The sequence below is a fragment of the Anaeromyxobacter oryzisoli genome, assembly GCF_022690765.1.
GTDB lineage: Bacteria > Myxococcota > Myxococcia > Myxococcales > Anaeromyxobacteraceae > Anaeromyxobacter > Anaeromyxobacter oryzisoli.
Genome location: NZ_JALCZA010000004.1, coordinates 62,374 through 145,758 on the forward strand (window position 1 = coordinate 62,374; position 83,385 = coordinate 145,758).

66 protein-coding genes and 1 riboswitch are annotated in these 83,385 nt (G+C 73.5%); of the genes, 37 read left to right on the forward strand and 29 right to left on the reverse strand.

Going from position 1 to position 83,385, the window contains the following annotated elements; all coding sequences use genetic code 11:
- The 5 genes from ppsA to MNZ27_RS02270 form a co-directional block, all read right to left on the reverse strand.
- On the reverse strand, positions 1–2,472 hold a 2,472-nt coding region (ppsA, locus tag MNZ27_RS02250; protein WP_242392396.1), incomplete at its 3' end, for a phosphoenolpyruvate synthase.
- Positions 2,473–2,704: 232 nt separating this feature from the next.
- Positions 2,705–3,319 (reverse strand): PqiC family protein, encoded by a 615-nt coding sequence (locus MNZ27_RS02255; protein WP_242392397.1) that lies wholly within the window; start codon positions 3,317–3,319, stop codon positions 2,705–2,707.
- Complete coding sequence (locus tag MNZ27_RS02260; RefSeq protein ID WP_242392398.1) at positions 3,316–4,272, reverse strand: MlaD family protein; 957 nt, start codon at positions 4,270–4,272, stop codon at positions 3,316–3,318. Before MNZ27_RS02260 ends, MNZ27_RS02255 begins: the two co-directional genes overlap by 4 nt.
- Positions 4,273–4,282: 10 nt before the next feature.
- Positions 4,283–5,035 (reverse strand): ABC transporter ATP-binding protein, encoded by a 753-nt coding sequence (locus MNZ27_RS02265; RefSeq protein WP_242392399.1) that lies wholly within the window; start codon positions 5,033–5,035, stop codon positions 4,283–4,285.
- 2 nt (positions 5,036–5,037) lie between these two features.
- A complete protein-coding gene (locus MNZ27_RS02270; protein WP_242392400.1) occupies positions 5,038–6,207 on the reverse strand; it encodes an MlaE family ABC transporter permease in 1,170 nt (389 codons plus the stop codon).
- 229 nt (positions 6,208–6,436) lie between these two features.
- On the opposite strand from MNZ27_RS02270, the gene MNZ27_RS02275 reads away from it, so the two are divergent.
- Complete coding sequence (locus tag MNZ27_RS02275; protein WP_242392401.1) at positions 6,437–7,729, forward strand: DUF190 domain-containing protein; 1,293 nt, start codon at positions 6,437–6,439, stop codon at positions 7,727–7,729.
- A 106-nt stretch (positions 7,730–7,835) separates the two neighbouring features.
- Here MNZ27_RS02275 and MNZ27_RS02280 read toward each other — a convergent pair whose 3' ends face one another.
- Positions 7,836–9,881 carry an APC family permease gene (locus MNZ27_RS02280; protein WP_242392402.1) on the reverse strand — a complete coding sequence of 682 codons (2,046 nt, stop codon included), beginning with the start codon at positions 9,879–9,881 and terminating at the stop codon, positions 7,836–7,838.
- A gap of 206 nt (positions 9,882–10,087) precedes the next feature.
- On the opposite strand from MNZ27_RS02280, the gene MNZ27_RS02285 reads away from it, so the two are divergent.
- The 5 genes from MNZ27_RS02285 (at position 10,088) to MNZ27_RS02305 (ending at position 17,951) form a co-directional block, all read left to right on the forward strand.
- A complete protein-coding gene (locus MNZ27_RS02285; protein ID WP_242392403.1) occupies positions 10,088–12,811 on the forward strand; it encodes a sensor histidine kinase in 2,724 nt (907 codons plus the stop codon).
- The gene (locus tag MNZ27_RS02290) at positions 12,808–13,503 is read left to right on the forward strand and encodes a response regulator (RefSeq protein WP_242392404.1); all 696 of its coding nucleotides are present in this window, start codon (positions 12,808–12,810) and stop codon (positions 13,501–13,503) included. Before MNZ27_RS02285 ends, MNZ27_RS02290 begins: the two co-directional genes overlap by 4 nt.
- Before the next feature lie 123 nt (positions 13,504–13,626).
- A complete protein-coding gene (locus MNZ27_RS02295) occupies positions 13,627–14,526 on the forward strand; it encodes a transposase (protein WP_242392405.1) in 900 nt (299 codons plus the stop codon).
- Between the two features lie 307 nt (positions 14,527–14,833).
- Positions 14,834–15,035, forward strand: a riboswitch (cobalamin riboswitch).
- A gap of 245 nt (positions 15,036–15,280) precedes the next feature.
- The gene (gene cobT, locus MNZ27_RS02300; protein WP_242392406.1) at positions 15,281–16,339 is read left to right on the forward strand and encodes a nicotinate-nucleotide--dimethylbenzimidazole phosphoribosyltransferase; all 1,059 of its coding nucleotides are present in this window, start codon (positions 15,281–15,283) and stop codon (positions 16,337–16,339) included.
- 28 nt (positions 16,340–16,367) lie between these two features.
- Positions 16,368–17,951 (forward strand): cobyric acid synthase, encoded by a 1,584-nt coding sequence (locus MNZ27_RS02305; protein ID WP_242392407.1) that lies wholly within the window; start codon positions 16,368–16,370, stop codon positions 17,949–17,951.
- Here the strand turns inward: MNZ27_RS02305 and cobS are convergent.
- From cobS to cbiR, 3 genes are read right to left on the reverse strand one after another with little or no spacing between them, the layout of a single operon-like run.
- Positions 17,891–18,628 carry an adenosylcobinamide-GDP ribazoletransferase gene (gene cobS, locus MNZ27_RS02310; protein ID WP_242392408.1) on the reverse strand — a complete coding sequence of 246 codons (738 nt, stop codon included), beginning with the start codon at positions 18,626–18,628 and terminating at the stop codon, positions 17,891–17,893. The two genes, MNZ27_RS02305 and cobS, sit on opposite strands and share 61 nt — an antisense overlap.
- Positions 18,625–19,185, reverse strand: coding sequence for a bifunctional adenosylcobinamide kinase/adenosylcobinamide-phosphate guanylyltransferase (gene cobU, locus MNZ27_RS02315; RefSeq protein ID WP_242392409.1), 561 nt, complete (start codon positions 19,183–19,185; stop codon positions 18,625–18,627). Before cobU ends, cobS begins: the two co-directional genes overlap by 4 nt.
- Positions 19,167–19,967, reverse strand: coding sequence for a cobamide remodeling phosphodiesterase CbiR (gene cbiR / locus MNZ27_RS02320; RefSeq protein ID WP_242392410.1), 801 nt, complete (start codon positions 19,965–19,967; stop codon positions 19,167–19,169). The genes cobU and cbiR overlap by 19 nt, the downstream gene beginning before the upstream one ends.
- A 190-nt stretch (positions 19,968–20,157) precedes the next feature.
- Here cbiR and MNZ27_RS02325 point away from each other — a divergent pair, with 190 nt between their 5' ends.
- Positions 20,158–20,658, forward strand: a complete 501-nt coding sequence (locus MNZ27_RS02325) for a CcdC family protein (protein ID WP_242392411.1) — start codon at positions 20,158–20,160, stop codon at positions 20,656–20,658.
- Between the two features lie 73 nt (positions 20,659–20,731).
- Here MNZ27_RS02325 and MNZ27_RS02330 read toward each other — a convergent pair whose 3' ends face one another.
- From MNZ27_RS02330 to polX, 7 genes are all read right to left on the reverse strand, one after another.
- The gene (locus MNZ27_RS02330; protein ID WP_242392412.1) at positions 20,732–21,409 is read right to left on the reverse strand and encodes a hypothetical protein; all 678 of its coding nucleotides are present in this window, start codon (positions 21,407–21,409) and stop codon (positions 20,732–20,734) included.
- Positions 21,410–21,603: 194 nt separating this feature from the next.
- Positions 21,604–22,380: an amino acid ABC transporter ATP-binding protein gene (locus tag MNZ27_RS02335; protein ID WP_242392413.1), complete on the reverse strand. Its 777-nt coding sequence runs from the start codon at positions 22,378–22,380 to the stop codon at positions 21,604–21,606.
- On the reverse strand, positions 22,377–23,012 hold the full coding sequence (locus MNZ27_RS02340) for an amino acid ABC transporter permease (RefSeq protein WP_242392414.1): 636 nt from the start codon (positions 23,010–23,012) through the stop codon (positions 22,377–22,379). The genes MNZ27_RS02335 and MNZ27_RS02340 overlap by 4 nt, the downstream gene beginning before the upstream one ends.
- Before the next feature lie 70 nt (positions 23,013–23,082).
- Positions 23,083–23,871, reverse strand: a complete 789-nt coding sequence (locus MNZ27_RS02345; protein ID WP_242392415.1) for an amino acid ABC transporter substrate-binding protein — start codon at positions 23,869–23,871, stop codon at positions 23,083–23,085.
- Positions 23,872–24,168: 297 nt separating this feature from the next.
- On the reverse strand, positions 24,169–25,782 hold the full coding sequence (gene groL / locus MNZ27_RS02350) for a chaperonin GroEL (RefSeq protein ID WP_242392416.1): 1,614 nt from the start codon (positions 25,780–25,782) through the stop codon (positions 24,169–24,171).
- A 145-nt stretch (positions 25,783–25,927) separates the two neighbouring features.
- Entirely contained in the window at positions 25,928–26,545 is a 618-nt protein-coding gene (locus MNZ27_RS02355) for an HPF/RaiA family ribosome-associated protein (RefSeq protein ID WP_242392417.1), read from the reverse strand.
- Complete coding sequence (gene polX, locus MNZ27_RS02360) at positions 26,499–28,322, reverse strand: DNA polymerase/3'-5' exonuclease PolX (protein WP_242392418.1); 1,824 nt, start codon at positions 28,320–28,322, stop codon at positions 26,499–26,501. The genes MNZ27_RS02355 and polX overlap by 47 nt, the downstream gene beginning before the upstream one ends.
- Before the next feature lie 290 nt (positions 28,323–28,612).
- On the opposite strand from polX, the gene MNZ27_RS02365 reads away from it, so the two are divergent.
- The 7 genes from MNZ27_RS02365 (at position 28,613) to MNZ27_RS02395 (ending at position 39,039) form a co-directional block, all read left to right on the forward strand.
- Positions 28,613–30,001, forward strand: a complete 1,389-nt coding sequence (locus MNZ27_RS02365) for a nicotinate phosphoribosyltransferase (protein WP_242392419.1) — start codon at positions 28,613–28,615, stop codon at positions 29,999–30,001.
- Between the two features lie 140 nt (positions 30,002–30,141).
- A complete protein-coding gene (locus tag MNZ27_RS02370) occupies positions 30,142–30,588 on the forward strand; it encodes a CBS domain-containing protein (RefSeq protein ID WP_242392420.1) in 447 nt (148 codons plus the stop codon).
- A gap of 62 nt (positions 30,589–30,650) precedes the next feature.
- Positions 30,651–32,537 (forward strand): hybrid sensor histidine kinase/response regulator, encoded by a 1,887-nt coding sequence (locus tag MNZ27_RS02375; protein WP_242392421.1) that lies wholly within the window; start codon positions 30,651–30,653, stop codon positions 32,535–32,537.
- A gap of 116 nt (positions 32,538–32,653) precedes the next feature.
- Positions 32,654–33,532, forward strand: a complete 879-nt coding sequence (locus MNZ27_RS02380; RefSeq protein ID WP_242392422.1) for a hypothetical protein — start codon at positions 32,654–32,656, stop codon at positions 33,530–33,532.
- Positions 33,533–33,841: 309 nt separating this feature from the next.
- Positions 33,842–34,879, forward strand: coding sequence for a patatin-like phospholipase family protein (locus MNZ27_RS02385; RefSeq protein WP_242392423.1), 1,038 nt, complete (start codon positions 33,842–33,844; stop codon positions 34,877–34,879).
- Between the two features lie 313 nt (positions 34,880–35,192).
- A complete protein-coding gene (locus MNZ27_RS02390; protein ID WP_242392424.1) occupies positions 35,193–36,434 on the forward strand; it encodes a multidrug effflux MFS transporter in 1,242 nt (413 codons plus the stop codon).
- A 313-nt stretch (positions 36,435–36,747) separates the two neighbouring features.
- Positions 36,748–39,039 carry a trehalose-6-phosphate synthase gene (locus MNZ27_RS02395; RefSeq protein ID WP_242392425.1) on the forward strand — a complete coding sequence of 764 codons (2,292 nt, stop codon included), beginning with the start codon at positions 36,748–36,750 and terminating at the stop codon, positions 39,037–39,039.
- Here the strand turns inward: MNZ27_RS02395 and MNZ27_RS02400 are convergent.
- Together MNZ27_RS02400 and MNZ27_RS02405 are read right to left on the reverse strand one after the other, a co-directional pair.
- Positions 39,036–40,139 carry a site-2 protease family protein gene (locus tag MNZ27_RS02400; protein ID WP_242392426.1) on the reverse strand — a complete coding sequence of 368 codons (1,104 nt, stop codon included), beginning with the start codon at positions 40,137–40,139 and terminating at the stop codon, positions 39,036–39,038. The two genes, MNZ27_RS02395 and MNZ27_RS02400, sit on opposite strands and share 4 nt — an antisense overlap.
- A gap of 422 nt (positions 40,140–40,561) precedes the next feature.
- Positions 40,562–41,434 (reverse strand): NHL repeat-containing protein, encoded by an 873-nt coding sequence (locus tag MNZ27_RS02405; RefSeq protein ID WP_242392427.1) that lies wholly within the window; start codon positions 41,432–41,434, stop codon positions 40,562–40,564.
- Positions 41,435–41,898: 464 nt separating this feature from the next.
- Here MNZ27_RS02405 and MNZ27_RS02410 point away from each other — a divergent pair, with 464 nt between their 5' ends.
- Positions 41,899–44,376 (forward strand): ATP-binding response regulator, encoded by a 2,478-nt coding sequence (locus MNZ27_RS02410; RefSeq protein WP_242392428.1) that lies wholly within the window; start codon positions 41,899–41,901, stop codon positions 44,374–44,376.
- Here the strand turns inward: MNZ27_RS02410 and MNZ27_RS02415 are convergent.
- Both MNZ27_RS02415 and MNZ27_RS02420 read right to left on the reverse strand, forming a co-directional pair.
- Positions 44,358–44,900, reverse strand: coding sequence for an endonuclease V (locus MNZ27_RS02415; protein ID WP_242392429.1), 543 nt, complete (start codon positions 44,898–44,900; stop codon positions 44,358–44,360). The genes MNZ27_RS02410 and MNZ27_RS02415 overlap by 19 nt on opposite strands.
- Before the next feature lie 82 nt (positions 44,901–44,982).
- Entirely contained in the window at positions 44,983–46,197 is a 1,215-nt protein-coding gene (locus MNZ27_RS02420) for a serine hydrolase domain-containing protein (protein ID WP_242392430.1), read from the reverse strand.
- 359 nt (positions 46,198–46,556) lie between these two features.
- Between MNZ27_RS02420 and MNZ27_RS02425 the strand changes: the two genes are divergently transcribed.
- Genes MNZ27_RS02425 through MNZ27_RS02440 form a run of 4 tightly spaced genes read left to right on the forward strand, consistent with a single transcriptional unit; the run spans position 46,557 to position 50,182 of the window.
- A complete protein-coding gene (locus MNZ27_RS02425) occupies positions 46,557–46,955 on the forward strand; it encodes a response regulator transcription factor (RefSeq protein ID WP_242392431.1) in 399 nt (132 codons plus the stop codon).
- On the forward strand, positions 46,952–47,698 hold the full coding sequence (locus MNZ27_RS02430; protein ID WP_242392432.1) for a YaiO family outer membrane beta-barrel protein: 747 nt from the start codon (positions 46,952–46,954) through the stop codon (positions 47,696–47,698). Before MNZ27_RS02425 ends, MNZ27_RS02430 begins: the two co-directional genes overlap by 4 nt.
- Positions 47,676–48,740 (forward strand): HEAT repeat domain-containing protein, encoded by a 1,065-nt coding sequence (locus MNZ27_RS02435; RefSeq protein WP_242392433.1) that lies wholly within the window; start codon positions 47,676–47,678, stop codon positions 48,738–48,740. Before MNZ27_RS02430 ends, MNZ27_RS02435 begins: the two co-directional genes overlap by 23 nt.
- Positions 48,737–50,182, forward strand: a complete 1,446-nt coding sequence (locus MNZ27_RS02440; protein WP_242392434.1) for a glycosyltransferase family 2 protein — start codon at positions 48,737–48,739, stop codon at positions 50,180–50,182. The genes MNZ27_RS02435 and MNZ27_RS02440 overlap by 4 nt, the downstream gene beginning before the upstream one ends.
- Before the next feature lie 98 nt (positions 50,183–50,280).
- Here MNZ27_RS02440 and MNZ27_RS02445 read toward each other — a convergent pair whose 3' ends face one another.
- Positions 50,281–51,732 carry a B12-binding domain-containing radical SAM protein gene (locus MNZ27_RS02445; protein ID WP_242392435.1) on the reverse strand — a complete coding sequence of 484 codons (1,452 nt, stop codon included), beginning with the start codon at positions 51,730–51,732 and terminating at the stop codon, positions 50,281–50,283.
- Between the two features lie 143 nt (positions 51,733–51,875).
- Positions 51,876–53,114: a protoporphyrinogen/coproporphyrinogen oxidase gene (locus MNZ27_RS02450; RefSeq protein WP_242392436.1), complete on the reverse strand. Its 1,239-nt coding sequence runs from the start codon at positions 53,112–53,114 to the stop codon at positions 51,876–51,878.
- An 84-nt stretch (positions 53,115–53,198) separates the two neighbouring features.
- On the opposite strand from MNZ27_RS02450, the gene MNZ27_RS02455 reads away from it, so the two are divergent.
- The 5 genes from MNZ27_RS02455 (at position 53,199) to MNZ27_RS02475 (ending at position 58,544) form a co-directional block, all read left to right on the forward strand.
- Positions 53,199–53,888 (forward strand): alpha/beta fold hydrolase, encoded by a 690-nt coding sequence (locus MNZ27_RS02455; protein WP_242392437.1) that lies wholly within the window; start codon positions 53,199–53,201, stop codon positions 53,886–53,888.
- 179 nt (positions 53,889–54,067) lie between these two features.
- Positions 54,068–55,018, forward strand: coding sequence for a DMT family transporter (locus MNZ27_RS02460; protein WP_242392438.1), 951 nt, complete (start codon positions 54,068–54,070; stop codon positions 55,016–55,018).
- Positions 55,019–55,304: 286 nt separating this feature from the next.
- Positions 55,305–56,363: an NAD(P)-dependent alcohol dehydrogenase gene (locus MNZ27_RS02465; protein ID WP_242392439.1), complete on the forward strand. Its 1,059-nt coding sequence runs from the start codon at positions 55,305–55,307 to the stop codon at positions 56,361–56,363.
- A gap of 149 nt (positions 56,364–56,512) precedes the next feature.
- Entirely contained in the window at positions 56,513–57,427 is a 915-nt protein-coding gene (locus tag MNZ27_RS02470; RefSeq protein ID WP_242392440.1) for a LysR family transcriptional regulator, read from the forward strand.
- 139 nt (positions 57,428–57,566) lie between these two features.
- Entirely contained in the window at positions 57,567–58,544 is a 978-nt protein-coding gene (locus tag MNZ27_RS02475; protein ID WP_242392463.1) for an aldo/keto reductase, read from the forward strand.
- Between the two features lie 93 nt (positions 58,545–58,637).
- Here the strand turns inward: MNZ27_RS02475 and MNZ27_RS02480 are convergent, their stop codons facing one another.
- Together MNZ27_RS02480 and MNZ27_RS02485 are read right to left on the reverse strand one after the other, a co-directional pair.
- On the reverse strand, positions 58,638–60,005 hold the full coding sequence (locus MNZ27_RS02480; RefSeq protein WP_242392441.1) for a sigma-54-dependent transcriptional regulator: 1,368 nt from the start codon (positions 60,003–60,005) through the stop codon (positions 58,638–58,640).
- Positions 59,980–61,314 (reverse strand): sensor histidine kinase, encoded by a 1,335-nt coding sequence (locus MNZ27_RS02485; protein ID WP_242392442.1) that lies wholly within the window; start codon positions 61,312–61,314, stop codon positions 59,980–59,982. The genes MNZ27_RS02480 and MNZ27_RS02485 overlap by 26 nt, the downstream gene beginning before the upstream one ends.
- A gap of 222 nt (positions 61,315–61,536) precedes the next feature.
- Between MNZ27_RS02485 and MNZ27_RS02490 the strand changes: the two genes are divergently transcribed.
- The 6 genes from MNZ27_RS02490 (at position 61,537) to MNZ27_RS02515 (ending at position 69,632) form a co-directional block, all read left to right on the forward strand.
- Complete coding sequence (locus tag MNZ27_RS02490) at positions 61,537–62,628, forward strand: efflux RND transporter periplasmic adaptor subunit (protein WP_242392443.1); 1,092 nt, start codon at positions 61,537–61,539, stop codon at positions 62,626–62,628.
- A gap of 50 nt (positions 62,629–62,678) precedes the next feature.
- Complete coding sequence (locus tag MNZ27_RS02495; RefSeq protein WP_242392444.1) at positions 62,679–65,780, forward strand: efflux RND transporter permease subunit; 3,102 nt, start codon at positions 62,679–62,681, stop codon at positions 65,778–65,780.
- A gap of 27 nt (positions 65,781–65,807) precedes the next feature.
- Positions 65,808–67,094, forward strand: coding sequence for a TolC family protein (locus MNZ27_RS02500; protein ID WP_242392445.1), 1,287 nt, complete (start codon positions 65,808–65,810; stop codon positions 67,092–67,094).
- Between the two features lie 226 nt (positions 67,095–67,320).
- Complete coding sequence (locus MNZ27_RS02505; protein ID WP_242392446.1) at positions 67,321–68,061, forward strand: SDR family oxidoreductase; 741 nt, start codon at positions 67,321–67,323, stop codon at positions 68,059–68,061.
- Between the two features lie 6 nt (positions 68,062–68,067).
- Positions 68,068–68,811: a RibD family protein gene (locus MNZ27_RS02510; RefSeq protein ID WP_242392447.1), complete on the forward strand. Its 744-nt coding sequence runs from the start codon at positions 68,068–68,070 to the stop codon at positions 68,809–68,811.
- Between the two features lie 53 nt (positions 68,812–68,864).
- Positions 68,865–69,632, forward strand: a complete 768-nt coding sequence (locus MNZ27_RS02515) for a hypothetical protein (protein ID WP_242392448.1) — start codon at positions 68,865–68,867, stop codon at positions 69,630–69,632.
- A 94-nt stretch (positions 69,633–69,726) separates the two neighbouring features.
- Here the strand turns inward: MNZ27_RS02515 and MNZ27_RS02520 are convergent, their stop codons facing one another.
- Positions 69,727–69,924, reverse strand: a complete 198-nt coding sequence (locus tag MNZ27_RS02520; RefSeq protein ID WP_242392449.1) for a hypothetical protein — start codon at positions 69,922–69,924, stop codon at positions 69,727–69,729.
- Between the two features lie 148 nt (positions 69,925–70,072).
- Here MNZ27_RS02520 and MNZ27_RS02525 point away from each other — a divergent pair, with 148 nt between their 5' ends.
- Positions 70,073–72,997, forward strand: coding sequence for an FAD-binding and (Fe-S)-binding domain-containing protein (locus MNZ27_RS02525; RefSeq protein ID WP_242392450.1), 2,925 nt, complete (start codon positions 70,073–70,075; stop codon positions 72,995–72,997).
- 37 nt (positions 72,998–73,034) lie between these two features.
- On the opposite strand, the gene MNZ27_RS02530 is transcribed toward MNZ27_RS02525, so the two are convergent.
- Positions 73,035–73,664: a class I SAM-dependent methyltransferase gene (locus tag MNZ27_RS02530; protein ID WP_242392451.1), complete on the reverse strand. Its 630-nt coding sequence runs from the start codon at positions 73,662–73,664 to the stop codon at positions 73,035–73,037.
- Between the two features lie 190 nt (positions 73,665–73,854).
- Here MNZ27_RS02530 and MNZ27_RS02535 point away from each other — a divergent pair, with 190 nt between their 5' ends.
- The gene (locus MNZ27_RS02535) at positions 73,855–74,394 is read left to right on the forward strand and encodes a carboxymuconolactone decarboxylase family protein (protein ID WP_242392452.1); all 540 of its coding nucleotides are present in this window, start codon (positions 73,855–73,857) and stop codon (positions 74,392–74,394) included.
- A 208-nt stretch (positions 74,395–74,602) separates the two neighbouring features.
- Here the strand turns inward: MNZ27_RS02535 and MNZ27_RS02540 are convergent, their stop codons facing one another.
- Positions 74,603–75,181, reverse strand: coding sequence for an RNA polymerase sigma factor (locus MNZ27_RS02540; RefSeq protein WP_242392453.1), 579 nt, complete (start codon positions 75,179–75,181; stop codon positions 74,603–74,605).
- A gap of 155 nt (positions 75,182–75,336) precedes the next feature.
- Here MNZ27_RS02540 and MNZ27_RS02545 point away from each other — a divergent pair, with 155 nt between their 5' ends.
- On the forward strand, positions 75,337–75,807 hold the full coding sequence (locus MNZ27_RS02545) for a putative zinc-binding protein (protein WP_277957488.1): 471 nt from the start codon (positions 75,337–75,339) through the stop codon (positions 75,805–75,807).
- Positions 75,808–76,024: 217 nt separating this feature from the next.
- Positions 76,025–76,207, forward strand: coding sequence for a hypothetical protein (locus MNZ27_RS02550; RefSeq protein ID WP_242392455.1), 183 nt, complete (start codon positions 76,025–76,027; stop codon positions 76,205–76,207).
- Positions 76,208–76,466: 259 nt separating this feature from the next.
- On the opposite strand, the gene MNZ27_RS02555 is transcribed toward MNZ27_RS02550, so the two are convergent.
- Positions 76,467–77,729, reverse strand: a complete 1,263-nt coding sequence (locus MNZ27_RS02555; RefSeq protein WP_242392456.1) for a M20 family metallopeptidase — start codon at positions 77,727–77,729, stop codon at positions 76,467–76,469.
- A gap of 117 nt (positions 77,730–77,846) precedes the next feature.
- Complete coding sequence (locus tag MNZ27_RS02560) at positions 77,847–78,836, reverse strand: DUF362 domain-containing protein (RefSeq protein WP_242392457.1); 990 nt, start codon at positions 78,834–78,836, stop codon at positions 77,847–77,849.
- Between the two features lie 585 nt (positions 78,837–79,421).
- Here MNZ27_RS02560 and MNZ27_RS02565 point away from each other — a divergent pair.
- The 3 genes from MNZ27_RS02565 to MNZ27_RS02575 all read left to right on the forward strand — a co-directional run.
- Complete coding sequence (locus tag MNZ27_RS02565) at positions 79,422–80,906, forward strand: efflux transporter outer membrane subunit (protein ID WP_242392458.1); 1,485 nt, start codon at positions 79,422–79,424, stop codon at positions 80,904–80,906.
- Positions 80,903–81,481, forward strand: a complete 579-nt coding sequence (locus tag MNZ27_RS02570) for a MarR family winged helix-turn-helix transcriptional regulator (RefSeq protein WP_242392459.1) — start codon at positions 80,903–80,905, stop codon at positions 81,479–81,481. Before MNZ27_RS02565 ends, MNZ27_RS02570 begins: the two co-directional genes overlap by 4 nt.
- 36 nt (positions 81,482–81,517) lie before the next feature.
- The coding region (locus tag MNZ27_RS02575; RefSeq protein WP_242392460.1) for an FUSC family protein at positions 81,518–83,385 on the forward strand (1,868 nt) is incomplete at its 3' end.

An 83,385-nucleotide genomic window follows, 5' to 3' on the forward strand; every position in this document is an offset into this window, starting at 1 on the left:
CCGCGCGCGGCCGCCCCCCCGCGCCGGGGGGGGGGGGCCCCCCCCCGCCCCCCCCCCCGGGGCCCCCCCCCCCCCCCCCCCCCCCCGCCGCAGCGTGGTCTTCAGGACCGAGTCCGGGTTGAGGGAGATGGAGTCGATCCCCGCCCGCACCACGAACTCCGCGAACTCGGGGTAGTCGCTCGGCGCCTGGCCGCAGATCCCGCTGTGGCGCCCGTTCCTGCGGGCGCCCTCGATCACCCGCTGGACCATCCACTTCACGCCCGGGTCGCGCTCGTCGAACACGTGGGCGACGAGCGCCGAGTCGCGGTCCACGCCCAGCGTGAGCTGGGTGAGGTCGTTGGAGCCGATGGAGAAGCCGTCGAAGATCCGGCTGAACTCGTCGATGAGGACGGCGTTGTTCGGGATCTCCGCCATCACGTAGACGTGCAGCCCGTCCTCGCCCCGGCGCAGGCCGTTCTTCTCCATCTCGGCGAGCACCCGCTCGCCTTCGGTGACCGTGCGGCAGAACGGGATCATCGGGATCACGTTGGTGAGCCCCATCTCCTCCCGGACCCGCTTCAGCGCCCGGCACTCCAGCGCGAACCCCTCGCGGTAGCGCTCGTCGTAGTACCGGGAGGCGCCGCGGAACCCGATCATCGGGTTCTCCTCGGCCGGCTCGAAGGGCTTCCCGCCGACGAGCCGCGCGTACTCGTTCGTCTTGAAGTCCGAGAGCCGCACCACCACGGGCCTCGGGTAGAAGGCGGCCGCGATCGTGCCGATCCCCTCGGCGAGCTTGCGCACGAAGAACGACTGGCCGTCCGGGAAGCCGAAGGTCAGCTCCTCGATCCTCTTCCGGTCCTCCTCGTCCAGGCGCTCCGGGTGGACGAGCGCCATCGGGTGGATCTTGATGTCGTTGTTGACGATGAACTCCATCCGCGCGAGCCCTACCCCGTCGTTCGGGATCCGCCGGAGCGCGAAGGCCTCCTCGGGGTTGCCCAGGTTCATCATCACCTTCGTCCGCGGGCGGCCCAGGGTCCCGACCGGCACGCGCTCCACGTGGAAGGGCACCGCGCCGTCGTAGACCCGGCCGACCTCTCCCTCGGCGCAGCAGACGGTGATCGCCCGCCCGGTGGCGACCACCTCCGTCGCGTTCCCGGTCCCGACGATCGACGGGATCCCGAGCTCCCGGCTGACGATCGCGGCGTGGCAGGTCCGCCCGCCGCGGTTCGTGACGATCGCGCTCGCCCGCTTCATCACGGGCTCCCAGTCCGGCGTCGTGGTGTCGGCGACGAGGATCTCGCCCGGGCGGAACCCGGCGAGCCGGTGGACGTCGGTGATCACATGGGCGGTGCCGCTCCCGATCTTCTCGCCGACGCTCGTGCCGCGCGCCAGGAGCACCGGGGCGGTCGCGCCGCGGTCGAGGTGGTACACCTCGAGGGCCTCGACGCCGCGCTGCGACTCGACCGTCTCCGGCCGCGCCTGCACGATGAAGATCCGCCCGGAGAGGCCGTCCTTCGCCCACTCGATGTCCATCGGCTGGTCCCGGCCGGCCCGGCGCGAGTAGTGGCGCTCGATCGCGACGCCCGCGCGCGCGAGCTCGAGGAGGTCGTCGTCGTCGATGCAGAACCTCCGCCGATCGGCCTTGGGCACCTCGACGTTCCGGGTGATCACCTTGCTCGTGCCGCTGCCGTAGATGAGCTTGATCTTCTTCTCGCCGAGCTTGCGGCGGATGATCGGCCGGCGCCCCTCGCCCAGGGTCGGCTTGAACACGTAGAACTCGTCCGGGTTCACCGCCCCCTGCACCACGTTCTCCCCGAGCCCGTAGACCGCGTTCACGAGGACGACGTCGCGAAAGCCGGTCTCGGTGTCGAGCGTGAACATCACCCCGCTCGCGGCCAGGTCCGAGCGGACCATCTTCATCACGGCGATGGAGAGGGCGACGTCGAGCTGATCGAACCCGCGGTCCATCCGGTAGGAGATGGCGCGATCCGTGAACAGCGACGCGAAGCAGCGGTGGCACGCGTCCAGGAGCTGCGCGGTCCCGCGGATGTTCAGGTACGTCTCGTGCGCGCCCGCGAAGGAGACGCCCGGCAGATCCTCCGCGGTGGCGCTGCTGCGCACCGCGACGTCGGCGTTCTCGCCGTACTCGCGGCAGAGCCCCTCGTAGGCCTCGACGATCTCCCGCGCGAGCGCGTCGGGGAAGCGGGCCTGGTACACGAGCTCGCGCAGCAGGTGCCCCCTGCGCGCGAAGTCCTCGAGGTCGCTCCGGTCGAGGCCGGCGACCACCTCCCGCATCTTCGGGAGCACGCCGCCCGCGTCGATCAGCGCGCGGTAGGCGTCCGCGGTCACCGCGAAGCCGTTCGGGATCCGCAGCCCCTGCGGCGTGAGCTCCCGGTACAGCTCGCCGAGGGACGCCGTCTTCCCTCCGACCGTGGACACGTCGTCGAGGGTGATTTCACCGAACCACCGGATGAAGCGCGCAGGGCTCGCCATCGCACGACCCTCCTGTCGGCGCGATCCTCCTCCCTCGCCGGGCGCGCGGGATGCTCCGTTCGGATGGCCAAGGCGGGGTGGTACGTCGGGGCGCGCCAGGGGCCGGGCGGGACCGGCGCCCACCGCGCGCGCGGCCGGGGGCCCCGAGCGCTCCTCGCCGATCCTCGGCCGCGTCGCCGCCTCGTGGAGGCGCCGGGCGCCGGCCTTCTCCACGGTCCGTGTGTGCGAGCCGTCAGGGACCGGGCGCGGCGGGGCGCGCTCCCTCCAGGCCCCCGTGCACCGCCGCCGCGATGTCCTGCGCCAGCGCCCCGATCGTCCTGCCGAGCGCGGCGACCGTGGCGCCGACGGCCGGGGTCGATCCGCGCACGCGCGCGTTCGTGACCCCCTGGTGAGCGAGCGCGCCCCTCCTCCGCACGCTCCACCGCGCCTCGAGGACCGCGGTCCCGTCCGACTCGCCGTCGAACCGCAGCACCTCGACCGACACCGACCACTCCGGCGCGTCCTCCACGGCCCAGGGCCACGCCGACACCTGGCGCGCGGGCACCGCCGCGCGCAGGTCCTCCTCGAGCACGCTCGCGAAGAGGTCGTCGAGCGGCGCAGCCCAGCGGTCGCCGCCCGCCACCTCGAGCCGCCCCGGCCCGGCGCGCCGCACGATCTCGCGCCGGTCGAGGTACGCCGGGAGCTCCACCGGGCCGACCCCGAGCGACGGGATCGGCGGCCGGGCGGGGTTCGACGAGGTCGGCTCGGCCTCGAGGATGTAGTAGCGGGTCCGCTCGGGCCGCGGCCCGAGCGTGAGGCAACCGGCGGCGAGCGCGAGCGGCACCGCGAGGGCGGGCGCCGGCCTCATCGCCCTTCCCCCGCGCGGCCGCGGAGGAGCGCGCTCGGGTCGCGATCCAGCTCCTCCGCGAGGTGGCGCACGGTGCGGCTGGTGCTCTGGAGCTCGCCGAGCGTCCTCGTGAGCTGCCACGCCAGCGGCGAGCCGGGATCGACGAGCTCGTCCACGTGCCGGATGGCGGCCTCCGCCCGCGCGAGGGTCGAGCGGAGCTGGACGACGGCCGCGCGCGTGTCCGCGGCGAGCGGGGCCACGCCGGCCTGGATCCCGCGCGCCGCGCTCCCCACCGACGCGATGGCCGCCTCCGCCTCGCGGAGCGTCCTCGGCAGCCCGGCGGCGGCGGCCCCGACGCCGTTGGCGGTCCGCTCGAGCGAGCTCGCCGCGCGGCGCAGGTCGGCGACGAGCCCCTCGAGATCCAGCGCCTGGAGCTTCGTGAGGAGCTTCGCGACGTCCGTCTGGACCGCCGTCCAGCCGGGCTCCGAGTACACCGGGATCTCCGGATATGGAATGGGGATGGGCGACGGCCGCGCCGGCGGCGCCGACGGGATGATGTCGAGGGCCACGTAGCGGCGGTTCGAGAGGAAGCTCTCGAGGGCGATGTGCGCGCGGAGGCCGTGGTCGATCAGCGTCCGCACCGCCCGCCGATCCGAGAGGTCCACCTCGCCGCCCATCTCCCGGATCTGCGTCTGGTTGAGCTCGATCACGACCGGCATGCGCAGCTCGCGGAGGGGCTCCGTCGCCGGCCCCATCGAGAGGTGGATGCTCGTCACCCGCCCGACGGGGACGCCGCGGAACTTCACGGGGGCGTCCACGTCCAGCCCCGCGAGGTCCTCGGAGAAGAGCACCACGAACGGGACGCGGTGCTGGAGGAAGCGGGTCGCGCCGAGGTAGACCGCCGCCGTGACGCCGAGCGCGGCGGCCGCGATCACGAACGCCCCGACCGTCTTCGGATCGAACCGCCGAGGCATGGGCCCTCCTTCACGGACCGGGGACGCTCCCCTCGAAGAACGCGCGGACCTGCGCCGGACCGCGCGCGCGCAGCTCCGACGGCGCTCCCTCCGCGGTGGCGCGCTGGCTCTCCGCGTCGAGGAACAGCGCGCGCGTCCCGATCCCGACGATCGTCGCCACGTCGTGGGTGACGACGACCGCGGTCGTGCCGAGCGCGTCGCGGAGCTGCAGGATCAGCGCGTCGAGCCGCCGGGCGGTCGGCGGATCGAGGCTCGCCGAGGGCTCGTCGATGAAGAGGAGCTCCGGGTCGAGGGAGATGGCGCGGGCGAGCCCGGCGCGCTTCTGCATCCCCCCCGACAGCTCCCACGGGAAGTAGTCCTCGAAGCCGCCCAGGCCGACGAGCGAGAGCTTGAGCCGCACCACGGCCCGGACGCTCGACGCCGGGAGCGGGGTGAACTGCTCGAGCGGCAGCGCGACGTTCTCGGCGAGCGTCATCGACGTCCAGAGGGCGCTCCCCTGGAACAGCACGCCGACGCGGCGGAGGATGCGCTCGCGCTCCTGCGGGGACGCGCCCGTGAAGCGCTCGTCGCCGTAACGGACCTCGCCGGAGATCGGCTCCTGCAGGCCCAGGAGGTGGCGGAGCAGGGTCGTCTTCCCGCAGCCGCTCGGGCCCATCACGACGAACACCTCGCCGCGACGGACCGCGAAGTCGAGATCCCGGATGATCACGCGGTCGCCGAACCCCATCGTGAGCCCGCGCACGCTGATGACGTCGTCCCCCACGTTCACCACCCGAGCAGGAAGAACACGTACTGGTAGACGCCGCACGCGGCGATGATCGCGACGATGGCCGTCACCACCGCCTGCGTCGCCGCGTCGCCGACGCGGGCGGCGCTGCCCTCGGCCTGCATGCCCCGGAGCGTGGCCGTGAGCGCGATGAGGAGCCCGTAGGTCGCCCCCTTGACGAGCCCGCCGACGAGGTCCCCCGCGGTGACGGCGAGCGCCGTCCGCCGCATGTACCCGCTCAACGGTTGCTGCAGCATCGTCGTGGCGACGACCGCCCCCCCGAGGACGCCGGTCGCGTCGGCGAAGAGCGTCAGGAACGGCGTCATCGCCGTGAGGGCGAGGATGCGGGGGACCACCAGGAACTCCACGGGCGGGAAGCCGAACGTCCGGAGCGCGTCGATCTCCTGGGTGATCTTCATCGAGGCGATCTGGGCCGCGAACGCGCCGCCGCTCCGCCCGGACAGCGTGATCCCGGTGATGAGGGCGCCCATGTCGCGGACGATGGCGATCCCGACGATGTCGGCGACGAAGGCCTCGGCGCCGAAGAACCGGAGCTGCGTGATCCCTACGAAGGCGAGGATGATCCCGACGAGGAAGTTCACGAGCGCGACGATCGGGAGCGCCCCGGCGCCGGACTGCTGCACGAGGAGCCACAGGTCCTGGGACCGGAAGCGGGCGCGGCGCCCTCCGAACCGCCCGAGCGCGAGCGCGGTCTCGCCGATGAACGCGACCGCCGCTCGCAGGCGCGCGTACCGCTCCAGGACCGCCACGCCCGTCCGCTCGAGGACGCCCGGCCTCGGCGCCGCCCGCTCCACGGCGACGGGGGCCTCCTGCGCGACGGCGAGGAGCCGTCCGACCTCGGGGGGGAGGCCGCGCGCGTCCACCGGGACGCCGCGGGCGCGACACCGGTCGAGGACGCCGCCGACGAACACCACGAGGGCGCTGTCCCACGCGCCGAGGCCGGCATCCTCGATCGTGACGCGCGGGGCGCGCGTGCGGTCCAGCTCGCGCTCGACCTCGTCCACGCGCGGCAGGCGTTCCGCGAGCCGCCAGCCCCCGCCCAGCCGGACGCGCAGCGAGGCGTCGTCCGCGCGGCGCAGCTCGACCGTGGCTCCCGGTGACGCGGTCACCGGGCGGCGGCCGGCGATCCTGCGGAAGGCCTCGCGCACCCTGGAGGTCATCGTAGCCACGCGCCGACGCGGCGTTCGCGACCACGCGGGTGGCGTCCGCGGGAGGCCCCGCGGGGACGGGCTACGCCCCCTGGCCGCGGCGCGTGCGCGCTCGCCGGCGAGGACCGGCCCCGACCGCGCACGCGGTACCTGCCAGGGATGCGATCCGCGAGGCGCCCCCGGGCGAGGGGGCCTATGGATCGCGAGGAGGACCGCGAGGAGGACCGCCATGGAGCTCCTGGGGAAGGCGAAGCGCGTCCGGATCTACGTGAACGAGGACGACCGCGCTCACGGCAAGCCGCTCCACCTCGCGATCGTGGAGCTCCTCCGGGCCGAGAACGCGGCGGGCGCGACGGTCCTCAAGGCCGTCGAGGGCTTCGGGGCCACCGGCCGCCTCCACGTCAGCACGCTCGCCGACGTCCCGTGGCGGCTCCCCGTGATCGTCGAGTGGATCGACCGCCCCGAGCAGGTGGAGCGGCTCGTGCCGCGCCTCCGCGAGCTCGTCCGCCACGGCCTGATCACGGTGGACGACACGGACGTGCTCCTGTTCGAGCCGCGCCCGGTCCGGGATCTCGCCCCCTCGGCCGCGGTCCGGGACGTGATGAGCCGCGCGGTGGTCTCGGCGAGCCCCTCGACGCCGGTGCGCGAGGTCGTGGAGCTCATGCTCGCGAAGACCTATCGGGCCGTGCCGGTGGTCGAGGACGGCCGGCCCGTCGGCATCGTCACGAACGGCGACCTCGTCCAGCGCGGCGGCCTCGGCGTCCGGGTCGATCTGCTCGCGAGCCTGGACGAGCCCGAGCTGCACGCGCTCCTCGAGCGCCTCTCGAGCCAGCACCAGCGGGCCGCGGACGTGATGACCTCGCCCCCGATCACCGTCGAGGAGTCCGCTCCCCTCACCGCGGCCGCCGAGCTGATGGTGCGCCGTCGCCTGAAGCGGCTCCCGGTCGTGGACGCTCGCGGAGCGCTGGTCGGGATCGTGAGCCGGGTGGATCTCCTCCGGACCGCCGGCGGCGGCTACGAGCCGAAGGAGCCGTCGGCGCCCGAGCCGGGGCTGAGCGGGAACCAGCCGCTCTCGCGGGTGATGCGCCGGGACCTCCCGATCCTCCAGCCGGAGTCCTCGCTGTTCGAGGTCTTCCAGGCGGTGATCTCCACCCGGCTCAACCGCGCCCTGGTGGTCGACGCGGACCGGAGGCCGATCGGGCTCGTCACGGACGCCGAGCTGCTCGAGCGCGTGACGCCGGCCCTCCGCCCGGGAGCGATCCGGTCGCTCATGCACCGGATGCCGTTCGGCCGCGGGAAGGGCGAGGAGTCCGTCGCGGCGCACACGCGCGGGCACACCGCCGCGGACGTGATGACCCGCGCCGTCCCGACGGTCCACGAGGACGCGCTGCTCTCCGAGGCGATCGGGATCATGCTCCGCGGGGAGGCCAAGGTCCTCGCCGTCACCGACGCGGAGGGGCACCTCGTCGGCGTGGTCGATCGCGCCGACCTCCTCCACGGGCTGCTCCCGCAGGGCGCGTAGGGCGAGGAGGTCCCGCGGCCGCGGGCTCCGCGCACCGACGGCCTCGCGCCGACGGCCTCGGCCCCGGTGACGGCGGGAGCTCGAGGCGACGGCACCGCGCCGCCCGTCACGAGGCGGCGGCGAGGACCCGCACGGGCAGCACCATCGCGTTGAGGCCGCCGAGCTGGAGCCTGCGCTGGAGCTGGTACGCGGTCTCGTTGTGGAGCAGGCGCTGGTACCAGCGCTCCTGCTGGAAGACGAGCTTCCCCGCGAACACCACCGTCCGCGGGAACTCCTGGGCCACCTCGAAGCACAGCTTCTCGGCGACGCTGACGGCCTCGGTCCCGATCTCCATCCGGTAGTCCGCCGCGAGCTTCAGCCGGTGCGCGAGCGCGACGTACTGCTCGAGCCCCTGCTGCGTGCGGAGCCGGACGCGATCCACCTCCTCGACCCCCTTCATCGACGCCGCGTCGATGACGCCCACCGAGACGAAGACGAAGTTCTTGAAGTGGCCGGGGAAGGTGCGCTGGACGTTGAGCAGCGCGTGGATCCCGAGGCCGCCGTAGCCGCCGACCAGCAGGACCGCGGTCGGGGCCTTCGGGTCGACGACGGGGTGCGGCCCCGGCGGATGGGGCGGCAGCGCCTCGAGGATGTCGTCGAGGCGCTTCAGGTTCGCCTGGACGTTCCGGTAGTGGCGCCGGATGGCGAAGCACAGCCCTATGACGAGGCTCGTGACGGCGATGGTGATCCAGCCGCCCTGCTCCCCCTTCTCGTAGACGGTGCCCACGAGGATCGCGAGGCAGAGCGCGAACGCGACGCCGTGGATCGCGAGCCCGCGTCCGCGCCCCGGCGCCCGGGTCCGCTGCCAGTACCGGAGCATGGCGAGCTGCGACAGCGAGAAGGTGACGAAGACGTTGATCGAGTACATCGTGACGAGGTGGAGGATGTCGCCCCGCGTCCAGAGCAGGGTCGCGAGGGACGCGCCGCCCATGAGGAGCACCCCGTCCTGGATCGTGAGCCGCTCGGAGAGCTGGCCGAAGCGGTGCGGCAGCCAGGAGTCGTGCGCCATGTTGGCCATCACCCGCGGCCCGTCGATGAACCCCGCCTGCGCCGCGACCACGAGCAGCGCCGCCTCCGCGAGCAGCGTCACGACGACGAAGCCGCGGCCGATGGGGACGCCCCCGAGCCGCCAGCCGCCCGCGAACCGCTCGAGCAGCACGGCGTTCATCGTCTTCCCCTCCTCGGGCGCGGCGCGGAAGAGGAGGTAGCAGACGAGGATCCCGGCCGCGGTGAAGGCGAGCGAGACCGCCATGTACGTCATGGTCTTCTTCGCGGTGTGGACCTTCGGCTCCCGCATGATCTGGATGCCGTTCGAGACCGCCTCGATGCCGGTGTAGGTCCCGGCGCCCATCGAGTACGCCCGGACGAACACCGAGAAGAGCCCGAGCGCGCCGAGCTCCGCGAGCCCTGAACGAAAGCCGTGTCCGACGTCCGCCGCGACCCGCGGCACGTCCGGCAGGTGCACGCCGATCCCGCCGACGATCAGCACGAGGTGGGTGAGCAGGAACAGGCCGAAGATCGGGGCGAGGATCGTCACCGACTCCTTCACGCCCCGCAGGTTCAGGAGGACGAGGAGCCCGATCGCGACGCCCTCGGCCGGCAGCTTCCAGGCCTCGAGCCCCGCCGGCAGGAAGCTGAAGATGGCGTCGCCGCTCGAGGCGACCGACACGGAGATGGTGAGGACGTAGTCGACGAGGAGCGACGCCCCCGACACCACGCCCACCCGCGGCCCGAGCAGCTCCGTGGCCACGACGTACCCGCCGCCGCCGAACGGGAACCGGTTGATGATCTGCGAGTAGGCGATCGAGATGACGAGGACGGTCACCGCCGTCGCGAGCGCGAGGGCCACCGCGAGGTAGCCGTGCGTCCCGAGCGCGCGGAACGCCTCGTCGGGGCCGTAAGCGGACGAGGACAGGCCGTCGGCGCCGAGCCCGACCCAGGCCAGGAGCGCGACGAGCGAGATGCTGTGGTGCGTCCGCGGGTCCTGGACGTCGCGCGGCGCGCCGAGGAGGAGCGTGCGGAGCCGGGCCAGGGGTTGCCGGGGCGGCCACGCGGGGGAGGGTTCGGAGCGCTCCTGCGGTGAAGGGCGGGGGCGCGGGGTGCCTGCCTGCATGGCGGCAGCTTGCCCGTCCCCCCGTCAGGACGGGATCAAGACCTGCGCCCCCGGTATCAAGGCGGTATCAAGACGCCGTACGGTGCCCTCGAGCGACCGCCGCGCCGCAGGTCGCGGGCCCCCTCGCGCTCGACGTCGCGCTTGACGGCTCGGCGCGGCGCGGCGTTGATCCGCGGGGAATCGCACGCAGCCCGAGGTCCCCACCCGTGACGCCTCCGACCGACCGCCCGAGCCCCGAAGCGTTCCTCGCGAGGGTGACCGCCGAGGAGGCGAAGGCGCAGCGCGCGCGGTTCAAGGTGTTCTTCGGCTTCGCGCCGGGCGTCGGGAAGACCTACCGCATGCTGCAGGTGGCGCGCGACCTCGTCGCCGAGGGCGTGGACGTCGTGATCGGGGCGGTCGAGACGCACGGTCGCTACGACACCGCCGGCCTGGCGCTGGGGCTCGAGGTGCTGCCGCGGCGCGCCCTCCCCTACCGCGGCCGCGTGCTCGAGGAGTTCGACCTGGACGCGGCGCTCGCGCGGCGCCCGAAGATCCTGCTCCTCGACGAGCTCGCCCACGGCAACGCTCCCGGCTCGCGCCACGCGAAGCGCTGGCAGGACGTCGTCGAGCTCCTGTCGGCGGGCATCGAGGTCTACACCACCCTCAACGTGCAGCACGTCGAGAGCCTCAACGACGTGGTCGCCCAGATCACGCACGTGCAGGTCCGCGAGACGATCCCGGACTCGGTGCTCGAGCGCGCCGACGAGATCGAGCTCGTGGACGTGGCGCCGGAGGAGCTGCTCCAGCGGCTGCGCGAGGGGAAGGTGTACCTCCCGGAGCAGGCCGCGCTCGCCCGCGAGCACTTCTTCAAGCGCGGGAACCTGCTCGCCCTCCGCGAGCTCGCGCTCCGCAGGATGGCCGAGCGGGTGGACGAGGACGTGCTCGCCTTCCGGGAGGCGCACGGCGTGGACCGCGCCTGGGCCACCGCCGAGCGGGTCCTCGTCTGCGTCGGGCCCGCGCCCGACTCGGCCCGCATCGTGCGGGCGGGCCGACGGATGGCGGCGGGGCTCCGGGCCCCGTGGTTCGCCGTCGCCGTCGAGGTCACGAGCCAGCCCCCCCTCGCCGAGGACGACCGCGACCGCCTCGAGGCGCACCTCCGGCTCGCGGAGTCGCTCGGGGCCGACGTGGTGCGGCTCTCCGGCCTGCGCGTCGCCGACGCGGTGCTGGAGTTCGCGCGACGCAAGAACGTCACCCGCATCGTGCTGGGCAAGCCGCGCCACCCGCGCTGGCGCGACCTCGTCCGCGGGTCGCTCGTGGACGAGATCATCCGCGGCAGCGGCGACATCGAGGTGCACGTCCTCTCGGGCTCGGCCGAGGAGCCTCCCCCGCGCGCCGCGCCCGCGCGCCCGGGGGAGCGGGCGCCCGCGCGCGCGTACGCCCGGGCGACGGCGATCATCGCGGCCACGACCGGGCTCGCGCAGGCCGCGCGCGCGCTCTTCCACGTCCCGGACGTCGAGATGCTGTTCCTGCTCGGCGTCATGGTCGCCGCGCTGACGACCGGGGACCGGCGCGCGTCCGTGCTCGCGGCGGCCCTCGCGGTCGTCTGCTACGACTTCTTCTTCGTCCCGCCGGCGTACACGCTCGGCGTCTCGGACGCGCGCTACCTCCTCACCTTCGCGATGATGCTCGGGATCGGCGTCGTCATCGGGACGCTCACGCTCAGGCTGCGCGAGCAGCAGCGCGCCGCCGTCGCCCGGGAGCGGAGGACGAGCGCGGTGTACGCCCTCAGCCGCGAGCTGGCGGCGGCCGTGGACGCCCCCGGGGTCGGGGCCGCCTGCGTCCGCGCGGTGGCGGAGGCGTTCGACTGCGAGGTCGCCTTGCTGCTCCCGAAGGACCGGGAGACGCTGGAGCCGATCGCCGCGGCCCCTCCCGGCCTGTCGCTCGGGGCGGGCGAGCAGGCCGTCGCGCAGTGGGTGCTCGAGCACGGGCGCCCGGCCGGGCGCGGCACCGACACGCTCCCCGCGGAGCCGATCTTCTGCCTGCCGCTCCGCACCTTCGGCGACGTGCTCGCGGTCCTCGCCCTGCGGCCTCCCGGGGAGCGCCGGCTCACCGGCGAGCAGCGCGACGTGCTCGAGTCCCTGGGCCGGCACGCCGCCGTCGCGCTCGACCGCGTCCGCCTCGCCGAGGAGGCGCGCCGCGCCGCGCTGCGGGCCAAGGCGGAGGAGCTCCGCAGCGCGCTCCTCTCCTCGGTCTCGCACGATCTCCGGACGCCGCTCGCCGCGATCACCGGCGCGGGGACGCTGCTCCTCGACGAGGGCGTCGCGGAGCCTGCGCTGCGCCGGGAGCTGGCCACCACCGTGGTGGAGGAGGCGGAGCGGCTCGAGCGCCTGGTCTCGAACCTCCTCGACATGACGCGGCTGGAGTCGGGGGTGGTCGAGCCGAAGCGCGAGTGGGTGCCGCTGGTGGAGGTCGTGGGCGCCGCGATGAACCGGCTCGACCGCGCGCTGGTCGGCCGCCCCGTCGCCATCGCCATCCCGGACGACCTCCCCCTCCTCTCGATCGACCCGATCCTGATCCAGCAGCTCCTGGTGAACCTCCTCGAGAACGCGACCAAGTACACGCCGCCCGGCTCGGAGATCTCGGTCCGCGCAGCCCGGGAGGGCGGGACGCTCGTGGTGGACGTCGCGGATCGCGGGCCGGGCATCCCGCCCGGCGAGGAGGAGCGGGTGTTCGAGCGGTTCCACCGCGCAGCCCGGACGGGCGTCGGCGGCGTCGGGCTGGGGCTCTCGATCGCGCGCGCCATCGCGCAGGCGCACGGCGGTCGGCTCACCGCGGCGAACCGCCCCGAGGGCGGAGCGGTGTTCAGGCTCACGCTCCCGATCGCGACGCCTCCCCAGGCGTCGAAGGAGCCCGCCGCGGAGCCTCCCTCCGCGCGCGAGGTCGGCACGTGACCGGCGCCGGCCCCCTCGTGCTCGTCGTCGAGGACGAGCTGCCGGTGCGGCGCTTCCTCCGCGCCGCGCTCGCGGGCCATGGGTACCGGGTGGTCGAGGCGGGCACGGTCGCCGACGCGGAGCACCTCGCGCCGAGCCACAACCCGGACGTCTACCTCCTCGATCTCGGGCTGCCGGACGGCGACGGCATCGATCTCACGCGCCGCCTGCGCGAGTGGTCCCGCGCGCCGATCATCGTCCTGTCCGCGCGCGGCCGGGAGGAGGACAAGGTGAACGCGCTCGACGCGGGCGCGGACGACTACCTGACGAAGCCGTTCGGCGTGAACGAGCTCCTCGCGCGGCTCCGCGTCGCGCTCCGCCACGCGCAGGCCTCGCCGGAGCAGCCCCCGGTCTTCGAGGCCGGCCCGCTCCGGATCGACCTCGCGCGCCGGGAGGTCACGGTGAACGGCGCCGAGGTGCGCCTCACGCCCACGGAGTACCGCGTCCTCGCGCTCCTCGCCCGCCACGCCGGGAAGGTGCTCACGCACCGCCAGATCCTCCGCGAGGTGTGGGGCCCGAACGCGACCGAGGCGCACTACGTGCGCGTCCAGGTCGCCGAGCTCCGGAAGAAGATCGAGGCCGACGCCGCGCGACCCCGGCTCCTCGTCACCGAGCCCGGCGTCGGCTACCGGCTCCGCGACCGGCTCGACTGATCCCGACCCGACCGAGAGAAGTTTCCGCGGACCACCCGTCCGCCGCGCGGACGGTCGACGCTGGCCTTGTCCCGCAGTTCCGGCCCCGCATCCCTGGCACACCCGTTGCCTTGCGCCTCGGGCATGACCGCGCCCAGGCAACTCCTCGAGGGCACCACCTATCTCGTCACGCGTCGCTGCTCGGAACGCCGCTTCTTCCTCCGGCCATCGAGGAATACCGACGACATCTTCCGGTACGTCCTCGCACTCGCTGCGAACCGGTACGAGATCCAGGTGCACGCGTTCTGCGTGCTCTCGACCCACTTCCACCTCGTCGTGACCGACCCGCACGCCCGGCTCCCCGAGTTCCACCGCTACCTCGACGGCCTGGTCGCCCGGGCGATGAACTGCTCCCTTGGCCGGTGGGACGGCTTCTGGGAGCGAGACACCTACAGCGCCGTCCGGCTCGAGACCGACGACACGGTGATCGAGAAGATGGTCTACGTCCTCGCGAACCCCGTCGCCGCCGGCCTCGTCCGACGCGGCCGGGAGTGGCCAGGGCTCTGGTCCGACCCGGCCCTGATCGGCGGAGAGCCCATCATCGCGAAGAAGCCCGCGGGGTTCTTCCGCAAGATGGGCCGCATGCCGGCCTCGGTGAGCCTGCAGCTTCACAGGCCTCCGGGGTTCGAGTCGGACGCCGCCTTCCCCGAGCGGCTGGGCAAGGAACTGCGCGACGCCGAGGACCGCGCCGCGGCGGTGCTCGCGGGTGAAGGCCGCTCCTTCCTCGGCGCAGCCCGCGTCCTCGCCCAGAAGCCCTACGCGCGCCCCGCTCCCGGCGAGCCGCGGCGGAGGCTCAATCCTCGCGTCGCGTGCAGGAACAGGTGGAAGCGGATCGAGGCGCTCCAGCGGCTCAAGGAGTTCGGATGGGCCTACCGGAAGGCGCTCGAGTCGTGGAGGGCGGGCGTGCGCGACATCCTCTTTCCCCCCGGCACGTGGCTCATGCGCGTCCAGCATGCCGCACTGTGCGGCGAAGCATGCGGATAGCCGCACCCTCTGAGTCAACCAATCAGTCAACCAAGGCAAGACCGAACGGGTCTCCCGATGAGACGCCGTGGGCTCGCTCACGCCACCACACCAGCATTCTGCGTCGTGGATGGTCCTCGGCGTCTCGCTCTGCCCGTCGTTGCTATCCACGGCATCTTCGCGGGGATTCTTGCCTCACCACTCCGATCTCGAAGGCCGCTCCTACTCGTCGTCGCTCGATCCCTCTTTCCCTTCGCCGCAACGACTCTCGGTCGGGTCGCAGAGCGCCTTGCTTGACAGCCAGCCGAACGGCGGGCTAACAGCGAGCGACAACAGAAGCGCTTCGGGTGCCCGCGAGGGCATAACAGGGAAGCCGGTGAGAAGCCGGCGCGGTCCCGCCACTGTAAGTGGGAAGCGACCTCGAACAGCCACTCGGCGATCCCGCCGGGGAAGGCCGAGGACGCGCGCGGAGGTCCGACGGACCTCCCGAACCCACGAGCCAGGAGACCTACCCGGAGGAGGAGCTCCGCATGCCACCGGCCTGCGGCCTTCCGGGCGCGGAGATCGCCCGGCGGGCTCTCGACAGCATCCCGCTCGCGCGCCGCTCGCGGCCGCGCTCACCCTCCCAGGCGCGCGCCGGACGCACGCCCGGGTGTCGCCGCTCCGTCACGTGCCGATCTCGACGCTCGCGAGGCGCCTTGGCCTCCTCTCGCGGTCCCTCGCGAGGCGAGGCGGCGACGCGCAGCACCCACCCACACGCCAGGAACCGAACGCCATGAGCCTCCTCCAGAGCACGATCGCCGCCATCCCCGCCCCCGATCTCGCCGCGGCCCGCGAGGCGCAGGCCCGGCTCGATCACAAGACGAAGCCTCCCCGCAGCCTGGGCCGGCTCGAGGACCTCGCCTGCGCGCTCGCCGCCGTCCGCGGCACCGCGGAGCTCGAGCTCCCGCGCAAGGCGGTCGTGATCATGGCCGGCGACCACGGCGTCGCCGAGGAGGGGGTGAGCGCCTTCCCGCAGGAGGTGACCGCGCAGATGGTGCTCAACTTCGCGGGGGGCGGCGCCGCCATCAACGTGCTCGCGCGCCACGCCGGCGCCGAGGTGCTGGTGGTGGACATGGGGGTGAAGGCGCCCCTCCCGGCCAGCCCCGCCATCCGCTCGGTCCGGGTGGCGCCCGGGACGGCGAACATCGCGAAGGGGCCGGCGATGACCCGCGCCCAGGCGACCACCGCCCTGGAGGCCGGCATCGGGGTCGCGAACGAGCTCGCCGACCGCGGCGTGACGCTCCTCGCGATCGGCGAGATGGGGATCGCCAACACCACGCCGGCGAGCGCCCTCGCCGCCGCCTTCACCGGCCGGCCGCCCGCCGAGGTGACGGGGCGCGGCACCGGCATCGGCGACGAGGCGCACAGGCGGAAGATCGAGGTGATCGCCCGCGCCCTGGAGGTGAACCGGCCCGATCCCGCCGACCCGCTGGGCGTGCTCGCCGCGCTCGGCGGCTACGAGATCGCCGGGCTCGCCGGCGTGGTGCTCGGGGCCGCCGCCCGGCGCGTGCCGGTGCTCACCGACGGCCTCATCGCCACCGCCGCCGCCCTCTGCGCCGTCCGGATCGCCCCGCGCGCCGGCTTCGCCGTGCTCGCCTCGCACCGGTCCGTCGAGGCGGGGCACCAGCACCTGCTCGCCGCCCTCGGGAAGAAGCCGCTGTTCGACTTCGATCTCCGCCTCGGCGAGGGCACCGGCGCCACGCTCGCGATGCACTTCGTGGACGCCGCGGTGCGGGTCCTGCGGGAGATGGCCACCTTCGCCTCGGCCGGCGTGAGCGGCAGGGCGACCTAGGCGCGCCGGTGTGGCACGGAGGAGCTCGATGACGGCCCGCACGCTCATGATCCAGGGGACCGCCTCGTCGGTCGGCAAGAGCCTCGTCACCACCGCGCTCTGCCGGCTGTTCCGGCGCGCCGGCCTGCGCGTCGCGCCGTTCAAGGCGCAGAACATGGCGCTCGAGTCGGCGGTGTCCGCCGACGGCGGCGAGATCGGGCGCGCCCAGGCGGTGCAGGCGGAGGCGGCGGGCGTGGCCCCGACCGTGGACATGAACCCCATCCTGCTCAAGCCCGAGGGCGCGACCGGCGCGCAGGTGGTGGTGCTCGGCAGGTCGATCGGCTCCATGCGCTCGGCCGAGTACCAGGCCCGGACGGCGGAGCTGCGCGCGGTCGTCGCGGGAGCGCTCGCGCGGCTGCGGGCGACGGCGGATGTCGTCGTGATCGAGGGGGCCGGCAGCCCGGCCGAGGTGAACCTGAAGGACCGCGACCTCGCCAACATGGACGTGGCCCGGGCGGCGGACGCGCCGGTGCTGCTCGTCGGCGACATCGACCGCGGCGGCGTCTTCGCCGCCCTCGTCGGCACCCTCGCGCTGCTCGACCCGCCGGAGCGGGCGCGCATCGCCGCGTTCGTGGTGAACAAGTTCCGCGGCGACGTGGGCCTGCTTCGGCCCGGGCTCGACGTCCTCACCGCCCGCACCGGGGTGCCCGTGCTCGGGGTGCTCCCCTTCCTGCGCGGGCTCCGGCTCGCCGACGAGGACTCGGTGGCGCTCGACGAGCGCGGCCGCGGCCGCCGCGCTCGGGAGGGCGAGGTCGAGATCGTCGCGATCCGGCTCCCGCGCGTCTCGAACCTCGACGATCTCGCGCCGCTCGAGCACGAGGCGCGGGTCGCCGTGCGATGGGTGGAGGACCCGCGTGAGCTCGCCGGCGCGGATCTGGTCGTGCTCCCGGGCTCCAAGTGCACCGCGAGCGACCTCGCCTGGCTCCGGGCGACCGGGCTCGCCGCCGAGGTGGCGCGCCGCGCCCGCCAGGGACGGCCCGTGCTCGGGATCTGCGGCGGCTGCCAGATGCTGGGCGAGTCGATCCACGATCCGCTCGGCGTCGAGTCCGCCGCGCCGGTCGTGGAGGGGCTCGGGCTGCTGCCGGTGCGGACCCGCTTCGCGCGGCAGAAGGTGACCGCCCGCACCCGCGCGCGCGTCGCCACCCCCTCGTTCCTCGGCGACGCCGGCCCGGCGCCGCTCGACGGCTACGAGATCCACATGGGCGCGCTCGAGCTCCTGCCGGGCGCCCGCCCGGCGTTCGAGCTCGTCGCTCGGAACGGCGCCGCCGTCGCGGTGCCGGACGGCGCGGTCTCGCCGGACGGCGCCGTCGTCGGCACGCTGCTGCACGGGCTCTTCGAGGACGACGCGGTCCGGGGCGGCCTGCTCCGGCGCCTGCGCGAGCGGCGCGGGCTCCCGGCCGCGACCGGCCCGCGCATCGCCACGCGCGAGGAGGAGTACGACCGGCTGGCGGACCACGTCCTCGCGCACCTCGACTGGGAGCTCCTCTGCCGGATCGCCGGCATGAATATCGATCAGCCGGCCGCCGCCGCGACGAGGAATCCCACCTCGGCGAGCTCGATGCACGCACCGTAGACGTCGCCGGTGAGGCCGCCGAGGCGGCGGTGCATGGCGCGCGCGGCGGCGCCGGCCGCGAGGAGCGCGGCCAGCACCGGCACGATCGCGTGCGCCCTCATCCCCGCGGCGGCCGCGGCGGCGAGGACCGCCGCGAACGGCACGTGCCAGCCGCGCCCTCCGCCGTGGAACGGCTTCCCCATCCCCTCCGGCCGGGCGTAGGGGAGCCACACCACGAGCGGCACCACGGAGAAGCGGGCCACCGCCGGGAACGCCAGGAGCGCGAACAGCTCCCGGCGCTCGAGGAGCGTCACGAGCGCGGCGGCCTTGAGGAGCAGCGCCACCACGAGCGCCGCGGCGCCGTGCGCGCCGATCCGGCTGTCCCGCATGATCGCGAGGGTGCGGGCGCGGTCGCCGGCCCCGCCCGAGAGCCCGTCGAAGAGATCCGCGAGCCCGTCGAGGTGGAGGCCGCCGGTGAGGAACGCGTGCAGGGCGAGGAGGAGCGCCGCCCCGAGCGCCGGCGCGATCCGGCCGGAGATCGCCGCGGCCGCCCCCGCCAGCGCGGCGCCGAGCAGCGCGCCGGCGAGCGGGAAGAACGGGATGGAGCGCCCGAGGTCCTCCCCCGTCACCGCCGCGACGCCCGTCGGGAACCGGGTGAGGAACTGCACCGCCACCGCGGCGGGCCGGGCGACGCTCATCGGGCCACCGCCGGGGCGAGCGCCGTGACCGGCCCGGGCGACAGGCGCAAGACGAGGCCCATCACGGCGAAGTGCACCTCGTCGGCCACCGCGGCCACCCGCTGGTGCCCGCGCCCCACCAGGTCCCGGAACCGGCGCCCGAGCGGCGTCTCCGGGTGGATGCCCATGCCCACCTCGTTCGTGACGAGCACCACGTGACACGGCGGAGCGGCCAGGACCCCGCAGAGCGCCTCGAAGCGCGCCTCGACCGCCGCGTCGTCCGCGCCGTCCATCAACAGATTGGAGACCCAGAGCGTGAGGCAGTCGACGAGGGCGACGTCGGTCGAGCCGAGGCCGGCGAGCCGGGCCGGCAGCTCCACCGGCTCCTCCACGGTGACGAAGTCCGGGCCGCGATCCCGGACGTGCCGGTCGATGCGGGCGGAGAGGTCGTCGTCGTAGCGCCGCGCGGTCGCGACGAACGTCCGCCGGACGCCGAGCGCGCGCGCCAGCGCGAGCGCGTGCGCGCTCTTGCCGGACCGCGCCCCTCCCCCGACCAGGATCACCTTCGGCTTCGCCATCCACCCTCCGGCTCGAGCTCCTCGAGGACCGCCAGCGACTCCGCCAGCTCAGCCTCGCCGAAGACCTCGATCGTGAGGACGCCTTGGTAGTCCACGGCGCGCAGCGTGTCGAGCAGCCACCGCGCCGTCGCCCGCGGGACGTGGCGCAGGGACCGGTGATCGCGCCCGCCCGGCGCCACGCCGTGGAGGTGGACGACGCGCGCGCGGTGGAGGTGCCGCGCGAGGAGCGGTCCCAACGGGCGGCCATCGCGCAGCAGGTGGCCGACGTCGAGCGCGGCCGAGAGCCCCAGCTCCTCCACGACCGGCGAGATCAGCTCGAAGTCGTAGTCGAGGGACTCGACGCAGAGCGCTCCCGGCGCGACCCCCGCCGAGACGAGCGCCGAGAGGGAGCGCGCGGCGCGGCGGCGAAAGGAGGCGACGTCCCGCCGGAGCGGCTCGCCCTCCCGGTCTCCGAGGTAGACGTGGACGACGATGGCGTCCGGCGCGAGCGGCCGGGTCCGCTCCACCGCGCCCAGCACCCGCGCGACCCCGTCGCGCCTCCGCCCCTCGTCCTCGCTGGCGAGGCTCGCCTCGAGGGGCGCGTGGAGCGAGTACGTGAGCCCGGTCCGGGCGCGCAGCTCCGCCAGGGCCGCCACCTCCTCGGTCGACGGGAGCGCCGCGGGATCGCCGTCGAAGCAGAGGATCTCCACGTCGTCCATCCGCGGCGCGAGCCGGGTGGCGTTCTCGAGCCAGCCCGCGCGGTGGATGAAGGAGGTCGTCCCGAGCCGGAAGGAGCGGTTCACGTTCACCTGGCTGGCGGCGCCCTGGCGATCCTTCGTTTGGGAGCGGAGGACCGACCGAGCGGCTATGATGGAGATACCTCGCTCCAGCGAGCTGTCCAGGTCGCGTGGGTCGAACGCGGGAAATCGTTCGCTGGCTCGGCTGTTGCAGTCAAGCCCGCCCCGAACGCGAGCCCGAGCCCGAGAGGACTCCATGCCCATCGTCCACGTCCCCCTGCTGTTCACCGTCGCCGGCTCCCTGCTCGGGGCGGGCGCGATGATCGCCTGGCGCCTGCGCGAGACGAGCCGGCCGATCTCCACGGGGAGGATCATCGGCCCCCCGCTCGGGATGAGCACGGGGCTCGCGATGTTCCTCGCCCCCGCGGCCCGCGTGCCGTGGGCGTGGGCGCTCGCGGCGTTCCTCCTCGGCGCCCTCGTCCTCGCGATCCCGGTCGCGCGCTCCTCCCGGCTCGTCCGCCGCGGCGACGTCGTGCTCCTGGAGCGCTCGAGGGCGTTCCTCTGGATCCTGCTCGGGGTCGTCGCGGTGAGGCTCGCGCTCCGCACCTACGTCGAGCACGTCCTCTCCCCGATGCAGACGGGAGGGCTCTTCTTCCTCCTGGCGTTCGGGATGATCCTCCGCTGGCGCGTCGCGATGCTGCTCTCGTACCGGCGGCTGGTCAGGCTCCCCGACGCCCCCATCGTTCGCGCCGCGTGATCGGCCATGCGGCCGCCCGGCGGCGGGCGCGGTCGCCGCGACGAAAGGCGACGCCTCCGGGCGGTGCGCGGCCCTAGCCAGCCGTGAGCGACATCACGAAACCGATCGCGCTCGCATCGACGACCGGCCCGCCGTCCCGCACCCGCAGCTCCTGCCAGATGTAGCGCGGACCGAACCCGAGGACCGCGGTGCGCGACGTGCGCACGGTCCACTCCGCCTCCGCGATGACGCCGAGCGAGCTCTCGAAGCTCGTGTCCACCGGGTCGAGCACGCCCTTCCCGGAGAGCGTCGGACGGTGCAGGTAGACGACCCCTGCCCCGAACCGGAGCGGATCGACGTGGACGACCTCGAGGACCTCGAGGGGGAAGGTCACGATCGAGGCGCTGCCGTTGGAGGCGTCGATGCTCCAGCCCTTCACCCCGAGCGTCGCCTGCGTCTCGAGGCGGCCGTCGAGGAGCGGCAGGAACGCGGCGCCGAGGGAGAAGAAGAAGCCCTGGTTCGCGGCGAGCGACTGGCTCGAGCCGTCGCTCATCTTCACCTTCAGCAGGTTGGTGAAGCCGAAGTCGAGCCCGAGCGCGCCGACGAACCGCACCGCGGGGCGCGCTTGCGCGGGAGGCGCGGTCACCGGCGGGGGCGACGAGACCGGGGGCGTCGCGGCCGGGCCCGACGGGGCCGGGCTCGCCTCGGTCTCCTGATCGAACGACTCGGCGTGCGCCACGATCGGCGCGACCGCGAGCACGAAGACGGCCACGAAAGAACGAGCGATCCCCACCAGTCCCCTCCCCCGGCGCACCGCAGCACCGTCAGTGACGTGTCGTCGAACATTACCCGGGCGGAGCGGCGAGGATCAAGCCAGGAGAATCCCTCCCCACCACCGATCACCATGAGTCAATCCGGCGCGCAGGCCCATTGCCCAGGGATCGACTCCCTGCGGCCCCGGCGCGGCTACGTGCGGCCGGATCGGGAGAAGCGCTTCAGGAACGCCCGGGTCCGCTCGTTCCTGGGGTTGTCGATGAGCTCCCGGGCCGGGCCCTCCTCCACGATGAGCCCGGCGTCGATCAGCATGGCGCGGTCGGCCACGTCGCGGGCGAAGCCCATCTCGTGGGTCACCACCACCATGGTCATCTTCTCGGCGGCCAGGCCGCGGAGGACCTCGAGGATCTCGCCCGTGAGCTCGGGGTCGAGGGCGCTGGTCGGCTCATCGAAGAGGAGGACCTGCGGATCGAGGGCGAGGGCCCGGGCAATGGCGACGCGCTGCTTCTGCCCGCCGGAGAGCTCGCACGGATAGGCGGCGGCCTTGCCGGCGAGCCCCATCTTCTCGAGCAGCGCCACGGCGACCTCGCGCGCCTGCGCCGCGCCGCGCCCCAGCACGCGCACCTGGGCCTCGGTGAGGTTCCGCAGCACCGAGAAGTGCGGGAACAGGTTGAAGTCCTGGAACACGAGCCCGAGCTTGAGGAGCGCGCTGCGGAGCGTGGCCTTGTCCGCGTAGACGCCGTCGTCCAGGATCCGGGTGCCGCAGATCGCGATGCTGCCGCCCGTGGCGGTCTCGAGGTGGGTGATCGCGCGGAGGAGCGTCGACTTGCCGGAGCCGGACGGCCCGATGATCGCGAGCACCTCCCCCTGGTGCACCGAGAAGGAGAGGTCCGCGAGGACCCGGAGGTCGCCGAACGACTTCGAGAGATGCTCGACGCTGACCACGTCCACGGCGCCGTCCACGCTCATCTGTAGTACTCGAGCCTCCGCTCCATGCGGAGGAAGGCCTCGGAGACCGCCCAGTTCATCACGAAGTAGAAGACGCCTGCGATGAAGATGGGCGTGGTGGAGAACTGGCGGGCGGAGGCGTTCTGCGCCACGCGGAACAGCTCGGCCACCCCGATGGTCTGGGCGAGGGCGGTGTCCTTCACCAGCGTGATGACCTCGTTCGCGGTGGCGGGCAGGATCCGCTTCACCACCTGCGGGAGGACGATCCGGAAGAAGGTGTCGGCGCGGGTGAAGCCGAGCACCTTGGCCGCCTCGTACTGGCCCCTGGGGATCGCCTGGATCCCGCCCCGGTAGATCTCGGCGAAGTAGGCGGCGTAGTTGATCGTGAAGGCCACGACGACGGCGGTGAACCGATCGTACGAGGCCTCGAACAGGTAGTACGGGGCGAAGTAGACGAACAGGATCTGGAGGATGAGCGGCGTCCCGCGCATCACCAGGACGTAGAGGTCGATCGGGGCGCGGACGAGCCGGTTGGCCGACATGCGGCCGAGGGCGACCGGCAGGGCCAGCGGCAGCGCGAAGAGCAGGGTCAGGGAGAAGATCTCGAGGGAGACGACCGACCCCTCGAGCATCGCCTCCAGCATCTTCGTCATGCGCTGGTGCCCCCGTGGATCATCGCGATCGCCCGTGCTCCGCGACGCGCGCCGCGAGCGGAAGGCCCGGTCACTTCCCGACGACCGAGAGGTCGGAGCCGAACCACCCGGCGGTGATCTTCGCGAGCGTCCCGTCGGCGGCCATCGCCTGCAGCGCGCCCTGCACCGCGTCGCGGAGGGCGAGATCGTGCTTGCGGAAGCCCACCCCGAAGACCTCCGGGGCGAGCGACTCCTGCAGGACGACGTAGGGCCGCCCCGAGCGCTTGATGTTGTCGTTCGCGACGATGAGATCCATCACCACGGCGTCCACCCCGTGAGCCTCGAGGTCCATCAGGGCGGTGAGGTTGTCCTTGAACTCGACCACCTGGGCGAGCGACGCGCGGAACGCCGTGGCGCCCTCGAGCGCGGTGGCCGCCGAGGAGCCGGCCTGGAGCCCGACCTTCCTCCCCTTCAGGCTGGCGAGGGTGGTGTACGGCGAGTCCTTCTTCACCACCACCACCTGCGCGTTCCGCAGGTAGGGCTTCGTGAACGCCATCGCCTTCTCGCGCTCGCCGGTGATGGTGAAGCCGTTCCAGATGCAGTCGATCTTGCCGGTGGCGAGCTCCTGCTCCTTGGCGTTCCAGTCGATCGGCTGGGCGACGAGCCGGACGCCGAGCCGCCTGGCGACCTCCTTCGCGAGGTCGATGTCGTACCCGACGATCTGGTTGTCCTCGTTCCGGAACCCCATCGGCGGGAAGGAGTCGTCGAGGCCGAGGACGAGGCTGCCCTTCGCCTTCACCGCCTGGAGCGACTGGTCGGTGGCGGAGGAGCGGCAATGAAGCGTCGCGAGGCAGAGCGCTGCGAGGACGAGGTTCTTCATCGTGCGGCTCCTTGGCGAGATCGGGAAAGACGGCCGGGACGCAGGTGGCTCGGCGGCGTCGCCGAAATTCGCACGCAACCTCGCGCCCCGCAAGGGGACAGCCGCGCGGGAGCGCCCGGTGGACGCATGACCGGGCGAAGCGCCGGGGGATCCCCCGCCGGACGGGACGGGGATCGGCCAGGCACGAGCGGGCTCGGCCGGCATGCCGCCTGGACAACGGAGCAGACGCGCCGCCCTGATCGCGCGGCGCGACTGCGCAGCCTCACCCCGCCGCCTCGACGACGCCGCCCCGCCGGGTCAGGGCTCCGGCGGCGCGCCCGCCTCGGGCTTGTGCTCCGGGAGCTCGACGAGCGTCGCCTCGGTGAGCAGCAGGACGCCCGCGATCGAGACCGCGTTCTCGAGCGCGAGCCGCACGACCTTGGTCGGGTCCACGATCCCGGCCTCGACGAGATCGACGTACTGCCCCCGCGCCGCGTCGAACCCGTAGCTCCCGGATCCCGCGCGCATCCGCTCGACGACCACCGCCCCGTCCTCGCCGGAGTTCACCGCGATCTGCCGCGTCGGCACCGCGAGGGCGTGCTGGAGCACGCCGAGCCCCGTCCGCTCGTCGCCGGCGCAGGCGGCCCCCTCCTCCTCGATGGCGGGGATCGCGCGCAGGAGCGCGAGCCCCGCGCCGGGGACGATCCCCTCCGCGACCGCCGCCTTGGTCGCGCTGATGGCGTCCTCGAGCGCCTCCTTGCGGCTCTTGAGCTCCGCCTCGGTCGGCGCGCCCACGTGGATGACGGCGACGCCGCCCGTGAGCTTCCCGAGCCGCTCGTTCAGCTTCTCCCGGTCGTAGTCGCTCGTGGTCTCGCGGATCTCGCGGCGCAGCCGCTCCGCGCGGTCCGCGATGGCCTTGCGATCGCCGGCCCCGCCGATCACCGTCGTGTTCTCGCGATCGACCACGATGCGCCGCGCGCTGCCCAGCTCGGCGACCGAGAGGTGCTCCAGCCGGATCCCCAGCTCCTCGGAGACGACGCGTCCCCCCGTCAGGATCGCGAGGTCCTCGAGCATGGCCTTGCGCCGGTCGCCGTAGCCGGGCGCCTTCACGGCGGCGCAGTGCAGCGCGCCCCGGATCTTGTTCACGACGAGGGTGGCGAGGGCCTCGCCGTCCACGTCCTCGGCGATCACGAGCAGCGGCCGGCCCGTCTTCACCACCTCCTCCAGGAGCGGGACCAGGTCCTTCATGCCGCTGATCCGCCGGTCCGAGAGGAGCACCAGCGCGTCCTCGAGGACGCACTCCATGCGATCCGGGTCCGTGACGAAGTACGGCGAGAGGTAGCCGCGGTCGAACTGCATCCCCTCCACGACCTCGAGCGTGGTCTCGATCCCCTTGGCCTCCTCGACCGAGATCACGCCCTCGCCGCCGACCCGCTCGATCGCGTCCGCGACGAGGTCCCCCATGGCGGGATCGTTGTGGGCGGAGATGGTCGCCACCTGCGCCTTCTCGCGGCGGGTGGTGACCGGCCGGGACAGCGCGCGCAGCGACGCCACCGCCGCGCGCAGGCCGCGCTCGAGCCCGCGCTTGATCTCCACGGCGCTCGCGCCGGCGGCGACGTTCCGGACGCCCTCGAGGTAGATCGCGTGCGCGAGGAGCGTCGCCGTCGTCGTGCCGTCGCCCACGACCTCGCCGGTGCGCTCGGCCGCCTCGCGGATCATCCGGATCCCGAGGTTCTCGGCCGGATCGTCCACCTCCAGCTCCTTCGCGATGGTCACGCCGTCGTTGCAGACGATGGGCTCCCCCCACCGCTTGTCGATGAGCACGCACTTCGACCTCGGCCCGAGGGTGACGCGGACCGCGTTGGCGAGGAGCGTGGCGCCGCGGAGGACCCTCTCGCGCGCGTCAGCGTCGAAGAGGAGCTGCTTCTTCATGACCCGAGCGTACGCTCCAGCGACGCTGCGGGGCGCGAGCAGATGGGGCCGGGGCGCGCCCGCACCCGCGCAGCGGGAGTGGAGGCGCGCTCCCGCGAGCACGAAGACCGGGACGGCACGCCGGTCGCGCCGCCCGCGGCGCGGCTCACGGCCCGGCGGGAGGCGCCGCCGGAGGGGCGGGCGCCCGCTCGGCCGGGCGCGCCCGGTGGCGGCGAACGGGCTCGACGGTGCTCGCCTGCGGCCCCTCGTCGCCGGCCTCCTCGACGAACCGGACGCGGGTCCCCACGCGCAGGCGGCGGAACGCGCCGCGCAGGACGCTCCGCGCGTTGAAGTAGATCTCGCGGCCGTCCGGCGTCTCGAGGAACCCGTACCCCTCGTCCCGGAAGAGCCGCGCGACGAGCGCCTGCGTCGGCAGCGCGTGAGCCTTCACGCGCTGGTCGAGGCGGCGCATCCGGTCCTCGAGCTGCCTGCGGGCCTCGCGGAACGCCCCGTCCACGACGGCGTACAGGTCCGAGTGCTTCGCGCCCTTCTGCGGATCGCGCCCGACGACGAGCTTGCCCCCGGGGACCGAGAGCTCGATCCGGACGCGGTACAGCGATCCCGCGTGCCGGTGGTGCTGCCGGACCGGCGCCTCCAGCGTCACGTCGCAGCCGACGATCCGATCGCAGTAGCGCTCGAGCCGGGCCGCACGATCCTGGACGTGCGCCGCGAGCGCCTCAGGCGGACGGATGCCGTGCCACGTCACCTCGATGGGCTTCTGCATGGGTCTCCTCCTCTGCCCGGGCCGCGCGCTGCTTCGGACGTGGCGGGCGGGGCGCCGCCCGCGGCGATCGCGCGAGCCGTCGCCGGAGCTCCGCCAGCGGCAACGTGTTCAGCACGTCCTTCGCCTCGAGCCACCCTCGCCGCGCGACCCAGACGCCGTAGCGGAGGTTCGCGAGGTGGCTCGCCTCGTGCGCGTCGGAGGAGATGACCACCGGCACCCCCGCCGCCCGCGCCGCCCGGCAGCCCACGTCGGTGAGGTCGAGCCGCTCGGGCATGGCGTTCACCTCCAGCGCGACGCCCTGCTCCCGGGCCACCTCCAGCACCCCTTCCAGATCGAGCGCGCACGGCTCGCGCGAGCCGATCTCGCGGGCGCTCGGGTGTCCGAGGACGTGCACGACGCCCGAGCGCAGCGCGCGCTCGAGCCGCTGCGTGTTGCGCCCGGCCGGGTCGTCGAAGTGCGCGTGGACGCTCGCGACCACGCAGTCGAGCCCCGCGAGCGCGTCGGGCGGGAGGTCGAGCTCGCCGGACGGGAGGATGTCCACCTCGACGCCGGCGAGGAGCCGTGGCCCACCCGCCTCCCTCCGGTCGGCCGCGCGGATCGCGGCGACGTGCTCCGCGAGGCGGGCGGCGTCGAGCCCGAGCGGACGCGCGCGGGAGTGGTCGGTGATCGCGAGGTACCGCCGCCCGAGCGCGCGCGCGGCGCGCGCCAGGTCCTCCAGCTCGGAGCGGGCGTCGTTCGACGCGCGCGAGTGCACGTGCAGATCGCCGAGCAGGTCGGCCTCCTCGACGAGGCGCGGCAACCGCCCCGCCTCCGCCGCCTCGATCTCCCCGGTCCCCTCGCGCAGCTCGGGCGGGATGAACGGGAGCCCCACCGCCCGGAACACGTCCGCCTCGTCCCGGCCTCCCAGGCGACGCCCCTCGCGATCGAAGACGCCGTACTCCGAGACCTTGAGGCCGAGCTTCATCGCGCGGGTCCGGAGCGCGATGTTGTGCGACTTGCTCCCGGTGAAGTAGTGGAGCGCCGCCCCGAACGACTCCGGCGCGACCACGCGCAGGTCGGCCTGGAGCCCGGCCTTCAGCCGCACCGAGGCCTTGGTCGAGCCCTCCGACAGCACCTGCCCCACGCCCGCGGAGCCGCAGAACGCGCGCACGACCGGCGCGGCGTCGGTCGTCGCGACGAGCAGGTCGAGATCGCCCACGGTCTCCTTGCGGCGCCGCACGCTCCCGGCCGCCTCCGCCTGCCTGACCCCCGGCACGGCTCGGAGCCGCGCCAGGATCTCGTCGGCGTGACCGAGCGCGCGGTGGAGGAGCATGCGCCCCGCGCGCGCCCGGAGGCGTGCGATCGCCGCGACGATCGCGGCGGCGCGCGTCGGCCCGAGGCGCGGCACCTCGAGGATGCGTCCGGACCGGCACGCCTCCTCGAGGGCCGCGACGTCGGTGATCCCGAGCCCCTTCCACACCGCCTCGACCGTCTTCGGCCCCATCCCCTCGAGGCGGAGCAGGTCCACGACGCCCGGCGGGACGAGGGCGGCGAGCCTGGCGTGCTCGCGGCACTCCCCGACCTCCACCAGCTCGCCGATCTTCTCCGCGATGCGGTCGCCGATCCCCGTCAGCTCGGCCGCGCGCCCCTCCCGCCACGCCTGCGCGACCGAGGTCGGGTGGAGATCGACGACCTGCGCGGCGCGGCGATAGGCCCGGACCTTGAACGTGTTTCCGCCCGTGAGCTCCAGGAGGTCCGCGATCTCCGACAGGACCCGCGCGATCTCCGCGTTCTCCACGACCGCCCCCGTCGCCGCGGCCGCCGGCCCTCGACGGCCCCAAATGAATGATAGGCCCACGTCTCCGGGGTGGCCCCGCGGCCATCCGGGGCGGCCGTCGCCACGGGGCGAACCGCCCGGCGAGCGCCCGGGCGATCTCGTGGCGCGGCGCGGGCACGGGCGCTCTCCCGGTGCCGTCGCCTCCGGCCGCTCTTCGTGGCGGCGCCCCATCTGCTCCGGCTCGCTGGCGGTGGACGGCGCTAGCGTGTCGAGCGTCGGAGCGCGGAGGCACGCTGCGCCCGGAGCAGGTGATGGGCCACTCGATCGAGGACCCGACCGGATCCCCACCGGCCGCGTGGGTCGGAGAGGACGACGTCGCCCTCCTCACCGACCTGTACGAGCTCACGATGATCGACGCGTACCTCGCCGAGGATCTCGGCGAGGAGGCGGTCTTCAGCCTGTTCGTGCGACGGCTCCCGCGGCGGCGGAACTACCTCGTCGCCTGCGGCCTCGAGAGCGTGCTGTCGCTGCTCGAGCGGCTGCGCTTCTCCGAGGACGCGATCGCGTACCTCGCGTCGCTCGGGGTGGTGTCGCAGCGCCTCCTCGCGTGGCTCCGCGACTTCCGCTTCACCGGCGACGTCCACGCGATCCCCGAGGGGACGCCGGCCTTCCCCGGCGAGCCGCTGCTGGAGGTGGTGGCGCCGCTCCCGCAGGCGCAGCTGGTCGAGACCGTGATCATGAACCAGATGCACGTGCAGACCGTCGCCGCGTCGAAGGCGTCGCGCGTCGTGACCGCCGCGGCGGGCCGCACGGTGGTGGACTTCGGGGTCCGCCGCATGCCCGGCGCGGACGCCGGGCTCAAGGTCGTCCGCGCCGCGTACCTGGCGGGGATCGACTCGACGTCGAACCTGCTCGCCGGCCGGGTGTATGGCATCCCGGTGGCCGGGACGATGGCGCACAGCTACGTGCAGGTGCACGAGACGGAGGCCGAGGCGTTCGAGGCGTTCGCGCGCGTCCACCCGCGGACGGTGCTGCTCGTGGACACGTACGACACGCTCGGCGGGATCCGCGAGGTCATCCGGCTCGCCCGCGCGCTCGGCCCGGCGTTCCAGGTCACCGCGGTGCGCCTCGACTCCGGCGACCTGCTCGAGCTGTCGCGCGGCGCGCGGCGGCTCCTGGACGACGCGGGCCTCGCCCGGGTCCGCGTCTTCGCGAGCAGCGGCCTGGACGAGGACGCGATCGCCCGGCTCCTCCGCGAGGGCGCCCCCATCGACGCCTTCGGGGTCGGCACGGCGATGGGCGTCTCGGAGGACGCCCCCAGCCTCGACATGGCCTACAAGCTCGTCTCGTACGCGGGGCGCGACCGCATGAAGCTCTCCGCCGGGAAGGCGCTGCTCCCCGGCCGCAAGCAGGTGTTCCGGCGTTCCCGCGACGGGCAGGCGACCGACGATCTCCTGGCGGGCCACGAGGAGGATCATCCCGGTCGCCCGCTCCTCGCGCCCGCGATGCGCGCGGGTCGGCGCGTCGGCGCGCCGCCGACCCTCGACGCGCTGCGGGCCTACGCGCGCGCCGAGCGCGACGCGCTCCCCGAGCGGGTGCGCGCGCTGGAGCCGGCGACCCCGCCCTACCCGGTGGAGGTGAGCCCGGCGCTGGCGGCGCGCCGCGATGCGCTCGCACGGCGGCTCGCGGCGCGCTCGTGAGCAGCGGCGCTCGCGCGGCGCGAATCGCCCCCGCGCGGACGCCGGCGCGCCGGCCCCCTTCTGCCCGACCTCGACGCAGGCGTCGCAGGGCCTAGCATGTGATGGGCGCGTGTACCGAGCACGTCCGAAGAGGTGACGCCATGCGAGTCGGAGAGGCGATGACCGTGCGCGCCGAGACGATCGGGCCGGACGAGGCGCTCGAGGCCGCGGCGCGGAGGATGCGAGACACCGGGATCGGAGCGCTCCCGGTATGCGAGAGCGATCGGCTCGTCGGCATGATCACGGATCGCGACATCGTCGTGCGGGGCGTCGCCGCGGGGCTCGCGCCCGGCGCCGCGAAGGTCCGGGACGCCATGACGGCGCAGGTCGTCTACTGCTTCGAGGACGACGAGCTCGGGCGCGGGGCCGAGCTCATGGAGCAGCACGCGGTCCGGCGGGTGATGGTGCTCGACCGGCAGAAGCGGCTCGTGGGCCTCCTCAGCGTGGACGACCTCGCGATGGTGAGCCGGATGCTCGCCGCCGAGGTCATCGAGCACAGCCGCGAGCCGACCCTGCCCGTCGAGCACGGTGGCGCACCGGCGCATTGATCCCGCGGCGCACATTCGGCAACACGCCGCGACCACCGCCGCTCGAGCCGTCGCTCGAGCACGTGCGTACGATCGCGTCCGCGATCGAGCACCCGCTCGTCATCTCGGACGCCGGGGGCGAGATCGTCGAGATGAACCCCGCCGGGCTCGCGCTGCACGGGTTCGTGTCCGTCGACGAGCTCCGCGGCGCGCTGCGCGCTGCTCCGGACCTGCTCGAGGTACGCGACGCGCGAGACGAGCCCGTGCCGGCCGACCAGGGTCCCGCCTCGCGCGCCGCGCGCGGCGAGGTCGTCACGGATCTGCTGCTCCACGTCCGGCGGCGGGACACCGGGCGAAGCTGGGTCGGGCTGTACACCGCCCGGCGGCTCCCCGGACGACGGGAGCCGCCGCTCTTCATGGTGTCGATCCATGACGTCACGGCGCGCGACGAAGCCGAGCGCGCGCTGCGCGAGAGCGAGGCGAAGTACCGCGACCTCTTCGACCACCTGACGACCGGGTTCACCCTCTGCCGCGCAATCTTCGAGGGGGACGTCCCGGTCGACTACGTGCACGAGGAGGCGAACCTCGCGTTCGAGGTGCAGACCGGGCTCCGCCGCGAGGACGTCCTCGGGCGGCGCATCACCGAGGTCCTCCCCGGCATCCGAGGCGACCCGGCCCGCTGGATCGAGGTCCTCGGGGAGGTCGCGCGGACCGGCGTCCCGGTGCATTACGAGCAGCACATGATCGAGCTGGACCGGTGGTACGACGCGACGGCGTACCGCCCGAAGCCCGGCTACTTCGCGGTCGTCTTCCTCGACGTGACCGAGCGGAAGCGCACCGAGGAGCGGCTGCGCGAGGCGAACGAGCGGCTGCGGGAGGCGGACCGGCGCAAGGACGAGTTCCTCGGCGTCCTCTCCCACGAGCTGCGGAACCCGCTCGCGACGATCGGCACCAGCGTCCACCTCCTCGAGCGCGCCGCCCCGGACAGCCCGCAGGCGGGCCGCGCGAAGGAGGTCCTCCGCCGCCAGACGGAGCACCTCGCGCGCCTGGTGGACGACCTGCTCGACGTGACCCGCGTCACGCGCGGCAAGATCCAGCTCCACCGCCGCCACCTCGACCTGCGCGCCGTCGCCCGCCGCACCTGCGACGACCACCGCGCGCTGTTCGAGTCGCGCGGGATCGCTCTGCGCATCGACACGACGCCCGGCGCCGTCTGGATCGACGCGGACGCGACGCGGATCTCGCAGGTCATCGGCAACCTCCTCCAGAACGCGGCCAAGTTCACGCCGGCGGGCGGGAGTGTCTCCGTCCACACGGGCGTGGCGGAAGGAGACGCGGAGCTCCGCGTGCGCGACGACGGCGTGGGGATGGAGCCGAGCGAGATCGATCGCATGTTCCAGCCGTTCGCGCAGTCCGAGCGGAGCCTCGCGCGGACGCGCGGCGGGCTCGGCCTCGGCCTCGCCCTGGTGCGCGGGCTCGTCGAGCTGCACGGCGGCACGGTGCGCGCGCACAGCGCGGGCCCGGGCCGCGGCTCCGAGTTCGTCGTCAGGCTTCCGCGCGTGCCGGATTCCGAGGCGACGGCCGCCTCGCCGGCGAAGGGCGCGGCGGCGGGGCGTCACGTCCTCGTCGTCGAGGACAACCCCGACGCCGCCCAGTCGCTCGGCGACCTGCTCGAGCTCTTCGGTCACCGTGTCGCGCTGGCGCACGACGGCCGGACAGGCATCGCGCTCGCCCGCGAGCTCCGGCCAGACGTCGTGCTGTGCGACATCGGCCTCCCGGACGTGAGCGGATACGAGGTCGCGCGGGCGCTGCGCGCCGACCCGTCGCTCCGGGGCACGCGGCTCGTCGCGCTCAGCGGCTACGCCCAACCCGAGGACCGCGATCGCGCGAAGGAGGCCGGCTTCGACGCGCACCTCGCGAAGCCTGCGCCGCTCGAAAGGCTCGAGGCGCTGATCGCGGGCGAGCCCTGACCCGGGGAGCAGCCAGCGTGCCCCTTCTCCCCCGGCTTCCCCGGCCCGCGTGCAGCCGCTCGCTGGGCATTCTCGCTGCGCGGGGACGCCCCCGACGCCATCCTCCACGAGGCGAGATGGCGAAGCGCGCGACGAGCTCGGCTGGCAGGCGCGGCCCCGACCCCCGCGTCCGCGATCTCTACGCGCTACCGCCGGCGGGGTTCGTGGCCGCGCGCGACGCGCTCGCGCGGTCGCTCGCCGCCGAGGCGAGCCCGGCGACGGGCACGGTGTGGCGGCTGCGCCGGCCCGCGCGCGCGGTCTGGCTCCTCGACGCCGTGGCACGCGAGAGGCCCGAGGTGATCTCGGCGGCGTTCGCGGCGGGGGATCGCCTCCGGGACGCCCAGGCCCGCGCGGTCCGAGGCGACGCGACCGACCTCAGGAGCGCGAGCGCGGCGGTTCACGACGCCGTCGCCGCAGGGGTCGAGGCGGCGCGGGAGATCGCCGCGCGGGCCGGACACGGAGCGGGGAGCGCGCTCCTCGGGCAGGTGGAGAGAGGGCTCCGCGCCGCGGCCACCACGGACGCTGCCGCTCGGGCTCGCTTGCAGGATGGCGTGCTCGATCGGCTGCCGGCGCTGGGCGGTACCGAATTCCTGACGGGCCTCGCCGCGGTGGCGCCGCCCTCGCCGGCCCGGCGCGGCGCGGGGACTCCTCGCCCCGGGCACGAGCCAGCCCCGGCGAGGCAGCAGGAGCGGGATCGCGAGGCCGAGCGGTCGCGCAAGGCCGCCGAGCGGAACGCGCGGGCCGAGGCCGCGCGGCGAGAGCGCGAGCGCAGGCGAGCCGAGCGGGACGCCGAGCGCAGGGCGCGTGCGCTTCGCGCCGTCGAGGCGCGCGTCCAGCAGGCCGAGCGGGACCTCGAGGAGGCGCAGCGCCGCGTCGCCGCCGTGCGCGTCGAGGCGGATGCCGCGCGGCGGGCTGCGCTCGCGGCGCGCACGAGGACCGGCGACCGGCCCGCCTGACCGCGTCGTCGGTCCGGCGCGCGCGGCCGTCGACTCCGCGGCGACGCCGCGCTGCGCTCAGGCCGAGCGGGAGTACGGTCCGGGCACCGCGTCCCCACGGACGCGTCGGGTGGCGCGTCGCCGCCGCCGATCCGGCGCCGCCGCGATCACGCTCGGCTCGTGTCGGCGATACCATCGCCTGGAGGGCGCGATCGGGTCGCCATGCGCGGGCTCGGCCGAGATCGCGCCCGGAGGTGGGCCGGACCCAAGATCCCGCCCGCGCGCGCACCGAGGCCGAGGCGAGACTGCGCGTCCTGGGGGGAGACGCTCATGGCGCGATTTCGACTGCTCTCGATCGACGGCGGCGGGATCCGGGGGATCCTGCCTGGCATGGTGCTCGCGGAGATCGAGCGGCGGACGGGGAAGCCGATCTCGAGCCTGTTCGACGTCCTGGCGGGCACCTCGACCGGCGGCATCCTGGCGCTCGGGCTGACGCTGCGGGAGGGCGATCGCCCGAAGTACTCCGCGTCGGAGCTCGTCGACATGTACGTGACGAACGGCCAGGAGATCTTCTCGAAGTCCCAGCCGTGGGAGACCCTCGACGCGATCGCGGACGGGCTGCCGCTGTCGCGCGAGGTCGGTGAGCTGTTCGGGATCCCGAGGAACGAGGATCTGCACGACCTCGTCAGGCCCAAGTACCCGGCGGACGGCCGCCGCGCCGTCCTGCGGCGCTACCTCGGGGACGCGCGGGTGGCGGACGCGCTCGCGCGGGTGTTCGTGACGAGCTACGACACGGCCCTCCGGGTCCCGGTGTTCTTCGACAGCCAGGCGGACGAGGACCAGGTCTACTTCGACCAGCTCCGCGACGTCGCGGTGCTCGACGCCGCGATGGCGACCTCCGCGGCGCCGACCTACTTCCCCCCGCACCGGGTCGAGGCGCGCGAGGGGCGCAGGACGCTGACGCTCGTGGACGGGGGCGTCTTCGCGAACGACCCGGTGGCGCTCGCGTACGCGTTCACGCGACCTCGCGACGTCCAGGACGAGATCATCCTCTCGCTCGGCACGGGCTCCATGACCCGGAGCTACCCGTTCGAGGAGATCCGGAGCTGGGGCGCCATCCGCTGGGCGATCCCGGTGCTCTACACGATGATGGACGGTCAGTCCGAGGCGGCCGCGCTCGTGATGAGCCGGATGCTGCCCGAGGGGCGGATGTTCCGCTGGCAGGCGCTGCTCGGCGAGGGGGGCGTCCCCGAGGACATGGACGACGCGAGCCCGGGGACCCTCGCCCGCATCGCCGCGCTCGCCCAGAAGCTCGTGAAGGCGAAGTCGGACGAGATCGACCACGCGTGCGAGCTGCTCACGCGGTGACGCGCGGCCCACCGCTCTCCCCGTCGCCGCGCTCGTCTGGCCCCGAATCATTGGGGCCGCGCTGATCGATGAGCCGCGCCGAGCCGGCCTGGCGCGCGCGCGGCGAGGCGATGGCGCTGGACCAGCCTCGCTCCCGCGATGGCTGCCCCGGACGTGGGCGGCCGCCGCGCGAAAGTTCCGCTGAAACGGCTGCACCCGAGCTTCGGGGCCCCTACAATCGACCGCCCGGCGCTGGCCAGCCGACGCACCAGCGGAACGGGCCTTGCACGCTCCGGCGTGCATCGTGACGTGCAACAGGAGCGATCCACCACACATGCCCCATCGACTCGCTCGCGGAGATCACCGCGGCCTCCCCCTCCTGCTCGCCGCGATCTCGGCGATCGGCCCCTTCTCGACCGACGCGTACCTACCGTCGTTCCAGGAGATCGGCCGCGCGTTCGGCGCGCCCGCGCTCCTCGTCCAGCAGACGCTCACCGCGTACATGATCCCCTTCGCCGTCATGACGCTCTGGCACGGGGCCATCTCCGACGCGCTCGGCCGCCGCCGCGTGACGCTCGGGATGCTCGCGCTGTTCTCGCTCGCCTCGGTGGGGTGCATGCTCTCGTGGCGGATCGAGGCGCTGCTCTTCTTCCGCGCCGTCCAGGGGATGACCGCGGGCGCGGGGATGGTGATCGGCCGCGCCCTGGTCCGCGACCTCCTCGAGGGCGCCGAGGCGCAGCGGCTCATGAGCCGCATCGCCCTCGTGTTCGCCATCGCGCCCGCGCTCGGCCCCGTGGTCGGGGGCTGGCTCCACGTCTGGTTCGGGTGGCGCTCGGTGTTCGCGTTCCTCGCGCTCTTCTCCGCGGGGCTCGTCGTCGCGTGCTGGCGCGGGCTGCCGGAGACCCTGCCCGCGGCGCAGCGCCGGCCGCTCGAGGTGCGCTCGATGGCGAGCGGCTACCGCGAGGTGCTCGGCTCCCCGGCCTTCCTGGCGCTCGTCCTCGCGCTGACCTTCTGCTTCTCGGCGGTGTTCGTCTACATCGTCTCCGCGCCGACGTTCCTCGTCCAGCACCTGCGGGTCCCCGAGACCGCGTTCCTCTGGCTCTTCGGCCCGATCAGCGGCGGGATGCTGCTCGGCACGTCGCTGTCCGGGGCCCTCGCCGGTCGAGTCTCCCCCCGGCGCACCGTCGCGCTGGCGTACGCCGCGATGGCGCTGTCGGCCGGCGCGAACGCGGCCTTCCACGCCTTCTTCGCGCCCGCGCTGCCCTGGAGCATCCTGCCGCTCGTCGGGTACGTGCTGGGCACGTCGCTCGCGATGCCCTCGTTGACGCTGATGGCGCTCGACCTGTTCCCCTCGCGCCGCGGCCTCGCCTCCTCGTGCCAGGCCTTCGTCCAGACGTCCGGCAACGCGGTCGTGACCGCCGTCGTCGCGCCGTTGCTGTGGGGCTCCGCGCGCGGGCTCGCGTTCGGCATGATGGCGATGCTCGCGGTGGGGGGAGCCTCGTTCCTGGCTTACGGCGTCTGGCGGCGCTGCTCCGCGCCGGCGCAGGACGTGATCGTCGGCACGAACGCCCTTTGATGCGCCGGATTTCCCAGCCGATCGGCCCCATCGATCCGCTCACGACGCGGAGGCGGGAGGGACCACGTGAGGCGAGCGCCCACACGGAGAGCCCGGCACCTCCGACGATCCTTCGCGAGGATCCTTTGCGTCGAAGGTCCTGCGGGCCCTCCGCGGGCGTTTCTTGAGAGCGGCGCCGCGTCGCGTTAAGCTCGTCGATTGGGTGCAGCGCCGACGGCCGCTGCAGGTCTAGACGAATGGTCGGGCCGCCATTCGGAACGAGCGAACCTCCGGGTTCGCCGCCCTTCGTGCGGGCGCTTTCCGATGGGTGGCGATGGCGTACAGGATCCTGCTCCCGCTCCTCGGCATCCTCGCAGCCCTCGCGTGGGGTGCCACGTGGTTCGTCAACGGGACGACGCGCTCGTGGTTCGAGCGGGACGTCCAGCTACGCACCCGGCTCGTCGCGGCCGGCGCGCGCGAGGCGCTCGCGACGTACTTCCGCGCCGGCGATCGCCAGAAGCTCGCGGCGGTGCTCGACGAGATCGCGCGCGACGACCGGATCATGGCGGCGGCGCTCTGCACGCCTTCGATGAAGCCGCTGGCGCGCACCTCGGCGCTGCCTTCCCGCTACGCGTGCGACGCGCTCGCGAAGCGCGGCGTGGTGGACGCGCCGAAGGCCGGGCTCGACCTCTTCGAGGAGCCGGACGGCGGGCTCGTTCACGCCGCCGTCGTGCCCATCCTGGACGACGACCGGATCGTGGCGCAGCTCGTGGTCGTACACGACCTGAGCTTCGTCGCGCGCCGGGAGGCCGCGATGAGACGATTCACGGTCGGGGCGTTCGCGGTCGTCGCCCTGCTCGCGTCGATCGCCACGCTGCTCGTGCGGAGGTTCACCTGGCACCGGTGGACCGAGGAGATCCTGCGGGTGCTGACGTTGGGGAGGGGCGTCGTCTGGGGCCCGCGAACCCGGCAGGAGAAGAGGTTCGGCCCCCTCCTCTCGGATCTCCGGGCCATGATGACCGAGCTCGCGTCGGATCAGGGCGTGAGCGCGGGGGGGAAGTGGACCCCCGAGCGCCTCCACGGCGTGCTCACCGACTCGCTCGACGGCGACCGGGTCGTCATCCTCGCGAACCGCGAGCCATACGTGCACGACCGCGGCCCGGACGGCGCCGTCCACGTCCAGCACCCCGCGAGCGGTCTCGTGACGGCGCTCGAGCCGGTGATGCGCGCGTGCTCGGGCGTCTGGGTCGCGCACGGCAGCGGCTCGGCGGATCGGGAGGTGGTCGATCGCCGGGACCGCGTCCTCGTGCCCCCCGGAGAGGAGTCCTACGCCATCCGTCGCGTCTGGCTGAGCGAGTCCGAGGAGCGCGGGTACTACTACGGCTTCTCGAACGAGGGGCTCTGGCCCCTCTGCCACCTCGTCTACACGCGCCCCGTGTTCCGCGTCGAGGACTGGCGGCAGTACCAGAGCGTGAACCGCCGGTTCGCGGACGCGGTCTGCGAGGAGGTCGAGGGGCCCGATCCCGTCGTCCTCGTGCAGGACTACCACTTCGCGCTCGCGCCCCGGATGATCCGCGAGCGGCTGCCGCGCGCGACGATCATCTCGTTCTGGCACATCCCGTGGCCGAACGCCGAGCGGTTCGGCGTCTGCCCATGGCATCGCGAGGTGCTCGACGGGATGCTCGGGTCGAGCATCCTCGGCTTCCACACCCAGCAGCACTGCAACAACTTCCTCGAAGCGGTGGACCGGTTCCTCGAGGCGCGCATCGATCGCGAGCGCAATGCCGTCGTGCTCGGCGGGCGCGAGTCGCTCGTGCGGCCGTACCCGATCTCGATCGAGTGGCCGGACCGCCGGGCGGCGACGGCGCCGCCCGTCCCGCGGTGCCGTCGCGAGGTCTTCGCGGAGCTGGGGCTCGGGCCGGACGCGCTCCTCGGCGTGGGCGTCGATCGGCTCGACTACACCAAGGGCATCGAGGATCGCCTCCTCGCCGTCGAGCGCCTCCTCGAGCGTTTTCCCCGGTTCCGCGGGAGGTTCACGTTCGCGCAGCTCGCGGCGCCCAGCCGGACGCTCATCCCGGAGTACCGCGCGCTGAGCGAGCGGGTGGACGCCCTCGCGAGCCGCATCAACGGGCGCTTCGCCGAGGGCGCGTGGAAGCCCGTCGTGGTGCTGCGCGCGCATCACGAACCGCCCGCCGTGTTCCGGTACCTCCGCGCGGCGGACCTCTGCTACGTGAGCAGCCTGCACGACGGCATGAACCTGGTCGCCAAGGAGTTCCTCGCCGCGCGCGACGACGAGCGGGGGGTGCTCGTGCTCAGCCGGTTCACCGGCGCGTCCCGCGAGCTGACCGAGGCGCTGCTCGTGAACCCGTACGACCTCGAGGAGGCGAGCGCCGCGCTCGCGACGGCGCTCGCCATGCCTCCTGCCGAGCAGGCGGAGCGCATGCGGGCGATGCGGGCCCACGTCGGCGAGTTCAACGTCTACCGATGGGCCGGGCGGATGCTCGCGGACGCCGCTCGCCTCAGGAAGCGGGACAGGCTCACCAACCGGCTGTCCATCGCGGGCGCCTCCGAGGACGATGAAGCGCTCCCCCGCGCCGGATCGCCATCGCCGTGCGCGCGCCGCTAGACGCGCTGCTCCGCCGACGTCCACGGCGCGATCGGCGGCGGCGGCGACGGGTGCTGCGTCGCCTCCAGCTCCTTCAGCTGCAGCCCGCGCGCGAGGTCGAGCTGGCTCAGGACGGCGACGAGGTGCCCCTGCTCCACGACGGGCACGACCGCGACGTTCGAGGTCATGAGGGCGCGCACGGCTCGGGCCGCCTCGTCCGCGGCGTCCACGGGCTCGACCCGCCTGACCACGTCCCGGACCTGGAGCCGGTGCCGCTCCTCCCTCGGCACCTTCTTGACGTCCTCGAGGGTCACGATCCCCGCCACCGCGCCCTCCTCCTCGACCGGGTACGCGACGCGGCGCTCGCGGATCATCCGCTCCCCCAGCTCGTACACCGACGTGGAGGCCTCCGCGGGCTCCGTCCGCTGGATCGGGAGGTCTCGTACGCGGAGCTTCCCGAGGAGGGCCTTCACCAGGACGCTCCGGTTCTCCGCCTCGGCGCCCACGTACACGAAGAACGCGATCACCATGAGCAAGATGTTGACCGTCACGAAGCCGACGATCGCGAACAGCAGCGCGAACACCTTGCCCGCGTCGGCGGAGACCCGCGTCGCCCGCAGCGCGCCCCAGCGCTCCTCGAGGAGCCCACGGAGGACGCGCCCTCCGTCCATCGGAAACGCCGGGAGCAGGTTGAAGAGGCCGAGGGCCACGTTCAGGTAGAACAGGTGGAAGGCGGTGAAGGTGAGCTCGAACTGCCCCGTCGCCGCGAGCGCCCGGTGGAGGAGGTAGAAGGCGCCCCCGAGCGCGAGGCTCGTGAGCGGCCCCACGAGCGCCATCACGGCCTCGACGCGGCCAGGCCGCGGCAGCTCGGAGATCTGCGACACGCCGCCGATCATGATCAGGGTGATGTCGCGGACCCTGCCGCCCTTGCGCAGCGCGTAGAGCGAGTGGGCGAGCTCGTGCACGAGCACCGACGCGAAGAGCGCGATCGCGACGACCAGCCCCCAGAGCACGGGCGCGCCGCGGAGCCTGTCCGCTGGTACGCCGGCGGCGCGCGCCGCGTCCGTGAACACCCGTCCGAAGCCGACCGCGAGCAGCGGCAGCACGATCAGGAACGTCACGTGGATCCGGATCGGGATGCCCCTGACGCTTCCGATGCGTAGCGCGCCTCCCCTGAACATGCGCCCTCCGTTCCGGTGCCCACCGCGCGGGCGAGGAGCGGTCGCCTGCGCCGGATGCCGACGGGGGCGACATCGACGGAGCCGCCGCGAGGGAGGCCGTTCGACCGGCGCCGCCATGGGCCGCGCGATCAACTTGGCACCAGCGGTTGGCGTGCGCATGCGATGCGTCCGAGGGCCCGCGAACACCGCGGTCCTGGGACAGGGTGAAGACCGACGGCTCGCCTCGGCGAGCGTCGAGGCTCCGTGACGGGGAGCGCCCTTCGCGCCGGTCGCCACCGCCCGGCGCACGTGCCGCCCGCCGGTCACGCCCGCACGTGCGCTCGAACGAACCGCAAGGGGCCGAGCCGGGTCCGGGACCGTGGTCAACGCACGAACACCTTGATCAGCCGTCCGCCGCCGCCGAGATCGGTGACCAGCAGGTTGCCGTCGAGATCGAACGCGAGCCCGTGCGGCGCCTCGAGACCGGTGATCAGCTCCTCGTGCATCGTTCCGCGGAGGCGGTGCAGGACGCCATCGCCCACGGTGTTGACGTAGACGTCCCCGAGATCGTCGCCGAGCACGTCGTCGGGGAGGTTCAACCCGGTGAGCAGCGTTTGCGGGGTGCCGTCGGTCCGCACCAGCACGACGTCGCCGCCGTCCTCGTCGGCGACGAGGATGCCGCCGTCCGAGCGCACGAACGCGCCGGTCGGACGCACGAACGGGGGTTGGCTCGCGCTCGCCACGCGGATGGGCGTGGCCGCGGCGCCGTCGAGGCTGACCCGCAGGAGCGTACCGTTGGGGCTGTCGGGCACGACGATCGAAGGGTGCGTCGGATCGAACGCCAGGCCGTCCACGCCGAGCTTGCCCGTGGAGTTCGACAGCGCGCGGAACAGCGTGACCGATCCGTCGCTCGGATCGACCCGCGAGAGCTGGTTCCTGCCCTGCTCGCAGACGACGAGCGCCCCGTCGAGAGCGACGATCCCCTCGGGGTGGCTGAGCGCGCGAGCGACGAGCGTCGCCTGGCCCGTGGCGGGCGACCACGCCGACAGCGTGCCGCCGGACTCGTCGCTGACGTAGACCGTCCCGCCGGGCGCGACGGCGATGTCGTCCGGCTTCCCGAGACCGCTGACCAGGACGCGCGCGGAGACGGAAGGATCGACCGTCAAGCCGGGTGTCGGCGAGGGGCGGGGCGCCGCCTGGCCGCAACCGGCCCAGGCGAGCGCGAGCAGGGGAAGCGCGATCACCCGCATCTCCATCGCATTCTATGGGTGAGCCGCGCGGCGCGCCCGGCGGCGAGCCCTCGAGGGTGCCGATCTCGATGCGGCCGCCACACGCCCGAGGGCCGGCTTCCCTGGGCCCTCGACCGACGACGTCCGCGGGCAGATCAGGACGCGCATCGAGGAGATGCGGAGCCGCTTCACGGGCTCGAGTCACGCGTTCCGAGCGCCTTCGACGGGTCCGGCGCCGCGTGGCCGCATGCGGTGCACCCGAGGGCTGCGAACACCGCGGTCCTGGGACGGGGTGAAGACCGACGGCTCGCCTCGGCGAGCGTCGAGGCTCCGTGACGGGGAGCGCCCTTCGCGCCGGCCGCCACCGCCCGGCGCACGTGCCGCCCGCCGGTCACGCCCGCGGAGAGCGCGCTCGGACGAACCCTCTGGGGCGCAGCCGCTCCCCTCCAGTCGGGTCACCATCGTGGCGGCGCCTCTCCGCGGAGCCGGCCATGGTCCAGACGCTGCGCGAGCTCTTCTCCACCTCAGAGTTCATGCCTCACGGGCACTGCTACCTGTGGAGGCCGTCGCTCGTGACCCTGCACGTCACGAGCGACGCCCTCATCGGCACCGCCTACGTCGTCATCTCGCTCCCCCTGTGGCACCGGGTGGGCAGGTTCCGCCTGCCGGTCTCTCCGATGATCCTGGCGTTCGGGCTGTTCATCGGCGCCTGCGGCCTCACGCACTACATGGAGATCCTCACGCTGTGGGATCCCCAGTACTGGATCTCCGGGGGCGTCAAGGCGGTGACGGCGGTCGCGTCCGTCGCGACCGGCGTCTACCTGATCCGCCTGCGTCCCGCCGTCGTCGGCTTGACGCAGACCGCGCAGGTGTCGGAGGAGCGGCGGCTGGCGCTCGAGGTGAAGAACCGCGAGCTCGAGGCGCTCTACGCCCAGGTGAAGGAGCTCGACGACGCGAAGACCCGCCTCTTCGCGAACGCGAGCCACGAGCTGCGCACGCCGCTCGCGCTCGTCCTGGGCCCCGTCGAGAAGCTGCTCGGAGAGGAGCTGCCCGCGCAGGCGAAGCGGGATCTGGAGATCGTGCGGCGAAACGCGCGGCTCCTGCTCCGCCACGTGGACGAGCTGCTCGAGGTCGCGCGGCTCGAGGAGGGGCGCGTGAAGCTGCAGCTCGGCCGCGTCGACCTGGCGGCGATGCTCCGCGGCGTGGTCGGTCAGTTCGACGTCCTCGCGCGCGAGCGGCGCATCCAGGTCGAGGTGAACGCGCCCGAGGCCACGCCCGCGCGCGCGGACGCGGCGAAGGTGGAGCGGGTCCTGGCCAACGTGGTCGGCAACGCGTTCAAGTTCGCGCCCGACGGCGGCCACGTGCGCGTCGCGCTGGCCGTCGCGGACGGACGCGCGGTGATCCGCGTCGAGGACGACGGCGCGGGGATCGCGCCCGAGCTGCGCGACGCCGTGTTCGAGCGGTTCCGACAGGACCCGGGGCGCAAGGGCCGCGGCGGGGGCGCGGGGCTCGGGCTCGCGATCGCGAGGGAGTTCGTGGTCCTCCACGGCGGCAGCATCCACGTGCGCGACGGGTCGCTCGGGGGCGCCCTGCTCGAGACGGAGCTCCCGCTCGAGCCCCCGCCGCTCGTCCTCGTCGGCGCGGAGACGACCACGCCGGCGGCGACGACCGGGGACGGCAGCGCGGCGGCGGCGCTCGTCGAGGAGCTGCGCGCGCGCGTCACCGGGACGCTCGCGACCTCCGGCCCTGCCGACGCGCCGCCGGTCCTCGTCGTCGAGGACAACCCGGAGACGCTCCGCTTCGTCGCCGAGGCGCTCGGCGCCGAGTTCCGGATCGACACCGCCTCCGACGGCCGCGAGGCGCTGCAGAAGATAGAGGTCCTGCGCCCGGACGCCATCGTCACCGATCTGATGATGCCGGAGGTGCCCGGCGACGTGCTGCTCGACGAGGTGCGCAGCCGGCCGGCCGTCGCCGACACCCCCACGATCGTCCTGACCGCGCGCGCCGACGAGGCCGTTCGCGTGCGCTTGCTGCAGGAAGGCGCCGCCGACTACGTCGTGAAGCCGTTTCGTCCGGAGGAGCTGCGGGCGCGCGTCCGGAACCTCGTGTCGATGAAGCGCTCGCGCGACGTGCTCGCGCGCGAGCTGCAGAGACGCAGCGGCGACCTCGAGACGCTCGCGTCCGAGCTCGCCCGCCGCAAGCGCGAGCTCGAGGTGTCGCTCGAGACCGCCCGCGTCGCGCGCGACCAGGCGGAGCGCGCGAGCGCGGTGAAGAGCCGTTTCCTGCGGCTCGTCTCGCACGAGCTGCGAACGCCGCTCACCTCGATCCAGCTCGGGATCGGCAGCCTCGCGAACGCGCGAGACGGGCCCCTCACGCCGAAGCAGGCGGCGACGACCGCGCGCGTCTCGCGGGCCGCGACGCGCCTCGTCGGCCTCCTCGAGTCGCTCCTCGAGTACACACGCGTCGAGACCGGCAGGCTCGTTCCCCACCCCGAGCCGGTGGACCTCGCGGCGCTCGCGGCGGAGGTCGTGGACGACGTGCTGCCGCAAGCGCAGCAGAAGCTCATCGCGCTCGCGCTCGAGCCGTCGCCTCCGCTCGCGCCGCTCAGGACCGATCCGCGGCTCCTGCGCCTCGTGCTCGTGAACCTGGTCGTGAACGGGGTGAAGTACACGGCGCACGGCTCCGTGCGGGTGGCGCTCGGGCGGGAGCAGGACGCGTACTGGATCGAGGTCCGGGACACCGGCCCGGGCATCCGCGACGAGGACCGGGAGCGCCTGTTCCAGCCGTTCGAGCAGCTCGCCGCGCCCGGCACGGTCGGCGGGGTCGGGCTCGGCCTCGCGCTCGTGAAGGGGGTGGTGACCTCCCTCGGCGGGAAGCTCGACCTGCGGAGCACGATCGGGCGCGGCTCGACCTTCCGCGTCGAGCTCCCCACGACGGACGTTCGCGGGGCTCAGCCCGGGGAGGAGTAGAGCGCCTTCGACCGATCCGGCGCCACGTGGCCGCGCGCGAGCTGGTCGGCGCGCTCGAGGAGCGTGGGCATGCGATGCGCCCCGTGCATGCCTCGGACGAGCGCGGCCGCCCGGTGGACGTCCATCCCGACCGCGCCGACGAACAGCGGCCGGCGGCTGCCGCCGCGGAGGACGGGCACCGCGCTCCCGCCCGCGAACGCGGACTTCGCGACGCCGACGACGGCCCACCGCGCGCCGATCGCCTCGTGGAGCCGCGCCCCGAGCCCGGGCTCACCCGCGCGGAGCCAGACGTGGCCGTCCACGATCGCCGCCTCGACGGGATGGCGCTCCTCCACCTTCGTGACGGCCTCGAGGAGGAACGGCAGCTCCCGCCTGTAGAACGCGCCCGGCTCGTACGGCGCAGGCTCCGCGTCGGAGCGGGTCACGTACTCGAGGATCGACGCCTCGTCCGACCACGCCGCGAAGCCAACCGCCGCGGTGGTCGCCGCGTGCGCCGCGTAGTGGACGTCCAGGGCGACGAGCATCACCCCGGTGATACCCTGCTCGCCTCACGGCCGCTCTCCGAACCGAAGAGGCGCTCTCACCGACGTCCGCGGGGGGCGCCCCTCACGCGCGGTAAGGATCGGGCTCGCCGATCGAGCGGTACATCGCCTGGCGCAGCGCGGCTTCCCGCGGATCCTGCAGGTGGGTGCCCATTCGATTCGGGATGTACGCGTAACCGATCCCGGCGTGGGGATCGGCGAAGCCAGAGGATCCCCCTGCCCCCGGGAATCCGAACGCGCTCGGGTGCGCGAACGGGTTCCTCGGGCTGGGCTTCGCGAAGCCGAGGGAGAGCTGGATCTCCACCTTCAAGCACTCGTCGCGGAAGCCGTGGACCGGGCGGACCGCGGGCGACATGAGCTGCCGCAGGGTCTCCTCGCGCAGCCCGAGCTCGCTCCCGCCGGTCGCGAACACGCCGTAGGCCCGCGCCATCGCGCGTGCCGTGCCCACCCCTCCTCCGGCGGGCACCTCCAGATTGCGGGCGTAGACGTGGTCGCTCTCCGCGGGCAGCTCCGACCCCAGCAGCGCCCGGCGGATGCGCGATCGCGGGTTCAATATCGGGAGGACCAGCGGCAGAGGCATCCCGACCATCGCACCGAGCATGCTCGCCGTGCGAAGCGGAGCCAGCCTCGAGTCCGGGATCTCCTCCGGGAGCCGGATGTAGAAGTCGATCCCCAGCGGCGTCGCGATCTCCTCGTGGAAGAACCGTCCCAGGGTCCGGTGCCCGGGGTCCACCCGCCGCAGCAGCTCGCTCTCGTAGAAGCCGATGGTGATCGCGTGATAGGCCTGGCGTTCGCCGGGCGGCCAGGCGGGCTTCTGCCGCGCGAGGACGACGGCCAGCTGGTCGGGATCCGCGACGAGGCTCCTCACCGGTCGCTCGTCCAGGGCGAACAGCCCCGCCTGGTGCGACAGGAGTTGCCGGACGGTGATCCGTCCCTTGCCCTGCTGGGCGAACTCCGGCCAGTAGGTGCTCACGTGCTCGTCGTAGTCGAGGAGCCCTCGCGAATGGGCGAGCGCCATCGCCAGGCCCGCCATGCCCTTGGTCGTCGAGTGGACCAGGGCCATGGTGTCCTCTTCCCACGGTTCGCCCGTCTCCTCGTTCCGGATGCCGCCCCAGAGATCGACGACCTTCTCGCCGCGCAGATAGACGCAGCAGGCCGCACCCAGCTCACCGCGGCGCTCGAAGTTCTCGATGAACGCTTCGCTGACCGGCTCGAACCCTGGCCTGGTGAAGCCCGCGATGGCGTGCCTCACCGTCCCGGCCCCCTCGCGCTCGCTCATGGCGACACCCACTCGTATTGTCGGTCGTCGTGCGCGGGAGGGTAGCTCCGCGCGCCGCGCGGGCCCGAGTCGTCAGGTGGGTCGTCCGACCAGGCGTCCGATGGGCGAGGAGACGCTCGGTCCGGCCGTCCGGCGCGGCAATCGGGCGCGGGGCCTGGGCTCGCCCTCGCGGCCATCCCGGTCGCGCGCGCCCGTGCGCCGCGTCACGATGGACGTACTCGTTTCCCGATTGGGGTGTCCGCCATTCCGCAATTCGGCGCGACAATTGGATATTGCTGCTCGTTTGCGCGCGAGCGCCGCGCGAGCCCCACGTTCCCCCGACAGGCGATGCTTGCGGTCACGACTTATCGTCGCGGAACTTGGACACGACCCAGACCATCGCGCCGCCTCGCCGAGTGACGATCGTCGAGGACGACGAGAACATCGCCGGGCTGCTGCTGTTCCTGCTGGAGCGCGAGGGGTTCGCGCCCGAGATCGTCCGCGACGGGCGCGCGGCGATCGAGCTCGTCGCGGCGCACGGGCCGCCGTCCGCGGTCGTGCTGGACCACATGCTCCCGTACCGCGACGGCCTCGCGGTCGCGTCCGCGATGCGCGCCGATCCGCGCTGGAGCGACATCCCGATCCTGCTCCTGAGCGCGGCGCAGGCCGTCGCCGAGCCGAGGTCCGGCGCCGCGCGCGTGGACGCCTGCATCGAGAAGCCCTTCGACCCGGCTGCCCTCGTCGCGAGCCTGAAGCGCCTCGCGCGGGAGGGTGCGTGACGCGCGCCGTCGCCGCGCTCGCGCTCGCGCTCCCGCTCGCCGCGCGCGCGGCGACGACCGTCGAGCTGAGCCAGGGCGCGGAGGCGCTCTCGGGCGACCGCCCGGCCTGGCGCGTGTCGGCGCTCGACGCGGTCTGGACCGGCGAGCCGGGCGCGGCGGTCGGCGGGAGCGTCCGGGAGCTCTCGCGCTTCGGGCTGGAGGACGTGGACGGCGCGATCTGGGCCCAGGCTCCGCTCGGGGGCTTCGTGCTCGGCGTCGAGGGCTCCGCCAGCCCCACGTGGCGGTTCGTGCCGCGCTGGTCCCTCGGGGCGCGCCTCGAGCGCGGGCTCGGCGACGGCTGGGTCGCCTCGCTGGCCTCGAGCGCGCGGCGCTACGAAGGCGACGTCGGCCGGACGACGGTGACGATCTCCAGCCTGGGCCTCGAGCGTTACTGGGATCGCTGGCGCGCGGCGGCGTACGCCACCGCGGCAGGGGTCGAAGGCGCCTGGGGCGGGAGCGGGCGCGCGGTGCTCGACCTTTACTACGGCGCGAGCGGGCGGGTGGGCGTGTCCGTCGCCGCCGGGCGCGAGCTGGAGAGCCTCGGCGGCGGGCAGGTCCTGCGCACCGACGTGCTCGCCGTCGCGCTCGCCGGCGCGCACCCCTTCGGCGCAGGCTGGGCGATGACCTGGGAGGTCTCGGCGCAGCGCCAGGGCGATCTCTACTCGCGGGCGGGAGGGCGCCTTGGACTCCGTCGCCGCTTTTGAGCCGGTCGTCCGGCTCGCGTGGGGGACCGCGCTCGTGTCCGTCGCGCTGAGCGCGGCGCTCGTGGTCCAGGTGCTCCGGATGCGGCGCCGGCTGGCGCGCCGGGAGCGCCGCGCCCAGGAGGTCTTCGCGCGCTGGCGGCCCATCCTGTTCGAGGCGGTCGCCGGCGGCAGCCCGTCGCTCCCGGCCCTCCCGCGCGAGGAGGAGGACGCCTTCCTCCTGCTCTGGATCCAGCTCCTCGACGGGATCCGGGGCGATTCGGTCGCGCGGCTCGCGGAGGTCGGCGCTCGCATGGGCGCGCGCCGCCTCGCGCTCGAGCGCATCGACGGCGGCGAAGCCCTCGGCCGCGTCCTCGCGCTGCGGACCTTCGGGTATCTCCAGCGCCCCGAGGATCGCGAGCGCGTCCTCCGCTGGCTGGACGACCCGAGGTCGTACATCTCGCTGGCGGCCGCTCGCGCGCTCGTCCGCATCGATCCCGAGCGCGCGGCGGACGAGCTCCTGCCGCGGCTCGTCGCGCGCGCGGACTGGCCGGTGCCGCTCTTCGCCGACGTGCTCGCGCAGGCGAGCCCGGCCCGTCTCTCGGCCCGTCTCTCGGCCCGCTTCGCGGCCCTGTGCGCGGAGCTCCCGCCGGCGCCGCTCGCGCGGCTCCTCCCGCTCGCGTCGATCGTGGACGAGCACGTCGTGGACGCCCTCCTCCGCCGGCTGCTCTCGCCCGGCCAGGAGCCCGAGGTGCTCGCCGCCGCGCTTCGCCTCGTCCGGAGCCCGGCGCTGCTCGAGCCGGTCCGGCGCGCCGCGTCCCACGAGGCGTGGTCCGTGCGCGTCCAGGCGGCCGCGGCGCTCGGGCGCGTCGGCGAGCCGCGCGATCGGGAGCTCGTCGCGAAGCTGCTGCGGGACGCCGAGTGGTGGGTCCGGTACCGCGCCGCCCAGGCGCTCGTCACGCGCCCGTACGGCGCCCCGGGCGAGCTTCGCGCGCTCGCCGGCTCCCTCGACGATCGCTTCGCGCGCGACATGGTGCAGCAGGTGCTGGCGGAGGTGCGCGCGTGACCCTGCTCCACGCCGTCGAGATCGTCGAGTGGGTCTTCCTCGCCTACTTCGTCGCGCTGAACCTCTCGTACCTCGCCCTGAACCTCGTCTCCCTGGGCGTCATCAAGCGTGACGCCGACGCGCGCGCGTCCCTCCTCCTCCCCCGCTTCTTCTCCCAGCTCGAGCCGCCGGTGAGCGTCATCGTCCCCGCGTTCAACGAGGAGGCGACCATCGCCGGCACGATCCGCTGCCTCCTCCAGCTCGAGTACCCCGAGCTCGAGATCGTGGTCGTGAACGACGGCTCGACCGACGGGACCCTCGACGTCCTCGTCCGCGAGCTCGACCTGGTCCGCTTCCCCGAGGCCTACCGGGTCTCGGTGCCCTCCACGCCGGTGCGAGGCGTCTACCGCTCGCTGCGCCACCGGAACGTGCGCGTCCTCGACAAGGAGAACGGCGGCAAGGCGGACGCGATGAACGCGGGCATCAACGCCGCGCGGTACCCGCTCTTCTGCGCGGTGGACGGCGACTCCGTGCTGCAGCGCGACAGCCTCACGCGCGTCGTGCGCCCGTTCCTCGAGGACCCGACCACCATCGCCTGCGGCGGGACCATCCGCGTCGTGAACGGCTGCCGGGTGGTGGACGGGTTCATGGAGGAGGTCGGGTTGCCGCGCGGCTGGGTCGCGCGGGTGCAGGTGATCGAGTACCTCCGCGCGTTCCTGTTCGGCCGCCTCGGCTGGGCGCCGCTCAACGCGCTCCCGAACGTGTCCGGCGCGTTCGGCGTGTTCCGGCGCACCGCCGTCATCGCCGCGGGCGGCTACCGGACGGACACCGTGGGCGAGGACATGGAGCTCGTGCTTCGGCTGCACCGGCTCCACCACCTCGAGGGCCGCCCGTACCGGATCTCGTTCGTCCCGGATCCGATCTGCTGGACCGAGGTGCCCGAGACGCTCCGCGGCCTCCGGGCGCAGCGCATCCGCTGGCACCGCGGGCTGCTGGAGTCCCTCGTCTGCAACTGGCGCCTCCTCCTCCACCCGCGCGGCGGCGCCGCCGGCTGGCTCACGGCGCCGAACCTCGTCGTCTTCGAGGCGCTCGGGCCGCTGGTCGAGGTGACGGGGTACGTCGTGATGGCCGCCGCCTTCGCGCTGGGCGTCGTCGCGTGGGGGTCGTTCGCGGCGTTCCTCGCCGCCGCGTTCGGGGTGGGCGCGCTCCTCTCGGCGAACGCGCTGTTCCTCGAGGAGCGGTCGTTCCACGTGTACCGACGGCCGCAGCACCTCGCGACCCTGCTCGCCGCGATCCTGGTGGAGAACCTCGGCTACCGGCAGCTCACGGCCTTCTGGCGCGTCGCCGGGATGGTCAACTGGATGTTCCGGCGGCCCATCGCGTGGGGCGCGCCCCCCGCCGACGCCCCGCCCGCCCACGACGGGACGACGCTCGCCGGGGGCGATCCGACCGGGACGCCGTGAAGGATCGCGGGCCGCGGCCGGCGTGACGCGGCGCAGGCCCACCGCTCGGCGCAGGACGGGTTCCGGACCGGACCGCGGCGGCCGCCGCGCCCCGCCGCCTAGCTCGCCAACCTCGCCATCCCGTGCGGGATGGGCGCGTCGAAGTGCTCGCGGTACCCCTTCATCATCTCGCGGAGGGCGCTCAGCATGTAGCGGCGCTTGAAGCCGTCCGGCAGCGCGAGCACCCGGGGCAGCTTCTGCGCGTAGAAGCGCATGTAGCACCGTCCGAGCGCCTCGGCGACCTCGTCGAGCGTCATCGCGTAGGGCTCGATGATGGGCGTGGCCAGGTTGTACTTGGAGTAATCGTGCACCCGCACCCGATGCTTGAGCGCCTCGTAGAGCGGCGTGAACGGCATCGGCGTGAGGACCGGGAAGACGGCGATGTCGGGGTCGAGCCGGATCGCGGTCTCGATGGTCCGCTCGATCGACTCCGGCGTCTCGGTGACGTGGCCGATCATGAACGACGCCTCGGTCATGATGTCGTGCGCCCGCGCGAGCTCGAGCGCGCGCTCGTTCATGTCTACGCTGGTGCCCTTGTTGAGGCTGACGAGCTGCGCGTCGGTGCTGCCCTCCGCGCCCAGGTAGAGGTGGAAGATCCCCGCCGCCCTGTACTTGGGGAGCAGCTCCTCGTCCCGGATGACGTCCTCCACCCGCGTCTCCATGAGGAGCCCCACGCCGAGCTTCGCCTCGATGAGCCGGTCGAGCAGGTCCTCCCAGCGCGCGCGATCCTTCGTCGGGTAGGGGTCGATGAGCGTGATGAACTCGACGCCGTACTCGTCCACCAGCAGGCGCAGCTCGTCCATGACCGCCGCCGGCCGGCGCGCGCGCCAGTCGCCCCGCCAGAACGCGCGGTGGCTGCAGAAGGAGCAGCTCATCATGCAGCCGCGCGAGGTGAGGACGGCCGCCATGCGCCCCTTCGGCTCGACCCTGTACCGATAGCTGGGCCAGTCGAGGAGGTGCCAGGCCGGTCTCAGGGTGTCGAGATCGGCGATGTGCGGGCGGAGCGGCGTCGCGACCACCTCGCCGTCGCGGCGGAACGCGATGCCCTTCACCTCGTCGAGGCGCCCGCCGCCCAGGGCGGCGAGGAGCTCGGGCAGCGTCTCCTCGGGCTCGCCGCGGAGCACGACGTCGACGGAGCCCGGTCCGCCCGTGAGCAGCTCGGGGTAGCGGAAGGTCGGGAACGGCCCGCCGATCAGCGTGGTCGTCCGCGGGTCCTCCTCCTTCGCGATCCGGAGCGCCTCCAAGGCGGCCGGGACGACGGCGGTGGAGATCGCGCCGGTGACCGGGAGGTAGTCGTAGGCCATGACGACGTCCGGGCGGAAGCGCGCGATCTCGGCGCGGATGTCGTCGAAGGTGCCACCGTCCCTGCTCATCACGTCGAAGATGCGCGCCTCGTGTCCGGCGCCCTCGGCGGCGCCGGCGAGGTAGGCGATCTGGAGCGGCGGCCACCTCCCGATCAGCTCGACGCCCCAGTAGCGATACGGCGGCACGACGAAGAGGATCCTGCTCATCCGTGACCACTCCTGAGCCGAGGACGCGGAGCGCGCCATCCGCCAAGCACGTCCCGGCGCGGCATCTCCTCGGCAGCGCACCACTCGACGATCCATGCTCTTCGCACGCTTCGCGCCACCGAAGCAACCCCGGTGCCAGCCGTTCACGCGCCGCCAGGGAGCGCGTGCGCGGCCACCCGCTCCCATTCTCCGATCGACCGCGAGACGCACTGCTCGATCGAGAGCCCGCCGAAGTAGTTTCCGGTGACCGCGAGCGCGCCTCCTGCGAGGGCACGGTCGATGTCGCGCATCACCTCGCCATGACCGATGGTGGGCGACGGGAGAACGCGCGTCACCTCCGTCACCCCTTCCAGGGCCGCCGCTCGGACGCCGAGCACGGCCGCCGCGCGGCGGAGCTTCGCGTCGCGCGAGCACGGCTCCTTGAAATGGAACGCGAACCCACGCCAGGACGGGTCGGCGACGACGTCGCGCGTCACCACCGAGCGGAAGGCGTCGTTCTTCGGGACGATGAACGCAGCCTCGGGCACCGAGAGCGTCGCGCGCCGGACCGCGACCCCCAGGGTCTCGAAGGTGACGGACCCGACGCGCGCGATGCCGTTCGCCACCTCCGGGAACCCGCGCCTCAGGATCCGGGCGGCCGCCGGAGCGTCCACCGCGATCGCGGCCGCTCGCGCCGTGTATCGATCTCCGGCGGCGGTCTCGATCGCGACCCCATCGCCTTCCCGGAGCACCGCGCGGACGTCGACGCCGGTCGCGACGTCGATCCCGGCGCGCGCGGCCGCCGACTCGCACACCGTCTGGAGCCCTCCGTCCACGGTGAAGCTCCGCAGGAAGTCCTTCCGTCGCCGGCGCCGTTTCACGAACGCGAGGGAGCCGGGCCCGCTCGCCGGGAACCGATCCGGATCCTGTGACGGCATCGCCGTGAGGAAAGGCCGCAGCACCTCGCGGTAGTTGCGAGCGCCGAGCAGGCGCGAGAAGCGGGAAGCCACCGTCTCGTCGCGACGCCCCCGGCCGACCCCGCGCGCGAGGGACGCGACGGCCTCGCGCCACGAGAGCTCGCGGAGGATCCCCGCTTGCGTCAACGGTCGGTGGTGCTCGCCGGTGAGGACGTCGAAGCGGCTCCTCGCCTCGCCTCGGGGCAGGAGGCGCTCCGTGAGCCCCGCGCTCACGACGAGGTCGATGAGGTTCGCGTAGCTGTTGTAGCAGGTGTGGGCGCCGAGCTCGAACCAGTAGCCCGACCCGAGCCTGTTCGAATGGAGGCACCCGCCGAGCCGATCGCCGCGCTCGAGGACGAGGGTGCGCCTCCCCGCCGACGCTGCCCGGTGCGCGAAGGCGATGCCGCTGATGCCCGCGCCGACGACCACCACGTCGTATTCGCTCATCGCTCCCTCGGCGTGCGTTCGGACGGGGCCATCACCGGTCCGTAGGCACATTATTAGCACGCCACGACGCGGGACGACTCACCGTTGATCGTCGCGCTGCGGCCGAATAGCTTTGTCGCAATGCCACGCTTCGTCTTTCTTCCCGGCGCTGCCGGAAGGAGCTCGTTCTGGCGGCCCGTGGCCGACAGGCTGGACGACCTCGGCCCGGTCCACCTCTTCGGCTACCCCGGGTTCGGCGAGGTCCCCGCGGATCCTGGCGTGAAGTCGCTGGACGACCTGTACCGTTGGATCGTGGAGCGCCTGCCCCCCGGCTCGAGCCACGTCATCGCGCAGTCGATGGGAGGGATCTTCGCCGCACGGCTGGCGGTGGAACCGCCGGAGCGCGTGGAGCGGCTGGTCCTGGTCGCGACCTCCGGCGGCGCGGACGTACGGCGGCTCGGCGCAGCGGAGTGGCGTGACGAGTACCGGGCGTCGCTGCCGGACGTCCCGAGCTGGTTCGTCGACGACCGCACCGATCTCACGGAACGGCTCGCGGCGATCCGTGCGCCAACCCTCCTGCTGTGGAGCGACTCGGATCCGATCAGCCCGCAGGCCGTCGCCCGTTTCCTCGCCGCGCATATCGTCGGGGCGCGCATCGTGACCGTCGCGGGCGGGTCCCACGCGTTCGCCTGCGAGCGCCCTGACGAGGTCGCGGCGATCATCAGGTCGTCATCAGCCCCGCGGGCATTCGCCGGGCCGAGGACACCCGGGCGTCCATCGCACCGTGTTTCATGAGACGCGACTCGAGCGCGGCGAGGATCGGCCGGAGCAGCGGGTCATCGAAGGCGAGCAGAAAGTGGCCTCGAGCCCGACGTGTTCGATCTCGGGCAGGCCCGGATCGCGCTATATCGAGGCGCCGCGTCGGCATCATGCCGGCGCGCCGGGCCGAGGGTGGCCGGCGGGAACGGGACGAGATGGGCTCGACGCGCAAGGGACTCGACGGCTTCGTGGTGACGATGATGACCTTCCTGTGCGCGATCTGGGGCGCGCAGCAGGTCGCCATCAAGCTCGCGGCGCACGACGTCGTCCCGCTCATGCAGGTCGGCCTCCGGTCAGGACTGAGCGCCGCGCTCGTCCTGCTGCTGGTGGCGATCCGCCGGGAGAGGCTGTCGCTGCGCGACGGCACGCTGCGCCCCGGGCTCCTCGCGGGCGCGCTCTTCGCCACCGAGTTCCTGTTCGTCGCGGAGGGGCTTCGCCGGACCTCGGCGTCGCACATGGCGGTGCTCCTCTACACCTCGCCGATCTTCACGGCGGTCGGCCTCCACTGGACGGTCCCCGGCGAGCGGCTGCGCCGCCGGCAGTGGCTCGGCATCCTCCTCGCGTTCGCCGGGATCGCGGTGGCGTTCGCGGGCGGGTGGATGCACGGCGGGATCACGGCGCAGATGCTCCTCGGCGACGCGTTCGGCGTCCTCGCCGGCGTCGCGTGGGGTGCGACGACCGTGGTGATCCGTGCCTCGGCGCTGTCCGACGCGGCCCCCGCGAAGACCCTGCTCTACCAGCTCGTGGTCGCGGCCGTCCTCCTCGTCGTCGCCGCCGCGGTGTCCGGCCAGGCGACACAGGTGTCGCTCACGCGCGTCGCGTGGGCGAGCCTGCTGTTCCAGGGCGTCGTCGTCTCGTTCGCGAGCTACCTCGCCTGGTTGTGGCTCCTCCGCCACTACGCCGCGGCGCAGGTGTCGGTGTTCTCGTTCCTGACGCCGCTCTTCGGCGTGACCTTCGGCGTGCTCGTGCTGGGAGAGCGCGTCGGCCTCGCCTTCGGCGTCGGGGCCGCGCTCGTCCTCGCCGGCATCACCGTCGTGAGCACGCCCGGGCTGCGTCGGCGGGCAACGCCGGCGGCGCCGTCCGTCGGCCCCGAGCTCGACGCGTGAACGCCGTCCGCTCGGTCCGAGCTGCCGTGACCTGACCTGGCGAGCGGCCCCCCCGCCGCACCTTCGCCCGGCTCCTGCTCCGGGGCGCGGCGCCAGGCGAGCCCACGTCGTGAAGGTTTCCCGAACGGCCCATGCACGTTACGCGGGTTCTGGACCCGCGCGCACGCGCTTACCTTCTACCGCGCCGAACGATCGCGCGCCCGAAGCCCATCGACGACGACGCTGCGTTCCCGGGCCGCGCGAGAACACGTCGAGAACGCCTGATCGACACCGAAAGGACACGTTCATGTACAACGCGAAGGCTTACTCCGCCACGAGCGCCACGTCGCGGCTCGCCGCCACCCGGATCTCGCGCCGCGACCCCACCGAGCATGACGTCCAGCTCGAGATCCTCTTCTGCGGCATCTGCCACTCCGACGTCCACTCGGTGCGCAACGAGTGGAGCGACGTCATGCCCACGGTCTACCCGATCGTGCCCGGCCACGAGATCGTCGGCCGCGTCACCCGGGTCGGCTCGGCGGTGACCCGGTACAAGGCCGGCGATCTCGTCGCGGTCGGTTGCCTGGTCGACTCGGACGGCACCTGCCCCCACTGCAGGGACGGCCTCGAGCAGTTCTGCCCGAACCTGACCCTCACCTTCAACTCCAAGGACGAGCACCTCGGCGGCGTCACCTACGGGGGCTACTCCGACAGCGTCGTCGTCGACGAGCGCTTCGTCCTGCGCGTCCCCTCGACCCTCGACCTCGCCGGCGCCGCACCGCTCCTCTGCGCCGGGATCACCACCTACTCGCCCATGCGCCACTGGAACGTCGGGAAGGGCAAGAAGGTGGGCGTGATCGGCCTCGGGGGGCTGGGCCACATGGGGGTGAAGTTCGCCGACGCCTTCGGCGCCCACGTCGTCGTCTTCACCACCTCGCCACGCAAGAAGGAGGACGCGCTTCGCCTCGGCGCCGACGAGGTCGTCGTCTCGCGCGACGCGGACGAGATGCGGAAGCACGCCGGCAGCTTCGACTTCATCCTCGACACGGTGTCCGCCGACCACGACCTCGACGCCTACGTCAACCTGCTGCGCCGCGACGGCAACCTCACCCTGGTCGGCGCACCCGCGAAGCCCCTGGGCGTCTCGGCCTTCGGCCTCATCATGGGGCGCCGCAGCGTCTCCGGCTCCAGCATCGGCGGCATCGCCGAGACGCAGGAGATGCTCGACTTCTGCGGGGCGCACGGCATCACGGCCGACGTCGAGGTCATCCCCATCCAGAAGGTCAACGAGGCCTACGAGCGGCTGCTCAAGTCGGACGTGAAGTACCGCTTCTCCATCGACATGGCCTCGCTCCGCTCCGAGTAGACCGAAGGACGCACGACCGGCTCGCCGGGCTCGACGGATCAGCTCCTCCGCGAGCCGGTGCGCCGGCCCCGCGAGGTCACGTTCGTCGTCCGCTCGGGCGTCGCGACGCCGTGGCGTTCGCGAGCGATCCCGTGTAGGAAATCTTGACGATGGCCTTCACTCCGCTCAACGCCCTGAACTCGTTCATCGCCGTAGCGCGCCGCCGCAGCTTCGCCGCGGCCGCGCGGGATCTCGGCGTCTCCACCTCGGCGCTGAGCCAGTCCGTCCGGCAGCTCGAGGCGCGCCTCGGCGTCACGCTGCTCACGCGGACCTCGCGGACCGTGGCGCTCACGGAGGCGGGGCAGCGCCTGCTGGAGAACGCGGGCCCCGCCGTGGAGCAGGCGCTCGAGTCCCTGCGGACGGTGACCGCCCGCCCCGGCGAGGTCACGGGGCGGGTCAGGCTCTCGGTGCCGAGCGTCGCCGTCCCGCTCGTCGTCGCGCGGCTGCTGCCGAGGTTCATCGAGCGGTACCCGAAGGTGGAGGTCGAGGTCCAGGTCGAGAACCGGTTCGTGAACATCGTCGCCGAGGGGCTCGACGCCGGCATCCGCCTCACCGAGGCGATCGAGCGCGACATGGTGCAGGTGCGGCTCACGGCGCCGGGCCGCTTCGTCGTCGCGGCGGCTCCCTCCTATCTGGCGCGGCGCGGCACCCCGCAGAAGCCGCCGGACCTCCTCCAGCACGACTGCATCTGCATCCGCACCTCCACCAGCGGAGCGCGCTACGCGTGGGAGCTCGAGCGCGGGCGGAAGACCTGGCGCGTTCCCGTCCAGGGACCGATCACGACGAACGACGCCGAGCTGATGCGACTCGTCGCCCTGGCAGGAGCGGGCCTCGTCTACACCTTCGAGTCGCTGATCGCCGACGAGCTCGCCCGGGGCAGCCTGCGGCTCGTCCTCGAGCAGTACGCGGCGGCCGTGCCCGGGTTGTTCCTGTACTTCCCGAGCCGGTCCCAGGTGTCGCCCGCGTTCAGGGCCTTCGTGGACCTCGCGCGCGAGCTGGCGACCGCGTCGAAGCCGCGCGCCTGACCGGCGGCGAGGCGTCGTGAAGGTTTCCTGAATGGCCCATGCGCTTTCGGCCCGTTTTCCGGAGGCCCAGAGCTGCGTAGGTTCCTTCGAGCCGGCGAGGCCCGGAACGCGAGCCGCGGCGGGAGGAGAGACGATCATGCTGACGAAACGCAGCCTCGGACGACAGGGGCTCGAGGTCTCGGCGCTCGGGCTGGGGTGCATGGGGATGAGCCAGTCCTATGGCGTCCGCGACGATCCGGAGTCGCTCGCCACGCTCCGGCGCGCGCTCGAGCTCGGGGTGACGTTCTTCGACACCGCCGAGGTCTACGGCCCCTTCCACAACGAGGAGCTCCTCGGGCGGGCGCTGAAGGGGCGGCGCGACCAGGTGGTCATCGCCACGAAGTTCGGCTTCCGGATCGAGGGCGGGAGGATCACGGGGCTCGACAGCCGGCCGGAGCACGTCCGCGAGGCCGTCGAGGGCTCGCTCCGTCGCCTCGGCACCGATCACATCGACCTCCTCTATCAGCACCGCGTGGACAAGCAGGTGCCGATCGAGGACGTCGTGGGCGCGATGGCCGAGCTGGTCCGGCAGGGCAAGGTCCGTTACCTCGGCCTCTCGGAGGCCGGCGAGCAGACCATCCGCCGCGCGCACGCCGTCCACCCCATCTCCGCGCTGCAGAGCGAGTACTCGCTCTGGGAGCGGAACCTCGAGCCCCGGATCATCCCGACGCTGCGCGAGCTCGGCGTCGGCCTCGTGCCGTTCGCCCCGCTCGGCCGCGGGTTCCTCACCGGGACCGCCCAGCGCGCCGAGTCCTACCCCGAGAACGACTTCCGCCGGAACGACCCGCGGCTCCAGGGGGCGAACTACGACGCCAACCTGCGCATCGCCGCGACGGTCCAGGACCTGGCGAAGCGGAAGCGGGCGACGCCGGGGCAGATCGCGCTCGCGTGGCTCCTCTCGCGAGGCGAGGACGTCGCGCCCATCCCCGGCACCAAGCGGCGCACGTACCTGGAGGAGGACCTCGCCGCGGCGGACGTCGTGCTCACCGCCGCCGAGCTCGCGCAGCTCGACGCCGCCCTGCCGCCGACGGCCGGGCCTCGCTACAGCGCGCCGCAGATGGAGACGCTCGACCGCTGACCGCATCCGTCGGGCCTCTCCGACGGGGAGCTCCCGACCTTCGCCGTGCCGGCGGCCGTGGGCGGCGGTCGGGGCTCCGCTCCTCCAGGGCCCTCACGTCAGCCCGTACCTCTTCATCCGATCGATCAGCGACGTCCGCCCGATCCCGAGCCGCCGCGCGGCCTCGGTCTGGTTGCCGCCGGTCGCGGCGAGCATCCTCGCGATGAGGCTTCGCTCGAGCGCGTCGAGCTGCTCGCGGAGCGAGAGCCCTTCGGCTGCGTCGCGCACGGCGACGTCGGGTTCCTCCGCCTGGTCGAGCGCGCCCGATGGGCGCCTTGGCCGCGCGTCGAACGCGTCCGGCCCGAGCTCGCCGCCCGATCCGAGCGCCACCATGCGGGCGACGGCGTTCTCGAGCTGCCGGACGTTGCCCGGCCAGTCGGCGTCTCGCAGCTTCGCGACGAGCGCGGGCGAGAGCCGGACGGGCTCCATGCCGAAGCGCTCCGCATCACGCCGCGCGAACTCGGCGACGAGCGCCGGGATGTCCTCGCGGTGGTCGCGCAGCGGCGGGACCAGGAGCTCGACGACGGAGAGGCGGTAGTAGAGGTCCTCCCGGAACCGACCCGCGCGGGCGTCCGCCTCGAGGTCCCGGTTCGTCGACGCGACCACGCGCACGTCCACCTTCTCGACGCGCCCCGAGCCCACCGGCTGGATCTCGCCCTCCTGCAGGACGCGCAGCAGCTTCGGCTGGAGGCTCGCCGGGAGCTCGCCGACCTCGTCGAGCACGATCGTCCCGCCGTCGGCCTCGGCGAAGAAGCCGCGGCGCGCCTGCGTGGCGCCGGTGAACGCACCGCGCGTGTGGCCGAAGAGCTCCGCCTCGGCGAGCTCGGCGGGGATCGCCGCGCAGTTGAAGCGCACGAGCGGCCCCGCCGCGCGCCGACCCTGGGCGTGGAGGAGGGAGGCGACGAGCTCCTTCCCGGTGCCGGTCTCGCCGCGCACGAGCACGGTGACGTCCTTCGGCGCCACCCGCGCCACCGCGTCGAGGAGCCGCCGCATCGCGGCCGACTCCGCGACGAAGCCCTTCCCGATCGCCCGCTCGGCCTCGAGCCGCCGGTTGCGGAGCCTGAGCCCGCGCGTCTCGAGCGCCCGCTCGATGACCAGCGTGATCTCGTCCACGTCCCACGGCTTCGTGACGTACTCGTACGCGCCGGCCTTCATGGCGCGCACGGCGACGCGCTCCGAGCCCTGGGCGGTGAGGAGGATGACCGGCATCGAGGCGTCGCGCTCGCGGATGGCCTGGAGCAGCGCGAGCCCGTCCAGGTCGGGCATGGCGAAGTCGGTCACGACGGCGTCCACGCCCTCGAGGCGATCGAGCGCCTCCTGCGCGGAACGCGCGAGCACGGGCTCGTGCCCGGCGGTCCGGACGACCTCCTTCATCGCGAACAGGACCGCGGGCTCGTCATCCACGAGCAGCACACGTCGCATCGACCGCACCCTCCTTGCAGGTGGTGGGGAGCGTCGCCGTCGCGACGGTCCCGCGGCCGGGCGTGCTCGCGTACTCCAGCCTGCCACCGTGCTGGACGAAGACGCCGCGCGCCAGGCTGACCCCGAGGCCGGTCCCCGCGTCGCGGGTCGTGAAGAACGGCGTCCCGACGCGCTCGAGCACGTCGGGCGCCATGCCCCGGCCGGTGTCGCGGACCTCGATCCGGGCGCCCTCCGGCGTCGCCGCGAGCCGGACCTCGACGTGCCCGCCGGGCGGCGTCGCCTCGATGGCGTTCGCCACCAGGTTCAGGAGCGCCTGCTTGAGGCGCCGCGGATCTCCCGTGATCGCCGCGTCTCCCGCGCGCCGCAGCGCCACGCGCCCGGCGTCCGCCCGGCCGTCGAGGATCGCGTTCACCTCGTCGGCCAGCGCGCCGAGCTCGACCAGCTCCGGGTGGAGCGCGTCGAGCGGCCGCGAGAACGAGAGGTAGCCCTGGAGGATGGACTGCATCCGGTCCACCTCGCCCGCGACCACCTCGAGCCGCGCGCGGATGTCCGGATCCCGCTCGCCCCGCACCGAGAGCTGCACCAGCGCCTTGATCGCGCCGAGCGGGTTCTTGAGCTCGTGCGAGAGGTGCGAGCTCATCCGCTCGAGCTCGGCCGCGCGCGCAAGCGCCTCGGCGGCGCGCTCGTCGCGGGCCCTCAGGAGCTGCCGGAGCGCCTCGCCGGCCGCCCGCATCACCACCAAAAGGTAGTCGGTGTGGATGCCCGCGGCGGCCAGGACCACGACGACGACGGTGATGGTGAAGATCGGGTCGGGGATCTGCGGCCCGGTCCATCGGGCCGGGACGGCGCCGAGCGCGACCGTGATCGCGGCGAGCCCGGCGAGCACCACGCGCGTGCCACGCGTCCAGCCGCGCCGGATGAGGAACCCGGTCAGCTGCCCCGTGAGGCCGATGAGCAGCGGGCTGTGGACGCCGCCCGTCGCGGCCGCCGCGGCGAACAGGATGAAGAAGGCGAGGCTCTCGCCGTCGAGCCAGGGGCCGTCGCTCCGGAGCCCGGAGACCTGGACCACGACGAGCGCGCAGAGGCTCGCGGCGAGCGCCACCACGCGCCAGGCCGGGTAGCCGGCGTTCCAGAGCGCGACGCAGAGGACGGCCCAGGCCACGTACACGGCCGCGAACAGGAGCGCGCGGCTGCGCGCCCAGCGCTTGCCGATGTCCTCGCCGAGGGCGCGGCGCCAGCGTTCCGGCGAGGTGAGCACGGCGGCGTCGCTCGCAAGATCCGGGCCCTTCCGCCGCTGGGACGTTTCCATTCCCACATCATTGCCTGCGGCCCGACGCGATCGCCAGGTCGTCGAGTCCGCGAACAACCGTCGGGCTCGAGTGCTCGCGACGGCGACACCGGGCGCCAGCACCGCGCAGCCACGTGCGGGATCCCCGTGGCACGCGCGCTGCAGCCTTCCCCGCGAACTCGGCCGGTGCGGGAAGCGCCTGGCCGCTCGCCGCCGCGCACCCTCGCTGAAAGGTTCGAAGAAATGAAGACGCCGGTCGTCATCGCCCTGATCGAGCTGTCGCTCGTAGCCAGCGGGTGCGCGCGTGGCGCCGCGTCGCCGCAGCCCGCGGCGCCCGCGCCGACGGTGAACGCCGTGCAGGTGGTCACGCCCGTCGCGAAGCTGGAGCGCGGCGGCACGTCGGCGAGCGGCCAGATCCGCGCCGTCCGGGAGGCGACGCTCAGCGCGAGGGTGAGCGGGACCATCGGCGCCGTCCACGTCCAGGTCGGTGACCGCGTCGCGGCGGGGCAGGTGCTCATGACCCTCGAGGACACGTCCGCGGCGGCGAGCGTCGCGCTCGCCCGCGCGGCGCTCGACTCGGCGCGCTCCGACCTCCGCCTCGCCGAGCTCGAGCTCGAGCGCCAGGCCCAGCTCGTCTCGGGGAACGCCGGCACGCGGGCGCAGCTCGAGCGCGCCCAGGCGACCCGCGACGCCGCCGCGGCGCGCGTCGCCTCCGCCGAGGCGAACCTCGTCATCGCGCAGCGGACGCTCGCGGATCACCGGATCCGCGCCCCCTTCTCCGGCGTGGTCACCGCGCGCATGAAGCAGGCGGGGGAGGCGGTGAGCGGAACGCCGCCGACGGCGCTCGTCACCCTCGTGGACACCGCCAACCTCGAGGCACGGCTGGACGTGCCCGAGGGGGCGGTCGGCGCGCTGCGGAACGGGATGGCCGTCGCGGGACGCGTGAGCCCGTCGGGGCTGTCGTTCGAGGCCAAGGTGAAGGCGATCGGGGCGGCGGTGGACCCGAAGAGCCGGACCGTCGAGGTGCTGCTCGCGCTCGCGCCGTCCCGGGACGCGCGCGCCGACCTGCGCCCGGGCGCCCTGGTGACGGTCCAGCTCGCGTCGCGCGACGCGCTCGCCGGCCCGTTCGTGCCCGCGAAGGCGGTCCAGTCGGGCGCGGGCGGCGCGTTCGTCTGGGTCGTGAAGGACGGCAAGGTCGAGCGACGCGCCGTCTCCGGCGAGCCCCACGACGCCGAGCTGTTCCGGGTCCGATCCGGCCTCTCGGGCGACGAGCCCGTCGTCGTCTCCGACGCGTCCAGCCTCCGCGACGGCGCGCCCGTCCGCGCCGTGAACTGACCGCGAACCTTCGACCTTCCACACCGCGCTCTCGAAAGGAGCTCACCTCCGTGAGCCCGCTCCACACCTTCATCCGCCGCCCCGTCTTCACCACGGTGCTCGCGGTCGCCCTGGTCGTGTTCGGCGTCTTCTCGTTCCCCCGGATCGGGGTCGACCTCCTGCCGCCCATCGACGTCCCGGTCGTCACCGTCACGACGCTCTACCCGGGCGCGGATCCCGAGACGATGGAGCGCGACGTCTCCAAGCTCCTCGAGGAGCCGCTCTCGACCATCTCCGGCGTCGAGTCGGTGCGGTCGCAGAACACGGACAGCGTCTCGGTCGTGGTCGCCGAGTTCGCGCTCGAGAAGCCGGTGGCCGAGGCGGCGCAGGAGGTCCGCGACAAGGTCTCCGCGACCATCGGGAAGCTGCCCACGCAGGTCGAGCAGCCCGTGGTGCAGAAGCTCGACCTCGCCGCGGCGCCCGTCGTGACCCTCGCGATGTCGGGGCAGCTTCCCGTCGAGGAGCTCACGCGCCTCGCCGACGACGTGGTGAAGCCGCACCTCCAGCAGCAGGCGGGGGTCGGGCAGGTGGACGTGGTCGGCGGCCGCAAGCGCGAGGTCCGCGTCGTCGTGGACCCGGAGAGGCTGCGAGCCCACGGGATGGCGATCTCGGACCTCGCCGCCGCGCTCAAGCAGCAGAACCTGGACACGCCCGCGGGCCGGACGCTCGAGCCCGGGCGGGAGCGGATCGTCCGGCTCTCGACGCAGGTCAGGACCGCGGACGAGGTCGGCGCGCTGGTCGTGGCCAGCCCGGACGGCGTGCCGGTGCACGTCCGCGACGTCGCGACGGTCCAGGACGGGCCGGAGGAGGCGCGCTCCGCCGCGACCTGGAACGGCACCTCGGCCGTCGCGTTCTCGGTGCAGAAGCAGTCCGGGGCGAACACCGTGGAGGTCGCGGAGCGCATCCAGGGCGCGCTGCCGGCGCTCCAGCGGCAGCTCCCGGGCGGCGTGCGCCTGGCGGTCGTGGACGACGGGTCCGCCTACATCCGGTCCTCGGTCGAGGCGGTCCAGGAGGACCTGCTCGTCGGCGCGGTCCTCGCCATCGCGATCGTGCTCGTGTTCCTCCGCAACTGGCGGTCCACCCTCATCGCGGCGGTCGCGCTGCCGACGTCGGTGGTCGGCACCTTCGCGGCGATGCACGCGCTGGGCTTCACCTTCAACATGATCACGATGCTCGCGCTGACGCTGTCGATCGGCCTGCTCATCGACGACGCCATCGTCGTCATCGAGAACATCGTGCGGAAGCTCGAGCACGGCGCGACGCCGTCCGAGGCCGCGCTGGCGGGCACGAAGGAGATCGCCCTCGCCGTCCTCGCGGTGACGCTCGCCATCGTGGCGGTGTTCGTCCCCGTCGGCTTCATGCAGGGGATCATCGGCCGGGTCTTCTACCAGTTCGGCGTCACCGTCGCGGTGGCGGTGCTCATCTCGTACGCCGTCTCGATGACGCTCACGCCGATGATGTCGTCGCGCCTCCTGAAGGATCACGATCGCGCGAGGCGGCCCGGCGCGCTCTCGCGGGCGATCGAGCGCGCGCTCGAGCGGGTCGAGTCCGTCTACGGCCGCGCCGTCGCGGTCCTGCTTCGACACCGCGGGAAGACGCTCGGCGTCGCCGTCGCGGTGCTGGCGGTCACGGCCGGCCTCGCGCCGCTGCTGAAGATCACCTTCATGCCGAGCGAGGACCGGAGCGCGCTCGAGGTCGCGGTGAAGCTCCCGCCGGGGGCGACGCTCGACCGCCTGAAGGGCCAGCTCGCCGATCTCGAGGCGCAGCTCCGCGCCGCCCCCGGCGTCGAGGGCGTCTACGTCGAGGCGGGCGGCGGCACGCTCGCGAAGGTGAACGAGGGCAAGCTGCGCGTGAACCTGGTGCCGATCGCGGCTCGCGCGCTCTCCCAGCAGCAGCTCCAGTCCCGGCTCCGACATGCGCTGGTGGTGCCACCCGGCGTCCAGGTCGCCATCGCGGGCGCCTCCTCCATGCCCGGCGTGAACCGGGACGTGCAGCTCAGCCTCCGCAGCGCCGACTGGGACGCTTTGACCCGGGCAGCCGATGCGCTCGTCGCGGCGATGAGGGCCCGGCCCGGCTTCGTGGACGTGGACACCAGCACGAGCGGCGCGGCGCCACAGGTCGACGTCCGCATCGATCCGGAGCGCGCCGCCTCCCTCGGCGTCCAGGCCGCGTCCGCCGCTGGCGCGCTGCGCGCCTTCATGGGCGGCGACGAGGTGACGCAGCTCCGCGATCACGGCGACTCGTACTCGGTCGTCCTCGCGCTCCCGGACGCGGTCCGCGCCGACCCGGACGCGCTGAGCGCCATCCAGGTCCGCAGCGGGACCGGCGCGCTGGTCGAGCTCGGCAACATCGCCCGCCTCGAGGGCAGCGACGGGCCTGCGCAGATCGACCGCGAGGCACGGCAGCGCCAGATCACCGTCCTCGCGAACCTCGAAGGCCTCTCGCTCGGGGAGGCGAACGCGTGGCTCGCGAAGTACGGCGACACCCAGCTGCCTCCGTCCGTCCAGTGGGCGTTCGCCGGCTCCGGCAGGGAGCTCGGCAAGACCGCCAGCGCCTTCGCTCAGGCGCTCCTCCTCGGGATCATCCTCGTCTTCCTCATCCTCGCGGCCCAGTTCGAGAGCGTGGTGGACCCGCTCGCGATCATGGTGTCGCTGCCGTTCGCGGTGATCGGCGCCATCGGGAGCCTGCTCCTCACCGGGACGCAGCTGTCGATGTTCGCGATGATCGGGATGATCATGCTGTTCGGCCTGGTCACGAAGAACGGCATCCTCCTCGTGGAGTTCGCCCGGCAGCTCGTGGAGCAGGGGCGATCCACGTTCGACGCGCTGGTCGAGGCGGGGCGCGTCCGGCTCCGCCCCATCCTCATGACGACCGTGGCGATGATCGGGGGCATGCTCCCCGCCGCGCTCGCGACCGGCGACGGCGCGGAGACCCGCGGCCCGATGGCGATCGTGATCATCGGCGGCCTGCTGACCTCCACGGTCCTCACCCTCGGCGTCGTCCCGGTGGTGTACTCGCTCCTCGACTCGCTGCGGGCGCGGCTCGCCCGACGTGCCGCGGCCCGGGCGGCCCCCGCGACGCCCGCCTCCGCGCCGTCCTCCCCCGCGCCCTAGCTCCCGACCTCACCCCGAAGGACCTCCATGCGATCCATCGCAGCGCTCCTCGTGTGCCTCGCGCTCCCGGGCCTCGCCCGGGCGGAGCGCACGCTCACCCTCCACGAGGCCCTCGCCCTCGCGCGGACCGCCAACCGCGACCTGGCCGCCGCCCGCGAGCGCGTCGCCCAGGCCGACGCGGACGTCGCCGTCGCCCGCGCCCGGCTCATGCCGACGCTCGCCGCGCGAGGTCAATGGGTCCGCAACGACCAGGAGGTCTCCTTCGCCCTCGGCGGCGCCACCGTGACGCTCCAGCCGAAGGATCAGCTCACCGGCTCGGCCACCCTCACCGTGCCGCTCGTCGTCCCGCCCGCCTATCCGGGCGTCTCGGCCGCGAAGCACGGCCGAGCCGCGTCGGCCGCGACGTTCGACGCCACGACCGCGGACGTCCTCCTCGCGGTGGCGCAGGCGTTCTACGCCGCGGCCGGCAGCGACGAGCTCCTCGCCGCCCGTCGGGAGGCGATCGCCGTGACCACCCAGACCCTCCGCGACGCCCGCGCACGGCTGGCGGCGGGCGCCGCGAGCCCGGTGGACGTCACGCGGGCCGAGCTGTCCGCCATCCAGGCGGAGCAGGCGGTCACCGAGGCCGAGGACGGGCGCGCCCACGCCTATCGTGCCCTCGCGACGCTGATCCAGCTCCGCGAGCCCTTCGTGGTCGCGCCGGGGAGCCGCGAGGTGGCCTCACCGGCCCCGGTGGAGGCGCTCTCGGCGCGCGCGCTCGCGCAACGCCCCGAGCTCCGCGCGGCGCGCGAGCTCGTCGCCGCGCGCGACGCGCAGGCGACGTCGCGCGCCTGGAGCTGGGCGCCGACCGTCGCCGCGTTCGGCACCGCCACCGGCAGCGACGTCCCCGGCCTCACCGGCAAGGAGACCTCCTGGATGGCCGGGATCCAGCTCGAGTGGTCCATCCTCGACGGCGGCGTGCGCTCCGCCGAGCGGCGCCGTGCGACGTCCCAGCGGCGCGAGGCCGAGGCCCAGCTCGCGAGCACGCGCGACGCGATCGTAGACGACCTGGCCGACAAGGCCCGGGCGATCGAGACGCGGCGCAGCGCCGTCGAGACCGCCACCCGCGGCGAGCAGCTCGCCGGGCAGGCGCTCGAGGTGGTCCGCGCACAGTACGCCGCCGGGGCCGCGTCGCAGATCGAGCTGCTCCAGGCGCAGGACGCGCTCGTGTCCGCCCGCGTCGGGCTCGCCCAGGCCCGGTTCGACCTCGCCGTCGCGGATCTCGCTCTCCGCCGCGCGACCGGGGAGTTCCCGGAGACGGGCGCAGCGCGATGACCGGGGCGAAGGGGCTTGGACCCGGGAGCGCCGGGGTGAATCGTGAAGCTTTCCTGCACGGCCCATGAACTTCTCGCCGGTTCCCCCGTCGCGAGCGCGCGCGTAGGTTCTCCCTCGCCTGGGACGCTGACGCAGACGGCGAAACCCGGACGAGCTGGAGCAGGTCAGCGACAGCAACGCCGGGCGGCCGCGTCCTCGGCCGCCCGCAGCCAGGGGAGCCACGATCATGAGCACGAACGTCGAGGGGAAGGTCGTCGTCATCACGGGGGCGAGCAGCGGGCTGGGCGAAACCACCGCCCGCCATCTGGCCGCGAAGGGCGCGAAGGTGTTCCTCGGCGCCCGGCGCGAGGACCGGCTCGCGACCGTCGTGGCGGACATCGTCCGTGCCGGCGGCCAGGCCGCCGCCAGGAAGGTGGACGTGACCCGGCGCGCCGAGGTGAACGCGTTCGTGCAGGCGGCGGTCGAGAAGTTCGGGCGCATGGACGTCCTCGTGAACAACGCCGGGCTCATGGCCCTCGCCCCGATCTCGAAGACGCTGGTCGACGAGTGGGACCGCATGGTCGACATCAACATCAAGGGCGTCCTCTACGGCGTGGCCGCGGCGCTCCCCGTGTTCGCGCGGCAGAAGGGCGGGCACATCATCAACCTGGCCTCGGTCGCCGGCCATAAGGTCACCATGGGCGGCGCCGTCTACTGCGCGACCAAGCACGCGGTGCGTGCCATCTCGGAGGGCGTCCGGCAGGAGGTCGACGGGATCCGCACGACCATCATCTCGCCCGGCGCGGTCCAGTCGGAGCTGCCGCTCGGCATCTCGGACCCCGAGACCTCCGCCGCCATCGAGCAGTTCTACCGGCAGACTGCGATCCCTGCGGACGCCGTGGCGCGGGCCATCGCCTTCGCCATCGAGCAGCCCGCCGACGTGGACATCAACGAGATCCTGCTGCGGCCGACCGCGCAGGAGCTGTGAGCCTGAATGCCATCTTCGCGACGTAGGACCCGGGCCGGAGGAACTCTGGGCCGACCATACGTGATCTGCCACATGGTCCCGTCCGTGGACGGGCGGATCGTGACGGAGGGGTGGCCGTTGCCGCGTGGGCTCCTCTCGGAGTACGAGCGCACGGCCGCGACGTTCGACGCCGACGCCTGGATCATCGGCCGCGTCTCGATGGAGCCGTACGCCGGGCGCGCGGCGCTGCCGGCGAGGACGGGACGCGCGCGCATCCCCCGGACCGACTTCATCGCGCGCTCCGACGCCCCGTCGTACGCGATCGCCGTCGATCCCGGGGGCAAGCTCCGCTGGGAGTCCGGCTCCATCGACGAGGCGCACGCCGTCACCGTCCTCACCGAGCGGGTTCCGGAGCGCTACCTCGCCTTCCTCCGCGCGCAGGGCGTGTCGTACCTGTTCGGCGGCCGGGACCGGATCGACGTGCCGGTGGTCCTCCGGAAGCTCCGGGAGCGGTTCGGCATCCGCCGCCTGCTCCTCGAGGGCGGCGGCAAGATCAACGGCTCGTTCCTCGCCGCAGGCGTCATCGACGAGCTCAGCCTCCTCGTCGCGCCGGTCGCCGACGGCGGTGTCGGGACGCCGACGCTCTTCGACGCGCCGCCGGGCCCGGCTCCGGCGCGCCACCTGAAGCTGCTGTCCGTCGAGCGCCGCCGGGGCGACCTGCTGTGGGTCCGGTACGGGGTTCGACGATCGGAGGTAGACCGTCGTCCGTGAGGTTTCCCCCGGGCCGCGCCTCCGCGCTCGGGCGCAAGTCGAGCCACTCGGGGTTGGCCGAGCGCGCGGTGGATGCCCGGTGTCGGCCTGTGCATCCGGATCCGGCGGCGCGACGTCCTGTCGGGGGCCTTCGCGCGCTCGACTTCTCCGAGCGGCAGCCTCCCGCGATCGGTTCGGTCGCAAACACGCCCGGCGCGCCGCATCTTGAGCGGGAACGCGTGCCGACGCGCGTTCGTCGGGAGGAGACCATGACAATCGATCGTGGAGTCGTTCTCGTGCTGCGCCACACCGTCACACTCGCGCTCGCCGCCACGTGCCTCGCCGGCGTCGCCCGCGCCGACGACGGCGGCGACGATCGCCAGGAACGCGCCGAGCACGGCGGCATCGTGCTGGCCTTCAAGACCATGGCGCCGATCCAGGGCGCGCTCGTCAACACGCCGACCGAGCTTCTGCATGATCAGGCTGCGGGCGCGCTCCCGTGGGTGATCTCGAGCGCGCGCGGCGTGCTTCATGCCGACGGCAAGCTCGAGGTCCAGGTGCGCGGGCTCGTCCTCGCCGACGAGGCCCCCGTCCCGGCCACGCTTCGGCTCACGAACCCGATCCCGACGTTCCGGGCGGTGGTGAGCTGCGTGAAGGCCGACGGGACCGTCGCGACCAGCGAGACGCCGGACGTGGGCGCCAGCACGGACGGGGACGCGCACATCGAGGCCGTGATCGACCCGCCGCTCCCTCACCCCTGCGTCGGGCCGATCATCTTCGTCGGGAACGGCGCGCAGCACCAGCAGGCCGTGCCCTGGTTCGCCGCCACCGGACTGAACTGAGCGTCACGCTCGCTCGGCCGCATCCTGTCCGTTCGAGGTGCGGGTCTCCGGGTCGCGGTCCAGCCTCGTCGAGAGCTCCGGCTGATCCGGCCGCTCACTCGTCGAGCTCGCGCTCGGTCGTCGCGTCGTGGTCGCCCTCGCGCCGCTCCGCTCCGGCCGCGGTCTCGTCCCCCTCCTCGCGGCGGATCGCGCCCGGACGGGACGGCGCCTTTGCCGTCCTCTCCGGGTGCTCGAAGCGGTCAGGCTTCCGTCCGACGGTGCTCTCGGGCTCGTCCTGGATCGGCAGCGTCATCCGACACCCCCGCCGCTACCGTGCGTCGCGCGCGGGCCCACCGCAACGGCGACGGTCCGTTGAGTGGGAGTCATACAAGCGGAGGAGCTGCCGCCAGGCAGCGGAGTCGAAGGGCTCAGGCGAACGGAGGTGTGGTTACCCTTGGGCGATGGCAGCGACGCCGCCGAAGCTCACGCCGCTCGAGAGCTCGCACGCGCACGCGCGCGATCGGTTCCGCGCGGCCGACGCGCTGCAGCGCCGCCTCGAGGAGACCGTCAGGGGCGAGGTGCGCTTCGACGACGGCTCGCGCGCCCTGTATGCGACCGACTCCTCGAACTACCGCCAGGTCCCGATCGGCGTGGTCGTCCCGCGCGACGACGCCGACGTCGAGGCGACCCTCGCCGCCTGCCGGGAGCACGGCGCTCCCGTGCTCCCCCGCGGCGCCGGAACGAGCCTCGCCGGCCAGTGCTGCAACGTCGCGGTCGTCCTCGACTTCTCGAAGTACATGCACGGCATCCTCGCTCTCGATCCCGCCGCCCGGACGGCGCGGGTCCAGCCGGGGGCCGTGCTCGATCACGTGCGCGACGCGGCGGAGCAGCACCACCTCACGTTCGCGCCGGACCCGGCCACCCATAGCCGCTGCACGCTCGGGGGGATGATCGGCAACAACTCGTGCGGCGTCCACGCGCTCATGGGCGGGAAGACCGTGGACAACGTCGAGCGGCTCGAGGTCCTGCTCTATGACGGGACGCGCATGACGGTCGGCCCGACCTCCGACCCCGAGCTGGCGCAGATCCTCGCCGCGGGCGGGCGGAAGGCCGAGATCTACGCGGGCCTGAAGCGGATCCGCGACACGTACGCACCGCTCATCCGCGAGCGGTTCCCGCGCATCCCGCGCCGCGTCTCCGGCTACAACCTCGACGAGCTCCTGCCCGAGAACGGCTTCCAGGTGGCGCGCGCGCTGGTCGGGACCGAGGGCACGTGCGCCATCGTCCTCGAGGCGACGCTGCGGCTCACCGCGAGCCCACCATTCCGGCGGCTCGTCGGGATCGGGTTCTCCGACCCGTACCTCGCGGCGGATGTGGTCCCGGAGATCCTGTCGCACGAGCCGATCGGGCTCGAGGGGTTCGACGGCCACGTGATCGACGCGATGCGCTCGAAGCAGATGCGCCTCGACGAGCTGAAGCTGCTCCCGGAAGGGCGCGGCACGCTCCTCGTCGAGTTCGGGGCCTGGACCGAGGAGGAGGTGGACGCCCGCGCGGAGGCGTTCGGCCGGTGGGTCGCGACCCTGCCCTCGCACCCCGGTCACCGGATCTACACGCGCGGAGAGGCGGCGCACGCATGGGCCGTGCGCGAGGCGGCGCTCGGCGCCGTCGCGATCCAGCCGGGGAAGCGGCCGGCGTGGGAGGGCTGGGAGGATGCGGCCGTACCGCCGGACCGGCTCGGCGTCTATCTCCGCCGTCTGCGAGGACTGCTCGAGGAGTATGGGTACGAGAGCCCGCTCTACGGCCACTTCGGCGACGGCTGCGTTCACACCCGCATCACCTTCGACCTGCAGAGCACGCCCGGAATCCTCGAGTTCCGTGCGTTCCTCGACCGCGCCACCGACCTCGTGGTCTCGCTCGGCGGGTCGATCTCCGGCGAGCACGGGGATGGTCAGTCCCGCGGCGCGCTCCTGCCGAAGATGTTCGGGCCGGAGCTGGTCCAGGCGTTCCGCGACTTCAAGCGGCTCTGGGATCCCGACAATCGGATGAACCCCGGGAAGGTGGTCGACGCGCGCCAGCCGCAGCAGGACCTCCGCCTGGGCGCCGACTACCGGCCGCGGCGGATCGAGACCTACTTCAAGTTCCCGAGCGACGGCGGGTCGCTCGAGGCGGCGACGCTCCGCTGCGTGGGCGTCGGCGCGTGCCGGAAGCAGCTGTCCGGGGTGATGTGCCCGAGCTACATGGTGACGCGCGAGGAACGGCACTCGACCCGCGGCCGCGCGCACCTGCTCTGGGAGATGCTGCAGGGCGAGGTCATCGAGCGCGGTTGGCAGAGCGAGGCGGTGAAGGAGGCGCTCGACCTGTGCCTGTCCTGCAAGGGCTGCAAGGGCGAGTGCCCGACCCAGGTGGACATGGCGACGTACAAGGCCGAGTTCCTGGCGCATTACTACCAGGGCCGGCGCCGCCCGCTCCGCGCGTACGCGTTCGGCAGGCTCGACCGGTGGGCGCGGCTCGCGTCCCGCACGCCGCGGCTCGCGAACGCGCTCGGGCGGGCCGGTCCCACGCGCGCGCTCGCCAACCGGCTCCTCGGGCTGCATCCGCTACGGCGATTGCCCGAGGTCGCCCGGACGACGTTCCGCGACCGTGTGGCCGGGCGGGCGCCGCCGCCTGGGACGCACGGGGACGTCCTCCTCTGGGCCGACACCTTCACCAACTACTTCCAGCCGTACGTCGCGGAGGCCGCCTACGAGGTGCTCGCCCGCGCCGGCTTCCGCGTGCGCGTCGTCGAGCGGCCGGTGTGCTGCGGGCGGCCGCTCTACGACTTCGGGCTGCTCGAGGTCGCGCGGCGATACCTGACCGACGCGATGGACGCCGTGGCTGGCGAGCTCGCGGCGGGGACGCCGATCGTGGTCCTCGAGCCGAGCTGCGCGAGCGTCTTCCGCGACGAAGCCACGAACCTGCTCGCCGGCGATCCCAGGGTCGGCAAGCTCCGGGCCCAGACGATGCTCCTCGGGGAGCTCCTCGCGAGGCACGCCCCCGACTACCGGCCGGCGGCCCTCGCCCCCGAGCGGCCCATCCTCGTGCACCCGCACTGCCACCAGCGATCGGTCCTGGGGATCGACTCCGAGATCGCCCTGCTCGAGGCGACCGGCGGGAAGGTCCAGCTCCTCGACAGCGGGTGCTGCGGGATGGCGGGGCCGTTCGGGTTCGAGAGGGACAAGTATGAGGTGTCGCAGGCCCTGGGCGAGCGCGTGCTGCTGCCGGCGGTGCGCGGCGCGGCGGAGGGCACGGTGATCGTCAGCGACGGGTTCAGCTGCCGGGAGCAGATCGCGCAGAACACGTTTGCGCGCGCGGTGCATCTCGCGGAGGTGCTCGCGGGGCGGGTTTAGGGCGGCTCGCCGGGGAGGACGTCGCCGCCAACGCACCCTACGCGCCGGCCGTACGCGCCGCCACCCGCTCGACCACCCCGAGCTTGGACCTCTCGAGCTCCTCCACCTCGAACCCCGCGGTCTCGAGGAGCTCCAGCGGCTCGCGGACGAGGTGGTCCCCCTCGAGCCATACCGTAATCGGGTCCAGGGCTCGCTGGATGGCCCGAACGACCACCCTCGGGCTGCGGACGTGCTCGAGGAGGAGCACTCGCCCGCCGGGACGGACCACGCGCCGCATCTCCGCCACGGCCGCGCCCGGATCCGGGATGGAGCAGAGCGCCAGCGTGCAGACGACGGTGTCGAACGAGGAGTCCGGGAGCTCGAGCGCCTGGGCGTCGCCGAGGCGCAGGTCCGCGGCGCGCCCCAGCTCCGCGGCGCGCTTCTTGGCGATCTCGAGCATCCCGGCGCTGATGTCCACGCCGGTGAGGCGGACGTCGCGTGCGTACAGCGACAGGTTCCTTCCGGTGCCGACGGAGATCTCGAGGACGTCGCCGCGAGCGCGCGAGCACACCCACTCGCGCCCTCCCTCGAGCAGGAGCCGCTCGGGCACGCGAATCGCCCGGTCGTACCGCGAAGCGATCCGATCCCAGATCCGACGGACCCGCTCCGATTCATCGCTCCTCGACATCGTCCTTCCCCGCGCGAGATGAGATGCATGGCGGACCGCACCGGGACCACCCTGCCCGAGCGAACGTCACGGCAGCGACGAGCCCGGTCGCGGCAGGTATATCGGGCAGCTCGGCTGCCACACCCCGGTCCCCCCCACCGCGTACCCCAGATCGCGCCAGTCCCCGGGTATACACCCACCGAGGACGCCCGTGTCCGAGCTGCGCGGCCTCACCGTCCGGGAGGCGGCGGGCGTGCTGGGCGTGAGCCTCGGCGCGGCGAAGATCCGGCTCCACCGCGGCCGGCGGGCGCTCCGGGACCTCGTGGATCGCGAGTGCCGGATGTTCCGCGACGAGCGGAACGAGCTCTCCTGCGAGCCGGCGGCACGAGGGACCGCCGCGAGCTATCCGTCCCGCGAGGTGCTCGCCGAGCTCGCCGGACTCGCCCTGCCGAAGAGCGTCTACACCGAGGCGGTGCAGGAGCTCGTCGCGATCGGCGCGGCGATCGCGGCCAACTGCGAACCGTGCTTCCGGTACCACTTCGACAAGGCGCGGAAGCTCGGCGTGTCGAAGGAGGACATGGCTCGCGCGGTCACCACCGCGCAGACGGTGAAGGAGTCGCCGGCGCGCGCCGTCCTCGCGCTCGCCGAGAAGTACACCGGCTCGAGGATCGTGACGAAGGACGGGCGGGACGCCTGCCGGCCGGCGCCCGACGGTGAGCCCAGCTCGCCCACCCCCGGCAAGTGCTGCTGAGGACGCGATGGAGCTCGTCCCGCGCGCAACGCGCTACCTCTTCTTCACCGGAAAGGGCGGCGTCGGGAAGACCACCGTCGCGGCGGGGCGGAGCGCGACGCGCACGCCGCGGCGCTCGAGTGAACGGAGCGCCGCCAGGGCCCACGAGGCCTCCTGGCGGCGCGTCCCGGCGGTGCACGGACGTGCGAAAAGGATACGCGGCGTCGAGCTACGACGCCGCGGGGAGCACGGGTGCCGGAGCGGCTCGCTCGCAGACGAGCTCGGTCCATTCGTCGCGATATACGCTGCACTCGCAGGTCATGAGCGCGCGGAGCGCCTTGCGAGCGCGGTGCAACTGGATCTTCGCGGACGAGAGCGTGATGCCGAGCGCCTCGGCGGCCTCGCGATCGCTCAGCCCGCGAATCTCGGAGAAGACGAGCACCGCCCTCTGATTCACGGGCAGGCGCGCGATCAGCTCCAGGATGCACGCGCGCGTCCGGCGCCGCACCGCCTCCCGATCCGGCGCGAAGTCGCGCGCGTCGGAGGACGGCGCCGCGACCGACGGATCCTCACGCTCCCGGACCGCGCGGTTTCGGAGCAGGTCGATCGCCACGTGGGTGGCGATCCGGTACAGCCAGGTGGCGGGGCGCGACTCGGCCCGGTACGTTCCGAGCGCTCGCTGCGCCCTCTCGAACACGTCGTGCGTCAGGTCCTCGGCGTCGTGTTCTCCCACCATGCGCGCGAGCAGTCGCCGTACTCCCCGCTCATGCCTCCGGTACAGCTCCTCGACGAGTGCCCCCTCCGGCATCGTACCCCCCATATCGGCATCCTACGAACTCTCACGGACAGTGCGCAAGCGTCGCTTCACCCCAGACCCGAGCCTGCAACCCTTTTGCGTATCCATTTCTGGCCTCCGTTCGTCTGATCCGATGAGGGCACTCGAGCCCTGTCACGGAGGAGACGATGGGATGCGGAGCGGCGGGCACCAGCTCGAAGCGCGTGTGCTCGGATGCGCAGCGTTACGTTCAGCGTGAGCTGGCCGGTGCGCCGAAGCGCGCAGTGATCGCCTGCGAGGGCGCCTGCATCAAGGGAGAGGTGGCGCGTTCCGCCGCCAACCTGCTCGCCTACCGGCTCGAGCGCGACCGGGCCGTGCGGATCTGCCTCGGCGACGCCGCCACCGCGGATTCCGGGATGCTCGCGCTCGTCGAGCGCGCGCCCGAGGTGATCGCGGTGGAAGGTTGCCCCCTGCACTGTGGCACGGCCATCCTCCACACGCGCGTGCCGGGGCTCGCCACCACGATCATCGACGCGAGCCGCCTCTTCGAGTACGACCGCAGCCGGTACTTCGAGGTCCTCGACATGCCACGGGCCGAGCTGGACGCCCACGCGGCCGAGGTCGCCGAGCAGATCCGCCGCGAACACTTCGCACGCTGAGGTGTCTCGCGAGATCCGTGTCTCGCGAGATCCGCGAAAGTCTTCGAGTGCGCGGGTCGAGTCCCGATCCGCGCGGACGCGCGAGTGGAGTTGTCGCTGTCCCTCATCTAGCTGTCTCGCCGTTTTGTCACATATCGATTCCTCCAACGCGGAGAGGCTCCCCTGTACGGCTCCATCGGCTTCCTCGGCGCAGGGCGCATCACCCGCATCATGCTCGATGGCCTGGCGCGGGCAGGCGTGCTCCCCGGCCGCATCCTGGTCCACTTTGCTCTCCGCTGCGCTCTCCCCGGCCGAGGTCATGGACCTCGTCCCGGTGCGCCCCCTCGCCGAGGACGAGCCCGCAATCCGGTCCGCGCTCGACCGGCGCCTGCGCGCCATCTTCCAGAAGCTTCGGAGCTAGTCGACGGGCGCGCCCGAAGACAGCGCGCGCTCGAGGAGGCTCTCGCCGGCGGAAGCGCTGAGCGCGCAATTTCGTTCCTGCGCGTTGCCCCTCCGTCGCCCGTGAGCGGATACCTCACGAGGTCGTACCGCCAATCGAACAGCTCTTGCGAGCCGAGCCATCTCGACATGCGGCGGTCGCGAGTGGGCTCACCTGCCCGCGGCGAGCTCAGCGCGGCGGGGAAAGGGTCAGAGGGCGTCGACCGCCAAGCGGGTGATGATCACGTCGCGAGCCACGCCATCGCGGCGGCCGTGGCCGCCTCGACGCCGGCGCGCAGGGTGGGATGCAACACCGGCGCGAAGCGAGGGTTGTGGTTGGTGGGGAGGTCGCCCATTCGGCCGGCGGCCTGGGCCTTCCGGTACGCCTCGGGATCGGTCCCGCCCACGAACCAGAACACCGAGGGTACGTGCCACTCGGCGCCGAAGCAGCCGAAGTCCTCGCTCGCCGACGTCGGCTCCACCTCCCGGACGCGCTCGGGAGGGAAGCTCCGGTCGAACGACTCCACCACGCGACGGGTCGCCTCCGGATCGTTCCGGACGGACCGGTAGCGGTCGAGCGGGGTGATCTCCGGCGGCCGGGGCGCTCCCGACGCCGCGGCCTCCGCGTTCACGATCCGCTCGATGGCGGCGAGCACGCGCGCGCGGACGCCCTCGTCGAAGGTGCGGACGTTCAGCTTGATGAGCGCCTCGTCGGGGATGACGTTCTCCTTCGTGCCAGCCTGTAGCGCCCCCACCGTCACGACGGCGGACTCGGTCGCCGCGACCTCGCGGGAGACGATGGTCTGCAGGCGGAGCACCGTCGCCGCCGCCATCACCACCGGGTCGATGCTCGCCTGAGGCATCGACCCGTGGGCCCCGCGGCCGAAGAGCCGGATCTGCAGGCTGTCGCCGGCGGAGGTCATGACCCCCGCGCGCCAGCCGAGCACGCCCGCGGAGCCGACCATGACGTGCTGACCCAGCACGACGTCCGGCTTGGGGAACCTGGTGAAGAGGCCGTCGTCGATCATCGCCTGGGCGCCGGCGGCGATCTCCTCGGCCGGCTGGAAGACGGCGAGGAGCGTCCCCCGCCAGGCGCCGCGGCCACGGCCGAACAGCGTGGCTACGCCCGCCAACCAGGCGACGTGCAGGTCGTGGCCGCAGGCGTGCATGACCGGAACGGTCTTGCCGTTCCCGTCGGTCGCCGTGACGGTGCTGGCGTAAGGCAGCCCCGTCAGCTCCTCGATCGGCAGCGCGTCCATGTCGGCGCGCAGCATGACGGTGGGACCGTCGCCGTTGCGCAGCACGCCCACCACGCCGGTGTTCCCGATCCCCGCCGTCACCTCGAAGCCGGCGCCGCGCAGCCGCTCCGCCGCGATCCCCGCCGTCCGGGTCTCCTGCATCGAGAGCTCGGGGTGCGCGTGGAGGTCGCGGTAGAGCTTCTCCAGCTCCGGGAGCAGGCCGTCGAGCGGGGCGAGCAGCTCGCTCACGCCGGGTGCATGCGCCATGTGTTTCCTCGCGTCGAGGACAGGAAGCGCGCTTCACCGACGCTTCGAATCCTAGACACGGCGCGGAGAGCTCGCAGGCTCCGGCGAGTCAGCCCAGGCGGGGCTTCCAAACCCAGGCTACACGCGGATCAGCTCGTACTGGTCGTTCCCCATGCGCAGGGCCTTCATGTACTCGAGCTGGTGCAGCCCGCCCCGGGACTCGATGCGCTCGACGATGTCGTGCCGCCGCGCCTCCGGGAGCCCGTACACGAGGTCGATCGAAGCCTTGTCGATGGCCAAGATGTCCGTCGAGCCGAGGATTCCGATGTCCGGGCAGGTCGGTTTCACGCCGTGGGCGTCGCAGTCGCAGTCGACCGAGATGTTCTTCAGGACGTTGATGTACGCGATGTGAGCGCCGAAGTGCGCGGTGACGGCGTTGCCCGCCTCGACCATGCGCTCGAGGAAGAGCGGCCCCCTCGGCCAACCATCACCGTGGATCTGCCGCTTGCCGACCCGCCCGGACGCGCAGCCGATGGCGATGTTCTTGAGCGAGCCTCCGAACCCGCCCATGGTGTGGCCCTTGAAGTGCGTGTAGACGAAGAGCGAGTCGTAGGTCGGGAGGCTCTTGCCGACCGCCACCTCCGTCAGGTGCGCTCCTGGAGTGGAGGCGGCGCGCGCGGCGGCGGGGGCGGCCGGCACCGGGAGCAGGGCGTCCCCCTCGGCGTCCATGACGTCGATCGGGCAGAAGTCGAACCCGTTGGTCTTGAGCGTCTCGAGGTGCCCGGCCGTGGTCTGCCTCGGGCTCGGGTACAGGACGTTGCACTCCACGATGGTGCTGTTCGGAATGCGCGGCTGCAGCCCCTGGATGAGCTCCAGCGGCAGGATGTTCGGGCCGTGCGGCTCGCCGCTGTGCAGCTTGATGCCGATCCGGCCCGTCAGCCCTTCGTTGATCCTCGAATAGATCCTCAGCAGTCCATCGACGCTGAGGTCCTTCGTGAAGAACACGCGGGACTTGGCCTGGGGCCGGGCCGCGGCCGCGCCCGCCCCCGGGAGACCGGCGATGGCTACGGTGCCGAGGGCGATGGCGCCGTTCTTCAGAAACGTGCGACGCTTCACGAGCTTCTTCACGTCGTTCCCCTTTCCGCTCCGCGAACAGGCCTGCGGCGAGACGCTGGACGAGATCGGTCCCGCAGCATACGCCGCCATCCAGCGACGACTCCCCCGCGAAAAACGGATGGGCCATCCAGGATCTCTTCACGGTCCGTGGCTGAGGCATGGAGCTCCCCTCGACGCACAACGGCCAACTGCTTCGGCGACTTCTACACGCGCACCGAGGGCACCTCCCGAGTCGAGCAGGTGGCGAGGCTCGTCGGCGGTCCTCGTCCAAACCGCTATCCGGAGAGCTGCCGAAGCGCGCGGCACGGGTTCCCAGCCGCGAAGACGTCGTCACGGCCGGCATGGCCAGGGCGTCCAGCGAACCGGGCAAGCTCGATTTCGTCACTCCGTCTGGTCGATGAGGCGACCGAGCGCCCGATCGCCGGCCGGATCGTTCCGGTTCCTACTCTCGCTTCGAACCTGCCGCCGATCGTCGAGGTCTCCTCAGCCAAGCTCGATGGAGGACGGCACTCGCGCCGACCGCGGCGGCGACCCCTGCCGCGCCTTGACATTCCAGGGCAGGCCGTTATCTTTCCGGCCCCCCGGAGAACCCCAATATTGGATTATTCAGAAACGCGGGCTCGCGGCGCCCCCGCCGTCGCGGCCCTGTCCCTCGTCGTCCTCGGCGCGGCCGGCTGCGCCTCCCCGGGCCGGATCGCCCCGCGGGAGCACCTCGCCGACACCGCCGCGCTGGCGCCCGGCCACGAGATCGCCGAGGCCGAGCTCGCCGGCCGCTGGCCCGACGCCGACTGGTGGCTATCGTTCGGCGACCCCCAGCTCGACGCCCTCGTGGCCGAGGCCCTCGGCCACGCCCCCCGGCTCGCGGTGGCCTCGGCGCGCATCCGCCAGGCGCAGGCGTTCGCCGACGGCGCACGGGCGGGGCTCCTCCCCTCCGTGGACGCGGGCGCGGCCGCGATGCGGGTCCATCCCTCCGATTTCCAGACCCCCAAGGCCACCGAGTGGCAGAACCAGGCGCGGCTGGGGCTCTCGTACGAGCTCGATCTGTGGGGGCGCCACCGGAACGCCCTCGAGGGCGCCCTCGACGGCGTCCAGGTCGCCGCCTACGAGGCGAGGTCCGCCCGCCTCGCCCTGGTGGGCGCCATCGTGCGCACCTACGCGGAGCTCGCGCTCCAGCTCGACCTCCAGGACTCGGCCCGGAGCGTCCTCGAGGACCAGCAGAAGAGCCTCGAGGTCGCGCGCCGGCGGATGGCAGCCGGGATCGGGACCGAGCTCCCCGTCCGCCAGGCGGAGACCCAGATCGCGACCACGCGCTCTGAGCTGGCGCAGCTCGACGGGCGCGCCGCGCTGCTCCGGCACCAGCTCGGCGCCCTCGTCGGCGCCGGCCCCGGTGCTGGCGACCCGCTCCGCCGCCCGGCGCTCCGGCTCGACCCGTCCGTCGCCGTGCCGAGCCGGCTCCCCGCGGAGCTCCTGGGGCGCCGGCCCGACGTCCTCGCCAGCCGCTGGCGCGTGGAGCGCGCCGCGCGGGAGATCGACGTGGCACGGGCGGCCTTCCTCCCCAACGTGGACCTCGCCGCGTTCGCCGGCGTCTTCGCGTTCGGCTTCACGAAGCTCTTCACCCCGGACGCCGTCGGGTGGGGCGCCGGTCCGGCGATCTCCCTCCCCATCTTCGAGGGGGGGCGGCTGCGCGCCGGGCTCGAGGGGCGCACCGCCGAGTACGACGCCGCGGTGAGCGACTACCAGGCCACCCTGGTGGACGCGCTGACCGACGTCGCCGACCAGCTCGCCAGGCTCGGATCGCTCCGGCGCGAGCAGGCGGAGCGCGAGGTCGCGCTCGCCTCGGCGGAGCGCGCGCACGCGCTCGCGCTGCAAGCCTACCAGGCCGGCTTCGGCGACTACCTCGACACCCTCGTGACCGAGATCGCCCTCCGCGGCGAGCGCGACCAGCTCGTCCGGCTCCGCTACGCGCAGCTCGAGGCGGGCGCCGCCCTGACCGAGGCCCTCGGCGGCGGCGTGGTCCCGGAGGCGGCGGCGTACGCCGCCGACGCCGCGCCGGTGCGCGTGGCCGCGGAGGCGAAGCCATGAGCGATCGCGTCCCGAAGCACGCCGGTGCCTCCGAGCCCCCGACCGCGGGCGGCGAGCGGCGCGCGGCCGCGAGCGACCGCGTCGGGGTCCTGGACCGCCTGGAGCGGCACCTCGAGACGGTCGCCGACCTCTTCCCGGGCTTCCCCTCCCACCTCGGCCTGCTCGTCCGGATCGCGGCGCTGGTGGAGCGGCGCATGATCGAGGCCGGGAACGCGGTGCTGAAGCCGCACGGCCTCACCTACCCGATGTACCAGGTCCTCGTCGTCGCCCCCCCGACCGGCTCGGGCGGGATCACTCCAGGTGAGATCGCGACCATGACGGGCGAGCGTCCCACCAACGTCACGCACCTCTGCGACGAGCTCGTGAGCAACGGGTGGATGACCCGCCGGCGCGACGCCTCCGACCGTCGCCGCGTCCTGCTCGGGCTGACCGCCGCCGGCCGGCGCGTCCTCGCCGAGGTCCAGCCGCAGATGTGGGCGACCTGGCACCGCCGGTTCGCCGGGCTCGACGCGGGCGAGCGGCGGGCGCTCCTCGCGCTCCTCCGCCGCGAGCACGCGAACCTCGAGGTCGACTGAGTGGCGCCCGGGTCGTCTTCGACCGCGGCCGGCCCCGTGCCCCCGCGGACGGGCTGGCGCGCGCTCCTGCGCGAGGAGGCAGGCTGCTGGGGGCACGCGCTGCGCACGGCGGCCGGCGCGTCCCTCGCGCTCTGGATCGCGCTGCGGCTCGATCTGGGAGCGCCCGGCTCCGCGGCGCTCACGGCCGTGATCGTCTCGCTCCCCACCGCCGGACAGTCCCTGGAGAAGAGCCTCGCCCGGCTCTTCGGGACCGCCGTCGGCGCCGGGGTGGCGCTGCTCCTCGTGATGGTCTGCGCGCCGGAGCGGGATCTGTTCATCCTGGCCATGTCGGCCTGGCTGGCGATCTGCGTGGCGGGCTCGGCGTGGTACCGGCAGAAGGCGGCGTACGCCTGGATGCTCATGGGGATCACCGCCTGCTTCGTCGGGCTCCCCGGCATCCAGGCCCCCGAGCACGCCTTCGACCTCGCCGTCGACCGGCTCACCGTGATCTCGATCGGCGTGATCTGTGGCGGGCTCGCCACGGCCCTGGTGTTCCCCCGCGCGTCGCGCGACGACGCGGTCGCCGCGGTGCGCGCGGCGTTCCGCGATTTCGTCGCCCACGCCTCGCGCTGCCTCGTGGGGGATGGCCGGCGGGCGGAGGCCGACGTGCTCGACCGGCACTTCGTCCGCAAGACGATGAACCTCGAGTCCGCCCGGATCTCGACCGCCTTCGAGGAGCCGGAGCTGGCGCAGACGCGGCGACTCGACGGCTTCATCAGCGCCTTCATGCTGTCGTCCACCACCGCCCGCGCCGTCGAGCACCTGCGCGCGGACCTCCGGGCGCGCGGGCAGCGCGCGGTGCTCGCGGCGCTCCACCCGGTCGCCGAGCGGGTCCTGGCGGCGCTGCGCGCCCCCGGCGACCGCGCCCCGTCCAGCGCGGCGGAGGCGGCGCCGGTCGCCGAGACCCTGGACGCCCTCGCGGCACACTGGGGGGCGCACGCCGGCGAGGCCCGCGGCCGGCTCGAGGCCTCCGCTTCGCCCGGCGACCGGCTCGCGCTCGACGGCGCCCTCGCCCTCCTCCGGCAGCTCGTCCGCGAGGCGCGCGAGCTCGCCCGGGCCTACGCCGACCTGCGGGCGCCCCCGGGAGGCGCCCCGCTCCCGGCGCGCCCGCTCTGGCGCCGGCCCGACGTGCTGGGCGCGGCCGTGGTGGGGCTGCGCGCGGCGCTCACGTTCCTCGTCGTCTGCGCGCTCTGGGTCCTGACCGCGTTCCCGGCCGGCGAGTTCGCGGCGACGACGGCGGCGGTGGGGATCTCGGTCTTCCAGGCCTCCCCCAGGCCGGTGACCTCCTCCAGGCGGGAGCTCGTCGGGTACGTCCTGGCCTTCCCGATCGCGTTCGCCGCCTGCGCCTTCGTGCTCCCGGCGATGCAGGGGTTCACCCTCCTCGTGGCCGGGCTCGCCCCGATCCTGCTCTTCGTCGGCTACCTGACCGCCCGTCCCGCGACCGCGGTGTTCGCCTGGCCGCTCACCGCCCTCTTCTTCATGTCGCTCCGGATCACCGACCAGCCGACCTACGACATCGGCGCGGTGATGAACACCGCCCTCGCCGCCATGCTGGGGATCGCGGTCCCGCTGGTGGGCTACGCGGTGGTGCTGCCCAACGAGAGCCGCGTGCGAGCCGCCCTGCTCGAGCGGGCGCTGACCCGCCAGATCCGCGCCGCCCTCGGCCGGCGGCGGTCGCACCGGCGCCACCGGTTCGAGGCGGCCGTCCGGGATCTCACGCTCCAGCTCGCCGACCTGCCGGGCGCCGCCGCCGACGAGCGGCGGCGGCGCGTCCTCCACGGGGTCCACGTCCTCGAGGCGGGCCAGGCGGCGCTCTCCCTCGCGACCCTCCGCGGGCGCGGCGCGCTCCGCGCCTGGACCGCCGA

Excerpts from the sequence above, each read along its gene's own strand:
- MNZ27_RS02390 (WP_242392424.1), top strand. The coding sequence starts at position 35,193 with ATGCCCCATCGACTCGCTCGCGGAGATCACCGCGGCCTCCCCCTCCTG.
- MNZ27_RS02470 (WP_242392440.1), top strand. The coding sequence starts at position 56,513 with ATGGCCTTCACTCCGCTCAACGCCCTGAACTCGTTCATCGCCGTAGCG.
- MNZ27_RS02490 (WP_242392443.1), top strand. The coding sequence starts at position 61,537 with ATGAAGACGCCGGTCGTCATCGCCCTGATCGAGCTGTCGCTCGTAGCC.
- MNZ27_RS02415 (WP_242392429.1), bottom strand. The coding sequence starts at position 44,900 with ATGCTCGTCGCCCTGGACGTCCACTACGCGGCGCACGCGGCGACCACC.
- MNZ27_RS02355 (WP_242392417.1), bottom strand. The coding sequence starts at position 26,545 with ATGCAGAAGCCCATCGAGGTGACGTGGCACGGCATCCGTCCGCCTGAG.
- MNZ27_RS02465 (WP_242392439.1), top strand. The coding sequence starts at position 55,305 with ATGTACAACGCGAAGGCTTACTCCGCCACGAGCGCCACGTCGCGGCTC.
- groL (WP_242392416.1), bottom strand. The coding sequence starts at position 25,782 with ATGAAGAAGCAGCTCCTCTTCGACGCTGACGCGCGCGAGAGGGTCCTC.
- MNZ27_RS02340 (WP_242392414.1), bottom strand. The coding sequence starts at position 23,012 with ATGACGAAGATGCTGGAGGCGATGCTCGAGGGGTCGGTCGTCTCCCTC.
- MNZ27_RS02445 (WP_242392435.1), bottom strand. The coding sequence starts at position 51,732 with ATGAGCAGGATCCTCTTCGTCGTGCCGCCGTATCGCTACTGGGGCGTC.
- MNZ27_RS02525 (WP_242392450.1), top strand. The coding sequence starts at position 70,073 with ATGGCAGCGACGCCGCCGAAGCTCACGCCGCTCGAGAGCTCGCACGCG.
- MNZ27_RS02345 (WP_242392415.1), bottom strand. The coding sequence starts at position 23,871 with ATGAAGAACCTCGTCCTCGCAGCGCTCTGCCTCGCGACGCTTCATTGC.
- MNZ27_RS02275 (WP_242392401.1), top strand. The coding sequence starts at position 6,437 with ATGGAGCTCCTGGGGAAGGCGAAGCGCGTCCGGATCTACGTGAACGAG.
- MNZ27_RS02505 (WP_242392446.1), top strand. The coding sequence starts at position 67,321 with ATGAGCACGAACGTCGAGGGGAAGGTCGTCGTCATCACGGGGGCGAGC.
- MNZ27_RS02385 (WP_242392423.1), top strand. The coding sequence starts at position 33,842 with ATGGCGCGATTTCGACTGCTCTCGATCGACGGCGGCGGGATCCGGGGG.
- MNZ27_RS02460 (WP_242392438.1), top strand. The coding sequence starts at position 54,068 with ATGGGCTCGACGCGCAAGGGACTCGACGGCTTCGTGGTGACGATGATG.
- MNZ27_RS02540 (WP_242392453.1), bottom strand. The coding sequence starts at position 75,181 with ATGCCGGAGGGGGCACTCGTCGAGGAGCTGTACCGGAGGCATGAGCGG.
- MNZ27_RS02325 (WP_242392411.1), top strand. The coding sequence starts at position 20,158 with ATGCCCATCGTCCACGTCCCCCTGCTGTTCACCGTCGCCGGCTCCCTG.
- MNZ27_RS02410 (WP_242392428.1), top strand. The coding sequence starts at position 41,899 with ATGGTCCAGACGCTGCGCGAGCTCTTCTCCACCTCAGAGTTCATGCCT.
- MNZ27_RS02405 (WP_242392427.1), bottom strand. The coding sequence starts at position 41,434 with ATGGAGATGCGGGTGATCGCGCTTCCCCTGCTCGCGCTCGCCTGGGCC.
- MNZ27_RS02420 (WP_242392430.1), bottom strand. The coding sequence starts at position 46,197 with ATGAGCGAGCGCGAGGGGGCCGGGACGGTGAGGCACGCCATCGCGGGC.
- MNZ27_RS02480 (WP_242392441.1), bottom strand. The coding sequence starts at position 60,005 with ATGCGACGTGTGCTGCTCGTGGATGACGAGCCCGCGGTCCTGTTCGCG.
- MNZ27_RS02520 (WP_242392449.1), bottom strand. The coding sequence starts at position 69,924 with ATGACGCTGCCGATCCAGGACGAGCCCGAGAGCACCGTCGGACGGAAG.
- MNZ27_RS02280 (WP_242392402.1), bottom strand. The coding sequence starts at position 9,881 with ATGCAGGCAGGCACCCCGCGCCCCCGCCCTTCACCGCAGGAGCGCTCC.
- cobT (WP_242392406.1), top strand. The coding sequence starts at position 15,281 with ATGAGCCTCCTCCAGAGCACGATCGCCGCCATCCCCGCCCCCGATCTC.
- MNZ27_RS02335 (WP_242392413.1), bottom strand. The coding sequence starts at position 22,380 with ATGAGCGTGGACGGCGCCGTGGACGTGGTCAGCGTCGAGCATCTCTCG.
- MNZ27_RS02550 (WP_242392455.1), top strand. The coding sequence starts at position 76,025 with ATGGCCTGGCGCGGGCAGGCGTGCTCCCCGGCCGCATCCTGGTCCACT.
- MNZ27_RS02530 (WP_242392451.1), bottom strand. The coding sequence starts at position 73,664 with ATGTCGAGGAGCGATGAATCGGAGCGGGTCCGTCGGATCTGGGATCGG.
- MNZ27_RS02510 (WP_242392447.1), top strand. The coding sequence starts at position 68,068 with ATGCCATCTTCGCGACGTAGGACCCGGGCCGGAGGAACTCTGGGCCGA.
- MNZ27_RS02365 (WP_242392419.1), top strand. The coding sequence starts at position 28,613 with ATGGGCCACTCGATCGAGGACCCGACCGGATCCCCACCGGCCGCGTGG.
- MNZ27_RS02545 (WP_277957488.1), top strand. The coding sequence starts at position 75,337 with ATGGGATGCGGAGCGGCGGGCACCAGCTCGAAGCGCGTGTGCTCGGAT.
- cobU (WP_242392409.1), bottom strand. The coding sequence starts at position 19,185 with ATGGCGAAGCCGAAGGTGATCCTGGTCGGGGGAGGGGCGCGGTCCGGC.
- cobS (WP_242392408.1), bottom strand. The coding sequence starts at position 18,628 with ATGAGCGTCGCCCGGCCCGCCGCGGTGGCGGTGCAGTTCCTCACCCGG.
- MNZ27_RS02555 (WP_242392456.1), bottom strand. The coding sequence starts at position 77,729 with ATGGCGCATGCACCCGGCGTGAGCGAGCTGCTCGCCCCGCTCGACGGC.
- MNZ27_RS02485 (WP_242392442.1), bottom strand. The coding sequence starts at position 61,314 with ATGGAAACGTCCCAGCGGCGGAAGGGCCCGGATCTTGCGAGCGACGCC.
- MNZ27_RS02370 (WP_242392420.1), top strand. The coding sequence starts at position 30,142 with ATGCGAGTCGGAGAGGCGATGACCGTGCGCGCCGAGACGATCGGGCCG.
- MNZ27_RS02295 (WP_242392405.1), top strand. The coding sequence starts at position 13,627 with ATGACCGCGCCCAGGCAACTCCTCGAGGGCACCACCTATCTCGTCACG.
- MNZ27_RS02255 (WP_242392397.1), bottom strand. The coding sequence starts at position 3,319 with ATGAGGCCGGCGCCCGCCCTCGCGGTGCCGCTCGCGCTCGCCGCCGGT.
- MNZ27_RS02305 (WP_242392407.1), top strand. The coding sequence starts at position 16,368 with ATGACGGCCCGCACGCTCATGATCCAGGGGACCGCCTCGTCGGTCGGC.
- MNZ27_RS02500 (WP_242392445.1), top strand. The coding sequence starts at position 65,808 with ATGCGATCCATCGCAGCGCTCCTCGTGTGCCTCGCGCTCCCGGGCCTC.
- MNZ27_RS02260 (WP_242392398.1), bottom strand. The coding sequence starts at position 4,272 with ATGCCTCGGCGGTTCGATCCGAAGACGGTCGGGGCGTTCGTGATCGCG.
- MNZ27_RS02450 (WP_242392436.1), bottom strand. The coding sequence starts at position 53,114 with ATGAGCGAATACGACGTGGTGGTCGTCGGCGCGGGCATCAGCGGCATC.
- MNZ27_RS02380 (WP_242392422.1), top strand. The coding sequence starts at position 32,654 with ATGGCGAAGCGCGCGACGAGCTCGGCTGGCAGGCGCGGCCCCGACCCC.
- MNZ27_RS02395 (WP_242392425.1), top strand. The coding sequence starts at position 36,748 with ATGGCGTACAGGATCCTGCTCCCGCTCCTCGGCATCCTCGCAGCCCTC.
- MNZ27_RS02570 (WP_242392459.1), top strand. The coding sequence starts at position 80,903 with ATGAGCGATCGCGTCCCGAAGCACGCCGGTGCCTCCGAGCCCCCGACC.